Here is a 115,343-nt window from a genome sequence, read left to right on the forward strand (position 1 = left end):
TTTGATGTCTAAATTCTTTAAAATTTTACTTGCTTGTGTAAAAGATTGATTACTGTATATTTATACTACCGGCTGGAGTTGGCATATCGTCTTTTTCATCAGCAAATGGTGGCCCTTTTTGAAGCAAAGTGGTGATCTCAGATGCTACTTTTGGATCCATTTTTGCCATGATAGTTGATATCTTTTTGGCATCAAGAGCATAAAGTATGGTGGCTGCATTTGATCTAGGCATTTTAGAGAGCACCTCAGCTGCCGCGCCATCTTTCATCTTAGAATACGACTCATTTACTTTATCACTAGTCATTGTGCGAAGTTCTTTTAAAATTTTTTCATTTTTGGCGACCACTTCATCGATCTCTTTGCGTTTTTGCTCGATCACTTTCATTGTTGCATTTAGATCAGCTTCTTTTTTGGCAAGCTTTTTATTATTTTCTTCATAGGCTGCCGCCGAGCTTGCACGAAATACCTCTAAAGCTTGGCGCTGTTCATCTATGATCTCAAGTTCCTTTGAAATTTCTTCTTTTCTAGCTTCAAAAATTTGCGTACAATCAACTGGTACTTCAAAACAAAATGCAAAATTTAAAATAGTTAAGAGTAATAAAACCGCTCTCATCACAACTCGCTCTTAGTTGTAAATTTCATCACTGTAAACTCATCAAGTGCAAGTGCTTCGGCTTTTTGTATGCGTTTTATCTCTTTTTTAAACTCTTCTTTTTCTAGATATTTCATCTTTTCGTACTCTAAATTTGCATTTTTATATTTATGCTCGTAATGCGAAACCTCTTTTTTAGCTATCTCAAGGCTCTCTTTGCAGGCATTTAACTCTTGCCTTGCTATCTTTATAAACTCTAAATTTTCCTTTAGCTCGCCTATATTGCCACTTTTTGGCAAGCAAAACTCCTCAAGCCTTGCTCTTAAATGCACTAAATTTTCTTCAAAATTTCTTACATTAAGTCTAGCAACGGTGAGCTTTGCCTCTACCTTATCCATCTCTTGTTTTTTTACGCGGACGATAGAGGTAAATTTGCTTTTCATCTAATGATCGTATCGCTTCTTTCAGGGCTTGTTGAGATGTAGCCGATCTTTACGCCAGTTAGCTCTTCTATTCGCTCAATATAAGCTCTTGCATTTGCTGGCAGATCTTCATATTTGCTTATACCTTTTACGCTATCCCAGCCTGCAAGTTCTTCATAAATAGGAGTTGCATTTTCAAGATCTGTTGGCATATAATCGATAGTTTCACCATTATATTGATAAGCTTTGCAAATTTTTACCACTTCAAATCCATCAAGTACATCAAGCTTCATAAGCGCATAAGTATCAACACCATCAAGTCTTGAAGCATATTTTACACTCACAGCATCAAACCAGCCACAACGTCTGCGGCGGCCTGTTGTTGTGCCAAATTCCTTACCGATATCACACATCTTGTCGCCACTTGTGCCTTTGTCTTCTGTTGGGAAAGGGCCAAAGCCAACACGAGTCGTATAGGCCTTTATTACGCCTATTACTTCACCGATTTCTTTTGGATTTAGTCCAAGACCTGTGCAAGCACCTGCACTTATAGTATTTGAGCTAGTTACGTATGGATATGTGCCATGGTCGATATCTAAAAGTGTGCCCTGAGCGCCTTCAAGTAGGACTTTTTTATCTTCATCTAGCGCTTTCCAAACTAAATTTGTAGTATTTGCGATAAATGGAGCCAAAACCTCTTTATATCTTTTTAGCTCTTCAAGCAATTCATTTTCATTAGGAATTTTTACACCAAGTGCGTCAAATACGCATTTGTTTGTCTCAAAATCATGCATCAAAGCATCACATAAACGTTCTGGCTCAAGTAGTTCGCCTACTCTGTGACCACTTCTGCTTATTTTATCTGCATAAGTTGGTCCGATACCTTTTCCAGTCGTACCGATTGCTTTTTCACCTTTTAGTCTCTCTTTTGCTTGATCGATTTGACTATGGTAGCTTAGATTTAAATGTGCTTTATCGCTAATATAAAGTCTTCCTTCCAAATTTTCAAACTGAGCCATTTCAGTGATTAATACTTCTGGGCAAACAACAACGCCATTGCCAATGATGTTTATGATATTTTTATGCAAAATTCCGCTTGGAACAAGGTGCAAAGCATATCTAACACCATCTACCCAGATCGTATGGCCGGCATTATGACCACCCTGTGAGCGACAGATCATGTCATAGTTGAGTCCTAGCATATCAACTATCTTGCCTTTACCCTCATCACCCCATTGAACTCCAACTACTAAATCAGCCTTTCTCATTCTTACTTCCTTAAATTAATTTTTTCTTCTATCAATGCATCTGTATAAACAGCAAAACCACTATTTATTTTTCCGTCTATTTCGTAGCTGCCGCCACTTGCTATTATGCTGTTATTTCTTAAAAATCTAAAAAATAAACTATCGTAATATCTCATTTTTGAGTAATATAGCGGAACTATTCTTAAATTTTTATATTCTAAAGCACTGGCTAAATTTCTCAAATTTTCAAGCGGTTCTTTTAGTTTGCTTGGAGAAATTTTAATCACTTCATCCAGTTCATCAACTGACTTTAAAAGAGCAAGAGCGCTTAGCCATGGAACATTTTGAGATAAAATTTTCTCCATTTGCCCATTTTCAAAAATTTCAATAGGCACGCTTAAAATTTCACAAATCACTCTTGGAATTTGTATATTGCTCACTTGCAAAAATGTATCCATTTTTAGCTCATTAAGAAGCTTTGCTACGATATTTATGCTTTTTAAAACATCATTTTCACCGATTAGTTCGGCTCCGATTTGATAAATTTCTTGACTTGGATAGCGAAAGACTGGCTGGATATAAAACCATCTTTTTGATTCGTTTGCCTTTAGCCTTCTAAGCACGATCCTTACAGTATCTACCGTACTATCAGCTCTTAGACTTATTTCGTGATTTAGGCTATCGCTAAAACGTAAAAGATTTGTAGCATCTACACTTAAATGCTGGTGATATGAGAAAAATGGCGTTACGATCTCGCTAAAGCCTTCATTTTCTAAAATTTCACTAGCTTTTTGCTCAATCTGCCTCTTTAGCTTTGCACTGCTGGCAAAGTATAGCTTGCTTCCATTTGGGATTTCGTGCTCATAAACATTTAAAGCATTTTCATTCATTATTTATTCGCTCCACTCAAATTTAGATCATTATCGCATAATAAAATTGCCTCATTAGCTAAATTTATTACGTTCTCTTTGTCTATTTTTACAAGGATCGTATCTAAAATTTCAGCTAATTTTTCATCTATTGTTCTGATATCATCTACTTGATTTGCTATTTCGATTTTTAATTTTTCGCTTACTTTTTCATCGCATTTAAGCAAATTTATCAAACGAATCATAAGCTCTTTTGCACCTACTATTTTGCAAAGCATATTGTAGTTCTCATCATCTTGAAAATTTCTTACATTTAGCGGAGATGATAGAGCAAATTTAAATTTGAGCACATCATCCAGGCTAAGCTCTGGTGCAAAAAGCCGTCCTTGAAATCTACTAAAGCCAAACCCGACAAAAATTTCAAGCATGCTTTTATCTTCTAAATTTTTTATCATGACATCAAAATTAAATGTATCTGATACATACTTTATCATGCGTATGGTCTTTAGTGCTTCTACTGAATCAAAAATTTGTTTGCAAAATCTTTTATCTATATTAAATCTATTTGTTTTTAACATGCCTAAAGCTTCTACCGAGCCTGAATAAGATGCAAAATCATCAAGCGAAAAGCTAACGCCTAGCTCCTTATAAGCATTAATATATCTAACAACATCATCTAAATTTACGCCACTTGCAGAGTCAACGATATCTATGATTAGCCCATTAGCGTCTAGTTGCTCATCTTTTAAAAGCTTTTTAAATTTCTCAAAAAACTCAGAAGTCATTAGCTTTTTAATGCATAAATTTACTCTAACTTTTGCATTTATTCTCTCTTTTAGCCATACAGCCCTAGCTTTTAAAGCATCTTTTAGCGTAAATAATGCGATAGCAACAACTGCTTTTGAGCCTTTTGCAAGCGGTAAGAAGTCTGATGGCCTTAATATCTTATCGCCATTTTTCCATCTAATAAATGCCTCAAAGCTGCTAACTTCCCCACTTTTTATATCAATCTCAGGCTGATATAATAAAAACATCTCCCCAGCATCTATAGCTTCAATGATCTTTGAGTCATCTCTATATTCATTTTTAAAGTATGTATCTTTTTTCGAATTAAATACATAATATTTATTTTTTCCATTAAGCTTTGCTTGATACATAGCCCAATCAGCTCTTTCGATTAGATCATCAACGCTAAGTACATCGCTACTTAAGCTAATACCAATACTTATGCTAAGTTTTTTTTCATCATCATCAATAGAAATTTTACTCTGACCCACTCTTAAGATGTTTTCAGCAGTTTCGTAAATTTCTCCCAGATTTTCATAAGGCATAGCACCTATAAACTCGTCTCCGCCTATTCTTGCAAATATTCCTTGTTTTGGAAAAATTTCATCTATTTTTTTTGAAATTTCTATTAGGATTTTATCACCTACTTGATGTCCATATCCGTCATTTATCGATTTAAAATTATCAAAATCGACATAAAAAGCTGCTATTTTTAAGCTTTTTTTCGCTTGTTTTAGTAGATTTTCTAGCTTATTAAAAAGTAAAAATCTATTTGGCAATCCAGTTAGCGTATCGTGATACGCGATAAATTCGAGGTACTCTTTATTGTAGCAATCATCATTTGCGCTTGAAGCTAATAAAATATATCCCTCTTGATCGCCAAACGCGTTTAAAAGCTTACTTATGCTTATAACTTCGAGTCTATTTTTGCTTCGAACATCATGAATAAGACCTTGCCAAAAGCCAGTTATTTTAAGTGAATTTAAAATTTCATCTTTAATATCTTTTAGTCCGTTTTTAAAATTTATTATATCTTTTGAGTAAATTTTCTCTATAAAATTTTTATCTCTAGAAATGTTAAGCGTATCGAAAAAAGCGTCATTAGCATCTATGATTCTAAACTCATCATCAAGCATAATAATTTGCTCTTTTGCGTATGAGAAAATTTTTGCTAAAAGATCTTGATAAGAAAAAAAGCTATTTTGCACACTAAGATCTTGCATTGTGCCCTTTATAACGCTTGCTTCACCATCATAAAAAGCTATTGCTTTTGCTCTAATCCTTACATAAATAATCTCTTTATCAGCCCTATAAAAACGCACTTCGCCATCATATACTTCACCTTTTTTTATAAGGTCAAAAAAGTCCTTAAAGCTTACAAATTCATCTACAAATATAGTTTTCGCACGTTCAAAATTTATACTCATATCCCCATTTAATGCATATCCGAGCGACTTAGCAATAGCATTTGGGATATAAAGGGTATCGCTTTTTTTATCCCACGAAAAAACAAGCGCTTGGCTTGCCCAAAGTATGCTTTGAAAATATTTTAATTCAGCATCATATTTTTCTTGCAACTTTGCTATATCGCTTAGGTCATTAAAAAAGTAGATGATTTTTTGCTCTTTGTCAGCACCATTATCTATAAATTTTACCTTTATTTTAAATGGCGTTTTGTTGTTTTCATTTGTTTGCATATTGGCTACGAGATTTATTTCGCTATTTTTGCTACCTTTTTCAAAGAATTTTTTAGATTCATTAGAAACATTTACAGCAAACTCATCTAAACTTTCAGGGCTTATTAGATCTTTTAAATTTATAAGCTTCTTATCTTGCGGGACTTTAAAGATACTATCAATATTTTGCGTACTTCTTACGATAGAAAATGGATCGCTGCTTAAAGCTTCTGCTATTACATTTGGCGATAAAAACGAATAATCATTTATTGCTTCGTTATCCTTTTTCGTAAATTTTCCATCATCAAGCTCGTGTATAAGCATAAAATTTAGCCTAGAATCCCTTAGTTCAATCTGCGACTCTTGTAAAAATCCCTCTTTAGTGCCGCCATCTTTTGTTTTTAGCTTGATTTTAAAACTCATATCGCTATTTTGAGCATCTTGTTTCATTTGCATAAACAATGCAAAATCGTCATCTATTAAATCATTTAAATTTAGCTCTATAATCTCATCTTTTGTGTAGCCAACAGAAGATAAAAATGCATTACTAGCATCAATAATATCGCCGCTATAAGCATCATAAACTACTATTTTCAAAAAGCTTTGCTCAAAAATATAGCCAAATCTACTTTTGTATTCTTCTAGCCCATCAGTTGCTTTTTTGGTTTCTATCTTTAGCTTGTTTATTCCATTTTTTATATCTTCAAATTCTGTTACATTAAGGCTTCGTTTTATCTCGTATTCATCGCCATCTAAAGTATCTCTTACCTCTTTTAAAGCTGGCATTATTCTATTTTTTATAAATTTTACATCTCTAACCCATAATATTAAAGAAGATGTAAAACAAAAGATCGATAGCCAAAATAACACAAACTGCATAAAGATATGAAAATGCTTCGTTGAGGCAGTAATAACAAAAATTTTATACTCTGGCATATAGCTTATGAGATAAAAGCCCATATGGCTTAAAGAAAATATTATTTTATCCTCTTTAAACTCGTCGCCAAGACTCACATAAGGCAAAAACATCGATTCATCAAATTTTTTATAAAACTCATCTCTTGATAAATTTCCATATTTATCTACCAGATAAGCATAAGTTTTGGTTTTCTCATCGTAATCTACATTAGTGTAGTTTTGCAAAAATTTTATATCAATTTGAACTAAAATACTGCCTCCATTTTTTAGTCCATAAGATGCATAAATGTCTCTAAAACGATTATTTTTATAGACACGATCTGATACTGTAAATTTCCCGGCATCTATCTCGTTTAAACTAAGCTGAGATAGATCCTTTTCGGCTATGTCATCAGCACCTAAAAATTTCTTTGAATAGAGTAAATTTCTATTTTTATCAAAAACATAAAAAGCTATATAAAGATCGTTTTTTGTTGAATTTTTATCAAATAACATATCACTAAGACCTGCTTCAACCATTTTTGACTTTAAAAATAGATCGTTTTTTATTATAAAAAAGCTATTTGAGATTGATGATTTTATATTTGAATTTGTTGAGCTAAGATCATACTTTATATCGTTCGTACCGGCACAAACTACAAATAATGCTAAAAATATAAATGAGAGTAGAAGTAAAATAGCCTTTGTATAAAACATTTTTACTATCTGAAGGCTGGTTTTTTGTTTCTCAAGCACGATAGACACCTCGTTAGTTTAGGTTTTGGCTTTGATTTTATCCCATTTTTACTTGATTTGGGTTTATAAAGATAAGTATTTATTTAGAATTTATTGATTTATTTAAAATTGAGCCAAAAATTTATTTAAAATTTGGCTCAAATATCTTAATAGATCCAAGTAACGATATCAGAAATTTCTCTGCGAAGTTTTTTTGGTTGTGGATTTAGGCGGTAGCCAAATGATACCATGATAGCCACTCTTTGAAAACTCTCATCAAGCCCCAAAAGTTCATTTAAAGCGTGTCTGTCAAAGCCTTCTATTGGGCAACTATCAATGCCCAAACTTGCAGCTGCATTCATCATATTTGTGGCGATTATCATGCATTGTTCATGTGACCACTGAAATGTTAGCTCATCATCATTTTTAAAATTTGCTAGCAAAAAGTCATGGTAAAATTTTTGCCTTGCAGCAATGGCTTCAGGATCTTTATTGGTATTTCTAGCGATCATTTTATTAACGTATGCGCTTCCAAATTTCACCTCTTTGATCTTAGCTAAAACGACAACTAAATGCGAGCAAGATGTGATTTGTGCTTGATTCCATGAAAGAGCTTTTATTTTTTCTCTAAGCTCTTTATTCTGAACGACTAAGATATCCCACTGCTCAAGGCCAGTTGAACTAGGGCTTAACCTACCAGCTTCTAGTATAAAATCAAACTCTCCAGCACCGATTTCTTTGCTTTCGTCAAAAACCTTGCAAGCATGACGAAATTTTAAAATTTCAAGATAATTCATCATCTCTCCTTTGTAGTTTTTGAAATTATAGAATGGTTAAGTAAATTAAAAGATTTCACTAACGCAATGGATAGCATACTATTTTTAAAAATTTATCTTAAAAATATACCAAACTCGCTCTTTGACACCGCAGAGCCAACGATAGCTGAACTTTCATAGCCTACTTCTTTTAAGCGTTTTACTGCAAGCATCGCGTCCTTTTCACCAACTGCGAGCAAAAGTCCACCAGAAGTTTGTGCGTCAAATAGTAAAATGTCAGCTTCTTTGTCTACAAAATGCTTTGCAAATTCGCGGTTTTTATAGCTTCCTTCTGGAATGATACCCATATCGGCAAATTCCTTTGCGCTTGCAATGATTGGCACGTTTTTTTCATAAATTTCAAAACTGATCTTTTCATTTAGCATTTCGCTTAAATGCCCCAAAAAGCCAAATCCAGTCACATCAGTAGCACCGTAAACTTTGATGCCATCAAGTGCTTTTAATGCATAAAAATTTAGCTGTGCCATAATAGTTGCAGCCTCTTTTATCTGCTCAATGCTTAATAAATCAGCCTTTATTGCTGTACTTAAAATGCCGCTTCCAAGGGGCTTTGTAAGTATCAAAACATTGCCATTTATGGCTGTATTATTTGCCCAAAATTTATCAGGATGTACCCTTCCAGTGACGCTAAGCCCATAATACATCTGCTGTGTCTCGATCGTATGCCCGCCAACTATAATGCCACCACACTCTTTTACTTTATCGGCTCCGCCTTGCAAAATTTCTCCTAAAATTTCAGGTGCCAAGTTGCAGCTATCAAAGCCTACGATATTTAGAGCATTTATCACCTCACCACCCATTGCAAAGACGTCGCTTAGGCTATTTGCAGCAGCGATTTGACCGTAAATAAAAGGATCATTTACCACAGGCGTTATAAAATCAAGCGTTTGAACAAGTGCAAGATCACTTGAAATTTTAAAGACACTCGCATCCTCATTAGAATTGGTGCTTGAGAGCAGATTTGGATGAGATAAATTTAAACTACTAATCGTTTTGTTTAGACCCGACGGGTCAAGCTTAGCAGCTCAACCAGCGGCTCTAACGAACTGCGTAAGCTTTTTGTCGTGATAGATCATAATTTGATTTGCTCGTGAGTTGAGAGTATGTCGATGATCTCATAAGCATTTGAAATTTCGCCAATCGCAAGATCGCTTACTAGCTTATAAGCCTCCAAGCAGCTTCCGCAGCTTAAAATTTTAACACCAGCAGCTTCAAGATCTTTAAGCGGCTTAAAGCTTGGGTGTGAGCGGTTTGTTGTCATCTTTACAGCGTTATTTACGCAGATTATTATCTTTGGTTTTTTCTCAACTTGAAGAAATGCTCCTAAGAATTTTGATAGTAAATTCATTCCTACTTCACCACTTCCCGCGCGCTCTTCATTCAGATAGAGTACTTTATTATTTTTTGGTGTTATGTCGCAGACAAACTCATCAAAATTTGTAAGCTCAAGCGCATTTTTGCCTTTTGTAGCTAAAATTTTAGTCTCGTTGCCATTGCTTTCTAGGCTAAATTCTATATTTTGATTTTTTAAAAATCTTGAAATATTTTCTTTTGGAGCTAGTGCATTTACCAAAATTTCTAAGCTTTCACCTTCACTTAAACTATCAAGTGCATTTTTTGTCATTGTGACTGGTTTTGGACACTCTAAATTTCTACAATCAATTGTTGTCATGATTTTTCCTTTTGCAATTAGTATTTCAAACCTTGAAACTAGTTTGGATTATAGCCAAAAAAATATTAATTATTTTAAAAATTTTAATGTATAAATTTGAGATAAAAGAGAGCTTTGACCTCGCTTACTAGCAAGGTCAAAGTAAAGTTAATTATTTTAAATTTGTATAAGACTTTTCATAATCAGATACTGGAATTTTATTCTCTCTAACGAGCTCTTGATACCAGTAGTGATGAAGAACATAAACTTCTTCTTCCTCTTTATATCCAGTAATCATCGACCAAATAGCACCATGAATAGCAATAGCTGCCATATAAATATGAACTAAGAAAAATACTGCACATGCGATGCCAAGACAGTTATGGATAATTACGCTGTATCTTAAAAGATCAATTTGTGTAAGACCAAACCAAGAAGCAACCGCTGGCTCTTTGAAGTCCGTAAAATACATAATCGCGCCAGTAATTATCATAACGATACCACCAGGGATAGCGATCCAGTACCATGCTTTTTGACCAGCATTAAATTTACCAGCTGGAACAGGTCTCTTTTTCTTTGATAAATAGCCACCAACTATCATCATCCATCTGATATCATAAATTGCAGGAAGCATTCTTTTTGTCCAGGTAAATAACATAGGAAGCACAGAAATAGCAAAGACCACAGTTGCTGTATCGTGCAAGTATCTACAGAAACGCACAAATGTTCCACCGCCAAGCTCTGCACCCCACATAATGATGATACCAGTTGGCACTAAAATGATCCATGAGATCGCTGCCAAACCATGAGCTATACGTATGATCAATGAAAAAGCAAACACCTTTTTACCATCATGACTAAAATGTTTTGGTCCAATGATTAAAAAGTGTAATGCAAATGCTCCAATAACAGCCAAAATGATAGAAAGTGCTGCTATTGCAAAATAATCATTACCTTGGATAAAAGTAAATATCGGCCCCAAACCTTGTTCGTATGGCTTGATATTTTCTATCCTTTCAGCCGCCCAAATGGCACTATTATATTGATTGACGCCAGTTGGTCCTTGAGTTGCCATTGCTGTTACAAAGAATGTAAAAAGCAGAGTAAGAATTCTCGTCATTGTAGTCCTTTATGAGTTTGAGCTTAAACAATTTAAGTATTGGTTAAATACGTTAAATCGCATAGCTACGCTATTTTGGTCGCTATTATATCAGAGCTAATCACAAGCAAACCTTAGCAAAAAAGATTACTAAAAATTTTATAAAAAATATTTAAGCTTTGTTAATTTTTATAAGAATATTAAATCTAAATTCCTCCTATTTTATAGTTAAAAATTATTTCAGATTTTGCTTTTAAAATTTAAACGAGAACACCAATAATTTTAAAAATTTCTATCCAAAAGGCAGAGAAATGAACCTCTTTTATCTTTTTAATGATTATGAGGCGCTTGATCTAATGGCAACGAGTTTATATCGTATCTTAAAAAGTATATTCTGGCTTCAAATTTTTGCCTTAGTCTTTGCACTGGCTCAGCTTTACTAGTTCGCGCTGGAGTGCCTGACGGACTAAAAGCTACATCAAACAAAAGATCATTTGAGCGGGTAAAAAGTTGCGGCAAGGCTGTAGTGACAATTGCACGCCACCTAGGTAAAAGATGATAAATTTTACACAGCTTCAGGCGTGGCTACTGGCATGGATATGGCTCTTGACTTCATAAGTGATCATTTCGCTAAAGAATTAGCCCAAAAGATCGCAAACGAGACTGAATACAGCTGGCAAAAGAGTGCAAAGATAGATAAACTTGCCAAAATTTATGGGTATTAATCTATAAAATTTTATAGACATACATATAAATGAACTTTTAGCATTTAGCAGCCAAAAGCTAACCGCAATACTAGTGATTAGTTTCTGCGTTTATACTCTTCATATCCGAATTCGCGGATCATTTTAATCTCGCCATTTTCTTTTAAAAGCACTAAATCAGGCAGTTTAATGCCGTTAAATGTCGTATTTTTTACGATGGTGTAGTGAATTTGATCTTCAAAGATGATGCGGTCGCCGATTTTTAGTTCACTATCAAATTTATACTCCGCGTCGCCCGCTTCAAGCCCTACTATATCACCTGCTAAGCAGGTATTGCCGCCAAATCTATAAGCAAATTTGCCGTTTTCACTCTCGCCTCTAACGGCTGGGCGGTAAGGCATGAGCACGGTATCTGGCATGTGCGCCTCAGCTGAGGTGTCAAGGATGGCGATATCTTTCTCGTTGTGCACGATGTCAAGCACGCTGCTTATCAAAAAGCCAGTCTGCCAGCCCACAGCCTCGCCAGGCTCCAGATAGACCTCTACGCCGTACTTTTCGCGAAAGCGCCTAATTATCTTTATAAGCAGCTCCACGTCGTAATCAGCCCTCGTGATGTGGTGGCCGCCACCCATATTTATCCACTTCATCTTTGGTATAAACTCGCCAAATTTCTCTTCAAATGCCTCCAGTACAATCTGCAAGCTGCTTGCACTCTCCTCGCAAAGTGCGTGAAAATGAAGCCCACTAATGCCATTAAGAAGCTCGGGCTTAAAATTTGCCCTTGTAATGCCAAGCCTGCTAAATTTACCGCATGGATTGTAGCTGTCAGTTGGGGCTAGTGAGACCTCTGGATTGACTCTTAGGCCGCAGATAATGCCGTTTTGCAGGGCAATACCCTTGAATTTTTGCCACTGCGCAAAAGAGTTAAATGTAATGTGCTTTGAAATTTTTAAAATTTCATCAAAATCCTCGTCCTTAAAGGCTGGACTATAAGTATGAATCTCGCCTTTTACGTATTCGTTTGCAAATTTTGCCTCATGAAGCCCGCTGCAAGTCGCTCCGTCAAGATAAGAGCCCACCATATCCATCACTCCGCTAAATGCAAAGCCCTTAAGTGCTACTAAAATTTTGGCTCCACTTTGTTCTTTGACATATTTTAAAAGCTCCAAATTTTTACGTACTTTTGCCTCTTCGCAGACATAGGCTGGGGTTTTTATATTTTTAAAAATTTCGTTCATTTTTTCTCGCTTTTTAAATTTTCAAATAAGTATATCTAAATTTATTTTTAAGTAAAATCAGCAAAAATTTCAAAGGATAAAATGTGATAGAAATCGAATTTCTTGGGCCTATCGGACTCGAGAATATAAAAATAGAAGCAAAAAATTTAGGCGAAGTAAAAGCGGCTTTAAGCGATAAAGAGGAGCTAAAAAAATGGCTAAATATCTGTGCGGTTGCCGTAAATGACGAGATCGTAAGCGATATAAATTTCGCTCTTAAATCAGGCGATAAAATTTCTATATTACCGCCAGTTTGTGGGGGCTAAGATGCAAATTTATAATGGAAGTTTGGATGTTCAAAGCATCACAAACGAGTGGTATGAACGCTTTAAGGATAAAAACTGCGGTGCGCTCATCACTTTTGTTGGAATCGTAAGAGAAGAAGGTGGTATTTCGGCGCTTAGCTTTGATATCTATGAGCCAATACTTAAAAAATGGCTAGATGCTTGGCAGGAGCGAGCCAAAAAAGAAAATGCCTACGTACTCTTTGCTCACTCAAAAGGCGATGTGGCCGTGCATACGAGCTCTTATGTTGCAGGCGTTGTGAGCCCTCAAAGAAAGGTCGCGCTAAGGCTCATAAACGAATTTGTCGAGGACTTTAAGGCAAATGCGCCGATCTGGAAATATGACGTGATAAATGGCGAGAGAATTTATGCAAAAGAGCGCAGCCAAGCGATAAATGGTGCTGGAATTTTAGCTTAAAAGGAAAAATGATGATAACAAAAGAGAGTAAAAAAGATGTTTTTTGGGCGCTAACATTTGGGCTTGGACTTTTTGCCTTTAGCATCATTGGCTACCTTTATCTAGCTCTTGGCGCAGCGTCTCTCTTTGGCATCATCATTGGCGCTCTCTCAGCGTTCTTTTGTATCAGAAAAATTTTACAAAATAACTTTTTACGTATTGAAGATGATGGATTTATCATCACTAAAGGCTCAAAAAGCATAAAATTTTACTTTAAGGATATCGACGAGATCGCCATTAAGGGCTTTGGTAATAAGAAAAAAGTTGAAACTTTGAGTGTAAAATTTAAGAAAAACCGTCTTGATAGAGATGCTTGCTTTGGATTAGTGCAACCACTAGGTGATGATTTGATCATCATTTTTGATAAATATGAACTCTCAAAATTTACCATTTCAAAAGAGCTAAGAGATAGGCTTAATAATTTTAGAGCCTAATTAAATCAACCTATGATTTAAAATTTTATATAACAATTATCAAAATTTTATACATTTTTCACATTAAATTTACTCCGTTTAGCTACTCTTACAAAAATAAAATTAAGCATTTTATCTACACTAAGTTCGTAAATATGGATTAAAAATTTAAAGGATGACTTACATCAACTTTTATAAAGGGTTTTGCTACTACAATTCTGATAAAAGAAATCATAATTATATCTTTAAAAGGAGTTTACATGAGGCCCATTTTAAGCCTAGCAGTTCTTTCATCACTGCTTCTAGCAAATGAAGCAAATTTAGACATTATAAAGCCTATTAGAGAATTTGCTCCGCCGCCAGTCATCACGCCAAACGTTGCACAAAGCGCCTTTGTGGAAAATCAATTTGACCGCACTCAAAGAAGCGAATATCCATTTGTTACAAATTTGCTTGATAACTCAACTGATATATTTCATATCTCAGCTGGAATGTATGGTAAAAGCTTTTACAACTCATCGCTTTTTAAATATCGCGGCGCAAATTTTTATACCATTTTAAATGCAAATTTCACCAAAGCAAATAATTATAAAGATGGAAGTGGCAAAAGATGGGACTATGGCTACAATAGGCAAGGCCAAAGCGCTATCTTAGGCTTCGTGCCAAATGATCTTAGTGAGCTTAGACTTACGTTTTTAAGGGATAATATTGATAAAGATAAGCAGGCCAGAACATGCGATGGATGCTTTTAAAACGACAAGAAAAGTTGGCAAACTAAATATTCGCTTAGGCGAAGAAGATCTTTCAAATACGTTAAATTTTGAACTTATCCTAAAAAAGGTTGAGCGAAAAGCTGATAATTTTCATCTAAGAGATGCCACTCCAAATGTGAAAGTGGATTTAAAAAGGAATATATTTGAGGCAAATTTAAAGTATGATGTTGATTTTTCAAGCTTTCACAATCAAATAGGCGCTGGCTTTGAAAAAGATAAACATGACGGCAAAAGATACATGAAGCAAGGCAACAACTGGGTCTTTAACGGATACAGATTTGCTGATGTTAGAAATGATAAATTTATGCTCTTTGACACACTTGCTTATAAATTTAATGAAGCAAATGAAGCTTCTCTTGCCTTAAAATATGAAGAGCAAAGAAGTAAATTAAATGGCATCGACACTAAATTTTTTGTGCCAAATCCGATCGCACCTAATACCACTCGCAAATTAGTTCGTCAAATTTACGGTGAGGACGTAAGTGACAAGATCAAAAAAGACGCTTTTAGCGCAAGTTTAAAATATAAATTTACACCAAACGACAAGGATAGCTACTTTGCAAAACTTGAAAGCTTATCTCGCTTGCCAAGCAATATGGAGCGTTTTAACGCACTTTATGGCGCAGGCGATAACGGCTGGATAGCAGATCCAAATTTAGAGCCAGAAAGACACAATAGAGCGGTTCTTGGCTTTAAATTTGGTAGCCAGTTTTACAAAGAATACCTAAACTCTTTGCAAAACAAAGATGCTTTTAGCTTTGGAGGACATTTCATCGCTGATAGCGTTAAAAATTTGATTATTTTTGATAGACGTCACTCAAAAGCTGCCATGCCACTAAATAAAAATGCTGTCATCTCAAGAAACGTTGATGCAACGCTTTATAGTGTAAATTTCAATACAGAATATAGCTTTGCAAGGCACTTTGGCTTAAAAAGCTCACTTTACTACAACTACGGACAAAACAAAACCGACGGCAGGCCGCTTTATCAAATAAGGCCTTTTGAGGCAAATTTCGCATTTGACTACAAAGACTATGCAAGCTTTGGTAGCTATAATCTTGGCACTGCACTAAGGCTAGTTTCAAAGCAAACTAGAGGCGATTTTAGCAAGCAAAATGGCCTAGGTATCGACAAAAAAGAGGCCGCAAAAGGATTTGGTTTGCTTGATCTTTATGGTGGCGTAGAGTTTAAAAATAAAGTTGGCATAAGATTTGGTGTAGCAAATTTATTTGACAAAGATTATGCAGAATTTATTAGTGGTGATCACGTAGCAGCACTTGATCCAGTAGTCGTTCATGCCCCTGGCAGGACATTTTTCATTAGCTTTCACAGCAGTTTTTAAAGGAGAAAAAGATGTTAGATAGAAGAAAATTTTTAGGACTTAGCACAGCTTTAGGCGTTAGCGCATTTGCGCCAAATTTATTTGCAAAAGAGAGCTTTACTATGTGGGGCGCACCAGCGATCCCAAGCGTTATCATGGCGGTTGCTGCATTGCAAGGCGAGTTAAATAAAACTTATGATGTAAGTCTAAATATCTGGAAAACACCAGATCAGCTTCGTGCAGGCGTGGCTAGTGGAGATATTAAAGTCACGATGTCACCATCAAATGTCGCTGCAAATTTAAGAAATCAAGGGCTTGATTTTGCGATGTTAAATTTACTAACTCTTGGCGTAATGAACGCTATGGTCAAGGATGAAAAGATCAAAAATTTAGAAGATTTTGTAGGCAAAAAGCTAGTCATGCCATTTCGAGGCGACATGCCTGATCTTGTTTTAAGAGCGCTTTGCAAGAAGAGAGGCATAGACGTTAGCAAGATAGACATCACCTATACAGCAACGCCGCCTGAGGCTTTGCTTTTATTTTTACAAAAAGATTTTGACATTTTAATAGTTCCACAACCTCTTGGTGAAGCGACTATTTTGCGCGGTAAAAAAGCAGGCGTTAGCGTGCATTACTCAGTTGATTTTCCAAAAATTTGGGGCGAGAGCTTTGGCACAAAGCCAATAATCCCAATGGCTGGCATTATCGTAGAAAGAGGCTTTTATGAGAAAAACTTAAGTCTATTTGACACGCTTCATAGCGATCTTAAAAATGCACTTTCATGGATACTTGAAAACAAGCAAAGCGCAGCAAAGATAGGTTCAAGCTACTTGCCAGCTCCAGAAGTAGCACTTGCAAATGCTTTTGATAAGGCAAATCTAACAGTAACAAAAGCAAATGAACTGCAAAATGAGATCATGACATTTTTTGAAGAAATTTATCAGTTTAATCCAAAATTTCTAGGCGGCAAGATGCCAGATAAAGGTCTATTTTTATGATACTAATTGATGGCATCAAAAAAGATCGCTCAAGCTTTTTAAAAATAATTGACTATTTTTGGGGCGGATTTAGCGGATTTGCCGTAGTTTTTTTGATCTTAGCCATTTGGCAAGTGGGAAGCGAGTTTAGCTCCCCACTCCTACTTCCGCCACCAAAAGATGTATTTTTAAAAGCCTGTGAAATTTTAAAAGATTACAAAAACAGCGAGATAAATATAACGCTTTGCAGATCACTGATCGGAGTTTGCTCGGCAACATTTTTTGGTATATTTCTAGGGCTAATAGCAGGTAGTTTTAAAAGTTTTGCGGCCTTTTTAAAGCCTGTTATAACCTTGCTTTTGTCAATGCCACCAATTATTTGGATAGTGCTTGCTATTTTTTGGTTTGGATTTGGAAATTTTAGCACCGTTTTTACTATCTTTATAACCGTTTTACCGCTTACTTTTGCAAGCTCAGCAGTTGCTATGAGTAGCGTAGATGAGGAGCTAAAAGAGATGTTTGACGCTTATAATCTAGGAATTTTAAAAAAGATAAGACACCTTTATATCCCACATCTTACGAGCTACATAATAAGCTCTATTAGCGTAGCTGTCGCAATGGGTGTAAAGATAGTCATAATGGCTGAGCTACTAGGTGCAAATAACGGCATGGGAGCAAAGATAGCAAATGCAAGGGCAATGCTTGAAACAACCGAGGTAATGGCATATGTTCTTTTAAGCATCACTCTTATCATGCTCTTTGAATACCTCATCATCGAGCCACTAAAAATAGCTTTGATGCCTTGGAGAAGATGATGCTTGAGCTTAAAAATGTAGAGTATGAAATTTTAAGAGATAAGGTCGTAAGGAATTTTAGCCTAAATGTAAAAGGTGGCGAGGTAGTGACGCTTTTTGGGCCATCTGGATGTGGCAAAACGACGATACTTCGGCTTATTAGCGGACTAAATGAGCCTAGAAAAGGAAAAATTTTTAATAGCTTTAAAAAGACTACATATTTTTTTCAAGAAAATCGCCTACTTACATGGAAAAATGCTCTTGAAAATGTGCTTTTGGTTATGGATAAACCAGATGTTAACGCTGTTTTAGAGCTTTTTAAAAAGGTTGGATTAAACCAAAAGGACACTTTAAAATACCCAAGCGAACTAAGCGGCGGTATGAGGCAAAGGGTTGCTTTCGTAAGAGCGGTCGTGACAAAACCTGATCTACTTTTGATGGATGAGCCTTTTTCTGGACTTGATTATGATATGAAAGAAATTTTAATTGAAATTATTGGACAAAGAGTAAGTGAAGGTATGAGCGTAGTTCTCGTCACACACGATAGAATGGAAGCTGTAAAGATGTCAAATAGAATTTATTTCCTATCAAGTAAAGGTGCGGTCATACAAAAAAAGCTTATTTTAGATGAGGCTTTTAAAAACCGTGATTTTGCATTTATTAGCAAAACAATAGATGAAAATTTTAAAGGGCAAATTTATTATGATTAATAACTTTTTTACTCATCCTATGAGGATATTTTTCTTAATGAGTGCCGCCTGTGCGGTGCTTGGTGCTAGTGTGTTTTTTACTCCAACTGATTTTGTGAGTTTGCATAAATTTATATTTTTGCAACTTTTTTTAGCGCTTGCTTATGCTGGATTTTTGCTAACTGGACTAACTGATTGGACAAATTTTCAAGCATCTTTAAAAATACACGCCTATATATTATTTTCACTCTTTTTCATAAGCTTTATCTTAGCATTTTTTAGCCTATTTTTAGCACACTACTTTATCGCTCTTTTTTGGCTTTACTTGGTTTTGCTTTGCCTTTATATGATCTGGCGAGATAAAAATGATGATCAATTTGGCGTACTTGGCTTTTTGTTTGGCATTTTAAGCTTTGAAATTTATTATCTAATAAGTGGCAATGAAAAATTTCTAAATTTACAAGTTTTTATCCACGTGATCGCTATCTTACTCATCTCTTACCGCGTTAGTGTCGTACTTGGGAAAGAAGCACTAAAAAGAGAAAAAGGCATGGATGAAGCTGTTTTTGTGCCAAATTTTATCTATAAAAATATCGCTATCTGCTGCGTTTGTGCTTTTTTGCTTTTAAATATATTTTTTGAAGCAAGCTTAGGTGTCTATTATGCTGCGATAGCTTGCGGAAGTGCGGTACTTGCAAAGCTTAAAGAGTGGCACTATAAAGAGCTTTTTAGGCATAGCTTTGTGCTTTTATACTATTTTATGCAACTATTTTTAGCGATTGGGTTTTTAGGTATCGGCTTTAGCGGTATTTTTGGGCTCCATCTTGAAACAAATTTTATGCATCTAATAGCGATAAATGCGGTAATTTTTAGCGTGATACTTATATTTAATGTCGCAGGACTTCGTCACAGCGGACAAGAGCTTGAGTTTTTACGCCTTAGTAAGGTTGCTTTTATTTTAGTTCTTTTAGCTGGCGTTAGTAGAGGTATTTTTGCTTATTTTTGGAGTGGATTTTATATTCATTTACCAGCAACACTCATAGCAATCGCTTTTGTTTTTTGGCTCATAAATTTTTATGCAATCTTTAGGGATAACGATTTTAGCGATGATCCAGAGTAAGAAGATATTAAAAATTTATTCATTAATTAAAAAGAGTTTTTAAGTCTTTTTTGAAGTAAGTGGATATATAATTTGCGATATTTATTATCAATATTATAAAAAGGATTCTTTATGAATAAACTTACTTCTGTTGCTTTAGCAGCTTCATTTTTTACAGTTTCAGCTCTTGCATTTAGCGTAGAAGGTGAACCAAAGGTAACATTTACTGGCTACAAGCTAGCAAATAAAACAGCCGTACTAGGTACTTTTAAAACAATAAATTTTAAAAGTCAAGAAAATGCAAATTTTGCTGATTTTTTAAAGAGCTTTGAATTTAAGCTTGAGCCAAAAGATATCGATACAAAGTTACCTGATCGCGATAAAAGGATTGGCATTATTTTCGATGGCAAGGCAGTAGATGGCAAGATCGTAGCCGTAAATGGCGATGATAAAGCCGGAGAAATGGATGTTGAGCTTAGCATAAATGGCAATTCAAAAATTTTTAAAACAAAATATGAAGTGCAAAATGGCAAGCTAATGGTAAAATTTTCAGTTGATCTTGTAAATGATTTGAAGTTAAATGAGAGCTTTGATAAATTTGCTGCTGCTGCCAAACCATTTCATGGCGGAAAAAGCTATCCAGATGTAGATGTTAGCTTTGAAGCAGTGATAAAATAACTTTCAAATTCGGCGCCAGTAAGTTAGCTTGCGCCGAAGTACCTCTTTATCCTAGTTTCTTATTCTGTGATACCGAAAAATCGAAGATGACGGATTTTTCATACAAAAGGGCGGCAAGAATGCGAAATTTTATTTTAAATATATAGACGAGGCATCCCCGAGATAGACGCCAAACGCAGAATTAGTGTTTTTAATATAAAATTTAAAAAAGGTGGGCTAGCATACGACCTCATGCAGCCTACCGGCGATGATAATGCCGTGATATACGACAAATACGAGCTATCCAAGCACGAAGTTTTTAAAATTTAAAGCAGAAATTTGAGGCGCTAAGCGCGCAAAAAAGCGAAAATAAGAAAAAGTAAAATTTGTCTCGACCCGCCAGCGTTAAATTTGATTTTTGGCTTTGGCGACCGAAATTTTACGAATTTGACCAAAATTTGAGTCAAATTCGCAAGGCTAAATTTATTTATTAAAATACGCCGCGAGCGCGCTTAGCCAAACAAACAGAGCTATGATCCAAGACATCACTCGCGGCGTACCTGCAGAAAACGCCGCAAGCATCGCACAAAAAACGGTAAAAAGTAAAAGGATGCCGCTGCCGTATTGCAGCGAGCCGATGAGCGCAGCGGCCGAGCCCTTCATCTCCTGCGGCACGCTATCAAGAGCGGCGGCATTGGAGCAAGAAGCTATAATGCCGTTCATGCTAAAAACGAAAAACATCGGGATTATCACGCCAAGAACTCCGCCCGTTTTGAAAAACGCAAACGCAAACAGCACGCCGGCAGCAAGCGTGGCAACGAGAGTGGAGACTATGAGCAAGTGATTTAGCGCATAGCGCTTTACCAGCTTTTTATTTACGAAACTTAGCGCCATGACGCCCACGATGTTTATGCCGAATAAAAATCCGTAGTATTTGCTAGGAATGCCGAAATAATCGATATATACAAACGATGAGCCTGTGATAAAGGCATAGACGGCTACGTAGAAAAACGTCACGCTAAGAGTGTATCGCATAAATTTAGCGTCTTGCAATAATATTAGATAGTTTCTAAAAGACGATACGATGGGCTTTGTGGAGCGCTTTTGCGGCGGCAAGGTCTCTGGCAGAGAAAAAATCATCGCAAACATAACCGCGCTAGCTAGCGCCATCAGCCAAAATATCCCGTGCCAAGAGCCAAACTCCAGTATCGCGCCGCCCAATAATGGACCCACTATCGGCGCTATCGCCATGATGATAACTAGTGTAGAGAGCATCTGTGCGGCCTGCGAGCTACCGAAAAGATCGCTAATCATCGCCCTGCTTAGCATCGGTCCTACGCACGCGCCCACGGCCTGAAACACGCGCCAGAACACTACGCTAGCCATATTGTCCGACATCGCGCATCCTACTGATCCGATCGCAAAGAGCGCCATACCGATGAAAAGCGGGATTTTACGCCCGGTCCTATCGCTGATATGCCCCCAAACGAGCTGCATGGTAGCAAAGCCGATCAAAAAGCCCGTTACCGTAAGCTCCGCATCGCCATGCAACTGTCGCTCCATCGTAGGCATAGCGGGCAGATATACGTCCGTAGATAGCGACGTACATGCCATGAGCGCGCTTAGTACGACTAAAAAAGATAGTGAAGTTTTTGAGGAGTTCAAATTTTTCCTTTTGTTATTATTTGAGTGGACGCAGGGTTTGCGCGACTGGAGATTGGAAGCTTTAAATTTACTCAAATTTGCATTGATAAGATCTGCGCGATTATAGCTAAATTTAAACGCTTTTCGGTGCGGAAGCTTAAATTAAATTGATGTAAAATTTGAATGCAAGCGGTGCAAAATTTAAACTAGAAATTTAAATGCAGTAGAGCAAAGTGCGGTATTTTTTGCCTTAATCAAGACGGATTTAAATTTTATGACGGAAGCGTATATGAAATACGTGACCGAGTAAAATTTAAATGCAAGATTATAAGGCGAAGTATCGTGAGATGATTTTAAATGTTTTCTACGTCGCTATGCTCGTAGCTAAATAGAAGAAGTAAATTTCGTCCCGAGATTAAATTTAATAAAAATCAGGCGCAGTATTTTTCGCTTAGACGAGGCGGTTTTAAATTTTGTGACGGGAGTTACCGAGTGGGTAATGACCGAGCAAAATTTAAAACCAACGAAGTATAAGTAGAAAAAGACAAGCCTAATAAGTCTAAATTTTAAACTTCATACCTCTCGCCCGGTTTCATCTCTATCATCTCCCACGGCAAGCCCTGCTTATTTAGCTCGTCCATGAAAGGCTTGGCGTTGAAATTTTCCATGTTAAAGACGCCTTTTCCGCTCCAAATGCCCTTTGCGACCATCATCGAGCCGATCATCGCAGGCACGCCCGTCGTGTAGCTCACCGCCTGCGCGCCCGTCTCGGCGTAGCAAGCCTCGTGGTCGCAGACGTTATAGATATAGACTTGGCGCTCTTTGCTGTCTTTGAGTCCGCGGATCACGCAGCCGATGTTGGTTTTGCCTTTCGTGCGAGGACCGAGGCTTGCAGGGTCAGGTAGCAAGGTCTTTAGAAACTGTATCGGCACGATTTTCACGCCGTTATGCTCGACCTCGTCGATGCGCAGCATGCCGACGTTTTCTAGGCATTTCATGTGGGTTAGGTAGCTCTGTCCGAATGTCATGAAAAAGCGGATTCTCTTCAGCCCTTTGATGTTTTTAACAAGGCTTTCGAGCTCCTCGTGATAGAGCAGGTAGCTATCTTTGACGCCTACTTTCGGATAGTCCCATTTGAACATTATCTCCATCGGCTCGGTCTCTTTCCACTCGCCGCGCTCCCAGTAGCGGCCCTTTGCGCTTACTTCGCGCAGGTTGATTTCAGGGTTAAAATTCGTCGCAAACGGATATCCGTGATCGCCTGCGTTGCAGTCTAGGATGTCGATCTCGCCGATCTCGTCAAAGAGATTTTGCTGCGCGTAGGCGCAAAATACGTTCGTCACTCCCGGATCAAAGCCAGAGCCGAGAAGCGCCATGGTGTCCGCCTTTTTAAAGTCCTCGTCCTTCGCCCACTGCAGCTTGTATTCAAATTTGGCGGTGTCCGGGTGCTCGTAGTTTGCGGTGTCGATGTATGGGATGCCGGCGCGAGAGCACGCGTCCATGAGGGTTAGGTCCTGATACGGCAGCGCGACGTTTAAAAGCAAATCGGCGCCCGTTTTTTTGATGAGCGCGACTACGGCATCGGTGTCGTCCGCGTCGATCTGGGCGGTGTCGATAGCGACGCCCAAGCGGTCTTTGATAAATTTAGCGATCGCGTCGCACTTGCTTTTGGTACGGCTAGCAAGCGTGATCTTGCTAAAAACGTCCGAGTTCATCGCGCATTTTACGGTCGCGACTTGGCTCACGCCACCTGCTCCGATGATTAAGATATTTGACATTTTTGGCTCCTTAAAATTTTAGTGATTTTAGCAAAGTTAATATAAATTTCTCGCTTTAAAAGGTAAAATAAGGCAAAAATTTAAAGGTAAAAAGATGAAGAAAATTTTGCCATTTTTAGCGCTTATTTGCCTCTTTGCAAGTAGCTGTGACGAGCTAATACAAGAGAGTGCGAGGGAGTTTTATAAAAGCGATAGAAATTTGGAGAGAGCCATAAATTTAGCCGAGCAAGCGACTGATGTCTGCTTAAAAGAGGGCAACACCAAGCAGGCGATCACTTCGCTCATAAATAGCGCTAGCATTTGCATGGTAAATAAAGAGCCACAAAAGGCGTTAGAGCTCTCAAAAAGAGCCCTAGAGCTTGCGGCAAACGTTAGCGACAAGCTGCTACTAGCTCGCTCTTATCATAGCCTAGGTGCGGCACAAAAGGCGCTAGGCAGATACGACGAAGCACTTGCTAATTTTCAAGAAGCTCTAAAAATTTATGACAACGCGCCAAATTCCCCAATGAACGACGAACTCATCTGTATAAAAGGTATCGCTAGCGCCTACTACCTAAAAAACGACTTTGACAAAGCCCACGAAAACCACCTTTTAGCGCTAAATTTACTTGATATCACGCCGGAGTTAAGCGGCAACGAGCTTGTGCGATCAGAGCTTTTAGTAGAGCTTGCTAACGACCTAGCAAAGCTTAATCAAAAGGACGAAGCTACCCAAAACTACAAAAAAGTGCTTGAAATTTTAAATGGAAAAGAGCAAAATCCTCGCGCACGGGATCTTTTAGAGAGAGCTAACAAAGGGCTAAATGGGCTTAACTAAAGTTTTTCTTTAGACTTTTTAGCACGAAATTTGCAAGCTCAAGTCCCTTTGAGCGGTGAGAAATTTCAAGCTTTGTCTCATTATCTAGCTCGCCAAGTGTCTTGTTAAAGCCATCTGGGATAAAGAGCGCGTCATAGCCAAAGCCGTTTGTGCCACGCTCCTCATCAATCGCCCTTCCATACATAAAGCCATGCGTCGTGTAATCACCAAATTTCGAGCTAATAGCGATACAGGCGGTGTAATGAGCTGGTGAGCTCTTTAAATTTAGTGCCTTTAGCTTGCTAATTAACTTTGCTCTATTGTTTGCGTCATTTGCGTTTTTGCCGCATACTTTGCCATTTTCATCAAGGTCAAAATAGCGAGCTGAATAAATCCCCGGCTCACCGCCAATTGCATCCACGCTAATGCCGCTATCATCGCTAAGAGCGATAAATTCGTTATCAAGCCCCTGCTCTTTAAGCTTTGCAAAAACGGCTCTTGACTTTATGAGCGCATTTTGCTGAAAGCTGCTGCCATCTTCAACGATCTCAAATGGCTTTATAACCTCGCTTAGAGCGTAAATTTCATAGCCCTTTAAAAACTCTTTTATCTCTTTTACTTTGTCTAAATTTGATGTCGCAAGCACGATCTTCATTGCAAGAGCTCCTTGATTTTTGGGCGTATTTTACAAAAAAGTAGATTAAATTTTTAAATTTAAATTAGCGTTAAAATGATAAACTTAGTCCTTTTAAAAATAAGGAAAATTTTATGTTAAAAAGCGTTTTACCACTATCTTTTATCATAGCAAGCAGATTTTTAGGTCTTTTTATAGTTTTGCCAGTGCTTAGCCTTTATGCCTTAAACTTACGCGGAGCAAACGAGTTTTTAGTAGGGCTAATAGTAGGTGTCTATGCGATCTCACAAATGATATTTCAAGTACCTTTTGGAGCGCTCTCGGATAGGATAGGACGCAAAAAAACATTAACGATCGGACTTTTGGTTTTTATCATCGGCTCAATAATTTGTGCACTTACAAGCGATATTTTTACCATGCTATTTGGTAGATTTTTACAAGGTGTAGGTGCTATCGGAGCAGTTGCGACTGCGATGATAAGTGACTATATAACAGAAGAAAAACGTTCAAAAGCCATGGCGATAATGGGTGCTTTTATAGGGCTTAGCTTCACGCTTTCGATGGTACTTGGGCCGCTTCTTGCCAAAGACTACGGACTTTCAAGTCTCTTTTATCTAAGTGCCGCTCTTAGCCTACTTTGCATTGTACTTCTTTACACTGTTGTGCCAAAAGAGATAAAAGTGAGTGCTAAAAGTGAAAAAGTGCCATTTGGTAAGCTTTTTTTACAAAAAGACTACATGATCATAAATTTTACCTCTTTCATGCAAAAGATGCTAGCAAGCATCGCATTTTTGGTGATCCCTATCGTTTTAGTAAAAGAGTACGGTTACGAAAGCAGCGAGCTTTACAAGATCTATTCACTTGGCGCCGTGCTTGGCTTTTTGGCTATGGGGCTAGCTGGCGCCCTTGGCGATGGCAAGGGACTTAGCAAGGTCATCTTGATAGCTGGTACGCTGCTTTTTGCCCTAACCTACACTATTTTTGCCATTAGTTTTACGCTTTTTATCTTCGTTTTGGGAGTTGCTATATTTTTTATAGGATTTAATCTTCACGAACCCATCATGCAATCAACTGCGACAAAATTTGTAAAATCCTCACAAAAAGGCTCAGCCCTTGGTGTATTTAATTCATTTGGTTATTTAGGAAGCTTTGTTGGAGGTGCATTTGGTGGATACATCTTGCATGCTTTTGGCTTTAAAGTACTCGCCATCATTTGCGTGGTGCTTTGCGTGATCTGGCTTGTTTTGCTCTTTAGCCTAAGCAATCCAAGAATTTTTAAAAATATCTATCTAAGCCCTGAAGTAAGCTTAAATTTAGAGTTACTAAATAGCCAAAAAGGCGTAGTCGATTATTACAAAAACGAGAAAAATCAAGTGATCAAATTTGACTCTCGCCTAACAAGCGAGGCTGCTTTAAAAGAGAGCTTGAAGTTTTGATCTATGACGTCATCATCGTTGGCGCTGGTGCTAGCGGGCTCTTTTTAGGGGCAAATTTAAAGGGTAAAAAGATTGCTATCTTAGAAAAAAATAGTAGTGCTGGCAAAAAAATCCTAGCAAGTGGTGGTGGCAGATGCAACATCACAAACCGCTTCATAAGCGCTAAAAACTATCTTGGCGAGCAAAAATTTATAGAGCAAATTTTAAAAGTGCTGACTCCAGATCAAGTTTTAAAATTTTTTAGCGAGCTTAAATTTAGTGAGCAAAAGCAAAATCAATTTTTCTGCGATAGTGGCGCAAAGAGCGTCTTGAGCGTACTTTTAAAAAGGCAAAATACAGAAATTTTTTACAATAAAGAGGTTCTTGGCGCTAAAAAAGTAGATGAAATTTTTGAAATTTCAACCAAAAGTGAAAAATTTAGAGCCAAAAATTTAGTCGTTGCAAGTGGAGGATTAAGCTATAAAGCTCTTGGCGCAAGCGACATTGGTTATAAAATAGCAAATGATTTTGGCATTGAAACATCAACTCTTTCGCCTGCACTTGTTGGATTTAGCGTACAAAAAGATGAGTTTTGGTTTAAAGAACTTAGTGGCGTTAGCCTAAAGGCAGACGTAAAGATAAATAGTAAAAATGAGAGCTATAAATTTAGTGGGGACTTACTTTTTACACATAGGGGCATAAGCGGACCAGCGATACTAAATGCCTCGCTATTTTGGCAAAAGGGCCGAATTTGCATAAATTTTTTACCCAAATTTAGTGAGAAAAATTTAATAGATGGCAAAAAACAGCTTAGCTCGGTTTTGCCCTTGCCAAAGAGATTTGTACTAGAATTTTTAAAAAATTTTGGCTTAAAAGACAGAGCCTTTTATGAATTTAACGACAATGATAGACAAATAATAAAAAGGCTTTTTGCTTATGAATTTGCCCCAGCCGGGACATTTGGCTTTGAAAGAGCGGAAGTTACAAAAGGCGGCATAAAGAGTGAATTTTTAGATGAAAATTTACAAGCTTCTAACGTTAAGGGACTTTATTTTATTGGTGAAGTCTTGGATATTACTGGCATGCTTGGCGGATATAACTTACATTTTGCATTTGCAAGCGCTCTAAAAGTGGCTAGGATCTTAAATCTATGATCTCCAATAAGTTAGCTAATTTTAGATAAATTTTTATATTTTAAATAAGATAAATTTACTATGAAAGTAGGCTTTTAAGAAAATCAATTTAAGTAATTTAGATGTTAAAAATTCATAATAAATATTTTTAAAAAGATTTTGCGCCAAACAAAGGTAATAAATTTTTGGAGTAAATTTTATAACCAAGCAAGCTAAACGTTAGGTTGAATTTAATTTAAAGTATAAGTAGTTTAGGAGTATTAGATTATTAAACCTCTTTTATAAAGCTAACGGCTTCAAATGGGTTTGAGAAAATATGTTTACTAAATTTCTCCAAATCACTCTTTTGACCATATCCACAAGTTAGACCCACGCCTGTAACAAAGGCAGCTTGTGCAGCCATTAGATCCATAATGGTATCACCTACCATAAATGCATTATTTTTATCTTTATTAAGTCTATCTAAAGCCAAATTTATTGGCTCTGGATTTGGTTTTGGATTAGCAATATCGTCTCTTCCAATAACAGTTTTTATATATTTCATAACCCCTAAATGCTCAAGCAAGATAATAGAAAATTTTGAAGTTTTCGTAGTAACTATACCAATATCAGCAAAGCTACTTGCCTCCTTCAATGCTTCACTTGCATAATCTAAGAGTACCGTCTCATCAAGATAAATTTTTTCGTAGCAAGCTTTATATTCTTTTATATAGCTATCAATTAAATTTTTGCTTGCACCAAGTCTTTCAAACATTATTTCAAGCGGATGACCAACCAAAGACTTTAATGCATTATGGTCTGGCTTTTTTTTGCCATGAGATAAAAAAGCTCTATCAAATCCTTTAAAAATAGCAGAAGTTGAGTCAATAAGTGTACCGTCTAAATCAAAAAGTATGGTTTTTTCCATCATTTTCTCCGTAGAAATAAAAAAGGGCCTAGCCGAAGCTAAGCCCAAAAAGAAGTAACTTTAAACAATTAAGATTATTTATTGAAAGTAGCTTCAACGCGTCTATTTTGAGCGCGGCCTTCTTTAGTTTTGTTTGTAGCAATTGGTTTAAGCTCACCGTAGCCAACTGTTGAAATTTTATCCTCACTTACGCCATAGCCAGCAAGAACATCAGCTACAGCTTTTGCTCTTTTTTCAGATAGTTTTTGGTTATAAGCTTCTGCGCCTACGCTATCAGTGTGACCAGCAAGTACAACTTTATAATCTGGGTGTTCGCCCATGAAGTCAGCTACTTTTTTGATCTCAGCTGCATATTTTGGTCCAACTTTGTAGCTATCAAATGCAAAGTTAACATCTAGATCTCTAAGAACGATAACTTTCTCGCATCCTCTTTCGTCAACAACCACGCCAGCTGGAGTGTTAGGGCATTGATCTATATCATTTGGCACGCCATCATTATCATCATCAAGAACTGGAGTTGCTGCTGGAGTTGCTGCTGCAACTGGAGCTGCTGCCACAACTGGAGCTGCTTTTGAGTCAAGACCGATACCAAAGCCTAGTGAATAGAATAGGTTATGATCAGCATGTTCAAATTTGATAGCGTCTCTTGCTTCTGCTTTAAGAGCGAATCTATCAGTTACTTGATATCTTAAACCAAAACCATATTGGCCAAAACCGCCATCTTCATTTTTAACAAAAATAGCTGGAACATCTTCATAACCAGCACCAACTAAGCCATATAGACTAACTGGTCCAAAATCAACTATATCTTTTACAAGATTTGCATGATATCTAAGAACTCTTCCTTCTCTTGTTAAGCTACCTGTTTTTTCTTTTGCTTTTTGAGTGTAATCAACACCAAGCTCTACTTGGTCAAAGAAAAAATCTTCAAGATTTCTAGCAGCTCTAACACCAACGAAGTTGTGGTCTTTTACACGTAAATTTCCCTCTGGGTGAACACCACCAATAGTTGGAGTAACTTCATAATTATATGCTGCGTTAGACGCAAAAACCGCTGTTGCGGCAACAATAGCTAAAGCAATCTTTTTCATATTTAGAATTCCTTTCTTAGGATTTATTTTAAAGTGGTTACATTTTAACTGAATAAAATTTAACCGACTCTAAATCATAATTTAATTAACAATGTAAATTTGAAATTTACACAACTTAAATTTTTGCAAATGCAAAAGCACTTGCAAAAATTCATTAACGTTTAGAGAATTGTGGGCTTCTTCTAGCCTTTCTTCTACCAAATTTCTTACGTTCAACAACACGAGAATCTCTAGTTAGCAAGCCTTTTGGTTTAAGCGCTGCTCTAAAATCAGCATCCATGTCAGCTAAAGCACGTGAAATGCCGTGTCTTAAAGCCTCAGCTTGTGCTGAATAACCACCACCTAAGGTTGTAGCTACTACATCTATTAAACTCTCTTGTTTAGTAACTAGAAGTGGCTGAATTACTTTAAGCTTTATAGCTTCATGTCCACCAAGCCAAGTATTAAGATCCATACCATTTACTACGATTTTACCGCTTCCAGCTTTTATCCAAACCTTTGCTACGGCAGTTTTTCTTTTACCAGTTGCATAAACTTTTGCCATAATTATTTTCCTTCTTTTTTAGCTATTTGTGCCGTATGAGGATGCTCACTGCCAGCATAAACTTTTAGTTTTTTTATCATCTCTCTTCCAAGTTTAGTTTTTGGAAGCATTCCACGAACAGCTAATTTAAATAGTTTTTCTGGCTTATTTGCTATCAAATCGCCAAATTTTTCACTCTTTACGCTACCAAAGTATCCTGAGTGTCTGTGATAAAGTTTATCTTCAGCTTTGTTATTACCAGTAAATTCTACTTTTGAAGCATTTATGATGATAACATAGTCGCCACAATCTACATTTGGCGTGAAGCATGGTTTGTTTTTGCCACGAAGTATAGTTGCTACTTCAGTTAGCAATCTACCAAAACGTTTACCAGCTGCATCAACAACGATCCAGTCTCGTTTAACTTCGTTTGGCTTTGTTATTTTTGTCATTTTCTTACCTTTGCCAAGTTAATTTTTGAGTTGTGATTGTATTTAAACAATGCTTTTATAAAGCTTAAATTAAGTAGCATTTAAACTTCAATATATGAAATTTTTCCATCAAGAGCGTAGAAGATGACGGCGATTATACTATGCTTTGGATAAAATTTACTTAATGCCTCTTTGTATTCTCCAACTTGTTTTTTATTTTCCTCGATATTTTTATCGGTCGTTTTATAGTCAATCACACAAATTTCGCTCTCTCCAATACAAAATAAGTCCATCTGTTTTAGTCCATTTTTTACTTTAAATGGCTGTTCTTTGTAAATTTCTTTATCTTTTATGCACTTTAGAAATTTTGGCTTATTTATTAGCATTTTTGCTCGTTTAAAGGCACCTTCAAGTCTATCAGGTGAGAGAAATTTATAAAATTTATTTAGCATTAAACTCTTAGCTTTTAAAAGCGATTTTTCATCAAATTTCTCACTCATCTCAAGTAAATAGTGAAATGCTAAACCAAAATAGATTGCCTCTAAATTTTTACCGCTCGTTTTTTGCTCTCTTGCCTCTACATCTTGCCTTTCTATCTTTAAAATTTCAGGCATTTTTTCATCTTTTATAGCCTCTTTTTGCTCGCTCTTGCTAGGTAAAATTTTGCCAAAGCTAAGCTCTTTTAGATCAAGATAGTCGTTTACTTCACTTTTATCACTTCTATTATAAAAAGAAAAAAAGCTAGGACTATTTCCACTTGGAGTAGCTTGTTTAATGATAATAAGCGACTTTGTAGCCCTAGTGAAAGCAACGTAAATTTTATTGATATTTTCTTGCTTCTCAAGCTCTTTCATTTGCTCTAACACGCCAGCATACTCAGGGTCAAAATTTTCTCTACCAGAAATTCTACTTTTTACTATCCACTCGCCTTTTTCGTTATATTCTGTTATAAAGTTTGAGTCATCGCCCCTGCCCTTACTCATCATATCGCAAACTATCACGTGAGCAAACTCGAGCCCTTTTGACTTATGAACAGTCATTATCTTTACGCCGTCAGCATTTTTAGGACTGATTTTAGAACTAAAATTTTCAAGATTAAAGATAAAATCACTTAAATTTTTGTAGCCGCTACTTAGCTCAAAAAGCCTTAGAATATCAACATCAGCCATATTTATATATAAATTTTTAGCTAGATAAAATAGGCTTTTTGTCGCACTATCTTCAGCTTTTATTTTTAATTTTTTAGGATTTGTATTTACGAGTGCTTTTACATTTTTTTCATAAATTTCTTCACCAAAAAGACAAAATTTTGCATACTCGATAATCGCTGCAACAAACGGCGTTCGCTTTAGCTCCAAGGTGCCTTCATTTACGCCTTTTATCCCCTCACTGCTAAGCACCTCTGAGATGAGGCTGATGTCACTATTTTTCCAGCAAAGCACAGTTATCTCACTTGCATTTACGCCAGCAGAAAGTAGCTCTTTTACTTGCGAAACTGCTGCACCAGCAATATCTTCAACGCTTAGCACACGCAAGTAGCCGTAGTCATCTTCCTTGGCCTCAAAATAAGGACACTCGCCACTTACTTTGTAGTTTAGCTCCTTATCTTTTTTAGCTGGCTCTTGTGGCTCAAAACTAAGTCCATATCTATGATAAATTTCTTCAAAAACAGCGTTATTAAATTTCACTAAAGCCTTTAAGCTGCGGTAGTTGCTTGGTAAATTTTCTATATCTATCTGACTAAAATCATCTCCAAGCTTATCGAAAAGCTCTTTTTTACCGCCCCTAAATTTATAAATGCTCTGCTTCGTATCTCCAACGTAAAAAAAGCTTCCGAGTCCGTTTTGTCCGTATCCTGAAACGATCTCGGTGATGAGCGGCAAGATGATCTCATATTGGATCACGTTTGTATCTTGAAACTCATCTATCAAAAGGTGATTTATACGGCCATCAAGCCTAAAGTAAAGCACATCTTTATCAAAATTTTCAACCAAAAGCTTAAAGACCAGCTTATTTATATCAGCAAAACTTAAAGCGTTTATCTCTTTATTTAGCTCTAAATTTGAGTGTTTATAAACATTTAAGAGCTTGCTAAAACCGCTAAGTCTATATCTTTCGACCTCTAAAATATACTCTTTTGCCGCCTCTTTTAGCTTTACAAAAAGCTCATCAAGCTCACTTGTATAAATTTTGCTAAAAGTGCGGTAATCCAGGCTCTCTCTTTCAAAGACCTTATTTTTAAAAAGCTCAAATAAATTTTGCTCACTAAATGTCTTTTTGGCCGTATCGCTAGCACCATTTTGCAAGGCTATATGCTCATTTATCTCCTTTTGCGCTGCTCTTACCTTGCTATCATCTGGATAGCTTGCGCCGCTATCTTTTAGCTCGCCGCCAAAACTCTCATAAAATTTAGCCAAAGTCTGCGAAAAGCTCGCCTCTTTTTGGCTTGAGATGATCATCATGAGTGCAAGCTCACTAAGAAGCTTTTGATCTTTACTTGCCTCTTTTACAAATTTTTTCCACGCCAAATCTTGCAGACTATCTTGCACGCTGTAATCAGGACTAAGCCCTAAATTTTGACTAAATTTCTTTAGGATTCCAGAGAAAAATGCATCAAATGTATAAATTTTTAGCTCACTTTGTAAAAACCTATCAAGCTTCTCATCGCGTCTTTTTATGACCTCATCTTGGCTCAAACTAAGCTCTTTGCAAAGCTTTTCAAGCTCGTCTTTTTTGTTTTGCAAGTCCAAAAAAGTTGTGATTATGCGCTCTTTCATCTCATTGGCCGCTTTTTTGGTAAAGGTTAGAGCGATGATCTCGTTTATATTTTCGCCTCTAAGCACCAAAGCGATATAACGAACGCTTAAAGCGAATGTTTTCCCGCTTCCAGCACTTGCTTTTAGGGCTAAAAAATCTTTCATAACTCTCTCCTACAAAGTATGGCATACTCGCAAAATTTACAAGCTCCGCTCTTTCTTTCAAAATTTATCTTAGTGTTATTTATGCTCTTTAGATTTTCTATCTCGGCCTTTAGATCATCCACGCTTTTTTTTGAACTAATAAGCACAGGTTCATTCTTTAGAGCAAAGTAACCACTTTTTACCTCGCTACCATAAAGTGCTTCATAAAATGCAAGCTGAAGCGAGTTCGCATTTGCATCACCAGTTTTATAATCAAGTATAAAAGGCTCTCCATCAGGGCTAGCATCGATCCTATCGATAATGCCTTTTATCTTTACATCACAAAAACTGCTCTCTATGTCTTTTTCACACTCAAGCACTCTAAAGCCAGCACTTAAACGTTCATTTTCAAACTCTGCATATTCTTTAAATTTCTGCGACCAAATCTCAAGCTCAAGCGAAGAAAAATCTTGCTTTACGAGTATTTCTTTAAAAATAGCCAAATCAAAGGTATTTTTTTGTCTATAAAAATCACTCGTGTAGTATTCATAAAGCGCCTTATGCACGCTATTTCCTTGCTTAGATCCTGGCTCAGTTGCTATTGCTTTTGCTCCTTTTATACCAGCTATCTTTGCGTAATAATACTTTCTTGGGCAAGTTAGAAATAAATTTAGTGTCGAAAATGATAGCGGTTTAGTGAAAAAATCATGCTCCAAAATGATCTCATCATCGCTTAAATTTAGGCTTGTATTTCCTTTTAAAAATAATTTTAAATACGCCTCGTCACTAAATTTCTCATCTTTTATTGTTTTGAAATTTTTTAAAAATCTTGAAGGAATACTCTCTTCGTTTAAAACACAGCTTATGGCGACCTTTTTGGCATTGTTTATAAGACTTTCATAGTAAAATCTCTGCAAATTTTCACGCTCAAGGTAGCTTATAAGTCCTGCTTTTTGCCTCACTTTCGAGTTTAAAAACATCTCATTTGTGCTTCTTGCTGGGATGAAGTTATCATTAAAATCAACTATGATCACGCCATCAAATTTCATTCCACGGCTCTCTAGCATGCCCATGACACTGATCTTTCCGCCGCCCACATCATCGATACTAAGGCGCGAGATATTTAGCAAGAAAATTTCACTTAACTGCTTTAAGCTAAAGCTAAAATACCTGCATAAATTCTCCATCCTAAAAAGCTCAAGCGCAAGCTTTTCTTCGCATATTGGCTCACTTTCAAGCACCAAAAGCTCGTCTATTAGCTCTTTAAATTTAGCAAAGTCACAAAGATCAAAGTAGCTTGATTTAAATTTATTAAAAAGCTCTTCACTTACGCTAAGCGTGTTCAAGATAAAGCCAAGCTCCTCGTAGCTCTCACACTTATTTTGATCAAAAATCGGCCTTACCTCTTCGTTTATCGCTCTTGTAATGTAAAAAAGCGTCTCATAAAATTTTGTATTTTTAAAGCTCTCACCCATAGCGTAGTTAAAAATTTTATCTCTATCATGTAGCCTTAAAATTTCACTAAAACTCTCATCTGGTAATATGACAGCGATATTTTCAGGCTTTATTCCATCACGCACAAACTCGCTCGCCTTTGCCATAGCGTAGGCACATTGCAGGCTTCTAGTCGCAAATCGCTTTTCTAAAACTGGCTCAAATTTTTTGATATTTTCTAGGCAAACTAGCTCATTTGTCTTTAAATTTAGCTCATATTTTTTGTAATTTTCAATCTCGCTAATAGCTGAAATTTGCTTTATTTTATTGATTAGCTTTGTGTTGAAAACACTGGTTTGAAAGATAATTTTTAGCGTAGTTAGCTTTGAGATTTTCTCTAAAATTTCCCACTCAAACTCGCTTAAAATTCCATCTATGTGCAGTAAAATTTCACTAAAGCTTTTGATGTAAGCTTCATTTACGTTATAAATTTTTGGCAAGGTTATATCATCATAGAGATTTTCTCTATCAAGCAAGCTCTCATACTCTTTTAAAACCGCTTCAAGTATGTCTAAATGTTCCTCAAAGTCAGCGTAAATATCGTTAAATTTAATCTCAGCAATACTCTTTTTACTAATAGATAGCTCTTTAAAAAATGAAAAAAGATAGTCATTATTTTTCAAAAATTCAAAAAACTCAGTTGGAATTTTAAGAACCGAGTTTGCCTTTTTGACACTAGCACAGGCTCTATTCATAAGCACTAAAGCATAGGTGCTATCAATCTCAAACCTACCATCTACATAAACTATCTTTTTATAAAACTCGGCAATGCTTAGGCTTTTTGGGATTAGCTCATCATTAAAACTTGCATTAAATTCACGAATCTTACGCGAGTTCGTAAAGACAAAAAGTTGATTTAGGTTATGCATTTTTCTCTCTTAAATTTTTAAGCAATGATAGCTAATTGCTTATAAAAGAGCGCTTTTTACGCTTAGCCAAAGCTTTAAATTTTTATCTAAATACATTAAAATTTTAAGCCTTAAAGAACCAAAAGCTACAATCACAAAAAAGGAGCAAAAATGCATAAAGAGTTAAACAGACAAGGTTTTTACTACGGCTTTCCGGTTTTGCTGGCTACCACAAAAGATAAAAATGCAAACGATGATATCACGGTGCTTTCATCTTCTTGGACGTTAGGAAATACAGTAGTGCTTGGCATAGGCATTGAAAATCAAGGCTTTAAAAATATCAAAAATGGTTCAGATATCACGCTAAATTTATGTGATGAAAGCCTGCTAGAAGCTGTGCAAAAAATGGAAAAACTAACTGGCGATAGTAACGTGCCAGAAGAAAAAAAGAATCTTGGCTACACCTACGAGCACGATAAATTTAAGGTGGCAAATCTCAGCAAAGAGCCTGGCATAAATGCAAAAACCGTCAGGATAAAAGAGTGCAAGATACAGATAGAAACGGTTGTAGAAAAGATAGAGTTAAAAGAGTGGTTTAGCATCGTTACTTGCAAGGTTACAGGCATTTTTGTAGATGAAAATTTACTAAAAGATGAAAAGATAGATACGCAAAAATGGCATCCACTAATCTATAAATTTAAAGAATATGTCGGCACTTGCGAGCGTTTGGGATTAAATTTTGGATTTAAAGAGATTTGATTTATAGCTTTATTTGATAAAAACTTAGCAACTTGGTTTTAGATTTAGCCAAAAAGATTAGTTTGTTAAAATTTAAACTCGGCTTTGAGATCTTTCTTAGATACCAAAGCTGCAATTTTAAGATCATTTTGTGACATTAAGGTCAAATTTATAATACCTTGTATCATTAGTGTCACTTAGCCTTAAAAGTAGCTGCCACCTGCCTTCTTGTAGACTTGTTCCTTCGCTTACTAGATCATTTTCTTGCCATGAAGCTCTTAAAATTTTATTTTCTTTATTTGTCTGTGGGCGGGTAAGTAAAATTTCATATTTTAAAGCTGAAATTTCTCCTTTTTTAGGAGTTAGATGAAATTTAAACTTAGCATTTAGGGCATTAAAATTTGGCTCAAATTTTAGATCAAATTTCTCATCAAAGCGTTTTTCACTCTCTTTGATAAAGGTTATGTTTTCATCGACATTTTGGTAGCTTTGCATATAAGAGCTATCCATTTCGACTGGATGTTTTAGCGCTATGATGATCGTTACTGCGCAAGCGATAATGATAGCAATGAAGCTAAGTACGATAGCATAAGGCCAAAAGGTTTTTTTATCCATTTTTTACCTTTTTACAAAAGACAACAATTACAAAAAATGCAACCAAACCATAGATGAAAAATCTTAAAAAATTTAACGTAGTTTTGTTTGAATTTCCAACACTACTTTCAAGCTGAAAATTTAAGCTAGATGCGATTTGCTCGGCAATATCAGCGTAGCCATTTAACATAGCGGCATTATAGATATCTTTGCCATTTTTAGAAACTAAAATAGGAATTATCGTCCCTGATTCTGGATTTACACTTAAAATTTGTTCTTTATTAAAAAGCTTTGAAGTATTAGCATCGGCAAAAATTTCTACTTTCTTTTTATCCTTTATAAGTAGCAAAAAAACATAAGGCGAGCTAAGGTTTTGCTCTTTAAAAAGAGCTTCTAGCTCGCCATCTTTATATATGCCAACTACTAAATTTATACCGCTTTTTGCATAAAGCTCACTGCCGATCTCATTTAGCTTTACACTTACTTTTTGGCTTAGAATTTCATCATTATTTATCACAAAATTTGCTCCCAAAGCCAAACTTTGTGAGAGCAAAAATATAAAAATGAGTATAAATTTTCTCACACCTAGCCTACAAAAAGGTGGTTTGATGTAAGCACTGACCATGCACAAATAGCTCCTGCAACAACTATCAGCAAGATTATGGCTTTTTCTATTATGCCTAGCATCGCTACTCCTTTATAATGACGTGTTTAGCGTTATCAACGCTCTTCATCTCAATGCTACTTGCATCTTTTAATGAGTAAGGTTTGGTTGCTACATCTTTTTGCAAGCCAATACCAATATAAGTAAGTACGCCAAGGATAGATAGCAAAAGCAAAACTGCCACCAAATAACCGCTAATACCATTTAAAGCAAAGATATTTCTATTTTTATTTTCCATTATTCGCCCTTTGATAGCGATATGACATATTCGCCAACTGCTTTTTGTTGTATCTCGTTTAATCTGCCATCATTAAATTTAGGCATAACACCGATGTTGCCGTTTTTACCACGATTTAGTACATCTACGATGAACTCACTTGAACCATATTTACTAAGGTCAGCCGACATACCATCCATGCCTTTACCATCATCTCCGTGACAAGCTGCACAAGCTGCGTAAAGCTCTTTTCCCATGGCTACTAAATTTTCATTTTTTGTACTTTTTATAGCACTTATCTCTTTTGCTACATAAGCTGCAATAGCCTTTGCTCCATCAGCATCAGCTAGCCCTGCTGGCATCTCACCCATAGGATAATCAAGTCCCTTTGAGCCATTTAGTATCGTATCAACTATTCCTTGTTCACTACCCCAAATTTGTAAATTTGCAGCTTTGCCACCAATGCCATCGCCTGTGATGCCATGACATGCTGAGCATTGCACCAAAAATACGCTCTCTCCCATAGCGTGAAGCGTTTCTTTGCTTGGGTTTGCATACTCTTTTTCAAATTTAGCGTTTGCCTCTTTTACCTCTTTATTATATTCACCGATTTGTGAATAAGAATTTAGTGGATAACCAAGTAAGTAATACCAGATCGCCCAAACAAGAGTTAGTAAAAAAACTACCGCCCAACCAAATGGAACTGGATTTTTATACTCGCCTATTCCGTCCCAGTTATGCTCGCTAAGCTCTACACTTTCATCTTTTTTAACTTTCATTTGACCAACATACTTGCCAGCTACAACGACAGTTAGTACGATAATTAAGATGGCACCTATTAACGCAAGTAAATTTATATTATCTTCTAAATTTAGCCATTGCATACGCTCTCCTTTGTAGCCTTTTGCTCTAAAATTTTACTACCGATCTCATCATCTAGGGCTAATCTTGAATACTTCTCATAATTTCTTCTACCTTGCTTTTCACTTTTGTAAAGATGAAAAAAATAAGCATACAAGGTGATGGCTAAAAATGCTGTCAAAATAAAATAGCCATAAGCTTGAAGTTCTCTAATATCCATTACTAACTCCTATTGTAGGCTATTTAGATAGGCGATAAGTGCCACGATCTGGCGGATTTCACCTTTCGCAAAGGCACTTTTTACTTGCTCATCTTTCATACTTTCAACGATACTTGCAGCCTGCTCTTTCACGTTAGCATTTGCTTGCTCAAAAGTGCCAAGAGCTGGCATATCTTTCTCATCATAAGGTGTGTTAAAAACCTTTTTAACAGTTAGTGCTTCAGCGTAAGCAGTCTCTATATCAGCATTTTTCTTAAATAAAAATGGATATGCTGGCATGATCGAGCCTGGCACAACAGAGGCTGGGTTTAACATATGATTTTCATGCCAATCTGTCGTTCTATAATTACCCACACGCATAAGATCTGGGCCAGTTCTTTTTGAACCCCAAAGATGCGGACGATCATAAGCAAATTCGCCGCTTAACGAGTACATGCCGTATCTATCAGTCTCTGCTTTAAACGGACGTATCATCTGTGAGTGACAAGTATTGCAACCATTTTGTATATATATATTTTTTCCAGCAAGCTCTAAAACTGTATAAGGTTTTGTACCCTCAAGTGGTCTAGCTCTATTTGCAAAGTCAGGTAAAATTTCTACCACGCCAGCATAAGCTATGACGATAAAGACGCAAACTGCAAAAAAGAATGGATTTTTTTCTAACCAAGCAAACATCACATCACCTCCGCATTGGCTTTAGTACCGCCCATAGGCGTTGCACTTTTTGGCTCTGCCAAAATAGCTTTAGCAGAAGTTGATTTGTAGATATTGTAAGCAAACATCAAAAAGCCAATCAAATATAAAAGTCCACCAATAGCTCTAATATAATAATAAGGTATAAGCACCACAACAGTATCAATAAATGAGTAGAGTAAATTTCCATAGCTGTCAGTCGCTCTCCACATCATACCTTGCGTAATACCAGCAATCCACATAGAAGCAAAGTATAAAACGATACCTGTTGTTTGTATCCAAAATTGAGCTTCCATTAAGGATTTTGAATAAATTTCGCGTTTAAAGACACGTGGCGTCATATGATAAAGTGCCGCCATAGTCATAAAACCAACCCAGCCAAGTGCGCCATCATGTACGTGTCCTGGCACCCAGTCAGTATAGTGAGCTAGTGCATTTACAGATTTGATAGCCAAGATAGGGCCTTCAAGAGTTGAAAACATATAAAAAGTTGAAGCTAGGATCATAAATTTAATAAGCGGGCTCTCGCGAAGTTGTGTCCATTCGCCTTTCATTGTAAGAAGCATATTAATAGCTGAACCCCAAGAAGGCAAAATCAAAACAATAGAAAAAACCGAACCCATAGTCTGCATCCAATCAGGCACAGCAGTATATATTAGGTGGTGACCGCCAGCCCAAAGATATATAAACATAAGGCCCCAGAATGAAAATAACGAAAGCTTATAAGAAAATATTGGCTGTCCGCTCTCTTTTGGCAAGAAGTAATAAATTTGGGCGATGATCGCTACTGTAAATACAAACGCAACTGCGTTGTGACCGTACCACCACTGAACCAAAGCATCATTTGAGCCAGCATACATCGAAACTGAGTGCAGCCATGAACCATATCCACTAACTAGTCTTGTTGGAATTTCCATGTTATTAAATAGATAAAGCATGGCAACACCAAGAAACGTAGCAATGTAATACCAAACCGAGATGTAAAGTGTCTTCTCACGGCGTATACCAATAAGTCCAAATATACTTACGCCCCAAAGCACCCAGACTACTACTACAGCAATATCTAGTGGCCACTCAAGCTCGGCATACTCCTTAGATGTACTCTCGCCCATAAAAAGCGTCACGACAGCTAGAATCATAACAAGTATATAAAGCCAAAAATGAAGCTTACCAATGAACATCAAAAACGGAGATTCGCTCATTGATACTTTTAGAACACGCTGTCCTATGTAATACCAAGTGGCAAATATACCAGAGAGCATAAAACCAAAAATGATACCGTTAGTATGAAGAGGACGCAATCTACCAAATGCCGAATACTCACCAGCTATATAGTTTAGATCAGGACAGGCAAGCTGAAAAGCTACCAAAACACCAATAGCCATGCCAACAATACCAAAAAATATCGTGGAGAACATAAAGAGTTTTGCCACACTATAATCATAATGTAGCAACTGGGATGGTCGCATAAATTTTCCTCCTAGTTAAATTTATATTAATTTTTAGTTATTTTAGAGTAGAAAAACTATAAAAAGACTTAATTAATATAAATTATCTTTTACTAGGAGAGTCTTCTATCTATTTTGTAACCAAGCCCAGGAACATTTTTTATAAAATTACTGCCAACTTTATCTCTAACACGTTTAACAAAGGTCCTAATAGCAGCTTCTGTTACGCTCTCGCCAACCCAAACAACATTTTTTATTTCATCGTGAAGTACAAGCGTACCAAGTCTTTTTATGAGTAAAGATATAAATGCAAGTTCTTTTTTTGTAAGAGAAATTTCAACACCATCTCTGATAAGCACACGTTTTATTTTATTAAAACTATATCCATTTGTAACCTGAATAATATTTGCTGTTTCTATCTTATTTTTAGCGACATTTTCTAACGTAACCAAAAAATCATCAAGATCAATCGGCTTTAAAACGTATTTATCAATACCAACATCTATCGCTTTTAGAAGTGTATCTTTTTCACTATTTGTGCTAAAAACTATAATAGGTGTATCTTTTGAAATTTCTTTAATGCTTTTAGCCATATCAAGGCCATTCATTATAGGCATAAAAACGTCTGTTATAACCATATTTGGATTATATTTTTTAAATTTCTTAAGTCCTTCATCGCCATTTTGAGCAGTGATAACTTTTTCGAATTTATCTCGCATAACTTCTTGTACTATTTTTTTACCATCTCCCTCATTCTCAACGATAAGAACAGTTAGATTATTAAGAATCTTGCTCATTTACTCTTCCTTTTTGGTTATATTTATCAAACATCATAAATTTTGACGTAATTAACAATTATCTCTCTTACTTCACTATCTTAGGCATTTGCTCTATATCCTAAAAACGATAGATAAATTCCATTTATTATCATTATGCTAGCCGAAATCTTAAACATTATGTCTTTAAATTTTTCATTTAAAATCCCAAATACAAAGCTAGCTAAAAGCATGGCCGGCAATGTACAAAGACCAAATACAAGCATTATAAAAGCTGAATCAATAAAATTTGCACTTAAAATCCCAAGTGCTAAAAAGTAATAAACTACACCGCAAGGCAAAAAGCCATTTAAAAAACCGAGTAATAAAAAATTTGTTAAATTTTTCTTTTGAATCCTTGTTTTTGCAATTCTTACTACAAAATTAAGCGCCTTTTGATTCTCTACAAATTTTAAAAGCTCACCCCTAAAAAGTAAGGCAATACCGATAAACGCGATCACTAAGCCAACTATAAAAAATATAAGACCTCTTGCTTGCATGTTAAAGCTAATGGCCGCTCCAAAAGCGCCAAATAAAGCTCCTAAAACTATATAAGCAAAAATTCTAACTAGACTATAAAGCGTACTTAGCATTAAAATTTCTATTTTATTCTTACCTTTAAAAAATAGAGTCTGCAAGCTCAAAAATCCGCTGCACATACCCACACAATGACTAAAGCTACTTAAAAATGCAACTGAGATAATCATGTAAAGGTTTATATTTTGCATCTTATAAAATTTCTAAAAACTGCTTAAATATATATTTACTCTCACTTGGACCACCACTTGCTTCTGGATGGTGCTGGACCGAAAAGATCGGATAGTCTTTGTATCTCACGCCCTCAATTGTGTTGTCAAATAAATTTCTATGAGTCACAACAGCTACTTCTGCGATACTCTCAGGTACGTTATAGTTGTGATTTTGTGTTGTTATCTCGATCGCTTTTGTCTCTAAATTTAGCACTGGGTGATTTGCTCCGTGCTGACCAAATTTAAGCTTATATGTCTCGTATCCAAAGGCGTTTGAGAGTAACTGATGTCCAAGGCAAATGCCAAATATAGGTATCCTAGCATCAATCATCTTTTTGATCTCACCTATTTCGGCCTTTAAATTTTTTGGCTCACCAGGACCATTTGATAAGAACACCCCATTTATCTCACCATTTTTAAATTTTTCTATTAAAATTTCAGCCTTAGTATCGTGTGGTACAACGATGACTTCAAGACCAGTTTCGCATAGCTCGTTTAGGATATTTCTCTTTACACCAAAGTCAAAAACAGCTATCTTTTTACCAATACTTTTTAGCGACTTATATGACTTTAAATTTCTATCCCAAGCGCCTTTTTTGTGTTCGTACTCATCCATCGCACTAACTGTTTTTACGTAGTTTATATTTTCGATACGCCCACTACTTTCAAGCCTGCGTTTTAGCTCGTCTTTATCACTTATTTGTGTTGAAATATAAGCCATCAAGGCACCTTCATCGCGTAGCATCTTTGTTAAATACCTAGTATCAACGTCATAAACGCCAAATTTACCTTGCTCTTCGAAAAATTTTCCCAAAGATTTTTGCGAGCGGTAGTTTGACGGGGTCTCGTTGTAGCTTCTCATTATAACGCCACTTGCATGAATTCTAAGACTCTCCATATCATCTTCATTTATACCTACTATGCCTATTTCTGGCATCGTAAAGACGATAAACTGACCAGCATAGCTTGGATCGCTCATGATCTCTTCATAGCCAGTCATCGAGGTATTAAAAACGAGCTCACCTGCACACTCGCCGTGAGCACCAAAAGCTTTTGCTTCTAAAAAAACACCATTTTCAATATAAATGTAAGCTTTCATTAAAGCATGCCTCTTTTTTTAAGCTCATCTTGATACAAACGCTCAAAGACAAGATCATATTCATCAGTTCCTGGGATTAGCTTATGTTTATAATTTTGTATCATTTCATAGACATCATCTTCTATCTTCTCATAGCTTTTTAAGTACTCGTCTATTGAGTTATAAATCACATTTTTTACGCGATTTTCAGATACATTATAATCAACAAGACCGCTCTTCCAAATAGTTTCAAGCACTTTGTGAGCGATATTGCTAAATCTATCTTCGTGGGTTAAAATTACATCAAATTCACCTGCGAGCTTCTTTTTAACGAGCCAAAACATATTTTTGCGGTCAATTTGCATAGTTTGCATCTCGTCTTCATTTTTCTCCAAAAGCTCATTTACTCGCTCATCTAAAGCTCTTTCTTTTTGAATATCGACTGTTAAAATTTCGCTTGTTTTTGATACGATTGGCTCAATGCCTTTATTTAATCTTACGAAACCACAATTTAGAAGATCTATTGCTATTTTATGTGAAATATACGGAACGTGTGGGAGTTTTAAACGCATTTTAAACCTTTAAATTTTTATGCCATTTTAACTAAATAAAGGTAAAACTTTACTTTGAAATTTTAACGACTTTATTATTATCGCTTCTTAAAAAATAAATTTCTCTTCGTCCTTCATAAAGTATCTTTCCATCAGTCTTTTGCTCATTTTCTAAATTTGATGAGATATCTAAAGATAGCGATTTGCTCATAAAATAATTCTCTCCTAAAGTGCGTCCAAAGTCAGGATACCAACTAAAAGCACAAACTATCAGCAAAACTAAATAAAAGGCTCTAAAAATTTTTCTAAAAGACGCGTAAAAAAAGCAATACCCAAATATAAAAAATACGGGCAAAAGCCATAAGAAAGGCACGTTATCAACAAAAATAACATTAAAATACTCACTTATGCCATAGTAAGAAAAGTAGTTGTTGTAAATTCCAACAAATAGCGTAAAAATAGGAGCAAGGACAAATATAATACCTGTAAAAAAAGCATTTAAAATTTTCATAATCTCTCCTTTTGAGTGAGATTATATTAAACATAAGCTTTAATATTACTAGGTTGATGAAAGCTGGACTAAAATTCAAAGCAAAATGCCATATATGGACATCTATTACTTCCAACAATACTTTAAAAACAGTTTAGCTATAAGCTAAACTGCCTTAAATTTATTACTTTTTAGATAAATACTCTTGCAAGCTTTTTACTTCAAGTGCTTTGCCAGTTTGAACTGCACTTAGCGACTTAGCAGCAGCAAGTGCTGCACGGATCGTTGTAAAGTAAGGAATTTTAAATCTAAGCACGTTTTGACGGATCTTTTTACCATCATCCACGCTTGATTTTGTATCGCTTGTGTTAATAACAAGTGCGATATCGCCGTTTTTGAGCCTATCTTCGACGTTTGGTCTGCCCTCGCTTATCTTATAGACAAACTCAGCCTCAACGCCAGCTTCACTTAAAATTTTATGTGTACCGCCAGTTGCGATGATGCTAAAGCCAAGCGCTATTAGCTCTCTTGCAAGATCAGGCGCGTAAGATTTATCAGCGTCAGCTAGCGTTAAAAAGACCCTACCCTTGCTTGGCAAAGTATTGCTCGCAGCGATCTGACTCTTTGCAAATGAGCTTGCAAAATCGTGGCTTATGCCCATGACCTCGCCAGTGCTTTTCATCTCAGGGCCAAGGATGAGATCGGCGCCGCTTAGCTTGTTAAACGGTAGCACACACTCTTTTACACAAATATGCGAGCTAACGCGTGGTTTTAGGATGTCGCCATCTTCATAAACAACTTTGTAATCATCATAAAATTTAAGCGCCTCACGTAAATTTCCTTGCCACATAACTCTTGTCGCTACCTTTGCCATAGGCACGCCAGTAGCCTTGCTCACAAACGGCACGGTCCTGCTCGCGCGAGGATTTACCTCGATCATATAAAGCTCGTTTTCATAGATAGCAAACTGGATATTCATAAGGCCGACAACGCCTAAATTTAGAGCAATATCTTTGGTTTGCTTCTCTACCTTTTTTATCATTTCATCACTTAAGCTCATCGGTGGCAATATGCAAGCCGAGTCGCCAGAGTGAATTCCAGCCTCCTCAATGTGCTCCATTATCGCGCCAATATAGACCTCTTTACCATCACATATCGCGTCTACGTCGAGCTCTTTTGCATCTTGTAAAAATTTATCAAGTAGTACTGGTGAGTGATTACTAACTTTGACCGCTTCGCTCATATACTCTTTTAGCTCGCTCTCGTTATGCACCCTTCTCATCGCCCTGCCACCAAGGACGTAGCTTGGGCGAACTAGCACTGGATAGCCGATAATTGCTGCCTTTTGTAAGGCTTCTTCTAAGCTAGTGGCGGTGTCGTTTTTAGGCTGAAGGACGCCTATTTTATTTATAAATTCACTAAATTTCTTTCTATCCTCTGCCACATCGATCACTCTTGCGGTTGTGCCGATGATCTTAGCGCCGATCACACTTAGGCGTTTTGCAAATTTAAGTGGAGTTTGACCGCCAAAATGCACGATCACGCCATCTGGCTTTTCGCGCTCGATGACTGATCTCACGTGCTCAAAATCAATCGGCTCAAAATACAAAATATCGCTCGTGTCGTAGTCGGTTGAGACGGTTTCTGGGTTGCAGTTATACATTATTGTTTTTATGCCAAGGTCTCTTAGAGCGTAGCTTGCATGCACGCAGCAGTAGTCAAATTCTATACCCTGACCGATCCTATTTGGACCGCCGCCTATTATCATCACCTTTTTAGCGTCTTTTGCTAGCTCTTTTTTAGGAAATTTAGTGATATTTGTGGTTGAGTAAAGATATGGCGTTAGTGCCTTAAATTCGCCTGCGCAAGTATCGACCTCGTTGTATTCAAGCTCGATGCCAAGCTTCTCTCTGGCAAAATAGATATCATTTTGGCTAAGCTCAAGATCGTCTTTTTCATTTATAAGCACAGCTATCATCTTGTCTGAAAAGCCCATGCTTTTGGCCTCTCGGAGCAACTCTTCGTTGTTTAAGATATCCATGTCGATCTTATCTTCAAATTTAACTATCTCATAAATTTGCTCTAAAAACCAAGGATCGATCTTACTAAACTCATGTACCTCAACCACGCTAAAGCCGTCTCTAAAGGCTTGTGCTAGATATAAAATTCTTCTCTCATTTGCATTTCTGATGCCATAAATCAAAGCGTTTTTCTCTAGGCTAAGGCTGTTAAATCCGCAAAGATCACGCTCTAGACTACAAAGCGCCTTTTGGATGCTCTCTTTAAATGTCCTGCCAATAGCCATGACCTCGCCAACTGACTTCATCGCAGTGCCTAGATATGGGTTTGATCCTGGAAATTTCTCAAATGTAAAGCGCGGGATCTTTGTCACGATGTAGTCAATCACCGGCTCAAAGCTAGCAGGCGTGCCTGTGATGTCGTTTTTGATCTCATCTAAACTAAAACCAACTGCAAGTAGAGTCGCGACCTTTGCGATCGGGTAGCCAGTAGCTTTACTGGCAAGTGCAGAGCTTCGGCTAACGCGTGGGTTCATCTCGATAACGATCATGCGGCCTGTTTTTGGATCTATGGCAAACTGCACGTTGCTGCCGCCCGTATCAACGCCGATCTCGCGAAGTATGGCAAAGCTAGCGTCACGCATAGCTTGATACTCTTTATCTGTGAGCGTGAGTGCTGGTGCAACCGTGATGCTATCGCCTGTATGCACGCCCATTGGGTCGAAATTTTCGATCGAGCAGACGATGATGCAGTTGTCATTTCTATCTCTAATGACCTCCATCTCGTACTCTTTCCAGCCAAGCAAGCTCTCTTCTATCAAAATTTCATGTATTGGGCTTGCGTCAAGGCCGGTGTTGGCTAGCTCTTTAAACTCATCCATATTATAAGCCACGCCGCTTCCTGCACCACCAAGCGTATAGCTAGCTCTTATGATGAGTGGGAAGCCTATCTCATTTGCCGCATTTAGCGCGTCGTCCATGTTATAAGCATATCTACTCTCAGGCAGATCCATGCCGATCTTTTGCATGGTCGCTTTAAAAATTTGTCTATCTTCGCCCTTTTTTATCGCTTCTGGGTTTGCACCAAGAAATTTCACATCCTTTAAAAGGCCGCTCTCAAAGACCTCCATAGCGGCATTTAGCGCTACTTGTCCGCCCATCGTTGGCAAGATAGCATCAATATTTTCTTTTTCGATGATCTTTAAAATGCTATCTTTTGTGATCGGCTCTATATACGTTGCATCGGCAAAATTTGGGTCAGTCATGATGGTGGCTGGGTTTGAGTTGATAAGCACTACGCGGTATCCAAGCTCCTTTAGCGTCTTGGCTGCTTGCGTGCCTGAGTAGTCAAATTCGCAGGCTTGACCGATGACGATAGGGCCTGAGCCGATTAGCAAAATGGTATTTATGTCTGTTCTTTTTGGCATTATTTTTCCTTTATAACAACGTATAGGTAGTTTGGTATGTTTAGCTTTGCATAGGGCTCAACTATCACACTTTGATAGGAGCTCTCTTTTAAAATTTTACTCACGCGCCCTACTGGCACCCCACTAAAAAATATCCCATCAAGCCCGCTCGTAAAGACCTCGTCGCCCTCTTTTGGGCTGAGCCATTGTGGGATAAATTTCACCATTATTTGGCCTTGATTTCCATGCGCTACGCCTGGAATTTTGTCATTTCCTATATAGACTGCAAATATACTTTTTGGGTCATTTTGCAAGTAAGCTAGTGGCTTGCCATCTTTTGCGATGACGATACCAGCACTATTTCCTTGATAGATAAGCCCGTAAATTTTATTTGGATCGTATCCTTCAAACTCGCTTATCCAAATTTTATTATAATCCCCAATATGCACGTAGCTAAGCCCTTTTACTAGCTTTACAGCTGGGGCGTAGGCAGTCGAGTTTTTATCTTTTAAAATTTGATTTAGCTCGTTCGCAAAAGTAGAAAGAAGCGTAGCTGAGCGCTCTAGCTCTTCGTTTTGTGCTCTTAGTTTTTCTATCTCGCTAGCCTGCCTAAAATATTCGTTTATATAGTCTTTCACGCTTTTAGCAAAATTGTCGTATGAATTTGTAGCATAGTTACTAAACCCGATAGAAAGATTACTTAAAATTTCTCCCTTAAAAACTGAGGCCGTAGCAAGCAATGCTATAAAAACAAAAAGAACAATCTTACTCTTCATTTGTCAGCTGTTGTAAAAGCCCAATCTCTTCAAGTGCCTTGCCCGTTCCTCTAGCAACCGCAAGGAGTGGCTCGTCAGCTACAAAAACTGGAAGTTTAACGATATCAGATAAAAATTTATCAAGTCCTCTAATAAGCGCTCCGCCGCCAGTTAGTACGATACCAGTCTCCACGATATCGCCCGCAAGATCAGGTGGCATCATCTCAAGCACGGTTTTAAGCGCATCTGCGATCTCTTTTAGTGGCTCTCTCATCGCCTCTCTTACATCTTCGCTTGTTAGCTCGACTCTACTTAAAAGACCACTTACTTGGTCGCGTCCTTTTACCACTACGCTCAGCTCTTTTTCAAGCTGTACAGCAGAACCTACGGCGATCTTTATCTCCTCGCCAGTTCGCTCACCTATTAGTAAGTTATATTTCTCTTTTATGTAATTAACAATGCTAATATCGATCTTATCGCCAGCTGTGCGGATTGATTTTGAAATAACTAGACCACCAAGCGAGACGACACCAATCTCAGTCGTACCACCACCGATATCAACTACCAGGTTGCCTTGTGGCTCACGAACTGGTAAATTTGCGCCAATCGCTGCTGCCATAGGCTCTTCGATCAAAAATACCTCTCTTGCTCCAGCACTTAAGGCGCTTTCTCTAACAGCTTTTCTTTCGACCTGAGTAAGTCCATAAGGAACTGAGATGATGATCCTTGGGCGTAAAAAGCTTTTTCTTTTGTGAGTCTTTTCTATAAAATAGCGTATCATGCGCTCAGTCATATCAAAATCCGCAATAACACCATCTCTCATCGGCCTTATCGCCTCGATATCGCCTGGAGTTTTTCCTACCATCTCTTTTGCAGCATGTCCGACCGCTAAAATTTTTTGTTTGCCATATTTCTCACGCCTTACCGCAACAACAGAAGGCTCATTTATTATTATGCCTTTATCCTTTACCAAAACAAGTGTATTTGCCGTACCTAGATCTATACCCATATCACTTGAGAAAAAACCTATAACCTGATCTAAAAACATCTATTTCCTTTACGCTATTTTCTTATCGTGCTTTATTAAAATTGGCTTTGCCTTATCTTTTACAGTCTCTTTTGAGATAACAATATCATACTCTTTTAACTCTGGCAGCTCATACATTATGTCCGTCATAAGCTCTTCCATTATACTTCTAAGCCCTCTAGCTCCGGTCTTTCTCTCAATAGCTAGACTTGCTATCTCTTCAAGTGCTTCATCATCAAATTTAAGCGTAGCACCATCAATCGCACAAAGCTTTTGATATTGTTTTAGTATCGCATTTTTTGGCTCAGTTAAAATTTTCACCATATCTTCTTTTGTTATCTCGTTTAAAGTAGCTACTACGTGAAGTCTACCAATAAGCTCTGGGATGAGGCCATATCTTACTAGATCGTCTGGCTCAAGTAGACTTAGTAAATTTTCTTTTTCATTTTTGCCACGTTTTTCTTGATTAAATCCAAGTACGTTTTTACCAACTCTTCTCTCTATGATATCAAGAAGTCCGTCAAATGCACCACCGCAAACAAATAAAATATTTGTCGTATCTATCTGGATGAAGTCTTGGTTTGGATGTTTTCTGCCACCTTTTGGTGGGATGTTTACGACGCTACCTTCGATTATCTTTAAAAGTGCTTGTTGTACGCCCTCACCTGAGACATCTCTTGTGATGCTTCTATTTTCGCTCATTCTAGCGATCTTATCGATCTCATCGACAAAAACAATACCTTGCTCCGCCTTTTTCACGTCACCATTTGCAGCTTGTAAAAGCCTAGTAAGGATATTTTCAACATCCTCACCGACATATCCAGCCTCAGTTAGACTTGTGGCATCACAAATTGCGATAGGCACATCAAGAAATCTCGCCAAAGTCTGAGCCATCAATGTCTTGCCACTTCCTGTTGGTCCAACAAGCAAGATGTTTGATTTTGAAATTTCAGTATCGTCTTTGATGTCGCTTTGTTTAAAAATTCTCTTATAGTGGTTATATACGCCGACACTAAAGACCTTTTTAGCCCTGTCTTGACCGATCACGTAGTTATCAAGTACCGCTTTTAGCTCCTTTGGTGTGAGCTTTTGATACTCTATCGTTTCGTCATTTTTACTCTCTTCTACGCTAGTATCTCCATGTATCATATCGTATGCGGCTGCTATACAATACTCACATATATAGGCATTTCCTTCGATATCAGCGAGTAATCTTCTCTCGGCAGACTCTGCCTCTCCACAAAAATTACACTTTCTAGCCATTAATCTCTTCCTTTTGCAAGCGGAATTCCTCTTGTCGTTTCTAATATAAATTTACACATTTTCTTTACGTTTTCGTCGCTGGTTTTAGCGATCAGCTCGTTTGCTTGATCTTTTAGGCTAATGCCTTGATTAAACAAAAATTTATAAGCGCGAACAAGCTCTTCAACCTGCTCTTTGTCAAATCTACGTCTAATGCCGACTAAATTTAAGCTTCTTATATATGCTCTATTGCCCTCAGCTAGGCAAAATGGCACTACGTCTTGGCTTAGTGCACTTGCACCTGCGATCATGCAGCTTTCCCCAACCCTAACAAACTGATGAATAGGCGTAAGACCACCCACAACAGCGTAGTCACCAAGCTCGACGTGACCTGCCAGGGTTGCGTTATTTGCCAAAATGACGTTGTTGCCTATTATGCAGTCGTGTGCAATGTGAGAATATGCCATGATAAAGGCATTATCACCGATCCTTGTTATACCATCGCCCTTGTGCGTGCCTGAGTTTATAGTACAAAACTCACGTATAGTTGCGTGCTCTCCGATAATAACGCCGGTATCAATCTCATCTTTATAGCTGATATCTTGCGGGATATCGCCCACGATCGCATAGCTAAATACACGAGAGTTATCGCCGATTTTAGTCTTGCCAAGTACTCTTGCACCTTGCTTTATCGTGACGTTATTGCCAAGGACTGCATCTTTACTTACAAATGCATAAGCCTCGATATTTGCGTCATCTCCAATGATCGCTCCATCTTCTATAACGGCTGTTTGGTGGATATTTTTCATTGTATCTCTTTTTCTTAAAGCCTATTTATCGACTATCATCGCTTTTAGTTCAGCCTCAGCGCAAAGTGCGTCATCTACGTATGCCTTGCCTTCAAGCACCCAGATATTTCCTTTGTGTTTTAGCACGTTTAATCTATACTCTAGTCTATCTCCAGGACGGACCGGATGGCGAAATTTCGCTCCGTCTATACTCATAAAATAGACTACTTTATTCTCGATACCAGCTTGATGCTCGTCGCTCATACTCTTAAATGCTAGCACGCCACCAGCTTGCGCCATGCCTTCAATGATCATCACGCCAGGATAGATCGGGTGACCTGGGAAGTGCCCCTGAAATATCGGCTCACCAATGGTTACATTTTTATAAGCGACGATGTTTTTTGCAGGCTCTAGCTCGACAACTCTATCGATAAGCAAAAAAGGAAATCTATGTGGAAGAATTTTTTGAATTTCTACGACGTCTATCACGTTTTAGCCTTAGTAATGTAAATTTTGGCAGATTGTAACAAATTTATACTAAGAAAAAAATTATTAGCCTCTTTTAAAATCTCTGAAATTTTAGCCTTAATGGGTCTAAATTTAGCCCTCTAAAACCAAAATTTCTTCGCTGTCGTTGTAAAAAACAGCCTTTGCGTAAATTTCGTAGCTGCCCTTTTTGACCTCGTCTAAGACGATGATAGGATTTTGCGAAAACTCCCCGCATATCTGCCTACGAAATTTCATCTCAGCACCAAGCTCAAGCGGCCTTTTACAAAGCTCATCAACGCTTTTAAATTTGCTATTTGTAAATTTATTAAAGCGCTCTATGCTCATCAAAACGACACCCTCCTTTAGCTCATCATCGATCTCACAGTCGCGCTCTACATTTAGCTTTAAATTCTCTCTTTTAAAGCCAGAGTAGAGCACAAAGTAGCTTGGCACCACAGCGTTTTGAAATTTCACACTAGCGCGCAAAAGCCTGTAGTTTAAAAAGCGCCTTCTAAAAAGGTGAAATTTCTCTCCTCTCGCCTCGCAAAGGTGCACCTTTTTGTAAAGCTCAAGCCTAGCTTCAATGCTTCCATAAAGTGCCCTTGCATGTAGCTCGCTCATTAGCTCACTTTGGAGTAAATTTTGCGAGTCACGCTGCTTTTTTAGCGCAAAGACGCAGCCGCAGTAGTTTTGGTGATAGAGCTTGTCCTTTTTAGCGAGGATAAACTGCTCGCTTGTGCCGCCATTTTTTCTATAATCAACCGCAACGGCTTCTAAATTTGAGCCAGCTACCGCCTCATCAAGCGCCTTTTTAAGCTGAGAAAAGTCCTTTTTTGGGCTCATCAAAAGTGTCGTCGTGATCTTATTTAGACCAAGCTCAAGTGCCTTTTTAGCGGAGTCTTTCATACGAAAATCAAAGCAGTACTCGCACCTTTTGCCCTTTTCTGGCTCATCTTCAAGCCCCCTTGTGCCACCAAGCCACGCTTCGTAGTCGTATTCGCCGCGTATTAGCTTGATGCCTAGCTTCTCGCAGCTTCGCTTCACGTCCTCAAAACGCAGTAAAAACTCACTATATGGATGTATGTTTGGATCATAAAAATAGCCTACTATTCGTTCATTTGGATAGTCTTTTCGTAGGCGCTGTAAAAAGTAGTGGCTATCGACCGAGCAGCAGATGTGAACTAGCAAAATTTAACCTTTTTTTGCTTGCATTATATCAAAGATTATTTTTATAAATTTTTGCAGCATCGAGGTATTTTTTAAGGACATTTTGGCTTGTGAGATCTTCAAATTTACCCCACGCCACCTGCTTGCCAGCCTCGATTATTAGCACTTTTTGTGCTATCTTCATCGCACTTAAAATATCGTGCGTGATAAAAATTATGCTGATCTTTTCATCCAAGCTTAAAAGCAAATTTATGATCTTTTGCTTTGTTTCGTTATCAAGTCCGCTTGTTATCTCGTCGCAGATTAGAATTTTTGGTTTTGAAAGAAGCGCTAGCAGTATCCCAACCCTTGTCGCCTCGCCACCGCTTAGCTGTGATGGATATTTTTCTAAAATTTCATCTTTTAAATTTAAATTCGCTAGAAGCTCTTTGAGCTCATTTTCGCTAAAGCTAAGCTTAAGATATGACCTCACATGAGCGATGGCGGTTTTTACTTTTAGCGCTGGATTTAGGGCTTGTTTTTGGTTTTGCAAGATATATCTGATATCTTTTTTGAGCTCATTTTTGTCCGTGATCTCTTTGTTATTTATATAAATTTTGCCCCCGCTTTTTGGCTCGCTAAATGATATGAGCTTTGCAAGCGTGCTTTTGCCACTGCCACTTTGACCCAAAATGGCTAAATTTTCGCCATCATCAAGCTCACAACTTATCCCCTCTAAAAGGTGCAGTACTTCAGCTCTAGCGTTAAAATGCTCCTTAAAGCTTAAACTTTTTGAGACGTTTTCAAGCCTGATTTTCACGCATTTTCCTTTAAATTTAGCCGCCCATCCCTCATCTGCCAAATCTCATCACTAAGATAGCTTGTCAGCGCCTCATCGTGCGAGATAAAGATGACGCTCATCTTGCCCTTTAAGCTCTCTAAGATGCCCGCCACATGGCTAGCGCTAATGCTATCAAGCCCGCTTGTTATCTCGTCGCAGACTAAAATTTTTGGCTTCAAGCAAAGTGCTAGAGCGATCTGCACACGGCTCGCCTCGCCGCCACTTAGCTCGTATGAGTATTTGTGCCAGATGAGATTAGCATTACCCAGCCCAAACTCCCTAAAATAAGCAAATGCAAGCTCTTTGTTTGATTTATTATCGCCACCAAGATAGGCATTAAAGTGATCGCCCACGTTTAAGAGCGGATGAAGGCTGGCAACGGAGTTTTGAAAGATGAGCGCGGCGACCTTTTTTCGGTGCTCTTTTAGCTCATTTTGGCTAAGTTTTAAGATATCTTTTTTATAAATACTAAATTTATCTGCCCTCACTCTAAAATCATCATCAAAAAGCCTTATTAAACTCTTTGCAAAGAGCGATTTGCCACTGCCACTTGCACCCGTGATACCTATAAATTTGCCCTCACTCATGCTAAAATCAAACTCACACAAAAGCTTCTTATCCTTATAAAAAACGTTTAAATTTTTAATCTCTATCATATTTTTATATTGCCATTTTTTGAATTTGACGTGATGATCGAGGTTGCAAGGATGAGCAAAAAGAGCGTCACGCCAGGGAAAAGTACCATCCACCAAGAGCCCAGAAAAAGTGCCTCTTTGCTCTCATTTAGCATGATGCCAAGGCTTATTTTATTTGCGTCGCTACCCACACCAAAAAAGCCAAGTGTGGCCTCCATGACGACTGCGTTTATCGCGTTTATGCCAAAGATACTAACTATTAGATGCTTTAAATTTGGCAAAATTTCAAAGCAAATAAGGCTAAATTTACCAGCTCCATTTATTACGGCTTGCTCGGCGTAGTCGCACTTTTTATTAAGTCTAAAATTTTGCATAAAAACTTTTGCGCCCTGCATAAACGAGCAAATGGCGATGATAAAAGATGTGATAAGCAGATCTCCGCTACTAAATGAGCTAAAAAGCATTATAAAAACGATGTTTGGTATGCTTAAAAAGGCATCAAGTCCCTTGTCAAAAAGGCTCTCGCAAGCTCTGCTCTTACTCGTGCCAAAATATGCGTAGATGAGCGAGAAAAGCGTCGTTAAAAAGCCAGCAAGAAGCAAGATAAGAAGCGAGTTTTTAAGCGCGTAAGCTACTCTTATGAGATTGTCCCTACCAAGGATGTCAGTGCCAAAGATGTGTTCACCACTTGGGGCTAAATTTACCGCCATAAAGTTAGTGAAATTTGGCTCAAATTTAGAAAAAAACGGCGCCACAAAGGCAAATGTGACAAGTGCCAAAAAGACAAAGCAGGCTAGAAAAAATATGAATTTTCTCATAAATTTCTCTTATCTGCCAAGATAGCGAAAATTTTTGCTAGCAAATTTGCAAAAACGACAAAAACAGCCGTTAGTAAAATGGTCGCGAGTGCGACTGGATAGTCTTTGGCGATCACCGCATCAAGGCTAAGCTTGCCTATGCCTGGAAATGAAAAAATACTCTCAATGACATATGACCCTGCAAAAACGCCAGCCACAAGTGTGGCGAAATAATAGACTATATCTGTGCTTGCGTGCTTTATGGCAAAGAGATAAATTTTGCCACGCCCCAAGCCTCTAGCGTGAGCCGTTTGGATAAAATCAGCGTTTAGGCTTTGATTCAGCCTGTCTCTTACAAATTTCACGTTTGCGCCAAGGTGTGGTAAGATGATGGCAAGTGTTGGCAAGATGATAAATTTAGCCCCCACTCCGCTAGATCCTAGCTCGTTTGCCCCAGAGCTTGGCAGCAAATTTAGATAGACACTAAAGATCGCTATAAGCACGAGTGCGATGTAAAAATGAGGCAGTGAAGCCAGCAAAAAGGAGCTAAAATTTATAAAGATGTCGGTAAATTTGTTTTTATAAATAGCGCTTAAAAGCCCCAAGAAAAATGATAAAAAAACTATCAGAAAAAACGAAGCAAAAAATAAAATAAGCGAGTTTAAAAGCCTCTCTTTAATGAGCAAAAAAACACTTGCCCCACTTACAAAGCTAGTGCCAAAGTTTCCCGTGACAAAGTGAGCTAGCCATCTAAAATACTGCACAAAAAAGCCATCTTTTAGCCCCAAATTTTCTAAAATTTGCTCTTTTATAGCCACGCTCATCGCCTCACTTCGCAAAAACATCGCATCAGTGACGTTTCCTGGCAAAAAATATATGAGCAAAAATAGAAAAAATGAGATAAAAAACAGCAACCCAAGGCTTGAGATCGCTGTTTTTAAAATAGCTCTAGACAAAGCTTTTATCCACTATTTTACTTGCCATTCTCTTATATTCCACAAAAATCCAGCCCCATGGTGACCTAAAATTTGTGTCTTTATGCCTGAAATTTTGTTATTAAAGGCAAGCGGATAGTCAAGATAGGCTATAAAAATGTAAGGTGGGTTTTCATAAAGTGCTTTTAAAAATTCCTTATAGTACTTTTTCCTAAGCTCTGCGTCTTTTGTATATCTTGCGTTTTTTAGGGCACTATCGACGTTTTCATCCTTGTAGTGGCTAAAGTTCCAGCCATTTTCATTTACGCTCACATCGGCAAATCCGCCAAAAATTCTATATGTGTGAAAGTCCGGATCAAACGGGCTTCCCCAGCCGATCACAAAACTATCTACCTTACTTAGATCAAATGCTGTTTTTGGCTTTGCATAGGCTTTGGCTCTCACGCCAAATTTCTCAAACTCGCTGCTTAAAATTTTGGCTAGATTGACCCTTAAAACGTCGTTATTAAAGGCGTAGATATCAAAGCCAAGCTCCTTGCCATCCTTTTCAAAAAAGCCAGCCTTGTTTTTATTAAAGCCACTCTTTTCAAGTAGCTCTTTAGCCTTTTGCGGATCGTAGCTAAATTTAAACTCGCCGTCATTTGCAAAGCTTTTTTCTATCGGATTGTTCGCCACACTTGCATATCCGTGGAATAAATTTTTAACTATCTTATCTTTATTTACCGCGTAGTTTAGGGCTATCCTTATATTTTTATCTTGAAAAATAGGATCATTAAAGTTAAACATCAAAGCTCTATAGTCCGCACTTTTAAACTTAAGCAAGCTTAATTTTTTATCATCTTTTATGAAATTTACGCCGGTTGGAGAGATGAGTGCGACGTCGATCTCACCGCTTTTTAGCCCAACTAGTCTTAAATTTTCATCGCCGACAATTTTAAAAAATACCTTTTTTATCTTTGGCTCGCCCTTGTAAAATTTCTCATTTGCCACAAATTCCAAACTCTCATCTTTTTTCCATTTTACTAGCTTGTATGCGCCAGTTCCTACTGGAGCTTCGTTAAATTTATCGGTCGCGATATCTTTTCCATTTAAAATATGCTCAGGCAGCACGCCAAAACTAAGCGCATCAAGAAATGGCGGAAATGGCTCGCTAAGCGTGATCTTGACCTTATAATCCCCTAAAATTTCAACGCTTTTTACCACCTCGTAGTTTGAAATAGCTGGTGCGTTTAGCTTCTTATCTTGAGCTGCTTCAATGGTAAATTTAACATCCTCTGCGCTAAATTTCACCCCATCGTGCCAAAATGCGTCATCTCGTAGCTCAAAAACATACTCCAGCCCATCACCGCTCACCTGCCAAGACTTAGCAAGTTCAGGCACAAGCACGCTATTTTCATCGTGGCTCGTAAGACCAGAAAAAACCAGCGAAAGAGTAGGATCGTGATCCTCGTCGTAAAGTGGATTTATACGAGGTGTTTGCTCCTCGATAGCGACCACGACTTTACTCTCATTTGCGTAAAGATAGGTGCTAAACAACAAGAAAAATACGAATAAAATTTTCTTCATCACTGCATCCTTTGTTTAAAAAGTATTTGTGAAATGGTAATACGAATTTTATAAAAGTATTATTAACTAAAATGTAAATTTATACGTCTAAAAATTTGGAAATTTCTAACTAGAATTTAACCTTATTTAAAGTAAAATCAAAGTTTATTTTAGATCACTTCAAGGTAAAAATTTAAATGAATAAAAATAAAAAAATAGCCCTAATTTCAGGCATAAGTTTAGTTTCGCTTTTGCTTATTTACACGCTTCTTGGCTTTTTTGGTGTTCCTTATGCTATCAAAAATATTGCTCCAAAGTATCTAAAAGACTACAATGCAACACTTTTTGTGAAAGAGGCTAAATTTAATCCATTTACTTTTGAGCTAAACGCTACGAATGCCGAACTAAACAGCACTTCGCCACTTTTTAGCACAAAGCAAGTCGATGTCAAGCTAAAGCCATTTTCTATCTTCAAAAAGCTCATAGAAATTGATATTTTTAGACTTGATGAGCCAAGCGCAAAAATCGCAAGAACTAAGGATGCGAGATTTAACTTTAGCAACTTCATAGGTGAAGATAATGCAAGCAATGAGGATAACAGTACAAGCTCTATAAATTTTGCCCTAAATAGTGCCAAGATTATCAAAGGCTCATTTTCGTATAGCGACCAAAATCTCACAAAGCCATTTAATGTAAGCTTTGATGATATAAACTACGAGCTAAGCTCGCTAAATACGAAGAAAAATAGTGCAGGCAGCCATATTTTTGACTCAAACTCGACTCTAGCTCACAAGATCGATCTAAATGGCGATATCAAGCTAAATCCCCTAAAAATCGAAGGCAATATCAGCATAAAGAACTTTAGTATCGATCCAGTGGCGATTAGCTTTATCGATAACGACACACTAAATCTTAAAAATGCGGTCATAAATTTAGGAATAAATTACGCTTTAATTGCCGACGAGAACGCTACAAATATAAATTTAAAGGATAGCTTTTTAAATATAAAATCACTAAGCATAGATGAGGGCAAAAATGAACTAAGCCTTGGTGAGCTAGAGCTTCCAAAATTTGATCTATCAAGTAAAATAGCAGACAAGATAGATGCTAAATTAGAGTTAAATGCCATAAATTTAAGCGATGTATCATTTAAAAATGCAATAACAGCAAGCTTAAAATCACTAAATTTAAGCAATATTTCGCTTTTAGCAAATTTAAATGAAAAAAGTGAGCTAAATGCGACAGCCACACTAAATAGCATAAATGCAAATGCCCTAAAAATAGACGAAACCAGTAAAAATTTAGTAAATCTAAAAGATATAAATGCCTCAAATTTAAATGCAAATTTAGCAAATAACAAAACAGCTCTCACGCTTGAAAAAATAGCGTTTGATGGTATCAATGCCCCACTTAGTAAAAATGCGAATGCAAATGTGGCAGGGGCTAAATTCTCAAACATTAGCTTCACTCAAGATACTAATAAAAGCCTTGCAACTCTTGATGAGCTTAGTATAAATGGTATAAATTTAAAGGCAAAAAATAAAGAGATTTTAGATACCACTGATGTGCTTACAAAAACGATCAAATTTGATATTTTAAATATGGCTTTGAGTGCTGAGAGTATCGATGTAAATAGACCAAAATTTAACTCAGAGTTAAATGGTAGCGGCTTAAACGCGATAAACCAGCTTGGACTTGGTGAGAAAGAGCCAGCAAAAACAGCCAATCATCACACTAAAACCAAAAAAGAGAATACATCAGCTTCAAAAAGCAAAGAGAGTGAGTTTAAATTTGACATAAAAAATATCAATGTAAATAACGCCAATATCGCTTTGACGCACCTTTTTGAAGGCGAGAAGATCACTCATAAATTTGATAATTTGTTTGTAAAAATAGCAAATTTAAGTAGCGATTTTAGTAAGCCATTTGACGCAAAAGTGGATATGAAAAGCTCGCAAAAGCTAAATTTAGACCTAACCTCAAAGATCAAACTTGAACCAATTAATATAACTGCTAAAATCAAACTTGAAGATAAAAATTTGCCAAAATATTTTGCCTACGCAAAGCCATTTTTAGAGGCAGATCTTTCAAGTGGAGAGATGAGTGCAAACGCCGAGCTTCACTATGCAAAAGATATAAAAGCGGACGCAAAGCTTAGCGTAAAAGATATTAGATTAGATGATAAAAATAAAGAAAAGCTAATCGCGTTTAAAAGTTTAGAAGTGGATAAAATTTCACTTTTTAAAGATAATCTTGAAATTACTGGAGTTGCTTTAAATTCGCCATTTATCAAGGCTCATCTAAGCAAAGAGCGCGAATTTAATCTAAGCAAAATCGTAAAAGAAGATAAAAGCAAAGCCCAAAGTGAGCAAAAAGCTGAGAGCAAAAAGGTAGCTAGTAAAAAAGATGACGAGCTAAATTTTAGCATCAAAAATTTCTCACTTAACAGCGGCGAGGTTGATTTTTCAGATGCGTCACTATTTATGCCATTTGCTACAAAAATTTCAAATCTAAACGGCAAGCTAACTGACATCGATAAAAAACGTCCAAGTTCGGGCGAGTTTAAAGGCACAGTTGGTAAAAACGGTTTTTCTCAGATTACAGCAAAATTATTTCCTTTTGAGCTAAAGCAAAATACCGATATTAAGCTTGATTTTAAAGACATCGATCTAATCGATATAACGCCATATAGCGGGCAATTTTTGGGTTATAAAATAAAAAAAGGTAAGTTAAATTTAAATCTAAATTATAGCGTTGTTGATTCAAAATTAAACGGCTCAAATCTTATAAATTTTGACACACTCACACTTGGAGAAAAGGTTGATTCAAAAGATGCTGTAAATTTGCCACTTTCGCTTGCTATATCGATATTAAGCGATCAAAATAATCAAATAAATATCGACCTACCAGTTGAAGGAAATTTAGACGATCCTGACTTTAAATATGGCGGTGTCATTTGGGCTGCTGTTAAAAAACTCTTTGCAGACATTACGTTAGCTCCGTTTAGATTTTTGGGTAATGCTCTAGGGCTTGGCGGCAAGGATCTTAGCTCTATTGATTTTCTTGCTGGAAGTAGCGAGCTAATAAGCTCAGAAGTACCAAAAATAGCTGATTTTATAAAATTAACTACTGCAAAGCCTATGATGAAACTTAGCATCACGCCTACTTACTCCGAAATAGATGTGCTCTACTTTAAAGAAAAAAAGCTTGATCAAAAGATAAATCAAATAATCGCCTCAAGTGGCAAAGATTATATCATTGTGCTAAATTCTCTCGTTCCAAACGCTAAAGATAAAAGCGATAAAGCCTTAAGAGAAGAGGCAATAAAAGCTATCGAAGTGGATAAGGAAAAGCTGGTTGAGCTAGCAAATGAGCGTGCAAATGCAGTAAAAGAAGCACTCATAAAGGCTGGGCTTGAGACTGGTCGCATAAATGTAAATGATGCAACAAGCTCAGAGCCTAAGCAAAACACCTACACAAGCGTGCTTATGGGAGTGGCAAACTAAATTTCATTTATCTCGCTGCTTCTTGCGTTGTAAACAAACCAGCTAAGAAGCATAAGCATCATGAATGCGCCAAAAACTAGGCTTGCGTAAAAATATAAGCTAAAGCCTTCGCCTAGTAAATTTGCATTGTGAAGAGCGATCATAACGCCAGCAAGTGAAATTAAATAGCCAATTAGCTTGATGATAAAAATTTTTGGATTTATAAGGATGAGTAAAAGCCCGCAAAGCATGACACCAAGGGCTATTTGTAAATTCAAAATGTCAGCTTGAGCACTTGAGACAAATGTCAAAAAACCAAGCAAAAATATGACTAAAACCATCAAAATAGCATAAACCGCTCTGTTTCGTCCAAAGCTATACATAAAGCAAACAAAGCCTTTGTTATGTTTGTTGTAGTCCATTTTTCGCTCCTATGTAACAAGTTTTTGTATTTTAATGCCAAATTCTTAAATAAAGGCTTTAATCTGAAATTTCACTCATTTTGGCTAATATTTTACATCTTAAAAAGGAGCAACAATGCCTTATGTTAATATCAAAATAGCAGGCCCAGAGCCGACAAAAGAGCAAAAAGATCAAGTTTTTAAAGAGGTGACTGAGACGCTTGTAAGAGTGCTTGGCAAGAAAAAAGAGGCGGTGATGATTTTCATAGAAACTCACGACGCTAGCAACATCGGCGTAGGTGGCGAAAGCGTAGAAGATAAGAGAAAGGGGATGAAATGAGCGAATTTAGCAAAGCAGATATGGAGAGAAAGATAACGCTTGAAGTTGGCGACAAAGCGCCAGAGTTTGAAGCGCTAAATCAAGACGGCGTAAAGGTCGCATTAAAGGACTTTATAGGCAAAAACGTGGTGCTTTACTTCTACCCAAAAGACAACACTCCAGGCTGCACGACTGAGGCTTGCGAATTTAGCGCAAACTACGATCAGTTTATCAAAAATGACACAGTTATAATCGGCGTTAGCCCAGATAGTGTGAAGTCGCATGTGGGCTTTATCGCAAAGCAAAATTTAAAGCACATTCTATTAAGCGATGAGGATAAAGAAATTTCAAAGCTTTACGGCGTTTGGCAAGTTAAGAAAAACTACGGCAAAGAGTATCTTGGTATCGCAAGAAGTACATTTGTGATCGGCAAAGACGGCAAGATAGTTAAAATTTACAAAAGCGTAAAAGCCAAAGACCATGCCGCAAAAGTGCTAGCTGATCTTGTAAAATAAGGAGCAAAGATGAAGCTTATAAAAATGCTAATTTTAAGTGCATTTTTTGCGCTAAATTTATCAGCACTGACTGAAGGCGTGGAGTATCAAACTCTAGCAAAACCGCTTAATGTGTCTAAAAACTCGGTAGTTAAGGTCTTTAGCTACGACTGCCCACACTGCTATAAATTTGACCGGACTATCACAAAAAAGCTGATGTCAAAGCTTGAAGATGTGAAATTTATCCCATATCATCTAAGCACAAAAGGCAAACTTGGCGAGACCGCGAGTAAAATTTTTGCCGCTCTTATATCGATAGATGAGGCAAATGGCACTGATCTACTAAGCGATGAGTCAAAATTTAAGCAAGCAAAATTTGCGATTTATAAAGCAAGACATGATGAAAAAGATGATTTTGATGATGGCAAAGACAAAGAGAGATTTATAAATTTAGCCCTTAAAGCAGCTCACGTGAGCAAGGACGACTACGAAAAAGCACTAAATAGCGACCGAGCAAAAGAGCTTTTAGATGCATGGTTCGCCTCTTATGATGTTGCTAGCATTAGCGGCGTGCCAGCTTTTGTGGTAAGTGGCAAATACTTAATAAATTTAAACGCAGCTTCATCAATAGATGAGATGGCAAAGATCATACAAGAGCTTTTAGATAAGTAGTTTTGGCGGGTAATATCTGCAAATTTTGGTCTTAGAAATGTAAATTTAAAGCAATTTTAGATAAACTCAGACCAAAATTTCTAAGAAAAAAGAAAGGTTTAACAATGAATGCTTCAGAATTTATCTGGATGGATGGAAAATTAGTTAAATGGGACGATGCAAAAGTACACGTTCTAACTCACTCTTTGCACTACGCTAATGCCGTATTTGAAGGCACAAGAGCTTATAAAACAAAAAAAGGTCTAGCTATTTTTAGACTCCAAGATCACACAAAAAGGCTTTTAAGATCAGCAAAAATGACCGTTTTAAATGTACCTTACACCGAGGAAGAGCTTGAAAAAGCGCAAATAGAGCTTCTTCGTGCAAATAAATATAATGGCAATGTTTATATCCGCCCACTTATATTTTTAGGATACGGCGTAATGGGCGTAGCTCACACAAAAGCACCAGTGCAAACCGCTATCGCTTCATGGGAATGGGGTGCTTATCTTGGCGATGAAGGCCTAGAAAAAGGCATCAGAGTTAAAATTTCAAGCTTTGCCAAACTCGCACCTGCTGCTCAAATGAACAGAGCAAAAGCTAGCTCAAACTACCTAAGCTCACAAATGGCAAACTACGAGGCAAAAGAGGCTGGATACGACGAGGCGCTACTTCTTGATAGCGAGGGCTTTATAGCTGAAGGTCCGGGTGAGTGCTTCTTTATCGTTGAAAATGGCGTTTTAATCACTCCGCCAAACGACAATAGCCTACTTAGCATCACTCAAGATACAGTCATAAGACTTGCTCACGATCTTGATATCGAAGTAAGAAGAGAGCGCATCACAAGAGATCAGGCATATACAGCTGACGAGGCATTTTTCACAGGAACAGCAGCTGAAGTAACACCGATAAATAGCATAGATAACCGCATTATCGGCAACGGAGCTAGAGGCGAAGTGACAAAGAGACTACAAAAAGCTTATTTTGACGTAGTTTATGGACTAAATAAAAAATATGAATCATTTTTAACATATATTTAAAAATTTAAAGGAACGAAATGCCCGCTGATTTAAACGATTATTTCAATAAAAAAAAGCCAGGTAATGACAACAGAGGCTCAAGTCAAAATAGCGACAAAGAGCCGCCTTTCAAAAAGGACTTTAAAATTCCAAATTTACCAAGTGGTTTTGGTAAATTTGGAGCACTTGCCTACATTGTAATTGCAATTATTGCTATTTTTGCTATCACTCAGCCATTTAAAGTGATTCACTCAGGCGAAGTTGGTATTAAGTCTACAGCAGGTAAATACGAGCCAAATCCTTTGCAACCAGGCTTTCACTTCTTTTTACCTTTTATCCAAGATATCATCATCGTGGACACCAGAGTTAGAATCATAAACTATACTTCTGGCGAGGATATGGGCGAATCAATGCAAAAATCATATCAAGGCGTTGGTGCTGGAATTTTACGTAAAAATTCTATTTCAGTACTTGATGCTAGAAATTTGCCAGTTAGCATTGATATTACTGTGCAATACCGTTTAAATCCAGAAAACGCCCCTCAAACTATTGCCTCTTGGGGTCTTAGCTGGGAGAGCAAGATAGTTGATCCTGTCGTTCGCGACGTGGTTCGCAGTATCGCTGGTAAATATACAGCAGAAGAGCTTCCAACAAAGAGAAACGATCTAGCAAGACAAATCGATGATGGCATAAGAAAAGACATCGACTCTCAGCCAAATAAGCCAGTTGAGCTTTTAACAGTGCAGCTTCGTGAGATCATCTTGCCTTCAAAGGTAAAAGAGCAGATCGAGCGCGTCCAAATCGCTAAACAAGAAGCTGAAAGAACAAAATACGAAGTAGAAAGAGCAAATCAAGAAGCCTTAAAACAAGCCGCACTTGCAGAAGGTACCGCTAAAGCTGCTATCATCGAGGCAAAAGGTAAGGCTGATGCCATTAAAATCGAGGCTGACGCAACTGCGTATGCGAACAAAGAGGTCGCAAAAAGTGTCGATCAAAATCTACTAAATTTAAAGCAAATCGAGACGCAAAATAAATTTAACGAAGCTCTAAAAGAAAACAAAGATGCTAAAATTTTCTTAACACCTGGTGGAGCTGTGCCAAATATCTGGCTGGACGCAAAAGATAAAGCAAGAGCTAGCTCAGTAAGCGAGAGATAAAAATGAATAGCGTAACAAAAAGTATAGACTGGCAAAAGGTTGGCGGATTGCTTCCAGTAGTGGTTTGCGATCATGCCACAAATGAAGTTTTAATGCTTGCTTACATGAACGAAGAAGCATTAAATTTAAGTCTATCTAGCCGTTACGCTCACTACTTTTCACGCACTAAAAATAGAATTTGGAAAAAAGGCGAAGAAAGTGGCAACACTCAGGAGATAAAGGCTGCTTTTTTAGACTGCGACAACGATACTTTGCTTTTAAAGGTGATTCAAAACGGCGGCATAGCTTGTCACACTGGAGCAAGGTCGTGCTTTTTTAATGAGATAAATTTGCATGATGGCAAAATTTTAGATACAAAAACTGAAGTCAAAAAAATAAATTATGGCGTACTTGACGAGCTTTACCATGTGATAGAAGATAGAAAGCTAAATGCTAACCCTGAAACTTCATATGTGGCAAGTCTTTTTAAAAAAGGTGAAAATCAAATTTTAAAGAAAGTTGGCGAAGAGGCTGGCGAATTTATAATGGCCGCAAAGGATCTTAGTTTCGCAGAAAACTCAAAGCAAAATGAGCAAAAAGCAAAAGATGATCTGATCTATGAAGCAGCCGACCTTTGCTTTCATGCACTTGTAGCACTTTCAGCCCATAATATCCATCCAGATGCTGTAAAAAACGAACTTGCAAGGCGTTTTGGTATGAGCGGCATTGAAGAGAAAAGATCGCGAGATGTTAAACAGCATTAAGCACAACTTGCTTTTTGTATTGCAAAATGCAAAGCTCATTGATTTTCTAACCTATGGCTGGATATTTTTAGCATTTATACTAATTGTGCTTTTAGGGATTTTTATAGCGATAAAGTCGTGGTGGCAGATAGGATTTTTATTTATTCTAGCTGGTTTTTTCGGACTTTTTGTAGGTAATTACTACGCGAACAAATATATAAATGAAAATTTAAGACCAGTTAGCATAAGCAAAATAACCACCAAGCAGCTTCAATATGTTGATGCACTAATGGTTGATTTTAATATTACAAATAATTCAAATAATGCACTTAGTATCTGTAAAATCGAGCTTGACTTCTATCTAAGCTCAAGGCAAAATACGAAAGATTTTTTTAACTCACTTAATCCATTTGCTAGAAAAAGAATCATCTTAAACGAGGAATTTTTGCCAAAGCAAAGCATTGAGGTTAAAGATTTTATCAATGATTTCGCATTTATAGACTACAATATCTCTAAAAAAGTGGAGTGTTTTTGATGAGCTCAGCATATTTTACGATCGTTCATATTATCGTTCTTTTTGCGATTGCTCTGCTTTCCATTTTGTTTCTTGTTCTTTCACTTAGAGCTGAGCGAAAGTTATTTTTATCACTATTTTTTACAAACATTCTAATCTCAACCACACTTGCTGTTTTTTTGATGCTAGTGCTTGATAAATACACAAAAAAAGGCATGCTCGAAAATGTAAAAAGTGAGCGAATTTTGCGAAATGAAAGTATTGTTTTTAAGGGACAAGTGAGAAATATTGGTAAATTTACAATTAGTAACTGCACACTGACAGTCAAACTAATCAATCAACCGCTAAATAAAAATGACCTTGGCGGTGAAGCATTTTTTAAGCCAAGTGGGCTTTCATTTTTCTCATGGATTCTTGGCACAGATAAGGATGAGAGGCCAAATACGGTTGAATATAAATTTGATGTAGCCAAAAATTTACCAAAGCAAAAAAGCACACCATTTACCGTATATATGCCATATCCGCCTTATTTTAAAAACGGCATGAATATCACAAAACTAAATTGCTACTAATCAAATTTAAAGCAAATTTTTACAAATTTCATAGGATAAATTCTAAGTCTTAGTTTGATTTTAGATTAATTTTTTCTTTTTAGTATCTGCAATAAACACTAATTTCTAAGCTAAAGACTTAAAAAGTACAAAGTATGTCAAGTAGCCTACCCAATTTTTGTAGGTCATTTAAAAAGAGTTGCTTTGTTTTTTGTGTAAATTCTTTTGCTTCTTCTAGGATTTTAGTCTCGGCTATATTATAAACAAACTCTTTTTTTAAGATCTTTGCACCTTTTTTATAAAAGAAATTTGCCTCTATTAAGCTTGCAAAAAAGCTATCATCTCTTAAATAGTAGTTTGTTGCTACATTTACATGCACTGGCTTTTGTAACAAAAAATCACCGCAAACACTATTTTTTGAGCTAAATTTAACACTCTCAAGCACATCAGGCCTTATCTCATAAAATTTTATCTCATTAGCTTTTTTTAAAGCTAGTATATCGCTTGATTTATTTAAATTTATAGAGCTATTATTTACTTCAAGTACATTTATAGTACCCTTTGCAAGCGAATAAGCATTTAAAATTTTATCTTCTGCTAAAAAATTTACTACACCAAAAAATGGCACACTAGCATTTTGTTCTGCGAAATTTTGAACGGTTTTTATTTGTAGCTGCTGTTTTGTGCCATTTATCTCATAGTAGCTTACGTAAATAGAAATTTCATCTTTTTTGCTTGGACTCTTTTGTGAGCAACCACTAAAAAATATTGCAACAAGCAAAAAAATGGCTAAATTTTTCACTTTATGAAATAGTCACCATCAAAGCTTACAAGCGAATATTTTCGCTCATTGCCGATACTTTCTTTAAGTTCATCTATGCTTAAAAATTCTAAGCTATCTGCACCGATATATTCTCTTACTTCTTCTGCATTTTTTTTAGAGCTTATTAACTCTTCAAAGCTTGGCGTATCGATACCATATCGCTCAGGGTATTTAAGCTCAGGACAAGCGACTCTAAAATGAATCTCTTTAGCGCCCGCATGTCTTAAAAGATCAACCACCTTTTTTGAAGTAGTACCGCGAACGATACTATCGTCGATAACAACGATACTTTTACCTTTTAGAACCGATGACATCGGGTTAAGTTTTAGCTTGACTTTTAAATTCCTCATCTCTTGGCTTGGCTCGATGAAGGTTCTACCCACATAGTGGTTTCTAGTGATAGCTAGCTCAAATGGGATTTTGCTCTCATTTGCGTACCCAAGCGCTGCTGGTACTCCGCTATCTGGTACAGGTACGACAAAATCAGCTTTAATTTTGCTCTTCTTAGCTAGTACTTCACCCATTTTTTTTCTAACTTCATAGACACTTTTACCTTCTATCACGCTATCTGGGCGAGCAAAATAGATATATTCAAATGCACATATTCTAGGATCTGGCTCATAAATTTGAATGCTTTGAAACTCACTTTTTCCATGTTCAAAAACTATCATCTCACCAGGCCTAATATCTCTTATAAAGCTAGCCCCCACAAGATCAAAAGCGCAAGTCTCGCTAGCTACGATATATCCACCATCTTTTAGCTTGCCAAGGCTTAGTGGCCTAACACCCCAGCGATCTCTTATGGCAAAGGTTTTATGACGTGACTGGATAAGCAGACAATAAGCACCTTTTATCTTATCAAGTGCCGCGATAATACGGTCCTGCAAGTGTTCACTATGATTTCTTGCGATTAGATGGATGATATTTTCAGTATCCATATTTGTCTGAAATATCGCACCATCTTTAATAAGCTCATCTCTAACCTCATCTTTATTTACCAAATTTCCATTATGGACTATCGAAATCTGCCCCAAAGAGTAGTTGGCAGCTATTGGCTGGGCATCACGACCTGAGTTTTTACCAGCCGTTGCATAGCGGTTGTGACCGATCGCCATATCGCCTTTTAGCGATCTTAAAATTTCTTCATTAAAAACCTCTGTAACTAGTCCATTACCCTTGTGAGTAGAAATTTCTCCGTCATCACAAACACTAATGCCACTCGCCTCTTGACCGCGATGCTGCATAGAAAATAACGCATAATAGGCAGTCTTTGCTGCATCTTTAGAATTTATAATACCAACTATTGCACACATTTTTTTCCTTTAGTTTTCATCATCTTTGTAAATTTCAAGAACATTTTTGTAGTTAAACTTGATCTCATTGCCAGCATTTAAACAGCCTTTTGAAATAGTTCATTGTCTAAAATGCCGGTAAATTCGCCGTTATTTGTCTCGCTAACGACCACCCACATGAGCTCAACCTGAGCAAACTCATCATCTTCAAATCTAAACATAAGCTTTACTATATCGCCAGTTCTTAAATTTTGGCGCTTTTCACGCTCCAGCAGGTAGAATTTATCAACAAGTTCTAGCTTGTAGTTCTCTACATCATCAAGCCCAAATTTAATCATCAAGCCCTAAGCTATCGTCTATCGAGTAAAGGCCACTATTTTGATCTTTTAGCCAAATAGCAGCCCTGATCGCGCCTTTTGAAAAGGTTGCCCTACTCGTTGCGGTGTGATTTAGCTCAATAAACTCGCCGTCATTATAAAAGCCAACCGTGTGGCGACCGACCACATCTCCACCACGAAGTGCCATAACTGCAATCTCGTCCTTGCTTCTTTCGCCCACCATGCCAGCTCTACCAGTGACTAAAACATCTTTTAAATTTAGATCCCTAGCCTCAGCCACGCAGCCAGCCAAGGTCATCGCAGTGCCACTTGGAGCATCTTTTTTATGCCTGTGGTGCTGTTCGACGATCTCTATATCAAATTCCCTTAATGTTTTTGAGGCAATCCTTGCAAGGCGGTTTAGTAGAGCTACGCCCAAACTCATATTTGTTGCATAAAGAATAGGCATAGCTCCAGATGCTAAATGGAGTAAGTTTTTATCTTCGTCATTTAACCCGGTCGTACCGATAACTAGTGGTTTTGGATTAGTTCTAGCGTAGTTTAGTAGTGCTACTGTAGCCTCTTTTTGGCTAAAGTCGATTATCACATCGCATGCTTCAAAAAATTTAGCAAAGTCATTTGTCAAAAGTTCGCTATTTAAATTTTCAACCTCATTTTTTTGGCTAAAAGCGACGCTTAAAGTGGCGTCTTTTTCATCTTTTAAACAAGAGATGATGCTTTGAACCATCTTGCCGCTAGCGCCGTAAAGTCCTATTTTTACCAAAATTTATCCTTTGATTTTTGGGTGAAATTTAACATAAAATTTATTATAGAGAGATTACGAAATGGCTTTTGAAAAATAGCTACTTTAGGCAAGAATTTAATTAAAATTAGCATTTTGGTAATTATTAGACGCACCCACTTTGCCTATTTTATGCAAAAAGGCGGCTAAGCTCTGTCTTAGAGTTATTTTCTTTTAAAAAAAGTGTTCTAATAAGCCTAAAAATCAAGCATTTTAAAAATACAAATTTTACTAAAAAGGTTTATTTTTAAAAGAGAAATTTAGCCAAAAAATTTGGCTAAATTTGAGTATTAATGCAAGCTTTCTATGTAGCTCATAGCGCTAAGTGCAGCCACAGCGCCGTCACCTGCTGCTACGATGACTTGCTTTGGAGCATCCTCTCTGATGTCGCCTGCCACAAAGAGACCTTTTAGGCTAGTTTGCATTTTAAGGTTTGTCTTGACCTGTCCGCCATCAGCCATTTCGCAGATAAATTTGCCGTTTTCATCTTTTAAAATTTCGTTATTTACATTTAGTCCGACAAAGGTGAAAATGCCCGGCACATCAAGCACGCGCTCGCCATTTTTGGTATCAAGCATGATCTTTGTTAGACCCATTTTATCGCCAAGTGCCTCTTTTATCGTTGCGCTTGTTATAAACTCGATCTTTTCATTTTTTCTAGCTTTTTCAACGGTGGTTGGTGCTGCTCTAAACTCGTCACGTCTATGGATAAGATAGACTTTTGAGCAGATATTTGCTAGGTAAAGTGCCTCTTCAACGGCTGTGTCGCCACCGCCAAGAACAGCTACCTCTTTATTTTTGTAAAAAAATCCATCGCATGTTGCGCATGTGCTAACACCTTTGCCAAAGAACTCATCCTCGCCTTTAAAGCCAGCACGTCTTGGAGTTGAGCCAGTTGCTACGATGACAGCCTTTGCCTGCTCGCTCTTACCGCCCTCAAGTAAAATTTCAAAGCTACCGTCGCTGTTTTTTCTAACACCAACGACGTTTGCCCACTTATGAACTAGTCCAAATGCACTACACTGCTTCCACCAAGTGCTCATAAAGTCAAAACCGCTCTCGCCAGGGGCTTTTTGGCCTGGGTAGTTTTCTATCTCTGAGCTAGAGGTGATCTGACCGCCAGGCTCGCCTTTTTCAAACATTACAACATTTTTTAGTCCGCCTCTAGTGGCGTAAAGTCCGGCGCTTAGTCCTGCTGGACCGCCTCCGATGATCGCTAAATCAAGCATAAATTTCCTTTATTCTAAAACATTTATGGACGAATTTTGTTTGTAAATTTCGCCCCTTTGATGAACTATCTCAACACTACTAGGAAGCTTCGTGATGCTTAAATTTCGCATAAGCTCTAGGACTGTATTTATATCTGAGCTTATGTATTTTAGTGTTGAGTTTGACTCATATCTTTTTTGAAAGATATCGATTGCCACAACTGTTTCATTTTTGGTTGGTAAAATTTCGTCTAATTTTGATTGATTTGAACTGAAGATTAAAAGCGTGTATTTTGGCTCTTTTGGAGTGAAAATTTCGCTTTTTTCGTAAAAAACTAGCTTCGCAAAATCAACAAATTTATATTGTGAAAAACGATAGTTGCTATACGCAAATGCAGCTGCTATCATAGCTGCACCAAAAAATGAACCAAATATATATGTAAGAGGAAGCAGACTTCCTCTTCTTTTTTCGCTCATTAAAGAAGCGAATTTAGTTTGTCAGTTAGGGCTTGTTTTGACTGCGCACCGACCATTTGCTCAACTAGCTCGCCATTTTTGAAAAATAGCAATGTTGGGATCGATCTGATGCCAAACTCAACTGCAAGATCTTGTACTTCATCAGTATTTACCTTGCAAATTTTCGCTTTGCCCTCAAAGCCTTCAGCAAGCTCTTCGATCACTGGAGCTAGCATACGGCAAGGTCCGCACCATGGAGCCCAGAAATCTACTAGAGCAACGCCTTCTTTTGTTACATCAAAATTTTCTTTTGTGAGTTCGATGTATTTTCCCATTTGTTCTCCTTATTTTCAAGATGTGGCAATTATACAAAATCAAATCTAAATTTTAGCTAAATAATAATTTTTATTATAAACTAATATTTTCTATTAGTTCTAAATTTTCATTTTTTATGACAACTAAATCGACTTGAAAATCTCTATTTGGCTCATTTTTCATCATATAAAAATTTATAGTTTTTAAAATTTTTATATATTTTGCCTTATTTAGTCTATACTCTGCTTCATATTCTCCGCTAGTTGCTTTTACCTCTATGAAGTGTAAAATTTTATCACTACTTAGTGCGATAATGTCGATCTCACCAAATTTAGAGTGAAAATTTCTCTCTAAAATTATAAAACCAAGCTTTTGTAAAAATTCACACGCCCTATCTTCTGAGCTTTTGCCAAAGAGATACTCTTTTAACCCCAAGCTACTCCTCGATCCTCATCATAAATGGTTCTTCTTTTATATACTCTTGTTCTTTTAAAATTTCAATTGTCCTTCTTACATCAGCCTCAAGACTCGTATGTGTCGTAAAAAACAATACAGCAAATTCGCTCTCATCTTTTGGTTTTTGAAGTATGCTATCGATCGATAAGTTATTTTCGCTCATTAAATTTGTAATCTTTGCTAGCACACCCATTTTGTCTTCGACTTTTAACCTAAAGTAGTACTTCGTCTTTATCCTATCGCGGTCAAGTAGTTCAAGCGTATTTAATTCAAAAGGTGCTTTATATCCTAGCATTGGCGACTTACTATCTCTTGCGATGTCGATAAGATCGCTGATCACCGCGCTTGCAGTTGCATCACCACCAGCTCCAGGTCCATAGTACATCGTCTCGCCAACGACCTCGCCAACGACACTGATCGCATTTGTCACACCACTTGCCTTTGCTATCATTTTATTTTGCGGCACAAGTGCTGGATGCACACGTAGCTCGATTTTACCCTCGCTTTTTTTGGCAATTGCAAGAAGTTTTATTGAGTATTCAAAATCTTTTGCGAAAAAAATATCTTCTGGTGTGATACCTTGTATTCCTTCGATCAAAATATCCTCTGGATCGCCGTGCACTCCGTATGCAATGCTTGCTAGAATGAGCAGCTTATGAGCCGTATCAAAGCCACCCACATCAAAAGTAGGATCAGCCTCAGCGTATCCAAGCTCTTGAGCCTTTTTAAGAGCGTCTTTAAAATTTGAACCCTCATCCATCATCGAGGTTAGGATAAAGTTACTAGTTCCGTTAAGTATGCCATTTATACTAACGATGTGATTTGCGCTTAAGCCTTCCCTTAAGGCTCTAATGATCGGCACGCCCCCAGCCACACTTGCTTCAAAGCCAAATGGTATATTTTTGGCTAAATTTTGCAAAGCATATCTGTGATAGGCAAGGAGTGCTTTGTTTGCGGTCACGACTGCTTTTTTTCGCTTTAAAATTTCGCTTACAACCCTAAAAGGCTCTTCCACACCACCCATAAGTTCGACAAAAACGTCGATATCATCGCGGTTTATAACGCTATTTATATCGTCAGTCAAAGGGATGCCAGCGTCTCTTTTTTTATTTAAATTTCTAACCACTCCGATGACTGGCACTATCTCCTCACCACTTCTTGCAGCGATTAGCTTTTTATTTTTTAGTAAAATTTTAGCAACTGACTCGCCAACGGTTCCAACGCCTAATATCGCTACATTCATTCAAATTCTTTCAAATATTTTTTTATATTTCTAGCCGCTTGTCTTATTCTATTTTCGTTTTCGATAAGAGCTAGACGCACATAGTCATTTCCGCCCTCGCCAAAACCAATACCCGGACTAACTGCGACTGATGCCTTTGTAAGAAGCTGCTTTGAAAACTCAAGGCTGCCCAGATGACTAACTTTTGGTGGTAGTTTCGCCCAGATAAACATACTAGAGCTTGGTTTTTTAAGCTCCCAACCAGCCTGAGCAAAGGCCTCTATCATCACATCTCTTCTTTTTTCATAAATTTGGCGTATCTCTTCAACGCAGCTTTGATCGCCATCAAGTGCAACAGTAGCAGCCACCTGTATTGGCGTAAACATGCCGTAATCAACCCATGATTTTATCTTTTTAAGTGCTGCGCAAAGTCTTTTATTTCCGCACATAAACCCAACTCTCCAGCCAGCCATGTTATAGCTTTTTGAAAGTGTATAGCACTCGACCGCAACGTCTTTTGCACCATCGACCTCAAAGATACTTGGCGTTTTGTAGCCATCAAATGTAAGATCAGCGTAGGCGATGTCAGATATGACGTAAAATCTCTCTTGTTTTGCGATGCTTACAAGGCGCTCGTAAAAGCTTTTTTGCACTGTCACGGTCGTTGGATTGTGCGGGAAATTTACAACTACGTATTTTGGTTTTGGCGAACTTGCGTGTATAGTCTGGATCAAATTTTCAAAAAATTTATTCTCATCTAGCTCAAATTTATCATTGTAGTGAAGTGGCATCTTTGCGACACTTCCGCCAGCAAATAAAAATGCTTGCGTGTGTATCGGATATGCAGGATCAGGCACGATAGCCACATCGCCTGGGTTTATCACAGCTTGAGCTAGGTGAACAAAACCCTCTTTACTACCCATCGTGGCGACTGCTTCAGTGTCTGGGTCTAAATTTATGCCATATTTTCTCTTATACCAGTTGCAAATGGCAAGGCGGAGCTTGTAAATTCCAGCACTGGCTGAGTAGCCGTGAGTCTTATCTTTTTGTGCGCTTTCGCATAGTTTATCGACGATGTGCTGCGGTGTTCTGCCCTCAGGATTACCCATAGAAAAGTCGATGATGTCTTCTCCAGCTCTTCGCGCAGCCATTTTTATTGCATTCACTTCGGCAAAAACGTAGTTTGGCAAACGCTCAATCGTATTAAATCTTATCTCATCAAACACTGCTTGCTCCTATTTTATAAGCTTGATAATTATCTCATTTTTTATATTATTTATATCAACATTGTCGCTAATTAATGCGTATTTTGCGCCTATTGCTAAATTTATAGAAACGGCTGTTTTTGCTTGCTCTTCTTTTATAGAGTCGATCTGATTTAAATTTTTATCATAAATTCTAACAAGTGGCATCCATCTATTTGACTCTTTTGATACGATATCCAGACTACTTGCACCCTCAACATCGACAAAATAAGTACCACCGCTTTTTAAAAGTGGTGTCTCTTCGTCAAAATTTACCTTTGCAGCCTTAAGAATCATATTCTGAGCATCTAAAAATATCTCTAAATTCCCATCAACTCTATCAAATCCTAAAATTTTAAAACCGCTTTGACTAAGTACCAAGCTTAATAAGTTTGGATCTATTCCGCCATTTTTTATGGCTGAAATTCCATAAAAAATTTGATCTCCATTTTTTAGAGAATTTATCCTTGAGATACTTATGTTGGCATCATCCAGAGTTGAATTTATTGATTTTACAAATAATATAGAAGGAACTTTTTGCTCGCTTATAAATTTTAAATTCAAACTATTTGAACCAAATGAAATGCTATCGTAACTTGAGTTTTGTTTTAATCTTAATACTAGCTCATTGACATTGAGTGAGCCATTTTGGTCTAAATTTTCTAAAGAGATTTGCACATTTTCAACATTGCTTAAAGCACTTGCACTAGTTTGTAAGCTAAAAGCATAGGCAAATACACTAAAAGCGGTGAAAATCGCTATTTTTCTTACCAAGATTTACCCTTGTTAAGTTCTACAAACTCATCATAGCTCACAAATTTCATCTCTCCATTTTCCACTAAAAATCTAGCTGGACGACTTGGATTATATTTTGTTACCTTATCGCCGATCTTTAGCTCAATGTTGCCATTTCCACAAACTACGAGCTGCCTTTGGTCTAAATTTATATTTATGCTTTTGCTTGTGTCGTTTGATACTTTTTGACCATTTTCAAGATTAATGATGCCTATCCAGACGCGTTGTTTTGGTGTAATGACCGCCTCATTTAGTGGCTTTGTAATGTTTTGCTCTATCTTAGGAGCTGGCTGAGCTGCCATGCTTGGCTTCACAGCGTTTTGCTCTATATTTGCAGGACTTGTTGTCACATTTTGCTCAACTGGAGCTGAAATTTTTATGCTTGATATGTTTGCTTCTATTTTAGGGCTATTTTGAGAGATGGTGATATTTGTATCGATGATATTTTTCTTCACCTCATTTACTATGCTTGACTGTGAATAGCTCACGCTTTTATTCTCGTCATTTAAAAACGATAAAAAATTCTCGATATATTTGTAAGCATCAAAATGATATGCCCCACCAGCGATAATAGCTAAAATGATGAGCCAAAATAAAAATCCAGCACCGCCACTACCGCTTTGTTTTTGTATGGTAATATCTTTTGGAGTGTAAGAAGAAATTTTTGGAGTAACTTTAGTTTTGTGACTCTCATCAGGGGTGTTTTCTTGCATAAAGGCATCATATTCAGCTAGCAACTCGCTCAAATCAACATCATATTCACGTTGCAAAATCTTGGCATAGCCCCTAATATTTAAACGTGATAATTTTTCAAAATTTTTATCAAAAATATATTGTAAAAATGTAGGCTCAATATGCGTTTTACGTGAAATTTCCTTTAAACCTATCTCTTTTAAATTCTCTAATTCATTCATCTATCATCCTGTCACAAATTATTGCAAAAGCTGCACTTACATTTAAGGAGTCCCAGCCCTCTTTTAACTTTATACCAATACACTCATCACACTTCGCTAGAGCCTTTTGCGGTATGCCTTCGCCCTCTGAGCCCATCACCAAAGCTCTTTTACCGGCAAACTTCATTTCTTTTACGTTTTTACCATTACTTGCGGTTGCATAAATTTTAAAACCAAATTGCTTTAGTTCATTTAATAAACTAAGCCCATCTTCAAAAATCGCTATTGGTATCTCATAAGCAGCACCACTACTTGATCTTAAAACGCCTTGCATATTTATACTTTTTGCCACTATCACAAGACCTTCGCAGCCTAGAGCATAGGCACTTCTAGCGATAGCACCGATATTGCCAACATCGCTTATACCATAAAGAATAGCGATAAAATTTAGCTTTTTAAGCTCAGCAATGTCTGAAAATTCAAACTCACTAACATTCGCTAAAAAACCTTGATGATTCCCACCGCGAGCTAAAGACTGTGCTTTTTGATTATCCAGGCGGATGATTTTTTTGCCTGTGCCACAAATTTTAGAGAAGAGTTTTTTGTCACACTCTTTTGAGAGATATATCTCTTCTAGTATCTGTGGTCGCTTGTTCAAAATATGTAAAAATAGTTGTTTTCCGTATATTATCATGGTAACCTATGGTAGCTAAAGTCAATTAAAATTTAACTTATTTTTGTATGTAACTAGAGTAAATTTTACACTTTCGTTTCAGTGTCACTTAGTAGTTTTGTAGCCTATAATTTAAGCTTTCGTAAGTTCATCATATATCTTTTTTACATTTTCTCCAGTTATTTTGTTAAGCAATTTTGCTTTTACTTTTGGAGCAAGATCAAGCGAAAGTATCTCATCTTTTGTGATATTTTGAGTGGCTGTTTTGTCACTTTTTGAGATGACAACCGCCCACTCTCCACTTAAATTTGCTTTTTCTAAAATTTGAACTAAATTTTTAGCACTATCTTTAAACTTACTCTCAAATTTTTTCGTAGCCTCTTTTATGGCAAAAATTTCTCTCTCAGATTCTAGATTTGCGATACTTTGTACTAAGCCTAGTATGCGTTTTGGGCTTTCGTAAATAACGGCTGGATAGGCTAAATTTAGAGCATTTTGTATAGCTAAAGCTCTGTCTCTGCCGGTATTTGGTAAAAAGCCTAAGAAAACAAATTCCTTATCACAAAGTCCACTTGCGACCACACTTAAAAGTGCAGCATTTGCTCCACTTAAAATTTCATATTCGATGTTATTTTTTTGAGCATATCTTACTAGACTTACTCCAGGATCGCTGATACCTGGCATACCAGCATCGCTCATGTAGGCTACATTCTTACTAAAAAAATCATCACTTAAATTTACAAAAAAATCATTTTCATTGTGAGTGTGAAGTGGGATAAAATTTAAAATGTTTATATTTGCATCAAAACGCTCATTTAGTAGGTTTATAAGACTTTTACAAACTCTTGTATCTTCGCAAATAGCTATCTCGCATTCACGCAAAATTCTAATCGCACGAAGCGAGATATCTTCTAAATTTCCTATTGGAGTAGGAATAAAGTAGAGCAAGGCTTATTTTTGAGCGTATTTTTTCTTAAATTTCTCAACACGGCCAGCGCTATCAACTATCTTTTCGCTACCTGTGAAAAATGGGTGACACTTGTCGCAAATGTCAATTCTAATCTCGCTTTTGTTTGACTTTGTTTTAAAAGTGTTTCCGCAAGCACAAGTTACAGTGCAATCTACATATTCTGGATGGATATCTTTTTTCATCATTTTTCCTTTATTATTTTTGGGCTAATTATCTACATTAAAAGTTGCTGATTATATAAAAAGAAATCTAAAAATCAAATAAATTAAGCCAGGAATTTTGCCGCTACTGAGATAACCGCGGTCTGTGATCTTAAGATATTTTTTGTATTTAGGCCGTAGCTATTTTTAAATTTAGCCGTCTCATCCTCGCTAAATCCGCCCTCTGGACCAATTATTAAAATTTCATCATCTCTTTTTTCATTTAAATTTTTACCGCCAAAATTTATAGCTGAGACATTTTTATAAACACTCATTAGCTCGTCTAAATTTTTATAAATTTCAAACTCCATTAGTGAAGTTCGTCCGCACTGCTCGCAAGATAGAGCATTTATGTAGTTTAGCCTTTCAATATCTATCTTAAAATTTGCTTGAGAAAATTTAGTATAGACAAAAGCTATTTTACCAACGCCAAGTTCGTTTAAAAATGGCAATGTCTTTTCAATCGTCTTTGGATCGACGATAGCCCAAGCGATTGTAAAGTCGAATTTTTGCTCACCATTTAAGCTGGCAAAGACAAGACTTAAGCTCGCACTTCGCCTATCAATCTCATCAATTTCATAAATATACTCTTTAAAGTCTCGTAAATTTCTAACACTTATTCGCTCACCAGCTTGCATTCTTCTAGCTTTTAGGTGTAAAAAAGCCTCATTTACTATCTTTAAGCTTTCATTACCTGCATTTTTATCATATAAAAATTTCATCTAAATCCCTGCAACTATAACTAAAACAAGATCACAAAATCCCTTAATAAGGGCAAATTTTTTAAATTTTTCTAAGTCGCCATTAGCTGCATAAATTTTTAGCCTTTTAAAACCTATGGCACTAAGTGCGATTAAAAGTATTAAGATAATTAACATTTTTATGGCATTAAATTTAAACTCATATCCGTAATACGCCCATAAAATAAGTCCGGTTAGCACAATAAAACTAAGTAACATATGATAAATCGGTAAAAAATATCTTATACGAAGCACATAGTTTTTACTATTGCTGCTAAACTGAGTAAGTATTAAATAAAGTATATTACAGGTAACTAGTGCATAAAAAAATGTCACATGAAAAGGCAAAGTGTATGCAAAAAGCGAGGAGAGATGTTCGTTCATTTTTTATCTTTAGAAGGCTCGTTCTCTTCGACGACTGGCTCAGGCGGGAGTTGTTCATCGATTGTGACATTTGCGTCTGGTTGAGCTATGGTCACGTCACTCGGCACTGGCTCACTAATATCATTTTTAGCCTCATCTTTATCTCCACAACCCACAAATAGACCAGTCATAAATAAAAAAGAAGTTATAATTTTTTTCATCAAACGTCCTTTGGAATTTCTATTTTTAACCTATTTTTCATTTTCTCGAATAAATTTTTATCTTCCCACTCTTCTATGATAGCATCTGAAAATTTGATCTCATCTAGCTTTATCTCGCCCATTTGCGCATTTATGGCGTCCTCTTTAAAGCACTGTGCATAGCCAGTATCAGTCTCATGCACGATAATGCTATGAAGCTTCACTTCACGCTCACCGTTGTTCATCACGCTAAGCTCAAGCAGTCGCTCTATCATAACAAAAAATATGCGGCAAAACTGCTCTGCACTTGGATTTAGCGGGATCTCGATCCATCTTGCCGAGTGCTTTTTTAGATCATTTTTATATTCATCATTATCGCCTGAAAATATTGTTGTAGCGTGATCAAAACTATCAATGATCGTTTTTATGTTTTGCTTCATTAAGCCAAAATCATAGACCATGCCGGCATTATCAAGAAAATTTGAGCTAAGTAAAATTTCAGCCACATAGCTGTGTCCGTGGATACTAGTCCTACAACGCTTTGAGCTGCAAAATCTCACAATATGTGCATTTTCAAATCTAAAAAGCTTTCTAATAATCATCAAACACCTTCTTTATCGCTCCAAAGCCTGATGTGGATACGCTCTGAGTAGTTAAATCCATACTTTATGGCAAATTCTGCCGCTTTTAAAGCATTTTCGTTAAGCTTGGCTTTATTTGCCCCTATTGCCATACACCAAACTGGCAAGTCCACTCTATTTTTTATATTTATAATTTCGTCTAACTCGCTTTTGTCAAAGTGCGAGAGGACAAATTTTAAAAAGCTACTTCTTGCATTATTTTTAATAGCCAAAATAGCGTCTAAGTTTATGCGTTTTTGCTCGCTAACTCCGCTATTTACTAGCTTTACACCAAGTGCAAAATGGCATTTTTTATAAATTTCATATTTAGCAAAATCAATCAAGATGGTGCCATTCGTCTCAAAATGAACCTCATAATTTATAAGCAAATTTCTTACCAAATTTATAAAATTTTCATTTTCATGCCAGATGAGCGGCTCGCCACCAGTCAAAACAATGATAGGTTTTTGCATTAAGCCTTTGCATAGGTTATCAACTATGCCTAAAATTTCATCTACACTGTAAATTTTATAATTAAAATGCCCTTTAAAAACAGCCCTTATGCTATCGCATCCTAGTAAGCTTTCACCGGTTTTTAAAGACTTTGTTTGCACACCAAAGCCGGAGCAGTTTAGGTTGCAACCTAAAAAGCGTAAAAATATAGCGAGTCTGCCTTGGTAAGCCCCCTCGCCTTGGATACTTAAAAACGCTTCAACTAGCTCTAGCTCTTTGCTCATCAACCACCAGTTTGATAAAAGGCACGCGAAGAGGTTTCATTGCTAGCGCCTATCGCCCATTTGTTCTCTTTTGGTTTGTTTGCTAGCACTTGTCTTAAAATTTCACTTGCAGCTACGATATCACCTTTTTCAACCGCTTTTTTGATGCTAAGAGCCTCTTCAAAGTAAAGGCAAGGTATCAAAAGTCCCTCGGCACTTAGCCTGATGCGGTTGCAACTCTCGCAAAAGTCGTGCTTATGCGGATCAATAATACCAAATTTATAACCATCATCGAGTCTATAAATAGACGCAGGCGCATTTGGTAGTTTTCCATCTTTTGTAACATTATATTTTTGTGAGATGATTTTTAAAATTTCATCGCTACTTAGCCCCTTTAGATCATCTTTAGCGTGTGAGTTTTCCATATACTCAATAAATCTGATCTGAGAATCTCTAAATTTAGCAAACTCGAGCAAATTTATAAGCTCATCATCATTTACACCTTTTAGTGCAACAGTGTTAATTTTTACCTTTAATCCAGCATCATGAGCCGCTTCAAAGCCAGCTAAAACTTCGTGCAAGACGCTTTTTTGTGCGATAAATTTAGCCTTTTGCTCATTTAATGTATCAAGCGACATATTTATGCGCTTTAGTCCAGCGTCTTTTAGCCTTTTGGCAAAGTGTGAAAGCATATAGCCATTTGTAGTAAGTGCTAGATCGATGTCTGGATTATAATCACTTATCATCTTTATAAAAACATCCAAATCCTTACGCACAAGCGGTTCGCCACCAGTGATTCTTATCTTTTTTATACCTTCGTCGATAGCCACTTTTACAAATAAAAATAGCTCCTCAAAGGTTAATAAATTCTCTCTTGGCGTCCAGCTAAATGGCGTTGTAGGCATACAATACCTACACCTAAAGTTGCAACGCTGAGTTACAGAAATCCTTAAATAATCAACAACCCGACCATATTTATCGATTAGCATAAAGCACCTTCTTAAGCTTGGTTAGAGCTTTTTATAATTTTTTCAATTATATGTTAAAAGATTTAAATCAAAATAAAAATTTAAGCCAATTCTTGTAGTTTAAGAGTAGATTAGTCTTTTTAAAATTAGCCTGTAAATTTAGGCTAATTTATGAAATTTAAGCACAAACTCGACTCGCCCCATTCCAACATGAAGGTCCTTTGCGATCATCGCTGCACTTTTTCCGTCTTTAAACATTTTTAAAATTTGCTCTTCTTCATTGATGACGCTTGGGGCGATTTTATTAATATCTCTTGTTCGCTCTTCAAGACTAACTATCCTATCTTTTTGCTCTGTTGCAAAATCATCAATTACTCGCTCGATGCTCTTAATCGCACGAATTATTGGCACAATTTTCTCATTTATTTGCAAATCAATATTTTCTTTTATCTGTTTTTTAAGTGGCTCATATTGTTCACTATTTTTAAATGCCTCACCCTCAAGCATTGAAATTTGCTTTTTTAGATTGAAATTTTCTTGCATAACGCTTTCTATCGCTCGCTCAAATCTCGCAAATTTTTTATTTGTCTCACTATCTTTTATTAACATCAAGGCTACTATTATCGCCAAAACGATACCAAAGCCTAAAAAAATATAAATTTCCATATTTTTCCTTTATGAATTCGCTCTCATTTCTCTTATCATTACACGCTCTCTAGCTGTTACGTAAGCGTTCCAGTCGGCTTCATCCTCTTCGTGCATATTTTCTATCTTTGCTAAATTTTCACTAACAGCCCTTAAATAAAGACTCAAATTTCTCTTTGGAAAGATAGGCATAGCAATCCTTGCGTAGTAAATTTCATCTTTTTGAAATTTTTCTTCGCTTATTTTGATGTGTGAAAAGCCTATTTCTTCGATACTCGCTCTCTCTTTTAGTGGCAAATATTGCTTATGCTCATTTTTAATGTAATCACTCAGCGCATCAACTTTTCTGTGAAGCTCGATTAGTAAAGTTAGTAAAACTTGGTCACTCTCTTTGGTTTCGCCACGTGATTTAGCTCGTTTTAGCCAAGCGCCAAGCGCATCCTCTTCGCCCGGCAAGATAGAGTCAAACTCTCTTTTAAATTTCTCGCTCCCATCTTTATCGGACTCAAATTCCATATCAAGAGGTGCTTTAAACAGCTTAATCTCGCTCATAATACGCTAATCCAAACAAAGATAAAAAATAAAATTCCCAGATAGCCATTTAACGTAAAAAATGCTCTATCTATCTTGCTAAAATCGCGTCTTACGATCCTATGCTCAAAAAATAAAATAACGCCACTTACTAAAATTCCAAAAAATGCCATCGCTCCAAGTCCAGCTGCCCAAGCAAAAAGTAGCCAAAATATAAAAGCTAAAGCGTGAAAAATGGCCGATAAAAAAAGCGTAGCCTTGTCGCCGTAAATAGCTGGTATGCTAAAGAGCTTATTTTCTTTATCAAATTTCATATCTTGAAGCGAGTAAAGCAAGTCAAATCCAGCTACCCAAAATGTCACACCAAGGCAAAGTAACACGCTCCAAAGCGGTATAGCAGCGCTCACTGCGACCACACCAGCGATAGGAGCAAGACCTAGGCTAAGACCAAGCACCAGGTGTGCTAGCTCGCTAAAGCGTTTAAATAGCGAATATCCGCCAAGTACGGCAAGGATAGGAAAACTTAGCCAAAATGCGAGCGAATTTATAAAATAAGCGCATACAATAAAAATAAACGCATTTGCCACGATGAAAAGCTGCATATTGCTCCTACCGATACGACCATCAACGCTTGGACGGCTCGCAGTTCGCGGATTTAGCTTATCGATATCTTCGTCTTTGTATCTATTAAAAGCCATAGCAAAATTTCTAGCACTAACAGCGCAAAAAATACCTAAAATAAGCAGTTTAAAGCCAAACCAAGCCGAGCCACTTTCTATCTTACTAGCAACTATCATCGCAACAAAAATAAAAGGCAAAGCAAAAACAGAATGCTTAAAAACGATAAGTTCAGCAATAATTTTTAATTTTTCTATCATTTGATAAATTTCCATTTTCTTTAAAAATGGTTGATTTTACACCATTTTGCTTTAAATTTGAATTTATATTATCATTACAAGATTAATTTAAAACAAAGGGTTATTATGGGCAAAATAGCGATTATTGGAGATAGTTTTAGTGCGTTATTTACGGCTTACGAATTAGCTAAAAAAGGTGAAGAAATTTTAATTATTAGCAGTCAAAAAGATGATTTTACAAATGGAATTTTAACACCTTTTGGCACACACTCTTTTGCAAAAGATGGAGCAATATCTAGCTCGTTTATGGGGTTAGTTAGCAAAAAAAGCGAGCTTGATATAAGTATTTGCTTAAATGAAAATTTTAGAGCTTGGATGACAAATTTTACACTTAAATCAACCAAAGCTCACAACAAAAAGATGCAAATTTTGTTTTCAAAATTTGGTAAGAAAAGCTTTGAAATTTTAAGAGATTTAAACAACAAATATCCGCAGATAAATTTCGATGAGAGCGGCGTTTATCTACTTTTTAGCAATGACGAAAACTTTAAAAAAAGGCTTGATGAGATAAAAGTTGCCCATAGCGAGCAAGAAATTTTAAGCGTAGATAAAGAGCTTGCAAATTTTGGGCTAATAAATAAAAACATAAAAGGCGCTATAAATTTAGCTAAAAACGCAAGTATTGACACAAATGAGCTAAAAAAAGCTTTGATAAATGAGCTAAATTCTCTCGGGGCAAAATTTATAAATGATGAAATTTATGAGCTAAAAACGCAAGGGCAAATAGTGCAAAAAGCTACCGGCAATAACGGCGAATATGAGGCCGATAACTTTGTGATCGCTTCAAAAAATTTAGAGCTTTCAAATAAACTAGGCACGAGTATAAATGCGATTTTGGCTAAATTTTATACTATTGATCTTAGCCTAAATGAAGGGCAAATCCCTAAAAAACCAATCATTTTAAATGATTTATTTGCCAAAATTTATCCAACTAAAAATGGCGTTACGATTATTACAAATTTACAAGTCGGCGCTATCGATACGCTTGTTAAAACTGAAAAGATTAATGCATTTTTAAATGAGCTAAAGATACATCTTGGCATAAGCGAGCTAAAAGAGCCTAGCTTTAGAGCAAACTACGTGCTTCTTAGCTCAAACGATAAGCCAGCTCTTGGACGCGATAACATATATAGTAACTTGATCTATAACCAAGCTTATGGACTAAATGAGCTTAGCTTTGCTCCGTATTTTGCCGGTGTTTTGGCTGGTCTTATAAAAGATGGCAAAAATAACGAGGAAAATGATGAAATTTTACTCTTTAGCTCGTTTTACGAGGGCTAGATTTGTTTAAAGAATTTGCAATAATTGGCACCACGGCAAGTGGCAAAAGCGATCTTGCATTTGAGCTTGCAAAGGAGCTTAATGGCGTCATCTTAAGCCTTGATTCGCTTGCACTTTATAAAGAGATAGATATCGCCAGCGCAAAGCCAAATAAAGAACAGCTTGAAACCATAAAGCACTTTGGTGTAGATGAAATTTATCCTGATGAAGAATTTAGCGTTGGGGCATTTTTTGAAATTTATAAAAATGCAAAGAATTTTGCGCGCTCACAAGACTGCCCGCTCATCATCACAGGAGGCAGCGGCTTTTATCTAAAATCAATGCTTAGCGGACTTGCACCGGATGTGCCAAAATGTGAGCCAAATTTAAGCAATGAAGAAATTTACGAGCTAGCTGTAAAAATCGATCCTGAGTTTGCAAGCAAATTTAGCCAAAACGACTCTTATCGCCTCGAAAAATGGTATCAAATTTATAAATTTAGTAGCCAAATTCCAAGCATTTGGCTAAGAGAAAATACTAAAGAGAGCATCATAAAAGAGCTGGCGATATTTGAAATTTTATGGGATAAAGATGAGCTTAGGAAACGTATCAAAAAGAGAACAAAAGACATGCTTGAAGCTGGGCTCATAGATGAGGCGAAATTTTTGTTTAATAAATACAAAAGTGAGCCAAAACCCCTAAAATCAATAGGTTTAAAAGAGTGCAAGCAATTTTTAGATAAAGAAATTTCTCAAAACGAGCTTGAAGAGCTCATAGCTACGCACACGGCTCAGTTAGCAAAACGCCAGCGAACCTTTAATCGCTCGCAGTTTGAAAAAAAATTCGTGGGTGATTTGAATCAAATTAGAAGTGAAATTTTAAAATTTTTAAGAGAATAAAAACTAGCCCACAAGGGCTAGTTAATAAAATCAAATAGGCATTACCCTAATTTTTGGGCTTAAGCTCTCTTGTAAGACATTTTCAATCGCGTAAAGAGTGCCAGTTGAGCCACTTGCACAGCCTGAGCAAGCACCAAGATAGCGTATATAAATATCAGTATTTTCGCCGTTATCATTTCTGATATCTAAAATTTCTAAATTTCCGCCATCCATCTCAAGCATTGGGCGAATTTCTTTATCTATGACAGACTCTACCGCTTTTAACTGCCCTACCATCGTCATATTTTCAAAGCTAATGTCGCCTAAAGTGTGATTTGCTTGGGCATTTGCCTGAGCTTCGATCTTCTCACGCTCCATCTCGGCCCTAGTATCACGCAAAATATCCACCAAATAATATTCTCTTTTTTCATGGCCACCAGGCTTTACGCAAGACTTGCAAAATGCGCCAGCTTTGGTGTATTGCGTGATCTCCTCTACTGTGTGAAGGTCATTTAATCTTATCACTTCTTTAATCGTACCAAGGCTTACCCTAGCGCACTCGCAAACGATGATCTCATCTTCAAAATGCTCTGGATCTATGCCTTTATAGCTTGCAGCTGCTGCTTTTATAACGTCATACGCCATAACTGAGCAGTGCATCTTTTGAGGTGGAACTGCTGGCGTATCTGGATTGTCGCGCATAGCCTTTTCGACATCAAGGTTTGTGATCTTGACTGCTTCATCAACTGTTTTGCCAATACAAAGCTCAGCCATCGTATCAGAGCTAGCTATCGCTGTGCCACAGCCAAAGCTTTTAAATTTAGCATCTATTATTTTGTCTGTCTTTTCATCAACAAGCCAGTATAGCCTAACCGCATCACCGCAGCTTTCTGCACCAAAGTCAGCCACAATAAGCTTTGCGTTTGCCTTTTTAGCATCTTCTTCGGTTATCTCCCCCATAAATTTAGGATTATTCATCCTATCTTGCACTACCTTAGAATACTCATCCCAGATAGAGCCTCCGATCAAATTATTCTTTGCCATGTTATTTCCTTTAAATTTTATAATCCACTCTTATGCCATTCTGGGGCGTAGGCAAATGTACTAGAGATGCCCCTTAGTCTATTTACTGCCTTTGTTATGTGCTCGATCGCATAATCAATCTCTTCTTCTGTATTAAATCTAGAAAGAGATAGTCTAAGTGCGGTGTGAGCTAGCTCTTTATCTGCCCCTATGGCCTCCATGATAGGGTTACTCTCCAATGTTTCACTTGCACATGCTGAGCCAGTTGAAGCTGCGATGCCAGCTTTGTTTAGATCCCAAAGCATAGCTTCGCCTTCAACGCCTTTTATAGAAGCCAAAATGGTATTTGGTACACGTTGTTCTTTTTTTCCTACAACGCTAACGTCAGGAATTTTTAAAATTGCATCTTCAAGCTTATCACGCAAACGGCGAACATGAGAGTGCTCATAATCCATAAATTTATTTGCCAGTTCAAGTGCTTTACCCATGCCGATGATGCCAGGAACATCAAGCGTGCCGCTTCTGCGTCCGCCCATATGCTCGCCGCCATGAAGCAAGCTACTTAGTGGCATACTATTTTTTATAAATAGTGCTCCAACACCCTTTGGTCCGTGAAATTTATGCGCAGAAAAGCTTAAAAAATCAACGTCAAGGTCTTGAACATTTATCTTTATCTTTCCAACTGCTTGAACGGCATCCGTATGAAATAAAGCCCCATATTCATGAGCGATACTGGCAAGCTCTTTTACAGGAAAGATCATGCCGGTTTCATTATTTGCGCTCATTATAGAAACAAGTGCCACATTCTCATCCATTACAGCTCTTAGCTGTTCTGGCGTGACTATACCATCGTTATTTACATCTAAAACAGTAAGCTCTACGCCATATTTTTCTAAAAATTTACAAGTCGCCAAAATGGCTGGATGCTCAACTGCGGTTGTTACGATACGTTTTTTCTCGCCAGTTGCTATTTTGTCAAAGTAGATGCCTTTTACTACCCAGTTGTTGCTCTCAGTCGCACATGAAGTAACAACGATATCATCGCTATCTTTTGCGTTTAGTCCGGCATAGAGCTGATCTAGCGCTGTTCTTAAAGCTGGATGTGTTTCAGAGCCAAATTTATGAAGCGAGTTTGGATTGCCGTATTTTTCACAAAAATATGGTTTCATAAGCTCAAAAGCTTCAGGATCAACCATTGTTGTAGCGTTATTGTCTAAATATACTCTCAAATTTAAAACCTTAATTAGGATAAAAAATATCCTTTTTATTTTTGATGGGATATTATAACAAAAAAGTTAAAAGCAAGTTTAAAAATACGCTTTAATTTTTTCAAAATTTAGCTCATTTTGATATTAAAATATATTGAAATTCTTTATCAAGATTTGCATAGATCGCTATTTGCGATTTTTCTTATAAAAAGGTCTAATTATCTCTTAAAATTAATTTATTTTTTTAAGTTAATGGCGTGATAAACATATTACTTGCGTGCATTATCTCTTTATAGTTTTCTTCTAGTTTTTCATATGAGGTTTTATAAAGTTCTATTAGGCCAGTTATCATAGAGATGCCTATGTCTTTGATTGTGGTGACTTAATATATTTATATTTGGCTCCGCTTGGAGCCATAGATGTTAAATTTATTCTTTAATCCTTTATATTATGCTCTTTGGCATAGCTTAATATCTTTTGCCTAAGATCTTCAGGAAAACTTTCTCTATACATTACTGGCGTTAGTGGATTTAGCTTTTTGTCTAATTTACCAGCTTCATATAGTCTTGTTAGCTCTTCAGGTGTGTTATAGTATGGTGCATTAGGATAGCCCTCAGGTGGGGTTAGGGACATTATTTTAGATTCTAGGATGGTGGAGTCGATGTAAAGAGATAGTCTTCTTTCATCCCACTCTGCAGGAAACCCACCTTTAAAATCCTCTTTATTGTCATCTAGAACTTTCTTTATAAAGTTATCAAATTCATTTCTTGTAGTCTCATTAGCATCTAGGTCTCTAGGGTCTAGTAGTTTACCTTTATCTTCTACAAGTTCTCTAAGCCCAGCATAGAAGCCTCCATCTGGTATAACCACTAAATTATCCCTATTAAAATCCATCACAAAGTAATTACCTACTATTTCATCAAGATAAGGCATCATACCATATTCATCTAGTGGAGGATTAGTAAATAGTTTTCTAAACTCTTCTACCATTTGTAAATTTTTGTTTAGACCTATATCATAAGTAGTGTATTCAAATAGATCACCTAAGAATTCTAAAGCTTTTACTATCCCTAATTGAGCTGCTAAGAAAATTCTTTGATAATCTCTTGCTTTAAAGCCTGCTTCATTTCCATGTGAAAAGCCCATAGGATCTCCAAGTATCCCAGCACATATTCCCCACTCTGCAGAAAAGAGCATCGATTTTAATGTGCCTTTATTAGCATTTACTTCATCATAAATTTCAGCATATTCAGGTTTAGTTAGTTTGCCTTTGCTATCTACTCTAGCTATTGCATCTTCAGGGATATCTATCATAGTGCATTTTAGATTACTTCTTTTTACTAGATAGATATATCTATCTCTTTTATCTTTTAAGCTTTCATAGTAAGCTTTTTCTGATTTAGTCCAAGGTGATAGTTTAGTTGAGCTTGGTTTATAGCTAATATCTAGCCATGGTTTAAATGATAGATAGTCTGTTTGACCTAGAGAATTTGGCTTAGGATTATAGTATAGGGGTTTATAGTTTTTATATGGAGATGAGTCTAGGATGGAGCGAGCTTCAAGGAGCATTTTAGATTTTTCCTCTAAGTATACACTATCATTTTTGATATTTTTAGAAGCTATTAAATTAGTCTTCTTATCAATCTCGATCATATTTCCATTCGGAGCTATTACCATATATGTATTATTGTTATCCATTAAATTTCCTTTATTCGTTCTTTTATTTATTGCTATTAGTGATATAGCTATTACTAAGATAGCTAAAGCTGTAAATATAATCTTCTTCATCTTTTATCCTATATACAAGCCATCTTCCATTACTATGGTTGTGGCTAGACGACCGATTAGGCGAGGAGGGATTATAGGCTTAGAAATGTTTAACTCTCCATTTTTATAATTATCTTTACACCCCACATATACCCCTTTAATGTTATTGTTGCCTATGGTATCTAATGCTTTTATTAGATCTCTTGAGAGATTAGAGTGATTGTTTTCATCGCTGGTGTTAAAGATTCCTTTTTTAAATTTGTTTATTATCTCAACAGCTTTTTGGTAGGCTTTTATAGCAGAAGAGAAGCTCATTCTATCTTGGCCATTGCCTTTATTGTATATATCATAAATTTCTTTCTCCTCTTTCACATCCAAATTTAACTCCCTTATCTCTACATCAGAGTTTGTATATCTGCTTCTTGCATATTTAAAGTAGCTTGCATCTACTTCATTGCCAGCTCCTCTTAGTTCATCTAAACATAGATAAGCACTAAGGTTATTTAGTGCTAGTTTTGAAGCAAGATTATGTGAGAGTTTGCTTTGTTTATTGTTTATATCATAGTAGATAAATGAGTTATAGTCTAATCCTCCACTATTTATATTAGCTCCTAGAAATAGTCTATTTAAATTTAGACTTATATAGTTTTGATAGATCATCACTGGATAGTAGCAATAGCTATTTGTACTATTTTTATCATAAGCTTCTTTTATAGACATAGGTTTATATGAGATATTATTTAGTGCGTAAGCTTCATTAAATTTATATGTATATCTTGTATGCATTATCTCGTTGTAGTTCTCTTCTAGTTTTTCATAGGATGTTTTCCAGAGTTCTATTAGACCGGTTATCATAGATATACCTATGTCTTTACCAAGAGTTTTAGTATAGTCTTTGATTTCTTTTTTCATAAGCTCTACATCTCTTATATTAAAGCTATATGTGTATCTCATAAAAGTATATGTCGTTATCTCGCTATAAGATATATTTAGTTTAAAATGTTCTATCGTTCTATAAAGCATAGAGGTATTTTGGGCTTGCAAAATTAAATTTAGCTTTGATCTTTGAAGTACTATATTTGTAGTTTTTAATCTTGTGATATACAAGAAATATTCATCTATTTGTTTAGTCTTTTTTGCACTAAATAATTTCTTTATTAAATTTAATACTCCAAGCTCGTCTAAAAAGGCATCTTTTAATTTCTTTGCATCCCTTTCAAATATAAAAGAGCTAAGCATCTCATAAATTTTAGATATGCCATCTTCACTTGCAAAGCCTGCTATTGGGAATAATCCTTCAATGGCTGTTTTTACGAGTAAAGAGCTTACCTCTTTATCCATATCTCTATCATTATGATAAGCCTTATATTCTAAGTCTATGGCTTTTTTTTAAGACGTCTTTATCTTTAGAAGCTATCACTTCTTTTATCAAAGTTTTATCTTTCTTGCAGCTTTCATCTATATCATTGGCTTGCTCTATTAGAAGCTTCATTAGATCACTTTGTAAAGGATCTTTTATATTTGTATTTACGCTACTATCATTTTCTTCTAAAAGTTCTTTTATGCTATATACATTCTTAGTATTTCCTGCACCATCCATATAATCACTAATCTCTTCTATACATAGATACTCATTTTTGCTTAATTCGCTACTTTTAGCACTATCTTTATAAAAGAATAATCTTATATCACTATCACCTAATTTTACAAAAGAATTTGCATTTATAGTACTTATCTCTTCATCACCTATTTTTATATATTCACGGGAGTTTTTTATAGATTTATTTAATAACTCTCCTGAATAGCTTTTGGTCATTATAAAGTAAGCCACGCCAAGGCAAAGTACTTCTAAAAGAGAGTAGTACGGAGTTGGCTGATCTTCTAGCGCCTTCTTTACTAAATAGTCTATATCTTCTAACTCCTTATATTCTTCTACCTCTTCTGTCTTATTGTGGTCATGCTCTTCAAATTTCATCCTGCCAATAACATTTTTATTAACCCTATCAAAGACTGCTTTAAATGCTATAGTTGATTTTTCCATATACTCTTTTTCACTCTCTTTTATTTTCTCCATATCATTTGGTTGTTTTGTATAAGCATTTACATGAGAGATATTTATATCAAATAATTCGATATATTTCATGTAATTATCTATATACTTCGAATTAGCATTACGAGGAATATCGCTATATTTTTTTCTATTCTCTTCAATATTATCTATATAGCTTTTTTCTATCCTTGCAAATGGAGATAAATTTAGTAAAAGAGTTGATTTATCATTGTTTTGATCTATATCTATACTATATTTGCTATAGTCTTTTACTGGATTTAGAGTCTTTATGTCACTAAATTTTTGTTTTACCAGGTTGCTACTTTTTGATCTATTTATATCGTCTTTTATAGTTTGATCAAGACTTTTGCTAATAACCTCCTCTCTTAATCCTGCACTTGATCTAAAAGGGGAGTTTGAAAGAACGATGTAGTTTTTATTTAAATTTGAGAAGTCTTTACTATTCATCTCATCATTTACTAAGGTATTATTTTTATCGGATTTATCTGCTATTAGATTAGCTAACTTTATAGAGTTAAAATTTGAAGCACAGATAAAATTTAAATTTGCATTTGTACTTTTTATCTCATCTTTTAATCTACTAAATAAAGTATCATCACTTGAGCCAAAGCCTAAATTTTTATTTACCACGTCATAAGAGCAAACCTCTTTGGAGTAATCAAATACAGATACATCATCTAAATATCCATATACACCATACCCTTCATCCGCATTATAGTTTGTCTCTTTTTCGTTAATGCTATATTTAAAAGGGCGGTAGTCTAAATTTAAATGAGTAAAGTCCAAGAAAAAACCAGATCTAGAATTTTTATCACTTTTAAACACCAAGACATTGCAGTTTGAACTTATATTTAAAGTATTTACGACAGAAGCAAACCTAGATGTAAAAAAACTTAGCATTGGTAAGGATACACCGTAAAATGCCCTATTGCTATCATATTCATGAATTGCATACGCCATCTTTCCAAGCTCATAAGCCACAAAACCAAGATTTGATTTTTTTATTATGGCCTTTGGATCGGTTATATCGACTAGACTTAATATAAAAAGAGCTATTTGTTTTATTATAAATTCTCCATTTTCCGAGCTTAGCTCTTTTAAATTTTTATCTAGCTCATCAAAACACTCCTTTATGCTTCTTTCAAATTTGGACTCATCCAATCCTTCACTAGCTATCAATGATTTAGCATCATTTAGTAGATCATTTTTTAGAGTATTTAAACAATCTCTTAAAATATTTTTAGCCTCATTATAATTAGAAACAATAAGCTCAAACATATGATAAAAACTTGACGGTTTATCTTCTACATCATTACCATCTTTTAGCAACTCCCTATCATGCTCATCTTGAGCTAAATCCAATATCTCTTGATTATGTATTTTTGTTTGTAAAGGGGTAAGCCCTTCTCTTAAATTTTCAAAGAATTTATCAATAGCACTTTTTTTATGAACTACTTTTACTGGGATGCCTTTATATTTAAACTCCCTTACTCTATTTAGTTTGCTATCTTTAAAGCTCTCTTTGTCTACATAAAAATCAGTTATTATTGATATGTCTTTATCTTTACCTTTACAACAGATAAGATCAGAGACAATCTCCGCAATTATATTGCCAGAATATGAAGATAGATAGTTTAAACTAGACGTATAAAGCGTTACGCTCTTTGCATCAGCCATATACTCTTTTATCTTTTTTAAACTCTCTTCGCAAGAGTAGGTTATATTTATATCATTCATCGTTATGCCACCACTACTGTTTTAATTATATTTATATCATCGCTATATTCACTATCTAACCCACAAGCAAATTTTATACATACTGCTTTTGCCTTACTTGGCGTAATATAGATAAGGCTATTATCGTCGCTAATATCATCTACAAATTGAAAAAATCCTATTCCGCTCTTAGGAAGCGTCATATCTTTATAGATAGGCTCAGTATATTTAGGGGTAATAAAAATAAAATTTTTATTCATAAGCGAGTATTTGAAGTTAAATGATGAGATACTAAATTTATCATCTCTAAATCGGGCCTTTAGATACTCTTTTAGCTTCTTATCTTTTATATCAGAGCCTTCGTCTAAATTTAGCTCCATTTCTTTAAATCCCTCTTGGTTTTTATATTCCACATCATTTAGCTTATATATACAAACGGCAAGATTATCTGTTTGATTAAGGGCTGATTTTATATGAAGCCTTATGTAGGCATTATTTAAATTTATATCTTTTATTATTTCGCTACTATCTTGCATACTAGGATTACTTAAACTATGCTCTAGTTTAAGTTTATTCTCTTTTTTTATGCACCTTAGCGAAGATCCAGTGTTGCTTAGGCAGTTTGGCACTAGATATTGCATTACAGCGTAGTGATCATTCATGCTTTTTAGACTAAGTGCTGATCTTGGCACATAAGCTACTATGACGCATGGGATCCTAGCTGAGCAGCCTACTATCGGTGAATTTATAAAATCAACATCAAGTATCACGCCTTGATCGTCTGATCTTATGCTCCTGCCTGCCCTACTTTTTAAGATCACATGACCACCATGTGGGCAAATGATAGTGTCATCCTCTATGACAGGGCATGAAGTCGCAGTAGATGAAATTTCTTTAGATTGATTATCTTTTTGTAAATTTTGCCTTTGATTTAAATTTGAAAGAGCCTCTTTAGTCTTTTTGCTCATTGGTTTTAGATCGATATTTAGGCTCTTATTTAGTAGTGAATAATTTAATATATTTGCTTGAGAATTTCTATAAGCAACATTTAGCCTTCCTATATCTTTATCCTCATCTCTTGGCTGATGAGTAAAATTTAGAGGTATATTCTCATCACTATTATATTTTTCGTCTTTAAAATAAAGTGGATAATCCTCCTCTTCATTGGCTTTAGACAAAAGGGCAGAGTTTAGATATATTCTTTGATTCATATTTTTGCTATCTAGCTTAAATATCTCCTTTAATACCTCAACATCGACTATACTTTTATCTACTGCACTTACACTAAGGGTATCGTTATTTTTATAAAAGATACTTCCCGCGCTCTCATTCATAAGAGCTTTTATATCATCGGTTGCTACTTTATTGTTGTAAGCTACATCATCATTATTTTGAGCAGATTTATTGTTAGCTATTACTATGGCTTCATCGCTAGAGCTTATATCCTTAGAGTCTATGCTAGCTAAAAAATTTTCATTTTCTTTTAGCTTTACTAGATCCGCGTATTTTAGATTTATTATGCTCTTTAGCATATCTATTCTATCTTTTACGAAGATGCTAGCCTCTGCTATATCCACTCTATTATCTCGTAGTATCGTTATATTTTTATAGATATTTTTGCTATAAGAGAAATATTTGCCAATTTCATTTACATCTATCTTTTTTTCAAATACAAATAAATTCAAAGCACAAATTGCCACTAGCATATCTATATCGCCAGCTCTAGCATCACTTACTATCTTTGTCGCATCTAGTTTATCTAGATCATCTATATCTAGTATCTTTACTAGATGTGCTTCTTTGTTGCTATTTTTATCTATGTTGCTGCCTAAATTTTCTATTATATACCCGACCATATCTTGCTTAAAATTTTCATCACTAAATTTGCCATATTCATAAAAGAGATTTAAATAAGCATAAAAGATATATAAAGGCGTATCTAGCATAGAAGCATCACTTATATCATCTATATTTACATCCAAATTTAACTTCGATCTTATGCATTTTAGTTTAAATTTAAGCGACTGGATATATTCATTTAGATAATCAAGTGCTTCAGCTATATCTTTGCCTTCTATTTTTGCTTCATTTTCTTTGTTTTCTAAAAGATAGCACAACATATATAAAACCAAAACGCTCTCTTTTAAAAAGTGAGATCTAATTAATATATTCACCAAGTGTCTATTCTCGGTATTTTCATACTTTACTTCGCCAGTTGTATCTATGCCTAGCTTATAGCCTAGATCAGATATAACCGAAAAGGTAGGTTCTATCAAAACAGCTACATCTTTCGAAAAGCTATCTTCATATCTATTTATACTTTGTTTAACGCTCTCTACGTGATGTATCTCTATGTCTATATCTTTTTCTTTGATAACTTTATTTATATTAGAGCTCACCTTTTTATCTGCAAGAGTCTTTTGAGCCTGTTCATTATTTTTAACCACATCTACATATTCGTCTACGCTACTCTTATCATCTTTGAAGCCAAACATACCTTTTATCTTGTTAAAGACTGAGCCTACCATCTTTCCTATAAAGCCATCTTTGTCTATGACTCTTGCTATCCATCTTGCACCTTTTGCTATGGCTTTGGCTACAAAGCTGAGAAGCCTTAAGCTCCAAGTAAAAGCTGAAGCTAATATACCACCATAAATTCCTGGAGCGTTATAAGTATAAAGTTCTTTTACTCCGCTATCTTTGAAAGTTACTGCATATATTTGAGCTAGATGACCTCCTAATGAGTGACCTGATAGGATGATGTCTTTGGTAGTGTTATCTAAACCACTTAAGTTTTGACTATGAGAATTTATAGCTTCTTGCATAGAGGACTGAAGTGATTTTAAAGCAGATATTTGCATAAGTGCTCTTGATGTGATGGCCATAAAGGCATCATCTAAGAGATCATTTATTTTCATCTCTGTTCCTCTAAAGCCTATTATATAGTTTGACTTAAGCGTGTCATAAAACATAGTTGAGCTAAAACCTGATTTTTGATTAGGTATGTGCTTTACTAGCTCATAGCGATTAACAAAAAGTTTTGTGCGAGGAGAGATTTTATAAATTTCATCTTTTCCAACAAGTAATCTTTGCTCTTTTGTGTCTTTATCATAGTAGATAAAATTTTTAACATCATTATCTATTTTTATATCTTTTATCTCTCCATTTTTACCAACTGGCTTCTTAACTACTTTGTCAGCCATAAATCTAGCCTCTATACAAAGGGCATAAGCAGTGGGATCGCCTTCTTTTTTTACTATATTTCCATCTTTATCTTGGATATCGCCATTTAAAATATCACCTTTTCTTATGTTATCTTTGTATCTCCAAATAGGCTTTTTTATTTCATCTTCTCTATAAGAATTTACAATGTTTTCAGGGACATTATCTTTACCAAATTTATCATAAAGCTCATCAAGTCCATTTCTTTCATTCTCAAATACATTATGAAGCATTGCATAACTTGCATCAGCTATATCAATATAGTCTTTAAAGCAATTTATTAGCTCTTTATTTGATTTTTTAGTTTGCACTTACTTGTCCTTGTTTGCTTTTATAAATTTATTGTTTATTAGAATGAATTTGTTTCCACCACCAAGACTTTCAAAGCTGTTTTTCTTAAAACTAAATCCTCTACCTTCATCTCCAAATAAGCCATACTGTGTTTTTACTCTTTCATAAACTACAGTACATGAAATTTGAACTATATTATCCTCTTTATCTTTGTAATATAAATTTGAAAATATCCAAGGTTCATATTTTTTTAAATTCTCATGACCTATGAAATTATAAATTTTTTCATAACAACTTTGTGAAATTTTACTAGATGTTCCACCTAGGAAATATCTTTTACCATTTGAGAGGATTTGAGGGAATTTTTCATCTACCAACTTAGTATTGACAGCATAAAGACCGCCACCTAAATCTTTACCTTTTGTATTTTTTCTTAGCTCTTTCCTCTCAGCTTCTATTCTCTCTATCTCTTTCTCAAATTTCTCATCAAATATATATACTCCACCATATTGTTTAGCTAAATTTTCTAGTTCAGAGTTACTTATCTTTTTATTTGCTTGATTAGCTGAGCAAGCTATTAAGAATATACTTGTTAGAAGCAAGAGTGTTATAGCTAGAAATTTCATTGGTTATCCTTTTATATTTGAAATTTTAGTTTGGATATTTTATTGTTATTGTATTTATAATATTATTAATTTATTATGTGCTGTTTGGGGTTTATTAAAATTTATTATACAGATAAAAGTTTATTTCAAGTATTTTTATAACTTAGTTCATTTATCATAAAGCTCATCAAGTCCATTTCTTTCATTCTCAAATACATTATGAAGCATTGCATAACTTGCATCAGCTATATCAATATAGTCTTTAAAGCAATTTATTAGCTCTTTATTTGATTTTTTAGTTTGTACTTACTTGTCCTTGTTTGCTTTTATGAATTTGTTGTTTGTTAGAATGAATTTGTTTCCACCGCTTATATTTACATATCTATTTTGTTTAAAGCTAAATCCTCTTCCTTCGTCACCAAATAATCCATAATCTGTTTTTACAATATAGTAATCAACTGTCATATCTATTACTTCGATATTGCCTTCTTTATCTATACAAAAATAACCTAGATCAAATCCTGGTTTATATTTGTTGTAATTATCTATACCTATAAAATTTATAACCTTTTCTTTATATTCTATTGGGATTTTTATTTTCTTTTTGGTTTGGTTTTCATAATCTGTTGAATTTTCATAATATCTTTTACCATTTGAGAGAATTCGTGGAAGTTTTTCATTAATAGGCTTTGGATCAATAGCATAAAGCCCATCACCTAAATCTCTACCTTTCATTTTTTTACTTAACTCTTTTCTCTCAGCTTCTCTTCTCTCTATCTCTTTCTCAAATTTCTCATCAAATATATATACTCCACCATATTGTTTAGCTAAATTTTCTAGTTCAGAGTTACTTATCTTTTTATTTGCTTGATTAGCTGAACAAGCTATTAAGAATATACTTGTTAGAAGTAGTAATATAAATGCGGTAAATTTCATAAATAAATTTTTAAAATAAATAATCAAAAATCTAAGAATTTTACATAATGAAGCCAAGAAGTTCATCTAAGGATTTTGTCCTTAGATGAAAGATTAAGATTTTTTGATCGCTCTAATAGGAATAACAAATATTGCTGCGATCACATAAAAAGCAATACAAAAAACAGCCGCCATCATAAATATCTCACCGATATCATAAAAGCTTGACTCAAGCCTAAATGTATCCACGTAATTTATCGCAAACCATAATGCTACGCCAAGAGCGATAGCAAAAACGAAAAAACCCCAAGAAAACAAGAAATTTAATATCTTAGTTCCCAATTTCTCTCCTTTTTAATTATTTTTCCAACCTAAATCCGCCACCAAAAGCTCTATAAACTTCGACTGCACTATCGACCTCATCAAGCTTAGCTGAGACATCTTGTAATTTTGCTTGAAGCAAATTTCTCTGCGCATCAAGAAGCTCTAAATGTCCAATGTAGCCAGCATCATATTGCTCTTTAGCAAGCGAGTAAATTCTTTGTTGGGATTTTAGCAAATTTTTCACTTGTTCCAAAGAAATTTTTGCATTTTGCCTTGAGACAAGCGCATCTCTTACTTCACCAAGGGCTGATTTTACCGCTGCTTCATAATTAACAGCGGCAATTTGTTCATTTGTTTTAGCCACTGCAACATTATTTTTTGTCCTACCAAAATCAAAAATTTTCTGTGCTAAAGAGCCGCCTATGCTCCATGTATTGGCATTTCCAACAAAGATATTTTCAAAATCAATACTTGAAAAGCCAAAAAGTCCAGTCAGTGAAATGCTTGGAAAATACTCAGCCCTTGCAACACCAACAAGAGCATTTGTAGCTTTTAAATCAGCCAGTGCCTTTGCCACGTCGCTTCTTCTTAGCAAAATTTCAGAGCTAATGCCAGCACTTATCTCGGGAGAAGCTGGTAAATTTTGCGAACTAGCAACAGCTCCACCTAAAATTTCATTATTACTTTTACCAGTCAAGATGGCTAGTGAGGTGATAGCTTTTGACTTTGCATTTAATATAGAAGTAAGATTGGTCTTAGCGCTTTCTACTGCTGCCTTGCTTTGCAAATAAGTCATCTCATTTATGCTTCCAAGATCAAGCTGTGTTTTGCGAAGCGCTAGCGTGTCTTCATAGGTTTTTAAAGTCTCTCTTAGCACAGCTTCTTGCATATTTAATGAAACTAACGCAAAGTAGCTTTTTGCAACACTTGAGCTGATACTTAGTCTCGCGCTATCGTAGTCAAATTTGGTTGCATTTAGGCTTTCTTCGGCCGCTGCTACATTATTTCTTACTCTACCCCAAAGATCAATCTCATAGTTTAATCCTAAATTTATATCTGATTTTCTATAACGAGTTTGTGGTTGTTTAGTATACGTTTCACCGCTACTTTTTGCTTTTTCGTAGCCTACATTTAAATTTATACCAGGAAGCAAGTCAGCCTCAGCAACGCCAAGGCTCGCCTTTGCTTTTTGGAGATTTAAATACGCAATGCGTAAATTTGTATTTTTCTCAAGCGCACTTTCAACAAGAATATTTAAATTTTCATCTTTAAATTCCTTCCACCAAAGATCTCTTATATCGCTTGTTTCAAAACTATATGTTGAGGTGAAATTTGTATCCACATTTGGCATATCTGGACGAAACGAGCAACCAGCCAAAAATGCTGCTGTTATAAGTATAAACGCCTTATTTTTCATCTTTTTTTGCTCCCTTTTTCCAGTATTTTTCATTTAAATTTTCAAGCAAATAGTAAAACAACGGCACGAAAAATATCGCTATCGTAGTAGAAGCGATCATACCGCCAACCACGCCAGTTCCTAGTGAGTGGCGAGATGCAGCGCCAGCACCTGTGCTTATAACCATCGGGAAAACGCCTAGAGTAAATGCGATCGATGTCATTACAATTGGTCTAAAGCGAAGTTTGGCCGCGTTTATAGCTGCGTCAAATATACTCTTTCCGCTCTCGCGCTCTTGCATGGCAAATTCGACGATCAAGATGGCGTTTTTGGCCGCTAGACCGATTAGAAGCAAGAGTCCGATCTCAAAGTAGATATCGTTTGTTAGCCCTCTTAACCAAACAGCAAGCAACGAGCCAAATACCGCAAATGGCACGGCTGTGATAACCGCAAGTGGAATGAGCCATCTTTCATACTGAGCTGCAAGGATCAAAAAGACAAAAATCATACCAAAGATAAAAGCAACCGTGCCAGTTCCCTGAGAATTTACCTCCTGATATGCCGTTCCAGCCCAGCTGATAGAGTAATCATCGCTACTTAGAGTGTCATTTACGACCTCTTGGATCGCTCTTATCGCATCGCCTGATGTGTAGCCAGGTTTTGGATCGCCCATGATCTTAGCTGATGGAAAGAGGTTAAATCTATCGACGATATCAGGTCCGATCGATCTTGTAAGCGTTACGACCGAATTTAGTGGCACCATGCCGCCATCTTTTGAACGGACGAAAATTTTTCTTAGATCCTCAGGGTTGTTTCTAAAGTTATCGCTTGCCCTTGCATATACGCGGTACGACTTGCCTGCAAGGTTGAAGTCGTTTATGTAGTAAGAGCCAAAAGATGCGCCTATGGTGCTGAAAATTTCATTCTCGCTTACGCCAAATAGCTTTGCTTTTTCTTTATCAACTGTTATCTTAAACTGGCGGTAGTTCGTCTCGAGTGTTGTTCTTACGCTTTGTAGCTCAGGCCTTGCATTTGCTGCTGCAGCTACCTTTCTAGCGTCAGCCTCTATCTCGTTGTAGCTCTTGCCGCTCTTGTTTTGTAGGTACATTTCAAAGCCACCAGTCATTGATAGGCCCATGATAGGAGGTAAATTTACAACAAAGGTCATTGAGTTTTTAGAGCCCCAAAGCATGCCGTTAAACTGCCCAGCCAAGGCATCTGCACCGTCCGTTGCACCTTTTCTTTCATTCCAGTCTTTTAGCTTGATAAAGCTGATGGCTGAGTTTTCTCTAAGAGAGCTAGCGAGCATATCATAACCTGCAAAGCCCATGGCAAATTCGACATTTGGATTGCTCAAAATGGCGTTACTAATAGATTTTACCTCTTCTTTAGTCTTTAGCATATTTGTAGAAGGTGGAAGCGAGGTGATAACCATCAAAGCACCCTTGTCTTCTGAAGGCACAAGCCCTTTTGGCACTTTCTGAAATAGCCCATACGTTGCAAATCCCATGATGCCAATGACTATAAAGCTGATAATGACGTGTTTTAAAATTTTTGCCACGCCTGCTGTGAAAATTTTGGTACTAAAATCAAAAAAGTCGTTAAATTTCTGAACGATCCAAAATGGCTTGTTCTCTTGCTTTTTAAGCATAACCGCACAAAGTGCTGGTGTAAGCGTAAGAGCGACGAAGCCAGAGATACAAACAGAGACGACAAGTGTTAGCGCAAACTGCTTTTGGATAACGCCCACAAAGCCTTCCATAAAAGATACAGGCACGAAAACTGCGCAAAGTACTAGCACGATAGAGATAACTGGAGTTTGTACCTCCTCCATAGCCTTAAATGTCGCGTCTTTTACGCTTATCTCTTTATCTTCGTGCAAAATTCTCTCGACGTTTTCTATAACGATGATTGCGTCATCCACGACGATACCGATGGCTAGGATCAGGGCAAAAAGCGTGATCAAATTTATACTAAAGCCCATGATATAAAGTCCGCCAAATGTACCTATGATAGAGACTGGCACGGCGAGCATCGGTATGATGGTGGCTCTAAAGCTCTTTAAGAAGAAGTACATTACGACAAGAACAAGTAGCATCGCCTCAATGAAAGTTTTGATAACCTCATTGATTGAAACGGTGATAAATTCAGTTGGGTTGTAGGCTATGGTGTGCTCTAGACCAACTGGGTAGGTTTTCTTTAGCTCTTCAAGCTTTGCAGCGACTGCCTCTGCAGTTGCAAGTGCGTTTGCATCATTTTGCAAAAATAGCAAAAGTGGCACTGCTGGCTTGCCATTTAGCATAGCATCTGATGCGTAGCTAGCAGCTCCAAGCTCGATAGTGGCGACCTCTTTTAGTTTTACGACGCTGCCGTCCTCACTCTTTATCAAAATTTCGCCAAACTGCTTTGGATCTTTAAAACGACCTTCAGAAACAACCGAGTAAACATAAGGATTTTCACCTTTTGATGGCTGCTCGCCGATCTTGCCGGCTGCGTATTGTGAGTTTTGAATTTTTACTTGAGAGATGACGTCGCTTGGAGTTAGTTTAAGCTGAGCAAGTCTGTCTGGGTTTAGCCAAATTCTCATTGAGTACTCTTTGTTGCCAATGAGCGCTGTATCGCCGATACCTTTTACTCTTTTGATCTCGTCGGCGATGTTTAAATTTACATAGTTATATAGCTCAACTAGGTTCATATTTGGATTTGTAAAGCCAACTACTTGAAGGATCGAGCCGCTTCTTTCACGCACCGTTACGCCCATGTTTTGCACCTCTTGAGGTAGCCTTGAAAGGGCAGCTTGGACGCGGTTATTTACATCTATCGTAGCTTGTTTTGACGATGAGCCGATCTTAAAATATACGCTTATATTCATTGTACCAGCAGAGCTTGATGTGCTTTGCATATAAAGCATATTTTCAACACCATTTATCTGATCTTCGATCGCACTTGCAACTGAGTCGGCAATAGTCTGCGCGTCAGCACCGCTATATGTCGCAGTTACAGAGACAGTAGGCGGAGTAAGACTTGGATACTCCTCTATCGGAAGCCCCTTTATGCCCATAAGACCTGCTATAACTATAATGATAGATATAACAGTCGCAAATATCGGGCGGTTTATGAAAAATCTTGAAAACATCTATCTGCCTTTACTTGCTACTTGTAGCGTTTGCATCTTTGCCGTTTATAAATTCCACACTTAGGTCTTTATCAGTTTCAACTGGTGCACCAACTCCGATTTTAAGGAAGTTATTAACGATTATCTTATCACCATCTTCAAGGCCTTCAGTGACTGCTACCATATTTTTTGTTTGATATCCTGTTTTTACATTTTTTTGGCTTACTTTGCCATCTTTTACGACTAAAACATAAGTGTTTGTAGCGCTTTGCTGAAGGGCAACTTGCGGGATGTTAAAGGCATTTTTTTGAACAAAACCGCTCATCTTTATATGACCAAACGCACCTGGTAAAATTTTACCTTCACTATTATCAAAACTAGCCTTTGCCAAAACGCTACCAGTTGCAGTATTTACGACGTTATCTATAAAATTTACTTTACCATTAAAATTTTCGCCATTGACACTTAACACAGCGTCACTATTTAGCTGCTGCCATGAGCCGTTATCCAAATTTGTCTTTCTAGTTAGATTATCCACATCAGCGATATAAAATTCCGCTTCAATAGGATTTATTTTTGTAAGCCTTACAAGTTTTGTTTGGTTTGCTATGACAAGCGAGCCAACATCTACTTGATTATCGCCCACTACACCGTCAAATGGCGCTGTGATAGTCGTGTATCCTAGATCGATTTTTGCATTTTTTAAATTTGCTTTTGCACTTACTAAATTCGCATTTGCAATGTCATAGGCTGCAACTGCTGCGTCATAGTCTTTTTGAGAGACTGCATTTTTCTTATAAAGGGCAGAAATTCTTTTAAACTCAGTCTCGGCATTTTTTAAATTTGCATTTGCTACGCCAACAGAGGCATCAAGTGAGTCGTAGCTGGCTTGATATTTCTCTGGATCTATGAGAAATAGCTTCTCTCCAGCTTTTACCTTATCGCCTGGCTTAAAAAACTGCTTTATGATCGTGCCGCCAACTTTTGGATAGATAATAACATCTTGACTACTTGTAACCGTTGCGGTGTAATCAAAACTAATAGGTATGTCTGTTTTTTGTGCAGTAAAAATATCCACATGAGATAGTGGCATCTGGCGACCTGCTGCCGCTTTATTCTCTTTATTTTCAAAACAACCACTTAGAAATAAAACTGCAACCGAAAGCACAAGAGCACTTTTAAAATTTGCCATAAAAACCTCTCTTAATTTTAAATTTTAATATCATATTTAGTTTTTTGTAATAATTGTTACAAAAATTTAAAGTTCTCGATTCTATTAGAAAACAAATAAAAAGTCAATTTTATTTTTTACTAACTCCATTCAAAAACAACTCAACACACAAGCCAACATGCTTTTTACGCTCTCTTGCACTAAGCTTTGGTTCTTCATTTATCAAAAGCGAATCGTAGTAATAAGCTCCGATCACACTTTGTATAAAGTACTTCGCAGCAAATTTGGCTGAAAATTTTGAATCAAGTTTGGCTTTTACTTCGTCTCTTTCAAAGAAATTTATAAGCACAAGATCGATCTTTTTTAAAATTTGATCCAAAAACGTCTTACCAAGTTTGCCACCATTTTTAGAACCCTCACTCATCATTATTCTGCCAAGTGAGATATGCCTTTTGCTGCAAGTAATAGAAAATATTATGGTTGCAAATTTGGTTAAAAACTCCTCCAAGCTGTGAGAAATTTTAAGATCTATCTTTTCATCGATCTCTTTTATAAGGCTATCTATCTCTTGCTCAACGATCGCCTCAAAAAGCCCCTCTTTGTTCTCAAAAAATGTATAAATGCTAGAAAGCGATCCGCCACTTATCGCTACGATATCGCTTAAACTTGTCTTTTCGTATCCTTTTTCTAAAAATAGCTCAAGTGCTGTTTTTACGATAAGTTCGTATCTTTTTTGCCCTTTTCTGAGATCGCCATCTTGCTTCCTGTTAAATTTTCGCCATTTTATCATCTTTTAGGATAGATAAAAGTACTTTGCCTTTGCACGCTAATAGCTGGCTCGTCAGTGGCATAGGCTTTTATATTTATATGTTTTAAAAGATCTTTATCGCTTAAATTTTCATTTTTTGATTTTAGAGTGACAATGACTCGTTGTTTTGCACCAGCTTTTAATATAAATGGCTTATTTGGACGAGAAATTTCTATATTCTTATCATCTACTTCAAAGTAAAAGGCATGCTCTTTATTTTGTGTGTTCTGCACCAAAAATACGTAAGAATTTTCAACTTCATTTTTATCTAAAATTTTATAAAGCTCGCTTGTTCTATTTATGTTTAAAAGCATACTTTCTTTTTTGCCACTCATCAATACCCCAGCTGTTAAGACAATGCCCAAAATGACGAGATAAGCAACCGTTCTAAAGCGTAAAATTTTGACTCTTTTTTGCTCTTTTATAGAATTTATACTTCTCCACTCAATAAGCGAGCTTTCATCAAAATGCTTCATCACTTTAGCGCAAGCATCGCTACACTCTAGACAATTTATACATTCAAGCTGCATACCTTTTCTTATATCAATGTGCGTTGGGCATACTCTTACGCATGCCTCGCAGCCAGTACACAGCGCACCCTCTTCTTTTGGCTTTTTAAATTTCTCTTTTCCGTTATAGATTACGCCGCCTCTTTTTTGGTTGTAAATAACTTGGATCGTATCGTTATCAAACATCACTGATTGCACCCTAGCGTAAGGACAGACATAGATGCAAAAATTTTCTTTTAAAATGATGACATCATAAACTAACCAAATAGCGATAACAAGCCAAAATGCAAGCAAAACTCTGTGCTCACTTGGCTCTTTTAAATAAGCAAAAAAATCAAGCGGTGGCACAAAATACCATAAAAAATTCGCCGAAATAATAAGAGCTAAAATACACCAAATTCCAACTGCTAAAGCACGCTTTAAAATTTGTCCTTTTGGCTCATTTTGCTTATTTTGGATATTTTTCCTGATCTTTAAAATTTTAGTTTGCAAAAGGTCACGAAATATCGTTCTAAAAATAGTTTGCGGACAGCTCCAACCACACCAAACGCGCCCTGCAAGTGTCGTTAAGAAAAATATACTTAAGAACAAAATAATAAACAAAAATGGCAACAAATAAAGCTCTTGCATATCAAATTTTGTAAAAAAGAGATCAACTCTACTTTTATCAAAACTTAGCAAAAATAGCTGCGCATCATTTACTCTGATAAATGGCAAAATAAAGACAAATAGCGTAATACAGGCGAAAAAAATGTAACGCCTCTTGGCGTAGCTAAGATGAAAATCCTTTGACATAATAAGCCTTTTTTGAAATTTTATGATTATAAAGCTTATGGCATTAAAAGAGTTTTAAAAAAAAATAGTTAAAAGCTTAAATTTATGAAAATTAAACTATACTCACGGCTTATTTTAATCTGAAAGGTGGTGAGGACGTTGCCTGGTATTAAGGTACATCCTAACGAGTCATTTGACGAGGGTTACAGAAAGTTTAAAAAACAAACTGACCGTAACTTAGTAGTAACTGAAGCAAGAGCTAGACGCTTCTTTGAGCCTAAAACTGAGATCCGCAAGAAACAAAAAATTGCTGCTCGTAAGAAAATGCTTAAACGTCTTTATATGCTTAGACGCTACGAGTCAAGACTCTAAAACCAAGACAAAGAGGGCTTTGCTCTCTTTGTTTAACTCTTCTTTTAGCCTTATTTTTTTATAATCAAAGCAAATTTTTTATTTTATTTTAAACGGAAATTCGATGCAAAAGCTAGCTATAAACGAAGCTGCAGAAATTTTAGGCATAACAAAAGAAGCAGTCTATAATAGAATCCGCCGTGGTTCGATAAATACAGTCATTGAAAATGGCACAAAATTTGTCATCCTTGACGAGAAACCAAGTAGCGAAAAAGCCACAAAATCCGCTCCAAAAAGCACAAAAACTAAATCCCAAAATGATGAGTTTGTAAATTATTTGCTAAATGAGTTAAGCGAATTAAAGAGCTTAAATTTAAACTTGCAAGCCGATAAAGATAGGCTTTTTAAAGAAAAAGAGCAGATGTTAATCGAGCGAAAAAATGAAATTTTGCAAATTTATAAAGATAGAGATGAAAAGCTCATGCAGTTTCTAAATGCTATGCAAAGGCCGCTTTTAGCACAAAAAAATGACGATATACCAAATAATGAAGCGATAGAGGCCGAGATAGAAAATGAGTCAAAATGGATAAATTTAAGTGAATTTTTAAAGGAGCTAAATCTAAAGCCAAAGGCAACGAAAAAAGCCAGTGAAAAGATAATAAAAGCGATACACCACTCAAAATTTATAAAATTTAAACGAGGTGTGATACTTGTTAGAAGACATAAAAATTTAAAAGAGTTGATAGGAGAGATATGAAACACATTAAAAAGATAGCTACTTATGCTGCGGTAGGCGGATTTGGTGCGATCGTTATGGCTGGCCTTGCTGGTTGTGGCAATAACAATGGCAGTGATGAAAACGCACTAAACGAAGTTGCGCAAAAAAACGGCGCCTTTGTCATTATCGAAGAGAGCGCACCTGGCGTTTATAAAATTTTAGAAGAGTATCCAAGTACTGAAACTAGAGTTGTACTAAAAGACATAAACGGTACTGAGCGTGTGCTAAGCAAAGACGAGATCGATAAGCTCCTAGCTCAAGCAAATGCAAATATCGACAATGGCACTTCAAATTTAACAAAAACGAGTGACGCACAGCTAAGTAGTGGCGGTCTAAGCCTTGGTGAGACGATACTTGCCTCAGCAGCTGGCGCGATACTTGGTAGCTGGATAGGTAGCAAGCTTTTTGGAAATCAAAATTTCCAAGCTACTCGTCAAAATTCTTACAAAAATCCAAGCGCATACACAAGAAGCGTTGATAGCTTTAATAAGCAAAAAGCAGCAAATTCTGCTGCAAGAAGCAGTGGCGGCAAGAGTGGATTTTTCGGTGGTGGCTCAAAATCAAGCTCTAGCTCATCAAGCTTTGGAGGCTAAAAAATGATAAATTTAAGAAAAATCACTCCGTTAAATAACGAATTTATGGAAAGAATCGGCTTTGCGTGGCACACAGATAATGACAATAGCTCATATATCGCAGATGAGATCGTACAGGTAAAAGCAAGTGAAGCGGATGCTTATTATGAGGCGGCAAATGAGCTATACGATATGTATGTAAATGCCGCTCAGCACGTCATTGACAATAACCTTTTTCACGAGATAGGCATACCGTTTAATCTCGTTGATAGTATCAAAAATAGCTGGGAAAATGACGTTCACTGGCACCTTTACGGCAGGTTTGATCTAGCAGGTGGGCTTGATGACAAGCCGATAAAACTGATAGAATTTAACGCCGATACGCCAACGGCGGTCTTTGAGACAGCGATTATCCAGTGGGCGATGCTAAAGCTAAATCATATGGATGAAGCCGAACAATTTAATAACCTTTACGAAGCTTTAAAACAAAATTTCAAGCGTCTAATCACACTTGGTGACAATAATGTAAATTTCGAGGATGTTTACGAGGGTTGGGGGATACTCTTTAGCTCTATCGCTGGTAGTATCGAGGACGAGCAAACCGTGAAATTGCTGCAATACATCGCAAAAGAGGCCGGCTTTAAAACCGACTTTGCCTACGTTGATGAGGTCGTTTTTAACGATGACGAGGGCATTTTTAAAGGCGATGAAAATTTTGAATACTGGTTTAAGCTTGTGCCTTGGGAGAGCATAGCGATCGATGAAGGCGAGCTAGCACTCATACTCTCAAATATCATCAAAAATCAAAAAGCCATCATCATAAACCCAGCCTACACGTTACTTTTCCAAAGCAAGGGAATTTTAAAAATTCTTTGGGATCTTTATCCAAATCACCCGCTCTTGCTTGAGACTTCAAACGAGCCACTAAAAGGCAAAAAATATGTGAAAAAGCCGGTATTTGGTAGAGAGGGCGCAAACGTCTCGATACACGATGAAAACGGCGCGCAAATAGCAAGTAACGAGGGCGAATACGACTCAAATAAAGCCATTTATCAAGAATTTTACGAGTTTAATCAAGATGAAAGAGGCGATAACTACCAAGCAGGCGTATTTTACGCTTATGAAGCGTGTGCGCTTGGATATAGAAAGGGCGGCAAAATTTTAGATAACTACTCTAAATTTGTAGGACATTTCATTAAGGACTAAAGATGAAGATCGTTTGTTTAGACGCGGCCACGCTGGGAGAAAACGTAGATCTTAGTGTTTTTAAGAAATTTGGCGAGTTTATCAGTTACCAAAAAACAAAAAGCGAAGAGGTCGTGCCTCGTCTAAAAGGCGTTGATGTGGTCATCACAAACAAAGTCGTCATCGACAAAGCCGTGATGGATGCGCTAAATTTAAAGCTTATCTGCATAAGTGCAACTGGGATGAATAATGTCGATCTAGAGCACGCAAAAGCTAAAAATATAGCTGTTAAAAACGTCGCTGGCTACTCAACAGCAAGCGTCGTGCAGCACACATTTGCCATGCTTTTTGAGCTAACAAATCGCATCAAATTTTATGATGAATACGTAAAAAGTGGCGAGTGGGTGAAAAGCGAAATTTTCACCTATCTTGGCGCAGACATCAGCGAGATCGCTGGTAAAGAATTTGGCATCATCGGACTTGGTGAGATAGGTCGTGGCGTGGCGGTAGTGGCACGTGCATTTGGCGCAAATGTGAGCTACTACTCGACAAGCGGAGCAAATACAAATAGCGAATTTAAGCAAAAAAGCCTAGATGAGCTACTAAGAAGTAGCGACATCATCAGCATCCATGCACCGCTAAATGAAAAGACTAGAAATTTACTAGGCGCAAACGAGATAAATTTGCTAAAAGATGATGCGATAGTGCTAAATTTAGGACGTGGTGGCATAGTGGATGAAGCTGCGATGGCGAGGGCGATAGATGAGAGAAATTTACGCTTTGGCACCGACGTTTTAGAAAGCGAGCCAATGAGCGAAAATAGCCCATTTTTAAATGTAAAAAACAAAGAAAATCTACTCATCACGCCGCACGTGGCATGGGGTAGCCTGGAGGCTAGAAAGACGCTCATCGCAAAGATCGTCGCAAACATCGAAAATTTCATCAATGAGAGCAAGTAATGGGCTATGATATAAGCCATCACGCTATTAGCGAAGATGAAATTTCAAAGTGGTATTTTGAGGCACTTGAGCTTGCAAGGGCTGGTAAATTTGACGAGGTTTTAGTGCTTGCCAGCAAGGCTGGCATAGAGGAATTTTACGCGCAAAAGTACAAAGATACGCTAAATGCTGCGTTGCAGTATAAAGACGATGAAATTTTTAATAAAACTCACGGCTTTTGTATCGCCGTCACACAAGGATTTTTTAGAAAATATTTCTACACTCGGGGCACAGCACTAAGCTCTTTGGCACAGCAAAATGAGAAATTTAAAAACTACATTAGCAACTGGCAAGAAATTTTACCAAGTGAGTTTTTGGATAAATTTAGTGGCGAAATTTATAATGAGATCACCGAAAACTACTGCTGTGGCGCTTATGTGAGCGCTAAAAACGTAGCTAAACTAAAGGCTGACTATGAAGCAGGTGGCGAGGTAAAAGAGGCGGTTGATGGTTTTTACGCTCAAAATTTACCTGCATTTTTAGATGCTCTAAACTATGCATGCGAGCTAGAAACAGGCCTGCTTGAGGCCACTGAGGTCGTGGAGCCAAATCCACTTGATCTAAACAAATCAAGCTCGTATTCAAACCTCTTTAACTGCGATCCAAAGGGTGCTATCATCTACGCACAGACCGCAGTGCAGCAGATTGGCGAGGCTATAAATCAAGAAGAGACTGGCAAAAAGTCGATTTTTGAGAAGATCAAAGGGCTATTTAAATAAATTTAAAAGGATAAAAATGGCAACTGAGCATAGTTTTGATATAAGTGCCGAGGTCGATATGATGGAGGTTAAAAACGCGCTGGAGACGGCAAAAAAAGAGATCGCGGCGAGGTATGACTTTAAAGGGCTTGCGGCTGAGGTAGAGCTAAACGAAAAAGAAAAATTTATCACGCTTCTTAGCTCAAGCGACAACAAGATCGACGCACTAAAAGACATCGTGATCTCAAAGCTCATCAAGCGAAACATCCCACCAGTAGCGATCACAGAGACAAAAAGAGAGCCAGCGAGTGGTGGAAATTTAAAGGCGACACTAAAGCTAAATGACACACTTGACGCTGAAAACTCAAAAAAGATAACCAAAGCGATCAAAGACTCAAAGATCAAAGTGAGCGCGCAGATAAGGGGTGAAGAGATCAGAGTGACAAGCAAAAGCATAGATGATCTGCAGGAGTGTATAAAGCTCGTTAGGGGGTTAAATTTAGAACTTCCAATAAGCTTTAAAAATCTAAAATAACAGCTTCTCGTGAGTGTCTTTAAATGAGCTAGAAAAATTTTCACTCCGTAGGCTATATGCCTAGCGCACGCTTATTTTTTAGTCGCAACATTTAAATCCATCTCACGACATTTTTGTTTAAATTTGAAGTTGGTAGGCTAAATTTTGAAATCATTACGTAATTTTTGGATTTAAAATTTTGTAGGATTTTGGGCTAAATTTGCGAAATTTCGCATAGTTTTTGTATTTAAAATTTGTCGGATTTATGAGTGAAATTTATCTTATCATTTTGCATTCAATTTTGATCTACCTAAAAAAGAAGGACAAAAAATGAGCTTTTTTAAGAAAATTCTCGGTAAACAAATCGATCTTGGCAAGCAAATGCCGATCTATTTTGTAAGTAGCGACGAAGACTACATGCAGCGTGCATTTGAGCAAGCTCGTGAGAGCTTTAGATATTTTTGGCGTGAGGTTTACTGGGAGCGCCACAGGATCGTACCTATGCTTGACTATGCAATGGTAAAAATTTGCTTTTTAGATGTCGTAAATGGCGAAGAAGTTGGCGAGCACATGTGGATAGACGATGTGGAATTTGATGGCGAAACGATATATGGAACACTCGTAAACGAGCCTGACGCCGTGCAAAACGTTAAAGTAGGCGATCAAGTAAGCGTGAAGATAGATGAGATGAGCGACTGGCTCTTTGCGATAGATGGACGTGCATACGGCGGATTTAGCGTGCAGGCGATGCGTTCACGCATGCAAAAGAAAGAGCTAAAAGAGCACGATAAAGAGTGGGGGCTTGATTTTGGGGATTTTAACGATATTTTGGTAGTTTATGAGCAAAAAGAGCATCCTGAAAATTTGATAGAGCATCCAATGAGCAAAAATACATATGAGCAAGTAAAGCAATATATAAAAGAGCACCCAAATATGGTCACGGATGCTGATGAGTTTGGCTATACGCAGCTTCACCACGAGGCGATCGCAGGAAATTTAAATCTTGTAAATCTTTTACTAGAAAACGGCGCTGATAAAAATGCCCGCACAAAAAGTGGCAAAATAGCGGCTGATTTTGCTGAGAATTTAGGCTGGAGCGAAATCGCAAAGGTGCTTAAATAGCAAAATTTGTAAATTTAATTTAGGGACAAAATTTGAGTTATCAAGATATTTTAAATAAAAAAGATGAGAGCGTTAAAAACTCTATAAATTTTATAAATTTCGTTAAGGCAAAGTTTTCAAACGCTAACATAGCAAGCAGCAAACAAGGCAAGCTCATAGCTCTTTTAAATGAAGAATATGAGTCTTATCTTGAGCTAAATAGAACAAATTTTATTGAAATTTCAAAAAAACTTAACGAATTAAAAAAGCAAATTTGTTTTATGATTTTGGATATAAAAGATGAGATTATAAAAGATTTCGATGAGAAAAACTATGAAATTTATATAGGTGCAAGCTATAAGGAACCAGAATATCTTGAAAAAATTAAAAATGATTTGCTAAATAACACTTATTTTGAGAGTAGACTCAGCGAATATTCAGCAAATTTAAAGACTAATTTTATAAAAAATTGCGTGGAAAATTTCTTTAAATATTCAAATTTTATCGTGCCAATCGCTAGTATCTTTTGCTACTTTTTATATTTTGGCTTTGAAGTAAAATATTTCCCGATTTTAGACAGCTCAGAGATGATATTTACAGGTATTTTGCTATTTTGTGCGACTGCATTTATCACGGTTTTTGAGATCGGTATCTTAGTCTTTGTCTCAAACCTTTATCAAAATGACAATAAAAAATACAAATTTAAAAAGCCAAAATTTCTCTTTTTCTATAGCTCAAATTTCATATATTTTTTGACATCCATATCATTTTTCATTTTTGCTTTTATAGCTCATAGGCTTTCTTGTAATTTACTAATGATACT

At 36.6% G+C, this 115,343-nt stretch carries 118 protein-coding genes (1 of these 118 cut by a window edge); 36 read left to right on the forward strand and 82 right to left on the reverse strand.

What is annotated here, in order from left to right:
* Positions 1-49 precede the first annotated feature (49 nt).
* From TH67_RS00595 to TH67_RS00635, 9 genes are all read right to left on the reverse strand, one after another.
* On the reverse strand, positions 50-613 hold the full coding sequence (locus TH67_RS00595; RefSeq protein ID WP_072593904.1) for a MotE family protein: 564 nt from the start codon (positions 611-613) through the stop codon (positions 50-52).
* A complete protein-coding gene (locus TH67_RS00600; protein ID WP_072593905.1) occupies positions 613-1,035 on the reverse strand; it encodes a flagellar export protein FliJ in 423 nt (140 codons plus the stop codon). The genes TH67_RS00595 and TH67_RS00600 overlap by 1 nt, the downstream gene beginning before the upstream one ends.
* A complete protein-coding gene (locus TH67_RS00605) occupies positions 1,032-2,282 on the reverse strand; it encodes an adenylosuccinate synthase (protein ID WP_072593906.1) in 1,251 nt (416 codons plus the stop codon). Before TH67_RS00605 ends, TH67_RS00600 begins: the two co-directional genes overlap by 4 nt.
* A gap of 2 nt (positions 2,283-2,284) precedes the next feature.
* Entirely contained in the window at positions 2,285-3,151 is an 867-nt protein-coding gene (locus tag TH67_RS00610) for an ATP phosphoribosyltransferase regulatory subunit (RefSeq protein WP_021090725.1), read from the reverse strand.
* Complete coding sequence (locus TH67_RS00615; protein WP_081370890.1) at positions 3,151-7,245, reverse strand: diguanylate cyclase domain-containing protein; 4,095 nt, start codon at positions 7,243-7,245, stop codon at positions 3,151-3,153. Before TH67_RS00615 ends, TH67_RS00610 begins: the two co-directional genes overlap by 1 nt.
* A gap of 146 nt (positions 7,246-7,391) precedes the next feature.
* Positions 7,392-8,021 (reverse strand): NAD(P)H-dependent oxidoreductase, encoded by a 630-nt coding sequence (locus TH67_RS00620; protein WP_072593907.1) that lies wholly within the window; start codon positions 8,019-8,021, stop codon positions 7,392-7,394.
* Positions 8,022-8,113: 92 nt separating this feature from the next.
* Complete coding sequence (selD, locus tag TH67_RS00625) at positions 8,114-9,136, reverse strand: selenide, water dikinase SelD (protein ID WP_374057340.1); 1,023 nt, start codon at positions 9,134-9,136, stop codon at positions 8,114-8,116.
* A complete protein-coding gene (gene yedF / locus TH67_RS00630; RefSeq protein WP_072593909.1) occupies positions 9,133-9,732 on the reverse strand; it encodes a sulfurtransferase-like selenium metabolism protein YedF in 600 nt (199 codons plus the stop codon). Before yedF ends, selD begins: the two co-directional genes overlap by 4 nt.
* A gap of 151 nt (positions 9,733-9,883) precedes the next feature.
* The gene (locus TH67_RS00635) at positions 9,884-10,831 is read right to left on the reverse strand and encodes a formate dehydrogenase subunit gamma (RefSeq protein WP_072593910.1); all 948 of its coding nucleotides are present in this window, start codon (positions 10,829-10,831) and stop codon (positions 9,884-9,886) included.
* A gap of 290 nt (positions 10,832-11,121) precedes the next feature.
* Between TH67_RS00635 and TH67_RS10500 the strand changes: the two genes are divergently transcribed.
* On the forward strand, positions 11,122-11,253 hold the full coding sequence (locus tag TH67_RS10500; protein ID WP_257637998.1) for a hypothetical protein: 132 nt from the start codon (positions 11,122-11,124) through the stop codon (positions 11,251-11,253).
* Between the two features lie 138 nt (positions 11,254-11,391).
* On the forward strand, positions 11,392-11,535 hold the full coding sequence (locus tag TH67_RS10505) for a hypothetical protein (protein WP_257637999.1): 144 nt from the start codon (positions 11,392-11,394) through the stop codon (positions 11,533-11,535).
* Between the two features lie 77 nt (positions 11,536-11,612).
* On the opposite strand, the gene nspC is transcribed toward TH67_RS10505, so the two are convergent.
* Complete coding sequence (gene nspC, locus TH67_RS00640; protein WP_072593911.1) at positions 11,613-12,752, reverse strand: carboxynorspermidine decarboxylase; 1,140 nt, start codon at positions 12,750-12,752, stop codon at positions 11,613-11,615.
* Positions 12,753-12,835: 83 nt separating this feature from the next.
* Between nspC and TH67_RS00645 the strand changes: the two genes are divergently transcribed.
* The 10 genes from TH67_RS00645 to TH67_RS00685 all read left to right on the forward strand — a co-directional run bounded on the left by TH67_RS00645 (position 12,836) and on the right by TH67_RS00685 (position 20,276).
* Positions 12,836-13,057 (forward strand): MoaD/ThiS family protein, encoded by a 222-nt coding sequence (locus TH67_RS00645; RefSeq protein ID WP_072593912.1) that lies wholly within the window; start codon positions 12,836-12,838, stop codon positions 13,055-13,057.
* Between the two features lies 1 nt (position 13,058).
* Positions 13,059-13,493, forward strand: a complete 435-nt coding sequence (locus TH67_RS00650; RefSeq protein ID WP_072593913.1) for a molybdopterin synthase catalytic subunit — start codon at positions 13,059-13,061, stop codon at positions 13,491-13,493.
* An 11-nt stretch (positions 13,494-13,504) separates the two neighbouring features.
* Positions 13,505-13,966 (forward strand): molybdate transport repressor, encoded by a 462-nt coding sequence (locus TH67_RS00655; protein WP_072593914.1) that lies wholly within the window; start codon positions 13,505-13,507, stop codon positions 13,964-13,966.
* Between the two features lie 239 nt (positions 13,967-14,205).
* Positions 14,206-14,697, forward strand: a complete 492-nt coding sequence (locus TH67_RS10510) for a hypothetical protein (RefSeq protein ID WP_257638000.1) — start codon at positions 14,206-14,208, stop codon at positions 14,695-14,697.
* Positions 14,654-16,060 (forward strand): TonB-dependent receptor domain-containing protein, encoded by a 1,407-nt coding sequence (locus tag TH67_RS00660; RefSeq protein ID WP_257638001.1) that lies wholly within the window; start codon positions 14,654-14,656, stop codon positions 16,058-16,060. The genes TH67_RS10510 and TH67_RS00660 overlap by 44 nt, the downstream gene beginning before the upstream one ends.
* An 11-nt stretch (positions 16,061-16,071) precedes the next feature.
* The gene (locus tag TH67_RS00665; protein WP_072593915.1) at positions 16,072-17,037 is read left to right on the forward strand and encodes an ABC transporter substrate-binding protein; all 966 of its coding nucleotides are present in this window, start codon (positions 16,072-16,074) and stop codon (positions 17,035-17,037) included.
* A complete protein-coding gene (locus TH67_RS00670; protein WP_054196111.1) occupies positions 17,034-17,831 on the forward strand; it encodes an ABC transporter permease in 798 nt (265 codons plus the stop codon). Before TH67_RS00665 ends, TH67_RS00670 begins: the two co-directional genes overlap by 4 nt.
* Positions 17,831-18,520: an ABC transporter ATP-binding protein gene (locus TH67_RS00675; protein ID WP_072593916.1), complete on the forward strand. Its 690-nt coding sequence runs from the start codon at positions 17,831-17,833 to the stop codon at positions 18,518-18,520. The genes TH67_RS00670 and TH67_RS00675 overlap by 1 nt, the downstream gene beginning before the upstream one ends.
* Positions 18,513-19,619, forward strand: coding sequence for an NnrS family protein (locus tag TH67_RS00680; protein ID WP_072593917.1), 1,107 nt, complete (start codon positions 18,513-18,515; stop codon positions 19,617-19,619). The genes TH67_RS00675 and TH67_RS00680 overlap by 8 nt, the downstream gene beginning before the upstream one ends.
* Before the next feature lie 111 nt (positions 19,620-19,730).
* Positions 19,731-20,276 (forward strand): hypothetical protein, encoded by a 546-nt coding sequence (locus TH67_RS00685; protein WP_072593918.1) that lies wholly within the window; start codon positions 19,731-19,733, stop codon positions 20,274-20,276.
* A gap of 462 nt (positions 20,277-20,738) precedes the next feature.
* On the opposite strand, the gene TH67_RS00695 is transcribed toward TH67_RS00685, so the two are convergent.
* Both TH67_RS00695 and TH67_RS00700 read right to left on the reverse strand, forming a co-directional pair.
* The gene (locus TH67_RS00695; protein ID WP_072593919.1) at positions 20,739-21,920 is read right to left on the reverse strand and encodes a multidrug effflux MFS transporter; all 1,182 of its coding nucleotides are present in this window, start codon (positions 21,918-21,920) and stop codon (positions 20,739-20,741) included.
* Positions 21,921-22,465: 545 nt separating this feature from the next.
* Positions 22,466-23,677 (reverse strand): saccharopine dehydrogenase family protein, encoded by a 1,212-nt coding sequence (locus tag TH67_RS00700; RefSeq protein WP_072593920.1) that lies wholly within the window; start codon positions 23,675-23,677, stop codon positions 22,466-22,468.
* Positions 23,678-23,771: 94 nt separating this feature from the next.
* Between TH67_RS00700 and TH67_RS00705 the strand changes: the two genes are divergently transcribed.
* Complete coding sequence (locus tag TH67_RS00705) at positions 23,772-24,494, forward strand: tetratricopeptide repeat protein (RefSeq protein WP_072593921.1); 723 nt, start codon at positions 23,772-23,774, stop codon at positions 24,492-24,494.
* Here TH67_RS00705 and TH67_RS00710 read toward each other — a convergent pair.
* Complete coding sequence (locus TH67_RS00710) at positions 24,487-25,128, reverse strand: non-canonical purine NTP pyrophosphatase (RefSeq protein ID WP_072593922.1); 642 nt, start codon at positions 25,126-25,128, stop codon at positions 24,487-24,489. The two genes, TH67_RS00705 and TH67_RS00710, sit on opposite strands and share 8 nt — an antisense overlap.
* Positions 25,129-25,241: 113 nt before the next feature.
* Between TH67_RS00710 and TH67_RS00715 the strand changes: the two genes are divergently transcribed.
* Both TH67_RS00715 and TH67_RS00720 read left to right on the forward strand, forming a co-directional pair.
* The gene (locus tag TH67_RS00715) at positions 25,242-26,543 is read left to right on the forward strand and encodes an MFS transporter (RefSeq protein ID WP_072593923.1); all 1,302 of its coding nucleotides are present in this window, start codon (positions 25,242-25,244) and stop codon (positions 26,541-26,543) included.
* Entirely contained in the window at positions 26,540-27,676 is a 1,137-nt protein-coding gene (locus TH67_RS00720) for an NAD(P)/FAD-dependent oxidoreductase (protein ID WP_072593924.1), read from the forward strand. The genes TH67_RS00715 and TH67_RS00720 overlap by 4 nt, the downstream gene beginning before the upstream one ends.
* Before the next feature lie 247 nt (positions 27,677-27,923).
* On the opposite strand, the gene TH67_RS00725 is transcribed toward TH67_RS00720, so the two are convergent.
* The 6 genes from TH67_RS00725 to TH67_RS00750 form a co-directional block, all read right to left on the reverse strand.
* Positions 27,924-28,562 (reverse strand): HAD family hydrolase, encoded by a 639-nt coding sequence (locus tag TH67_RS00725; protein WP_072593925.1) that lies wholly within the window; start codon positions 28,560-28,562, stop codon positions 27,924-27,926.
* A 74-nt stretch (positions 28,563-28,636) separates the two neighbouring features.
* Positions 28,637-29,653: an OmpA family protein gene (locus tag TH67_RS00730; protein WP_072593926.1), complete on the reverse strand. Its 1,017-nt coding sequence runs from the start codon at positions 29,651-29,653 to the stop codon at positions 28,637-28,639.
* Positions 29,654-29,807: 154 nt separating this feature from the next.
* Positions 29,808-30,197, reverse strand: coding sequence for a 30S ribosomal protein S9 (gene rpsI / locus TH67_RS00735; protein ID WP_021084780.1), 390 nt, complete (start codon positions 30,195-30,197; stop codon positions 29,808-29,810).
* Between the two features lie 2 nt (positions 30,198-30,199).
* Positions 30,200-30,628, reverse strand: coding sequence for a 50S ribosomal protein L13 (gene rplM, locus TH67_RS00740; protein ID WP_002939292.1), 429 nt, complete (start codon positions 30,626-30,628; stop codon positions 30,200-30,202).
* An 80-nt stretch (positions 30,629-30,708) separates the two neighbouring features.
* A complete protein-coding gene (locus TH67_RS00745; RefSeq protein ID WP_072593927.1) occupies positions 30,709-33,528 on the reverse strand; it encodes a RecB-like helicase in 2,820 nt (939 codons plus the stop codon).
* Entirely contained in the window at positions 33,525-35,870 is a 2,346-nt protein-coding gene (locus tag TH67_RS00750; protein WP_072593928.1) for a PD-(D/E)XK nuclease family protein, read from the reverse strand. The genes TH67_RS00745 and TH67_RS00750 overlap by 4 nt, the downstream gene beginning before the upstream one ends.
* Before the next feature lie 150 nt (positions 35,871-36,020).
* Between TH67_RS00750 and TH67_RS00755 the strand changes: the two genes are divergently transcribed.
* A complete protein-coding gene (locus tag TH67_RS00755) occupies positions 36,021-36,608 on the forward strand; it encodes a flavin reductase (RefSeq protein WP_072593929.1) in 588 nt (195 codons plus the stop codon).
* Between the two features lie 123 nt (positions 36,609-36,731).
* Here TH67_RS00755 and TH67_RS00760 read toward each other — a convergent pair whose 3' ends face one another.
* The 24 genes from TH67_RS00760 to TH67_RS00875 form a co-directional block, all read right to left on the reverse strand.
* The gene (locus tag TH67_RS00760) at positions 36,732-37,202 is read right to left on the reverse strand and encodes a FixH family protein (protein ID WP_072593930.1); all 471 of its coding nucleotides are present in this window, start codon (positions 37,200-37,202) and stop codon (positions 36,732-36,734) included.
* Positions 37,195-37,764, reverse strand: coding sequence for a hypothetical protein (locus tag TH67_RS00765; RefSeq protein ID WP_072593931.1), 570 nt, complete (start codon positions 37,762-37,764; stop codon positions 37,195-37,197). Before TH67_RS00765 ends, TH67_RS00760 begins: the two co-directional genes overlap by 8 nt.
* A gap of 106 nt (positions 37,765-37,870) precedes the next feature.
* A complete protein-coding gene (locus tag TH67_RS00770) occupies positions 37,871-38,083 on the reverse strand; it encodes a DUF4006 family protein (RefSeq protein WP_021090794.1) in 213 nt (70 codons plus the stop codon).
* Positions 38,083-38,946, reverse strand: coding sequence for a cbb3-type cytochrome c oxidase N-terminal domain-containing protein (locus TH67_RS00775; RefSeq protein ID WP_021091000.1), 864 nt, complete (start codon positions 38,944-38,946; stop codon positions 38,083-38,085). Before TH67_RS00775 ends, TH67_RS00770 begins: the two co-directional genes overlap by 1 nt.
* Positions 38,934-39,143, reverse strand: a complete 210-nt coding sequence (locus TH67_RS00780) for a cytochrome c oxidase, cbb3-type, CcoQ subunit (protein ID WP_021090915.1) — start codon at positions 39,141-39,143, stop codon at positions 38,934-38,936. Before TH67_RS00780 ends, TH67_RS00775 begins: the two co-directional genes overlap by 13 nt.
* Before the next feature lie 9 nt (positions 39,144-39,152).
* Positions 39,153-39,818: a cytochrome-c oxidase, cbb3-type subunit II gene (gene ccoO, locus TH67_RS00785; RefSeq protein WP_072593932.1), complete on the reverse strand. Its 666-nt coding sequence runs from the start codon at positions 39,816-39,818 to the stop codon at positions 39,153-39,155.
* Entirely contained in the window at positions 39,818-41,305 is a 1,488-nt protein-coding gene (gene ccoN / locus TH67_RS00790) for a cytochrome-c oxidase, cbb3-type subunit I (protein ID WP_072593933.1), read from the reverse strand. The genes ccoO and ccoN overlap by 1 nt, the downstream gene beginning before the upstream one ends.
* A gap of 92 nt (positions 41,306-41,397) precedes the next feature.
* Positions 41,398-42,081 (reverse strand): response regulator transcription factor, encoded by a 684-nt coding sequence (locus TH67_RS00795; RefSeq protein WP_072593934.1) that lies wholly within the window; start codon positions 42,079-42,081, stop codon positions 41,398-41,400.
* Between the two features lie 80 nt (positions 42,082-42,161).
* A complete protein-coding gene (locus TH67_RS00800) occupies positions 42,162-42,827 on the reverse strand; it encodes a sulfite exporter TauE/SafE family protein (RefSeq protein WP_257638002.1) in 666 nt (221 codons plus the stop codon).
* Position 42,828: 1 nt separating this feature from the next.
* Positions 42,829-43,947, reverse strand: a complete 1,119-nt coding sequence (carA, locus tag TH67_RS00805; RefSeq protein WP_072593935.1) for a glutamine-hydrolyzing carbamoyl-phosphate synthase small subunit — start codon at positions 43,945-43,947, stop codon at positions 42,829-42,831.
* Positions 43,947-44,498, reverse strand: a complete 552-nt coding sequence (locus TH67_RS00810; RefSeq protein WP_021091020.1) for a DUF507 family protein — start codon at positions 44,496-44,498, stop codon at positions 43,947-43,949. Before TH67_RS00810 ends, carA begins: the two co-directional genes overlap by 1 nt.
* 49 nt (positions 44,499-44,547) lie before the next feature.
* The gene (locus TH67_RS00815) at positions 44,548-44,988 is read right to left on the reverse strand and encodes an isoleucyl-tRNA synthetase (protein ID WP_072593936.1); all 441 of its coding nucleotides are present in this window, start codon (positions 44,986-44,988) and stop codon (positions 44,548-44,550) included.
* A gap of 163 nt (positions 44,989-45,151) precedes the next feature.
* Positions 45,152-48,412, reverse strand: a complete 3,261-nt coding sequence (gene carB / locus TH67_RS00820; RefSeq protein ID WP_072593937.1) for a carbamoyl-phosphate synthase large subunit — start codon at positions 48,410-48,412, stop codon at positions 45,152-45,154.
* On the reverse strand, positions 48,412-49,167 hold the full coding sequence (gene mreC / locus TH67_RS00825; RefSeq protein ID WP_072593938.1) for a rod shape-determining protein MreC: 756 nt from the start codon (positions 49,165-49,167) through the stop codon (positions 48,412-48,414). The genes carB and mreC overlap by 1 nt, the downstream gene beginning before the upstream one ends.
* Positions 49,157-50,194 (reverse strand): rod shape-determining protein, encoded by a 1,038-nt coding sequence (locus TH67_RS00830; protein WP_021090637.1) that lies wholly within the window; start codon positions 50,192-50,194, stop codon positions 49,157-49,159. The genes mreC and TH67_RS00830 overlap by 11 nt, the downstream gene beginning before the upstream one ends.
* Before the next feature lie 9 nt (positions 50,195-50,203).
* Complete coding sequence (clpX, locus tag TH67_RS00835; protein WP_021090629.1) at positions 50,204-51,436, reverse strand: ATP-dependent Clp protease ATP-binding subunit ClpX; 1,233 nt, start codon at positions 51,434-51,436, stop codon at positions 50,204-50,206.
* The gene (gene lpxA / locus TH67_RS00840) at positions 51,436-52,224 is read right to left on the reverse strand and encodes an acyl-ACP--UDP-N-acetylglucosamine O-acyltransferase (protein WP_054196084.1); all 789 of its coding nucleotides are present in this window, start codon (positions 52,222-52,224) and stop codon (positions 51,436-51,438) included. Before lpxA ends, clpX begins: the two co-directional genes overlap by 1 nt.
* Before the next feature lie 21 nt (positions 52,225-52,245).
* Positions 52,246-52,692: a 3-hydroxyacyl-ACP dehydratase FabZ gene (gene fabZ / locus TH67_RS00845; protein WP_021091063.1), complete on the reverse strand. Its 447-nt coding sequence runs from the start codon at positions 52,690-52,692 to the stop codon at positions 52,246-52,248.
* Between the two features lie 111 nt (positions 52,693-52,803).
* Positions 52,804-53,880, reverse strand: coding sequence for an epoxyqueuosine reductase QueH (locus TH67_RS00850; protein ID WP_072593939.1), 1,077 nt, complete (start codon positions 53,878-53,880; stop codon positions 52,804-52,806).
* Positions 53,881-53,908: 28 nt separating this feature from the next.
* Positions 53,909-54,658: an ATP-binding cassette domain-containing protein gene (locus TH67_RS00855; RefSeq protein ID WP_072593940.1), complete on the reverse strand. Its 750-nt coding sequence runs from the start codon at positions 54,656-54,658 to the stop codon at positions 53,909-53,911.
* Positions 54,655-55,335, reverse strand: coding sequence for an ATP-binding cassette domain-containing protein (locus tag TH67_RS00860; RefSeq protein WP_072593941.1), 681 nt, complete (start codon positions 55,333-55,335; stop codon positions 54,655-54,657). Before TH67_RS00860 ends, TH67_RS00855 begins: the two co-directional genes overlap by 4 nt.
* Positions 55,332-56,132: an ABC transporter permease gene (locus TH67_RS00865; RefSeq protein WP_072593942.1), complete on the reverse strand. Its 801-nt coding sequence runs from the start codon at positions 56,130-56,132 to the stop codon at positions 55,332-55,334. The genes TH67_RS00860 and TH67_RS00865 overlap by 4 nt, the downstream gene beginning before the upstream one ends.
* Positions 56,129-57,067, reverse strand: coding sequence for an ABC transporter permease (locus TH67_RS00870; protein ID WP_072593943.1), 939 nt, complete (start codon positions 57,065-57,067; stop codon positions 56,129-56,131). Before TH67_RS00870 ends, TH67_RS00865 begins: the two co-directional genes overlap by 4 nt.
* A 12-nt stretch (positions 57,068-57,079) precedes the next feature.
* Positions 57,080-58,612 (reverse strand): ABC transporter substrate-binding protein, encoded by a 1,533-nt coding sequence (locus TH67_RS00875; RefSeq protein WP_072593944.1) that lies wholly within the window; start codon positions 58,610-58,612, stop codon positions 57,080-57,082.
* A 176-nt stretch (positions 58,613-58,788) separates the two neighbouring features.
* Here TH67_RS00875 and TH67_RS00880 point away from each other — a divergent pair, with 176 nt between their 5' ends.
* The gene (locus TH67_RS00880) at positions 58,789-62,097 is read left to right on the forward strand and encodes a DUF748 domain-containing protein (RefSeq protein WP_072593945.1); all 3,309 of its coding nucleotides are present in this window, start codon (positions 58,789-58,791) and stop codon (positions 62,095-62,097) included.
* On the opposite strand, the gene TH67_RS00885 is transcribed toward TH67_RS00880, so the two are convergent.
* The gene (locus TH67_RS00885) at positions 62,094-62,498 is read right to left on the reverse strand and encodes a hypothetical protein (protein WP_072593946.1); all 405 of its coding nucleotides are present in this window, start codon (positions 62,496-62,498) and stop codon (positions 62,094-62,096) included. The genes TH67_RS00880 and TH67_RS00885 overlap by 4 nt on opposite strands.
* Positions 62,499-62,613: 115 nt before the next feature.
* Between TH67_RS00885 and TH67_RS00890 the strand changes: the two genes are divergently transcribed.
* From TH67_RS00890 to TH67_RS00925, 8 genes are all read left to right on the forward strand, one after another.
* Entirely contained in the window at positions 62,614-62,817 is a 204-nt protein-coding gene (locus TH67_RS00890) for a tautomerase family protein (RefSeq protein ID WP_072593947.1), read from the forward strand.
* The gene (bcp, locus tag TH67_RS00895; protein ID WP_072593948.1) at positions 62,814-63,311 is read left to right on the forward strand and encodes a thioredoxin-dependent thiol peroxidase; all 498 of its coding nucleotides are present in this window, start codon (positions 62,814-62,816) and stop codon (positions 63,309-63,311) included. Before TH67_RS00890 ends, bcp begins: the two co-directional genes overlap by 4 nt.
* A 9-nt stretch (positions 63,312-63,320) precedes the next feature.
* Entirely contained in the window at positions 63,321-63,962 is a 642-nt protein-coding gene (locus TH67_RS00900; protein ID WP_072593949.1) for a thiol:disulfide interchange protein DsbA/DsbL, read from the forward strand.
* Between the two features lie 104 nt (positions 63,963-64,066).
* Entirely contained in the window at positions 64,067-64,981 is a 915-nt protein-coding gene (locus TH67_RS00905) for a branched-chain amino acid transaminase (protein ID WP_072593950.1), read from the forward strand.
* A gap of 17 nt (positions 64,982-64,998) precedes the next feature.
* Positions 64,999-66,117, forward strand: coding sequence for a prohibitin family protein (locus TH67_RS00910; RefSeq protein ID WP_072593951.1), 1,119 nt, complete (start codon positions 64,999-65,001; stop codon positions 66,115-66,117).
* 2 nt (positions 66,118-66,119) lie between these two features.
* Complete coding sequence (hisIE, locus tag TH67_RS00915) at positions 66,120-66,860, forward strand: bifunctional phosphoribosyl-AMP cyclohydrolase/phosphoribosyl-ATP diphosphatase HisIE (RefSeq protein WP_072593952.1); 741 nt, start codon at positions 66,120-66,122, stop codon at positions 66,858-66,860.
* Positions 66,844-67,374 (forward strand): DUF2393 family protein, encoded by a 531-nt coding sequence (locus TH67_RS00920; protein ID WP_072593953.1) that lies wholly within the window; start codon positions 66,844-66,846, stop codon positions 67,372-67,374. The genes hisIE and TH67_RS00920 overlap by 17 nt, the downstream gene beginning before the upstream one ends.
* Complete coding sequence (locus TH67_RS00925) at positions 67,374-67,925, forward strand: DUF2393 family protein (protein WP_072593954.1); 552 nt, start codon at positions 67,374-67,376, stop codon at positions 67,923-67,925. The genes TH67_RS00920 and TH67_RS00925 overlap by 1 nt, the downstream gene beginning before the upstream one ends.
* Before the next feature lie 118 nt (positions 67,926-68,043).
* On the opposite strand, the gene TH67_RS00930 is transcribed toward TH67_RS00925, so the two are convergent.
* The 24 genes from TH67_RS00930 to mqnP all read right to left on the reverse strand — a co-directional run bounded on the left by TH67_RS00930 (position 68,044) and on the right by mqnP (position 85,231).
* A complete protein-coding gene (locus tag TH67_RS00930) occupies positions 68,044-68,706 on the reverse strand; it encodes a hypothetical protein (RefSeq protein ID WP_072593955.1) in 663 nt (220 codons plus the stop codon).
* Positions 68,703-70,040, reverse strand: a complete 1,338-nt coding sequence (gene purF, locus TH67_RS00935) for an amidophosphoribosyltransferase (RefSeq protein ID WP_072593956.1) — start codon at positions 70,038-70,040, stop codon at positions 68,703-68,705. The genes TH67_RS00930 and purF overlap by 4 nt, the downstream gene beginning before the upstream one ends.
* Positions 70,041-70,117: 77 nt before the next feature.
* A complete protein-coding gene (locus TH67_RS00940) occupies positions 70,118-70,357 on the reverse strand; it encodes a hypothetical protein (protein ID WP_072593957.1) in 240 nt (79 codons plus the stop codon).
* Positions 70,350-71,120 carry a 4-hydroxy-tetrahydrodipicolinate reductase gene (dapB, locus tag TH67_RS00945; RefSeq protein ID WP_072593958.1) on the reverse strand — a complete coding sequence of 257 codons (771 nt, stop codon included), beginning with the start codon at positions 71,118-71,120 and terminating at the stop codon, positions 70,350-70,352. Before dapB ends, TH67_RS00940 begins: the two co-directional genes overlap by 8 nt.
* A gap of 308 nt (positions 71,121-71,428) precedes the next feature.
* Complete coding sequence (locus TH67_RS00950; protein WP_072593959.1) at positions 71,429-72,367, reverse strand: NAD(P)/FAD-dependent oxidoreductase; 939 nt, start codon at positions 72,365-72,367, stop codon at positions 71,429-71,431.
* A gap of 9 nt (positions 72,368-72,376) precedes the next feature.
* Positions 72,377-72,823, reverse strand: coding sequence for a hypothetical protein (locus TH67_RS00955; RefSeq protein ID WP_004318021.1), 447 nt, complete (start codon positions 72,821-72,823; stop codon positions 72,377-72,379).
* Positions 72,823-73,137: a thioredoxin gene (gene trxA, locus TH67_RS00960; protein ID WP_072593960.1), complete on the reverse strand. Its 315-nt coding sequence runs from the start codon at positions 73,135-73,137 to the stop codon at positions 72,823-72,825. Before trxA ends, TH67_RS00955 begins: the two co-directional genes overlap by 1 nt.
* Before the next feature lie 73 nt (positions 73,138-73,210).
* A complete protein-coding gene (locus TH67_RS00965) occupies positions 73,211-73,552 on the reverse strand; it encodes a YraN family protein (RefSeq protein WP_072593961.1) in 342 nt (113 codons plus the stop codon).
* 1 nt (position 73,553) lies between these two features.
* On the reverse strand, positions 73,554-74,816 hold the full coding sequence (locus TH67_RS00970) for a homoserine dehydrogenase (RefSeq protein WP_072593962.1): 1,263 nt from the start codon (positions 74,814-74,816) through the stop codon (positions 73,554-73,556).
* Entirely contained in the window at positions 74,813-76,021 is a 1,209-nt protein-coding gene (locus TH67_RS00975) for an LL-diaminopimelate aminotransferase (RefSeq protein WP_072593963.1), read from the reverse strand. Before TH67_RS00975 ends, TH67_RS00970 begins: the two co-directional genes overlap by 4 nt.
* Positions 76,022-76,030: 9 nt before the next feature.
* Positions 76,031-76,813 carry a hypothetical protein gene (locus TH67_RS00980; protein WP_072593964.1) on the reverse strand — a complete coding sequence of 261 codons (783 nt, stop codon included), beginning with the start codon at positions 76,811-76,813 and terminating at the stop codon, positions 76,031-76,033.
* Complete coding sequence (locus TH67_RS00985; protein WP_072593965.1) at positions 76,807-77,748, reverse strand: phosphatidylglycerophosphate synthase; 942 nt, start codon at positions 77,746-77,748, stop codon at positions 76,807-76,809. Before TH67_RS00985 ends, TH67_RS00980 begins: the two co-directional genes overlap by 7 nt.
* Complete coding sequence (rlmB, locus tag TH67_RS00990; protein WP_072593966.1) at positions 77,741-78,421, reverse strand: 23S rRNA (guanosine(2251)-2'-O)-methyltransferase RlmB; 681 nt, start codon at positions 78,419-78,421, stop codon at positions 77,741-77,743. Before rlmB ends, TH67_RS00985 begins: the two co-directional genes overlap by 8 nt.
* A gap of 111 nt (positions 78,422-78,532) precedes the next feature.
* Positions 78,533-79,348 carry a 16S rRNA (cytidine(1402)-2'-O)-methyltransferase gene (gene rsmI, locus TH67_RS00995; RefSeq protein WP_072593967.1) on the reverse strand — a complete coding sequence of 272 codons (816 nt, stop codon included), beginning with the start codon at positions 79,346-79,348 and terminating at the stop codon, positions 78,533-78,535.
* Positions 79,349-79,351: 3 nt separating this feature from the next.
* Positions 79,352-79,552: a 50S ribosomal protein L31 gene (gene rpmE, locus TH67_RS01000; RefSeq protein WP_002942443.1), complete on the reverse strand. Its 201-nt coding sequence runs from the start codon at positions 79,550-79,552 to the stop codon at positions 79,352-79,354.
* An 83-nt stretch (positions 79,553-79,635) separates the two neighbouring features.
* Positions 79,636-80,292, reverse strand: a complete 657-nt coding sequence (locus tag TH67_RS01005) for a 16S rRNA (uracil(1498)-N(3))-methyltransferase (RefSeq protein WP_072593968.1) — start codon at positions 80,290-80,292, stop codon at positions 79,636-79,638.
* On the reverse strand, positions 80,293-80,694 hold the full coding sequence (locus tag TH67_RS01010) for a hypothetical protein (protein ID WP_072593969.1): 402 nt from the start codon (positions 80,692-80,694) through the stop codon (positions 80,293-80,295).
* Positions 80,691-80,894: a hypothetical protein gene (locus tag TH67_RS01015; protein ID WP_072593970.1), complete on the reverse strand. Its 204-nt coding sequence runs from the start codon at positions 80,892-80,894 to the stop codon at positions 80,691-80,693. Before TH67_RS01015 ends, TH67_RS01010 begins: the two co-directional genes overlap by 4 nt.
* On the reverse strand, positions 80,894-81,475 hold the full coding sequence (locus TH67_RS01020; RefSeq protein ID WP_072593971.1) for a 6-pyruvoyl trahydropterin synthase family protein: 582 nt from the start codon (positions 81,473-81,475) through the stop codon (positions 80,894-80,896). Before TH67_RS01020 ends, TH67_RS01015 begins: the two co-directional genes overlap by 1 nt.
* Positions 81,475-82,230, reverse strand: a complete 756-nt coding sequence (locus tag TH67_RS01025; protein ID WP_072593972.1) for a 7-carboxy-7-deazaguanine synthase QueE — start codon at positions 82,228-82,230, stop codon at positions 81,475-81,477. The genes TH67_RS01020 and TH67_RS01025 overlap by 1 nt, the downstream gene beginning before the upstream one ends.
* The gene (moaA, locus tag TH67_RS01030) at positions 82,230-83,198 is read right to left on the reverse strand and encodes a GTP 3',8-cyclase MoaA (protein ID WP_072593973.1); all 969 of its coding nucleotides are present in this window, start codon (positions 83,196-83,198) and stop codon (positions 82,230-82,232) included. Before moaA ends, TH67_RS01025 begins: the two co-directional genes overlap by 1 nt.
* Positions 83,199-83,336: 138 nt before the next feature.
* Positions 83,337-83,843 carry a DUF6115 domain-containing protein gene (locus TH67_RS01035; RefSeq protein ID WP_021091068.1) on the reverse strand — a complete coding sequence of 169 codons (507 nt, stop codon included), beginning with the start codon at positions 83,841-83,843 and terminating at the stop codon, positions 83,337-83,339.
* Positions 83,844-83,852: 9 nt separating this feature from the next.
* Positions 83,853-84,374, reverse strand: coding sequence for a hypothetical protein (locus tag TH67_RS01040; RefSeq protein WP_072593974.1), 522 nt, complete (start codon positions 84,372-84,374; stop codon positions 83,853-83,855).
* A complete protein-coding gene (gene mqnP / locus TH67_RS01045; protein ID WP_081370891.1) occupies positions 84,371-85,231 on the reverse strand; it encodes a menaquinone biosynthesis prenyltransferase MqnP in 861 nt (286 codons plus the stop codon). Before mqnP ends, TH67_RS01040 begins: the two co-directional genes overlap by 4 nt.
* A gap of 105 nt (positions 85,232-85,336) precedes the next feature.
* Here mqnP and TH67_RS01050 point away from each other — a divergent pair, with 105 nt between their 5' ends.
* Both TH67_RS01050 and miaA read left to right on the forward strand, forming a co-directional pair.
* Entirely contained in the window at positions 85,337-86,551 is a 1,215-nt protein-coding gene (locus tag TH67_RS01050) for an FAD-dependent oxidoreductase (protein WP_072593976.1), read from the forward strand.
* A gap of 2 nt (positions 86,552-86,553) precedes the next feature.
* Positions 86,554-87,429: a tRNA (adenosine(37)-N6)-dimethylallyltransferase MiaA gene (miaA, locus tag TH67_RS01055; RefSeq protein ID WP_072593977.1), complete on the forward strand. Its 876-nt coding sequence runs from the start codon at positions 86,554-86,556 to the stop codon at positions 87,427-87,429.
* A gap of 30 nt (positions 87,430-87,459) precedes the next feature.
* On the opposite strand, the gene TH67_RS01060 is transcribed toward miaA, so the two are convergent.
* The 14 genes from TH67_RS01060 to ccoG all read right to left on the reverse strand — a co-directional run bounded on the left by TH67_RS01060 (position 87,460) and on the right by ccoG (position 108,344).
* Positions 87,460-88,452: an iron-sulfur cluster assembly scaffold protein gene (locus TH67_RS01060; protein WP_021090546.1), complete on the reverse strand. Its 993-nt coding sequence runs from the start codon at positions 88,450-88,452 to the stop codon at positions 87,460-87,462.
* Between the two features lie 17 nt (positions 88,453-88,469).
* The gene (locus tag TH67_RS01065) at positions 88,470-89,660 is read right to left on the reverse strand and encodes a NifS family cysteine desulfurase (RefSeq protein ID WP_072593978.1); all 1,191 of its coding nucleotides are present in this window, start codon (positions 89,658-89,660) and stop codon (positions 88,470-88,472) included.
* Between the two features lie 414 nt (positions 89,661-90,074).
* The gene (locus tag TH67_RS01070; protein ID WP_072594093.1) at positions 90,075-91,337 is read right to left on the reverse strand and encodes a thioredoxin reductase; all 1,263 of its coding nucleotides are present in this window, start codon (positions 91,335-91,337) and stop codon (positions 90,075-90,077) included.
* A gap of 93 nt (positions 91,338-91,430) precedes the next feature.
* On the reverse strand, positions 91,431-92,747 hold the full coding sequence (locus TH67_RS10170; RefSeq protein ID WP_081370893.1) for a hypothetical protein: 1,317 nt from the start codon (positions 92,745-92,747) through the stop codon (positions 91,431-91,433).
* 22 nt (positions 92,748-92,769) lie between these two features.
* A complete protein-coding gene (locus TH67_RS01080; RefSeq protein ID WP_072593979.1) occupies positions 92,770-95,214 on the reverse strand; it encodes a hypothetical protein in 2,445 nt (814 codons plus the stop codon).
* 2 nt (positions 95,215-95,216) lie between these two features.
* Complete coding sequence (locus tag TH67_RS01085) at positions 95,217-98,726, reverse strand: Mbeg1-like protein (RefSeq protein ID WP_072593980.1); 3,510 nt, start codon at positions 98,724-98,726, stop codon at positions 95,217-95,219.
* Complete coding sequence (locus TH67_RS01090) at positions 98,727-99,332, reverse strand: tRNA 2-selenouridine synthase (RefSeq protein ID WP_072593981.1); 606 nt, start codon at positions 99,330-99,332, stop codon at positions 98,727-98,729. It abuts the gene before it with no gap.
* A gap of 285 nt (positions 99,333-99,617) precedes the next feature.
* Positions 99,618-100,313: a tRNA 2-selenouridine synthase gene (locus TH67_RS01095; protein ID WP_257638003.1), complete on the reverse strand. Its 696-nt coding sequence runs from the start codon at positions 100,311-100,313 to the stop codon at positions 99,618-99,620.
* Between the two features lie 27 nt (positions 100,314-100,340).
* Positions 100,341-100,568, reverse strand: coding sequence for a hypothetical protein (locus tag TH67_RS01100; RefSeq protein ID WP_021090435.1), 228 nt, complete (start codon positions 100,566-100,568; stop codon positions 100,341-100,343).
* Positions 100,569-100,584: 16 nt separating this feature from the next.
* Entirely contained in the window at positions 100,585-101,967 is a 1,383-nt protein-coding gene (locus TH67_RS01105; protein ID WP_072593982.1) for an efflux transporter outer membrane subunit, read from the reverse strand.
* Complete coding sequence (locus tag TH67_RS01110) at positions 101,957-105,082, reverse strand: efflux RND transporter permease subunit (RefSeq protein WP_072593983.1); 3,126 nt, start codon at positions 105,080-105,082, stop codon at positions 101,957-101,959. The genes TH67_RS01105 and TH67_RS01110 overlap by 11 nt, the downstream gene beginning before the upstream one ends.
* A 10-nt stretch (positions 105,083-105,092) precedes the next feature.
* Positions 105,093-106,253: an efflux RND transporter periplasmic adaptor subunit gene (locus TH67_RS01115; protein ID WP_072593984.1), complete on the reverse strand. Its 1,161-nt coding sequence runs from the start codon at positions 106,251-106,253 to the stop codon at positions 105,093-105,095.
* 109 nt (positions 106,254-106,362) lie between these two features.
* Complete coding sequence (locus TH67_RS01120; RefSeq protein ID WP_072593985.1) at positions 106,363-107,022, reverse strand: TetR/AcrR family transcriptional regulator; 660 nt, start codon at positions 107,020-107,022, stop codon at positions 106,363-106,365.
* Positions 107,019-108,344, reverse strand: a complete 1,326-nt coding sequence (gene ccoG, locus TH67_RS01125; protein WP_072593986.1) for a cytochrome c oxidase accessory protein CcoG — start codon at positions 108,342-108,344, stop codon at positions 107,019-107,021. The genes TH67_RS01120 and ccoG overlap by 4 nt, the downstream gene beginning before the upstream one ends.
* A 138-nt stretch (positions 108,345-108,482) precedes the next feature.
* Here ccoG and rpsU point away from each other — a divergent pair, with 138 nt between their 5' ends.
* The 9 genes from rpsU to TH67_RS10520 form a co-directional block, all read left to right on the forward strand.
* Positions 108,483-108,695, forward strand: a complete 213-nt coding sequence (gene rpsU / locus TH67_RS01130) for a 30S ribosomal protein S21 (protein WP_009294994.1) — start codon at positions 108,483-108,485, stop codon at positions 108,693-108,695.
* Positions 108,696-108,798: 103 nt separating this feature from the next.
* Positions 108,799-109,431, forward strand: coding sequence for a DNA-binding protein (locus tag TH67_RS01135; protein ID WP_072593987.1), 633 nt, complete (start codon positions 108,799-108,801; stop codon positions 109,429-109,431).
* Positions 109,428-110,045 (forward strand): UPF0323 family lipoprotein, encoded by a 618-nt coding sequence (locus TH67_RS01140; RefSeq protein ID WP_072593988.1) that lies wholly within the window; start codon positions 109,428-109,430, stop codon positions 110,043-110,045. Before TH67_RS01135 ends, TH67_RS01140 begins: the two co-directional genes overlap by 4 nt.
* A 3-nt stretch (positions 110,046-110,048) precedes the next feature.
* Positions 110,049-111,230 carry a glutathionylspermidine synthase family protein gene (locus TH67_RS01145; protein ID WP_072593989.1) on the forward strand — a complete coding sequence of 394 codons (1,182 nt, stop codon included), beginning with the start codon at positions 110,049-110,051 and terminating at the stop codon, positions 111,228-111,230.
* A gap of 2 nt (positions 111,231-111,232) precedes the next feature.
* The gene (locus tag TH67_RS01150) at positions 111,233-112,168 is read left to right on the forward strand and encodes a D-2-hydroxyacid dehydrogenase (protein WP_072593990.1); all 936 of its coding nucleotides are present in this window, start codon (positions 111,233-111,235) and stop codon (positions 112,166-112,168) included.
* Positions 112,168-112,926, forward strand: a complete 759-nt coding sequence (locus TH67_RS01155; RefSeq protein ID WP_072593991.1) for a hypothetical protein — start codon at positions 112,168-112,170, stop codon at positions 112,924-112,926. The genes TH67_RS01150 and TH67_RS01155 overlap by 1 nt, the downstream gene beginning before the upstream one ends.
* 16 nt (positions 112,927-112,942) lie before the next feature.
* Positions 112,943-113,440 (forward strand): YajQ family cyclic di-GMP-binding protein, encoded by a 498-nt coding sequence (locus TH67_RS01160; RefSeq protein ID WP_021090433.1) that lies wholly within the window; start codon positions 112,943-112,945, stop codon positions 113,438-113,440.
* 309 nt (positions 113,441-113,749) lie between these two features.
* Positions 113,750-114,541 (forward strand): YegJ family protein, encoded by a 792-nt coding sequence (locus TH67_RS01165; protein WP_072593992.1) that lies wholly within the window; start codon positions 113,750-113,752, stop codon positions 114,539-114,541.
* Positions 114,542-114,573: 32 nt separating this feature from the next.
* Positions 114,574-115,343, forward strand: the 5' portion of a protein-coding gene (locus TH67_RS10520) for a hypothetical protein (RefSeq protein ID WP_257638004.1). The gene runs 82 nt beyond the window's last position; the window shows 770 of its 852 coding nt (coding positions 1-770); the start codon lies at positions 114,574-114,576; the stop codon falls past the right edge of the window.

This window comes from Campylobacter concisus (assembly GCF_001891085.1).
GTDB lineage: Bacteria > Campylobacterota > Campylobacteria > Campylobacterales > Campylobacteraceae > Campylobacter_A > Campylobacter_A concisus_O.

Coding starts and splice junctions, on each gene's coding strand:
- rpsI (WP_021084780.1), bottom strand. CDS start 30,197: ATGGCAAAAGTTTATGCAACTGGTAAAAGAAAAACTGCCGTAGCAAAG.
- TH67_RS00925 (WP_072593954.1), top strand. CDS start 67,374: ATGAGCTCAGCATATTTTACGATCGTTCATATTATCGTTCTTTTTGCG.
- TH67_RS01020 (WP_072593971.1), bottom strand. CDS start 81,475: ATGATTATTAGAAAGCTTTTTAGATTTGAAAATGCACATATTGTGAGA.
- TH67_RS00725 (WP_072593925.1), bottom strand. CDS start 28,562: ATGGAAAAAACCATACTTTTTGATTTAGACGGTACACTTATTGACTCA.
- TH67_RS01095 (WP_257638003.1), bottom strand. CDS start 100,313: ATGAACTTCTTGGCTTCATTATGTAAAATTCTTAGATTTTTGATTATT.
- TH67_RS00800 (WP_257638002.1), bottom strand. CDS start 42,827: ATGCAAAATATAAACCTTTACATGATTATCTCAGTTGCATTTTTAAGT.
- TH67_RS00775 (WP_021091000.1), bottom strand. CDS start 38,946: ATGCAATGGCTAAATTTAGAAGATAATATAAATTTACTTGCGTTAATA.
- lpxA (WP_054196084.1), bottom strand. CDS start 52,224: ATGAAAAATATCCACCAAACAGCCGTTATAGAAGATGGAGCGATCATT.
- TH67_RS00970 (WP_072593962.1), bottom strand. CDS start 74,816: ATGAATGTAGCGATATTAGGCGTTGGAACCGTTGGCGAGTCAGTTGCT.
- mreC (WP_072593938.1), bottom strand. CDS start 49,167: ATGAAGAGTAAGATTGTTCTTTTTGTTTTTATAGCATTGCTTGCTACG.
- TH67_RS00650 (WP_072593913.1), top strand. CDS start 13,059: ATGCAAATTTATAATGGAAGTTTGGATGTTCAAAGCATCACAAACGAG.
- TH67_RS00745 (WP_072593927.1), bottom strand. CDS start 33,528: ATGAAAGATTTTTTAGCCCTAAAAGCAAGTGCTGGAAGCGGGAAAACA.
- TH67_RS01135 (WP_072593987.1), top strand. CDS start 108,799: ATGCAAAAGCTAGCTATAAACGAAGCTGCAGAAATTTTAGGCATAACA.
- TH67_RS00610 (WP_021090725.1), bottom strand. CDS start 3,151: ATGAATGAAAATGCTTTAAATGTTTATGAGCACGAAATCCCAAATGGA.
- TH67_RS00860 (WP_072593941.1), bottom strand. CDS start 55,335: ATGATAGAGATTAAAAATTTAAACGTTTTTTATAAGGATAAGAAGCTT.
- TH67_RS00880 (WP_072593945.1), top strand. CDS start 58,789: ATGAATAAAAATAAAAAAATAGCCCTAATTTCAGGCATAAGTTTAGTT.
- TH67_RS00830 (WP_021090637.1), bottom strand. CDS start 50,194: ATGTTTTTAGATCAGGTTATAGGTTTTTTCTCAAGTGATATGGGTATA.
- TH67_RS00950 (WP_072593959.1), bottom strand. CDS start 72,367: ATGCTTGATTTAGCGATCATCGGAGGCGGTCCAGCAGGACTAAGCGCC.
- TH67_RS00955 (WP_004318021.1), bottom strand. CDS start 72,823: ATGAGCGAAAAAAGAAGAGGAAGTCTGCTTCCTCTTACATATATATTT.
- TH67_RS00705 (WP_072593921.1), top strand. CDS start 23,772: ATGAAGAAAATTTTGCCATTTTTAGCGCTTATTTGCCTCTTTGCAAGT.
- carA (WP_072593935.1), bottom strand. CDS start 43,947: ATGAAAGCTTACATTTATATTGAAAATGGTGTTTTTTTAGAAGCAAAA.
- rlmB (WP_072593966.1), bottom strand. CDS start 78,421: ATGATAATATACGGAAAACAACTATTTTTACATATTTTGAACAAGCGA.
- TH67_RS00920 (WP_072593953.1), top strand. CDS start 66,844: ATGTTAAACAGCATTAAGCACAACTTGCTTTTTGTATTGCAAAATGCA.
- yedF (WP_072593909.1), bottom strand. CDS start 9,732: ATGACAACAATTGATTGTAGAAATTTAGAGTGTCCAAAACCAGTCACA.
- ccoG (WP_072593986.1), bottom strand. CDS start 108,344: ATGTCAAAGGATTTTCATCTTAGCTACGCCAAGAGGCGTTACATTTTT.
- TH67_RS00875 (WP_072593944.1), bottom strand. CDS start 58,612: ATGAAGAAAATTTTATTCGTATTTTTCTTGTTGTTTAGCACCTATCTT.
- TH67_RS01010 (WP_072593969.1), bottom strand. CDS start 80,694: ATGAACGAACATCTCTCCTCGCTTTTTGCATACACTTTGCCTTTTCAT.
- TH67_RS00815 (WP_072593936.1), bottom strand. CDS start 44,988: ATGAAAATTTTAAATGCTTTTTTTACAGGTATTATATTTGTCCTTGCT.
- TH67_RS00750 (WP_072593928.1), bottom strand. CDS start 35,870: ATGCATAACCTAAATCAACTTTTTGTCTTTACGAACTCGCGTAAGATT.
- TH67_RS00755 (WP_072593929.1), top strand. CDS start 36,021: ATGCATAAAGAGTTAAACAGACAAGGTTTTTACTACGGCTTTCCGGTT.
- TH67_RS01155 (WP_072593991.1), top strand. CDS start 112,168: ATGGGCTATGATATAAGCCATCACGCTATTAGCGAAGATGAAATTTCA.
- moaA (WP_072593973.1), bottom strand. CDS start 83,198: ATGCTAATCGATAAATATGGTCGGGTTGTTGATTATTTAAGGATTTCT.
- TH67_RS01120 (WP_072593985.1), bottom strand. CDS start 107,022: ATGATAAAATGGCGAAAATTTAACAGGAAGCAAGATGGCGATCTCAGA.
- TH67_RS00770 (WP_021090794.1), bottom strand. CDS start 38,083: ATGGAAAATAAAAATAGAAATATCTTTGCTTTAAATGGTATTAGCGGT.
- TH67_RS10510 (WP_257638000.1), top strand. CDS start 14,206: ATGAGGCCCATTTTAAGCCTAGCAGTTCTTTCATCACTGCTTCTAGCA.
- nspC (WP_072593911.1), bottom strand. CDS start 12,752: ATGAACGAAATTTTTAAAAATATAAAAACCCCAGCCTATGTCTGCGAA.
- TH67_RS00600 (WP_072593905.1), bottom strand. CDS start 1,035: ATGAAAAGCAAATTTACCTCTATCGTCCGCGTAAAAAAACAAGAGATG.
- TH67_RS01025 (WP_072593972.1), bottom strand. CDS start 82,230: ATGAGCAAAGAGCTAGAGCTAGTTGAAGCGTTTTTAAGTATCCAAGGC.
- TH67_RS00635 (WP_072593910.1), bottom strand. CDS start 10,831: ATGACGAGAATTCTTACTCTGCTTTTTACATTCTTTGTAACAGCAATG.
- TH67_RS01110 (WP_072593983.1), bottom strand. CDS start 105,082: ATGTTTTCAAGATTTTTCATAAACCGCCCGATATTTGCGACTGTTATA.
- TH67_RS01070 (WP_072594093.1), bottom strand. CDS start 91,337: ATGGATAACAATAATACATATATGGTAATAGCTCCGAATGGAAATATG.
- rplM (WP_002939292.1), bottom strand. CDS start 30,628: ATGACAAAAATAACAAAGCCAAACGAAGTTAAACGAGACTGGATCGTT.
- TH67_RS01140 (WP_072593988.1), top strand. CDS start 109,428: ATGAAACACATTAAAAAGATAGCTACTTATGCTGCGGTAGGCGGATTT.
- TH67_RS00595 (WP_072593904.1), bottom strand. CDS start 613: ATGAGAGCGGTTTTATTACTCTTAACTATTTTAAATTTTGCATTTTGT.
- TH67_RS01115 (WP_072593984.1), bottom strand. CDS start 106,253: ATGGCAAATTTTAAAAGTGCTCTTGTGCTTTCGGTTGCAGTTTTATTT.
- TH67_RS01050 (WP_072593976.1), top strand. CDS start 85,337: ATGGGCAAAATAGCGATTATTGGAGATAGTTTTAGTGCGTTATTTACG.
- TH67_RS00685 (WP_072593918.1), top strand. CDS start 19,731: ATGAATAAACTTACTTCTGTTGCTTTAGCAGCTTCATTTTTTACAGTT.
- TH67_RS00900 (WP_072593949.1), top strand. CDS start 63,321: ATGAAGCTTATAAAAATGCTAATTTTAAGTGCATTTTTTGCGCTAAAT.
- TH67_RS00795 (WP_072593934.1), bottom strand. CDS start 42,081: ATGAGCAAGATTCTTAATAATCTAACTGTTCTTATCGTTGAGAATGAG.
- TH67_RS00605 (WP_072593906.1), bottom strand. CDS start 2,282: ATGAGAAAGGCTGATTTAGTAGTTGGAGTTCAATGGGGTGATGAGGGT.
- TH67_RS01150 (WP_072593990.1), top strand. CDS start 111,233: ATGAAGATCGTTTGTTTAGACGCGGCCACGCTGGGAGAAAACGTAGAT.
- clpX (WP_021090629.1), bottom strand. CDS start 51,436: ATGGCTAGAAAGTGTAATTTTTGTGGAGAGGCAGAGTCTGCCGAGAGA.
- TH67_RS01060 (WP_021090546.1), bottom strand. CDS start 88,452: ATGGCAAAGAATAATTTGATCGGAGGCTCTATCTGGGATGAGTATTCT.
- hisIE (WP_072593952.1), top strand. CDS start 66,120: ATGAATAGCGTAACAAAAAGTATAGACTGGCAAAAGGTTGGCGGATTG.
- TH67_RS01040 (WP_072593974.1), bottom strand. CDS start 84,374: ATGAGCGAGATTAAGCTGTTTAAAGCACCTCTTGATATGGAATTTGAG.
- ccoO (WP_072593932.1), bottom strand. CDS start 39,818: ATGTTTGCTTGGTTAGAAAAAAATCCATTCTTTTTTGCAGTTTGCGTC.
- TH67_RS00620 (WP_072593907.1), bottom strand. CDS start 8,021: ATGAATTATCTTGAAATTTTAAAATTTCGTCATGCTTGCAAGGTTTTT.
- TH67_RS00675 (WP_072593916.1), top strand. CDS start 17,831: ATGCTTGAGCTTAAAAATGTAGAGTATGAAATTTTAAGAGATAAGGTC.
- TH67_RS00780 (WP_021090915.1), bottom strand. CDS start 39,143: ATGGATATTAGAGAACTTCAAGCTTATGGCTATTTTATTTTGACAGCA.
- bcp (WP_072593948.1), top strand. CDS start 62,814: ATGAGCGAATTTAGCAAAGCAGATATGGAGAGAAAGATAACGCTTGAA.
- TH67_RS00940 (WP_072593957.1), bottom strand. CDS start 70,357: ATGATTAAATTTGGGCTTGATGATGTAGAGAACTACAAGCTAGAACTT.
- TH67_RS01090 (WP_072593981.1), bottom strand. CDS start 99,332: ATGAAATTTCTAGCTATAACACTCTTGCTTCTAACAAGTATATTCTTA.
- trxA (WP_072593960.1), bottom strand. CDS start 73,137: ATGGGAAAATACATCGAACTCACAAAAGAAAATTTTGATGTAACAAAA.
- TH67_RS10170 (WP_081370893.1), bottom strand. CDS start 92,747: ATGGATAAAGAGGTAAGCTCTTTACTCGTAAAAACAGCCATTGAAGGA.
- TH67_RS00885 (WP_072593946.1), bottom strand. CDS start 62,498: ATGGACTACAACAAACATAACAAAGGCTTTGTTTGCTTTATGTATAGC.
- TH67_RS00715 (WP_072593923.1), top strand. CDS start 25,242: ATGTTAAAAAGCGTTTTACCACTATCTTTTATCATAGCAAGCAGATTT.
- TH67_RS00910 (WP_072593951.1), top strand. CDS start 64,999: ATGCCCGCTGATTTAAACGATTATTTCAATAAAAAAAAGCCAGGTAAT.
- TH67_RS10500 (WP_257637998.1), top strand. CDS start 11,122: ATGAACCTCTTTTATCTTTTTAATGATTATGAGGCGCTTGATCTAATG.
- purF (WP_072593956.1), bottom strand. CDS start 70,040: ATGTGTGCAATAGTTGGTATTATAAATTCTAAAGATGCAGCAAAGACT.
- mqnP (WP_081370891.1), bottom strand. CDS start 85,231: ATGATAGAAAAATTAAAAATTATTGCTGAACTTATCGTTTTTAAGCAT.
- TH67_RS00670 (WP_054196111.1), top strand. CDS start 17,034: ATGATACTAATTGATGGCATCAAAAAAGATCGCTCAAGCTTTTTAAAA.
- TH67_RS00865 (WP_072593942.1), bottom strand. CDS start 56,132: ATGAGAAAATTCATATTTTTTCTAGCCTGCTTTGTCTTTTTGGCACTT.
- TH67_RS01165 (WP_072593992.1), top strand. CDS start 113,750: ATGAGCTTTTTTAAGAAAATTCTCGGTAAACAAATCGATCTTGGCAAG.
- TH67_RS00655 (WP_072593914.1), top strand. CDS start 13,505: ATGATAACAAAAGAGAGTAAAAAAGATGTTTTTTGGGCGCTAACATTT.
- TH67_RS01005 (WP_072593968.1), bottom strand. CDS start 80,292: ATGAAATTTTTATATGATAAAAATGCAGGTAATGAAAGCTTAAAGATA.
- TH67_RS00710 (WP_072593922.1), bottom strand. CDS start 25,128: ATGAAGATCGTGCTTGCGACATCAAATTTAGACAAAGTAAAAGAGATA.
- TH67_RS00905 (WP_072593950.1), top strand. CDS start 64,067: ATGAATGCTTCAGAATTTATCTGGATGGATGGAAAATTAGTTAAATGG.
- TH67_RS00810 (WP_021091020.1), bottom strand. CDS start 44,498: ATGCGTTTAAAACTCCCACACGTTCCGTATATTTCACATAAAATAGCA.
- ccoN (WP_072593933.1), bottom strand. CDS start 41,305: ATGCGACCATCCCAGTTGCTACATTATGATTATAGTGTGGCAAAACTC.
- TH67_RS00665 (WP_072593915.1), top strand. CDS start 16,072: ATGTTAGATAGAAGAAAATTTTTAGGACTTAGCACAGCTTTAGGCGTT.
- TH67_RS01105 (WP_072593982.1), bottom strand. CDS start 101,967: ATGAAAAATAAGGCGTTTATACTTATAACAGCAGCATTTTTGGCTGGT.
- TH67_RS00760 (WP_072593930.1), bottom strand. CDS start 37,202: ATGGATAAAAAAACCTTTTGGCCTTATGCTATCGTACTTAGCTTCATT.
- TH67_RS01035 (WP_021091068.1), bottom strand. CDS start 83,843: ATGGAAATTTATATTTTTTTAGGCTTTGGTATCGTTTTGGCGATAATA.
- TH67_RS00700 (WP_072593920.1), bottom strand. CDS start 23,677: ATGTCAAATATCTTAATCATCGGAGCAGGTGGCGTGAGCCAAGTCGCG.
- TH67_RS01015 (WP_072593970.1), bottom strand. CDS start 80,894: ATGAAAAAAATTATAACTTCTTTTTTATTTATGACTGGTCTATTTGTG.
- TH67_RS00730 (WP_072593926.1), bottom strand. CDS start 29,653: ATGAAAAAGATTGCTTTAGCTATTGTTGCCGCAACAGCGGTTTTTGCG.
- TH67_RS00985 (WP_072593965.1), bottom strand. CDS start 77,748: ATGAATGAATTAGAGAATTTAAAAGAGATAGGTTTAAAGGAAATTTCA.
- carB (WP_072593937.1), bottom strand. CDS start 48,412: ATGCCAAAAAGAACAGACATAAATACCATTTTGCTAATCGGCTCAGGC.
- TH67_RS00890 (WP_072593947.1), top strand. CDS start 62,614: ATGCCTTATGTTAATATCAAAATAGCAGGCCCAGAGCCGACAAAAGAG.
- TH67_RS01080 (WP_072593979.1), bottom strand. CDS start 95,214: ATGAATGATATAAATATAACCTACTCTTGCGAAGAGAGTTTAAAAAAG.
- TH67_RS00680 (WP_072593917.1), top strand. CDS start 18,513: ATGATTAATAACTTTTTTACTCATCCTATGAGGATATTTTTCTTAATG.
- rpmE (WP_002942443.1), bottom strand. CDS start 79,552: ATGAAAAAAGATATCCATCCAGAATATGTAGATTGCACTGTAACTTGT.
- TH67_RS01160 (WP_021090433.1), top strand. CDS start 112,943: ATGGCAACTGAGCATAGTTTTGATATAAGTGCCGAGGTCGATATGATG.
- TH67_RS01145 (WP_072593989.1), top strand. CDS start 110,049: ATGATAAATTTAAGAAAAATCACTCCGTTAAATAACGAATTTATGGAA.